Annotated in this window: 103 protein-coding genes and 2 tRNA genes (1 of these 105 cut by a window edge); 59 read left to right on the top strand and 46 right to left on the bottom strand. The window is 65.0% G+C overall.

Features of this window, described 5'->3' with window-relative positions; all coding sequences use genetic code 11:
- The 9 genes from BRAGE_RS0139670 to trmB all read left to right on the top strand — a co-directional run.
- Positions 1-223 carry the 3' portion of an HAD family hydrolase gene (locus tag BRAGE_RS0139670; RefSeq protein ID WP_027563928.1) on the top strand. The gene continues 458 nt to the left of window position 1, outside the view, so the window shows 223 of its 681 coding nt (coding positions 459-681); its start codon lies beyond the left edge, outside the window; the stop codon is at positions 221-223.
- 191 nt (positions 224-414) lie between these two features.
- Positions 415-1,809: a tRNA (N6-isopentenyl adenosine(37)-C2)-methylthiotransferase MiaB gene (miaB, locus tag BRAGE_RS0139665; protein WP_027563927.1), complete on the top strand. Its 1,395-nt coding sequence runs from the start codon at positions 415-417 to the stop codon at positions 1,807-1,809.
- A gap of 64 nt (positions 1,810-1,873) precedes the next feature.
- On the top strand, positions 1,874-2,869 hold the full coding sequence (locus tag BRAGE_RS0139660; protein ID WP_027563926.1) for a PhoH family protein: 996 nt from the start codon (positions 1,874-1,876) through the stop codon (positions 2,867-2,869).
- Positions 2,870-2,951: 82 nt separating this feature from the next.
- On the top strand, positions 2,952-3,440 hold the full coding sequence (ybeY, locus tag BRAGE_RS0139655; protein ID WP_416207757.1) for an rRNA maturation RNase YbeY: 489 nt from the start codon (positions 2,952-2,954) through the stop codon (positions 3,438-3,440).
- 1 nt (position 3,441) lies between these two features.
- Complete coding sequence (locus BRAGE_RS0139650; RefSeq protein ID WP_027563924.1) at positions 3,442-4,560, top strand: hemolysin family protein; 1,119 nt, start codon at positions 3,442-3,444, stop codon at positions 4,558-4,560.
- Positions 4,557-6,170: an apolipoprotein N-acyltransferase gene (lnt, locus tag BRAGE_RS0139645; protein ID WP_027563923.1), complete on the top strand. Its 1,614-nt coding sequence runs from the start codon at positions 4,557-4,559 to the stop codon at positions 6,168-6,170. Before BRAGE_RS0139650 ends, lnt begins: the two co-directional genes overlap by 4 nt.
- A 221-nt stretch (positions 6,171-6,391) precedes the next feature.
- Positions 6,392-6,805 (top strand): helix-turn-helix domain-containing protein, encoded by a 414-nt coding sequence (locus BRAGE_RS0139640; RefSeq protein WP_018319423.1) that lies wholly within the window; start codon positions 6,392-6,394, stop codon positions 6,803-6,805.
- A gap of 85 nt (positions 6,806-6,890) precedes the next feature.
- The gene (locus tag BRAGE_RS0139635; protein WP_027563922.1) at positions 6,891-8,048 is read left to right on the top strand and encodes a M20 family metallopeptidase; all 1,158 of its coding nucleotides are present in this window, start codon (positions 6,891-6,893) and stop codon (positions 8,046-8,048) included.
- Entirely contained in the window at positions 8,045-8,755 is a 711-nt protein-coding gene (gene trmB, locus BRAGE_RS0139630) for a tRNA (guanosine(46)-N7)-methyltransferase TrmB (protein ID WP_027563921.1), read from the top strand. The genes BRAGE_RS0139635 and trmB overlap by 4 nt, the downstream gene beginning before the upstream one ends.
- A gap of 55 nt (positions 8,756-8,810) precedes the next feature.
- Here the strand turns inward: trmB and BRAGE_RS0139625 are convergent, their stop codons facing one another.
- Positions 8,811-9,893 (bottom strand): DUF2336 domain-containing protein, encoded by a 1,083-nt coding sequence (locus BRAGE_RS0139625; RefSeq protein ID WP_027563920.1) that lies wholly within the window; start codon positions 9,891-9,893, stop codon positions 8,811-8,813.
- 369 nt (positions 9,894-10,262) lie between these two features.
- Between BRAGE_RS0139625 and rimP the strand changes: the two genes are divergently transcribed.
- From rimP to infB, 4 genes are all read left to right on the top strand, one after another.
- On the top strand, positions 10,263-11,018 hold the full coding sequence (gene rimP / locus BRAGE_RS0139620) for a ribosome maturation factor RimP (RefSeq protein WP_027563919.1): 756 nt from the start codon (positions 10,263-10,265) through the stop codon (positions 11,016-11,018).
- Between the two features lie 2 nt (positions 11,019-11,020).
- Positions 11,021-12,631, top strand: coding sequence for a transcription termination factor NusA (gene nusA / locus BRAGE_RS0139615; protein ID WP_027563918.1), 1,611 nt, complete (start codon positions 11,021-11,023; stop codon positions 12,629-12,631).
- 23 nt (positions 12,632-12,654) lie between these two features.
- Positions 12,655-13,338: an RNA-binding protein gene (locus BRAGE_RS0139610; RefSeq protein WP_027563917.1), complete on the top strand. Its 684-nt coding sequence runs from the start codon at positions 12,655-12,657 to the stop codon at positions 13,336-13,338.
- Positions 13,339-13,409: 71 nt separating this feature from the next.
- Positions 13,410-16,115, top strand: a complete 2,706-nt coding sequence (infB, locus tag BRAGE_RS0139605; protein ID WP_027563916.1) for a translation initiation factor IF-2 — start codon at positions 13,410-13,412, stop codon at positions 16,113-16,115.
- 9 nt (positions 16,116-16,124) lie between these two features.
- Here infB and BRAGE_RS56235 read toward each other — a convergent pair whose 3' ends face one another.
- Complete coding sequence (locus BRAGE_RS56235) at positions 16,125-16,352, bottom strand: hypothetical protein (protein WP_167336473.1); 228 nt, start codon at positions 16,350-16,352, stop codon at positions 16,125-16,127.
- Between BRAGE_RS56235 and rbfA the strand changes: the two genes are divergently transcribed.
- From rbfA to pnp, 4 genes are all read left to right on the top strand, one after another.
- Entirely contained in the window at positions 16,272-16,703 is a 432-nt protein-coding gene (gene rbfA, locus BRAGE_RS0139600) for a 30S ribosome-binding factor RbfA (protein ID WP_027563915.1), read from the top strand. The two genes, BRAGE_RS56235 and rbfA, sit on opposite strands and share 81 nt — an antisense overlap.
- Positions 16,700-17,818, top strand: coding sequence for a tRNA pseudouridine(55) synthase TruB (gene truB / locus BRAGE_RS0139595; RefSeq protein WP_027563914.1), 1,119 nt, complete (start codon positions 16,700-16,702; stop codon positions 17,816-17,818). Before rbfA ends, truB begins: the two co-directional genes overlap by 4 nt.
- Positions 17,819-17,820: 2 nt before the next feature.
- Entirely contained in the window at positions 17,821-18,090 is a 270-nt protein-coding gene (gene rpsO / locus BRAGE_RS0139590) for a 30S ribosomal protein S15 (RefSeq protein WP_018644188.1), read from the top strand.
- Between the two features lie 369 nt (positions 18,091-18,459).
- On the top strand, positions 18,460-20,622 hold the full coding sequence (gene pnp / locus BRAGE_RS0139585) for a polyribonucleotide nucleotidyltransferase (protein WP_027563913.1): 2,163 nt from the start codon (positions 18,460-18,462) through the stop codon (positions 20,620-20,622).
- A gap of 106 nt (positions 20,623-20,728) precedes the next feature.
- Here the strand turns inward: pnp and katG are convergent, their stop codons facing one another.
- Positions 20,729-22,888, bottom strand: a complete 2,160-nt coding sequence (gene katG / locus BRAGE_RS0139580; protein ID WP_027563912.1) for a catalase/peroxidase HPI — start codon at positions 22,886-22,888, stop codon at positions 20,729-20,731.
- 114 nt (positions 22,889-23,002) lie between these two features.
- On the opposite strand from katG, the gene BRAGE_RS0139575 reads away from it, so the two are divergent.
- The 3 genes from BRAGE_RS0139575 (at position 23,003) to BRAGE_RS0139565 (ending at position 25,062) form a co-directional block, all read left to right on the top strand.
- The gene (locus BRAGE_RS0139575) at positions 23,003-23,929 is read left to right on the top strand and encodes a hydrogen peroxide-inducible genes activator (protein ID WP_027563911.1); all 927 of its coding nucleotides are present in this window, start codon (positions 23,003-23,005) and stop codon (positions 23,927-23,929) included.
- A 78-nt stretch (positions 23,930-24,007) separates the two neighbouring features.
- Positions 24,008-24,469 (top strand): GNAT family N-acetyltransferase, encoded by a 462-nt coding sequence (locus BRAGE_RS0139570; protein ID WP_027563910.1) that lies wholly within the window; start codon positions 24,008-24,010, stop codon positions 24,467-24,469.
- Positions 24,466-25,062, top strand: a complete 597-nt coding sequence (locus tag BRAGE_RS0139565; protein WP_027563909.1) for a glutathione S-transferase family protein — start codon at positions 24,466-24,468, stop codon at positions 25,060-25,062. Before BRAGE_RS0139570 ends, BRAGE_RS0139565 begins: the two co-directional genes overlap by 4 nt.
- 111 nt (positions 25,063-25,173) lie before the next feature.
- On the opposite strand, the gene fabI is transcribed toward BRAGE_RS0139565, so the two are convergent.
- From fabI to fabA, 3 genes are all read right to left on the bottom strand, one after another.
- Positions 25,174-25,971: an enoyl-ACP reductase FabI gene (gene fabI, locus BRAGE_RS0139560; protein ID WP_027563908.1), complete on the bottom strand. Its 798-nt coding sequence runs from the start codon at positions 25,969-25,971 to the stop codon at positions 25,174-25,176.
- A gap of 135 nt (positions 25,972-26,106) precedes the next feature.
- The gene (fabB, locus tag BRAGE_RS0139555) at positions 26,107-27,330 is read right to left on the bottom strand and encodes a beta-ketoacyl-ACP synthase I (RefSeq protein WP_027563907.1); all 1,224 of its coding nucleotides are present in this window, start codon (positions 27,328-27,330) and stop codon (positions 26,107-26,109) included.
- A gap of 39 nt (positions 27,331-27,369) precedes the next feature.
- The gene (gene fabA / locus BRAGE_RS0139550; RefSeq protein WP_027563906.1) at positions 27,370-27,891 is read right to left on the bottom strand and encodes a bifunctional 3-hydroxydecanoyl-ACP dehydratase/trans-2-decenoyl-ACP isomerase; all 522 of its coding nucleotides are present in this window, start codon (positions 27,889-27,891) and stop codon (positions 27,370-27,372) included.
- Between the two features lie 354 nt (positions 27,892-28,245).
- Here fabA and irrA point away from each other — a divergent pair, with 354 nt between their 5' ends.
- On the top strand, positions 28,246-28,737 hold the full coding sequence (gene irrA, locus BRAGE_RS0139545) for an iron response transcriptional regulator IrrA (RefSeq protein WP_027563905.1): 492 nt from the start codon (positions 28,246-28,248) through the stop codon (positions 28,735-28,737).
- A gap of 175 nt (positions 28,738-28,912) precedes the next feature.
- On the opposite strand, the gene BRAGE_RS0139540 is transcribed toward irrA, so the two are convergent.
- A complete protein-coding gene (locus tag BRAGE_RS0139540) occupies positions 28,913-29,443 on the bottom strand; it encodes an SH3 domain-containing protein (RefSeq protein ID WP_027563904.1) in 531 nt (176 codons plus the stop codon).
- A 318-nt stretch (positions 29,444-29,761) separates the two neighbouring features.
- On the opposite strand from BRAGE_RS0139540, the gene BRAGE_RS0139535 reads away from it, so the two are divergent.
- Positions 29,762-30,763, top strand: a complete 1,002-nt coding sequence (locus BRAGE_RS0139535; RefSeq protein WP_027563903.1) for a 2-hydroxyacid dehydrogenase — start codon at positions 29,762-29,764, stop codon at positions 30,761-30,763.
- A gap of 142 nt (positions 30,764-30,905) precedes the next feature.
- Here the strand turns inward: BRAGE_RS0139535 and BRAGE_RS0139530 are convergent, their stop codons facing one another.
- Positions 30,906-31,817: a LysR family transcriptional regulator gene (locus BRAGE_RS0139530; RefSeq protein WP_027563902.1), complete on the bottom strand. Its 912-nt coding sequence runs from the start codon at positions 31,815-31,817 to the stop codon at positions 30,906-30,908.
- A 116-nt stretch (positions 31,818-31,933) separates the two neighbouring features.
- On the opposite strand from BRAGE_RS0139530, the gene BRAGE_RS0139525 reads away from it, so the two are divergent.
- Complete coding sequence (locus tag BRAGE_RS0139525) at positions 31,934-32,941, top strand: aldo/keto reductase (RefSeq protein WP_027563901.1); 1,008 nt, start codon at positions 31,934-31,936, stop codon at positions 32,939-32,941.
- A 9-nt stretch (positions 32,942-32,950) separates the two neighbouring features.
- On the opposite strand, the gene BRAGE_RS0139520 is transcribed toward BRAGE_RS0139525, so the two are convergent.
- Positions 32,951-33,754, bottom strand: a complete 804-nt coding sequence (locus BRAGE_RS0139520; protein WP_027563900.1) for a HesA/MoeB/ThiF family protein — start codon at positions 33,752-33,754, stop codon at positions 32,951-32,953.
- A gap of 156 nt (positions 33,755-33,910) precedes the next feature.
- Between BRAGE_RS0139520 and BRAGE_RS0139515 the strand changes: the two genes are divergently transcribed.
- Together BRAGE_RS0139515 and BRAGE_RS0139510 are read left to right on the top strand one after the other, a co-directional pair.
- Positions 33,911-35,272, top strand: coding sequence for a serine protease (locus BRAGE_RS0139515; RefSeq protein ID WP_027563899.1), 1,362 nt, complete (start codon positions 33,911-33,913; stop codon positions 35,270-35,272).
- A gap of 123 nt (positions 35,273-35,395) precedes the next feature.
- Entirely contained in the window at positions 35,396-36,877 is a 1,482-nt protein-coding gene (locus BRAGE_RS0139510; protein ID WP_027563898.1) for an aldehyde dehydrogenase, read from the top strand.
- A gap of 67 nt (positions 36,878-36,944) precedes the next feature.
- Here the strand turns inward: BRAGE_RS0139510 and ggt are convergent, their stop codons facing one another.
- A complete protein-coding gene (gene ggt, locus BRAGE_RS0139505) occupies positions 36,945-38,624 on the bottom strand; it encodes a gamma-glutamyltransferase (RefSeq protein ID WP_027563897.1) in 1,680 nt (559 codons plus the stop codon).
- Positions 38,625-38,869: 245 nt separating this feature from the next.
- Between ggt and BRAGE_RS0139500 the strand changes: the two genes are divergently transcribed.
- Positions 38,870-39,613 (top strand): ParA family protein, encoded by a 744-nt coding sequence (locus tag BRAGE_RS0139500; protein WP_027563896.1) that lies wholly within the window; start codon positions 38,870-38,872, stop codon positions 39,611-39,613.
- A 230-nt stretch (positions 39,614-39,843) separates the two neighbouring features.
- On the opposite strand, the gene BRAGE_RS0139495 is transcribed toward BRAGE_RS0139500, so the two are convergent.
- Together BRAGE_RS0139495 and mutM are read right to left on the bottom strand one after the other, a co-directional pair.
- Complete coding sequence (locus BRAGE_RS0139495; protein WP_027563895.1) at positions 39,844-40,428, bottom strand: GNAT family N-acetyltransferase; 585 nt, start codon at positions 40,426-40,428, stop codon at positions 39,844-39,846.
- A 6-nt stretch (positions 40,429-40,434) separates the two neighbouring features.
- On the bottom strand, positions 40,435-41,334 hold the full coding sequence (gene mutM, locus BRAGE_RS0139490) for a bifunctional DNA-formamidopyrimidine glycosylase/DNA-(apurinic or apyrimidinic site) lyase (RefSeq protein WP_027563894.1): 900 nt from the start codon (positions 41,332-41,334) through the stop codon (positions 40,435-40,437).
- 81 nt (positions 41,335-41,415) lie between these two features.
- On the opposite strand from mutM, the gene ubiE reads away from it, so the two are divergent.
- From ubiE to BRAGE_RS0139430, 12 genes are all read left to right on the top strand, one after another.
- Complete coding sequence (gene ubiE / locus BRAGE_RS0139485; RefSeq protein WP_027563893.1) at positions 41,416-42,177, top strand: bifunctional demethylmenaquinone methyltransferase/2-methoxy-6-polyprenyl-1,4-benzoquinol methylase UbiE; 762 nt, start codon at positions 41,416-41,418, stop codon at positions 42,175-42,177.
- Positions 42,174-43,748: a 2-polyprenylphenol 6-hydroxylase gene (gene ubiB, locus BRAGE_RS0139480; protein ID WP_027563892.1), complete on the top strand. Its 1,575-nt coding sequence runs from the start codon at positions 42,174-42,176 to the stop codon at positions 43,746-43,748. The genes ubiE and ubiB overlap by 4 nt, the downstream gene beginning before the upstream one ends.
- Before the next feature lie 57 nt (positions 43,749-43,805).
- A complete protein-coding gene (gene coaBC / locus BRAGE_RS0139475) occupies positions 43,806-45,257 on the top strand; it encodes a bifunctional phosphopantothenoylcysteine decarboxylase/phosphopantothenate--cysteine ligase CoaBC (RefSeq protein WP_027563891.1) in 1,452 nt (483 codons plus the stop codon).
- On the top strand, positions 45,254-45,712 hold the full coding sequence (dut, locus tag BRAGE_RS0139470) for a dUTP diphosphatase (RefSeq protein ID WP_027563890.1): 459 nt from the start codon (positions 45,254-45,256) through the stop codon (positions 45,710-45,712). Before coaBC ends, dut begins: the two co-directional genes overlap by 4 nt.
- A gap of 278 nt (positions 45,713-45,990) precedes the next feature.
- Positions 45,991-48,495, top strand: coding sequence for a sensor histidine kinase (locus BRAGE_RS0139465; protein ID WP_027563889.1), 2,505 nt, complete (start codon positions 45,991-45,993; stop codon positions 48,493-48,495).
- A complete protein-coding gene (gene tsaE, locus BRAGE_RS0139460) occupies positions 48,492-50,024 on the top strand; it encodes a tRNA (adenosine(37)-N6)-threonylcarbamoyltransferase complex ATPase subunit type 1 TsaE (protein WP_027563888.1) in 1,533 nt (510 codons plus the stop codon). The genes BRAGE_RS0139465 and tsaE overlap by 4 nt, the downstream gene beginning before the upstream one ends.
- Positions 50,025-50,101: 77 nt before the next feature.
- Entirely contained in the window at positions 50,102-50,419 is a 318-nt protein-coding gene (locus tag BRAGE_RS0139455; RefSeq protein ID WP_027563887.1) for a PilZ domain-containing protein, read from the top strand.
- 138 nt (positions 50,420-50,557) lie between these two features.
- Positions 50,558-51,280, top strand: coding sequence for a nucleotidyltransferase family protein (locus BRAGE_RS0139450; RefSeq protein WP_027563886.1), 723 nt, complete (start codon positions 50,558-50,560; stop codon positions 51,278-51,280).
- A gap of 218 nt (positions 51,281-51,498) precedes the next feature.
- The gene (addB, locus tag BRAGE_RS0139445) at positions 51,499-54,645 is read left to right on the top strand and encodes a double-strand break repair protein AddB (RefSeq protein ID WP_027563885.1); all 3,147 of its coding nucleotides are present in this window, start codon (positions 51,499-51,501) and stop codon (positions 54,643-54,645) included.
- Positions 54,639-58,148: a double-strand break repair helicase AddA gene (addA, locus tag BRAGE_RS0139440; RefSeq protein ID WP_027563884.1), complete on the top strand. Its 3,510-nt coding sequence runs from the start codon at positions 54,639-54,641 to the stop codon at positions 58,146-58,148. Before addB ends, addA begins: the two co-directional genes overlap by 7 nt.
- Positions 58,149-58,215: 67 nt before the next feature.
- Positions 58,216-58,536 carry a thioredoxin gene (gene trxA / locus BRAGE_RS0139435; protein WP_008540017.1) on the top strand — a complete coding sequence of 107 codons (321 nt, stop codon included), beginning with the start codon at positions 58,216-58,218 and terminating at the stop codon, positions 58,534-58,536.
- Positions 58,537-58,680: 144 nt separating this feature from the next.
- On the top strand, positions 58,681-59,694 hold the full coding sequence (locus BRAGE_RS0139430; protein ID WP_027563883.1) for an ATP-dependent DNA ligase: 1,014 nt from the start codon (positions 58,681-58,683) through the stop codon (positions 59,692-59,694).
- On the opposite strand, the gene BRAGE_RS0139425 is transcribed toward BRAGE_RS0139430, so the two are convergent.
- The 13 genes from BRAGE_RS0139425 to aroA all read right to left on the bottom strand — a co-directional run bounded on the left by BRAGE_RS0139425 (position 59,695) and on the right by aroA (position 73,157).
- On the bottom strand, positions 59,695-60,435 hold the full coding sequence (locus tag BRAGE_RS0139425) for a metallophosphoesterase family protein (RefSeq protein WP_027563882.1): 741 nt from the start codon (positions 60,433-60,435) through the stop codon (positions 59,695-59,697). It abuts the gene before it with no gap.
- A 142-nt stretch (positions 60,436-60,577) separates the two neighbouring features.
- On the bottom strand, positions 60,578-61,921 hold the full coding sequence (locus tag BRAGE_RS0139420; protein WP_027563881.1) for a bifunctional folylpolyglutamate synthase/dihydrofolate synthase: 1,344 nt from the start codon (positions 61,919-61,921) through the stop codon (positions 60,578-60,580).
- Positions 61,918-62,859: an acetyl-CoA carboxylase, carboxyltransferase subunit beta gene (gene accD / locus BRAGE_RS0139415; RefSeq protein ID WP_027563880.1), complete on the bottom strand. Its 942-nt coding sequence runs from the start codon at positions 62,857-62,859 to the stop codon at positions 61,918-61,920. Before accD ends, BRAGE_RS0139420 begins: the two co-directional genes overlap by 4 nt.
- A gap of 175 nt (positions 62,860-63,034) precedes the next feature.
- Entirely contained in the window at positions 63,035-63,871 is an 837-nt protein-coding gene (gene trpA / locus BRAGE_RS0139410; protein ID WP_027563879.1) for a tryptophan synthase subunit alpha, read from the bottom strand.
- Positions 63,868-65,085 carry a tryptophan synthase subunit beta gene (gene trpB, locus BRAGE_RS0139405; RefSeq protein WP_027563878.1) on the bottom strand — a complete coding sequence of 406 codons (1,218 nt, stop codon included), beginning with the start codon at positions 65,083-65,085 and terminating at the stop codon, positions 63,868-63,870. The genes trpA and trpB overlap by 4 nt, the downstream gene beginning before the upstream one ends.
- On the bottom strand, positions 65,082-65,741 hold the full coding sequence (locus tag BRAGE_RS0139400; RefSeq protein WP_027563877.1) for a phosphoribosylanthranilate isomerase: 660 nt from the start codon (positions 65,739-65,741) through the stop codon (positions 65,082-65,084). The genes trpB and BRAGE_RS0139400 overlap by 4 nt, the downstream gene beginning before the upstream one ends.
- A 65-nt stretch (positions 65,742-65,806) precedes the next feature.
- On the bottom strand, positions 65,807-66,199 hold the full coding sequence (locus tag BRAGE_RS0139395; RefSeq protein ID WP_027563876.1) for a lipopolysaccharide assembly protein LapA domain-containing protein: 393 nt from the start codon (positions 66,197-66,199) through the stop codon (positions 65,807-65,809).
- Between the two features lie 71 nt (positions 66,200-66,270).
- The gene (locus BRAGE_RS0139390) at positions 66,271-66,576 is read right to left on the bottom strand and encodes an integration host factor subunit beta (protein WP_008539997.1); all 306 of its coding nucleotides are present in this window, start codon (positions 66,574-66,576) and stop codon (positions 66,271-66,273) included.
- Positions 66,577-66,748: 172 nt separating this feature from the next.
- On the bottom strand, positions 66,749-67,729 hold the full coding sequence (sppA, locus tag BRAGE_RS0139385) for a signal peptide peptidase SppA (protein ID WP_027563875.1): 981 nt from the start codon (positions 67,727-67,729) through the stop codon (positions 66,749-66,751).
- Positions 67,730-67,935: 206 nt separating this feature from the next.
- Positions 67,936-68,877, bottom strand: coding sequence for an IS110 family transposase (locus BRAGE_RS0139380; protein WP_028146463.1), 942 nt, complete (start codon positions 68,875-68,877; stop codon positions 67,936-67,938).
- A gap of 331 nt (positions 68,878-69,208) precedes the next feature.
- Entirely contained in the window at positions 69,209-70,915 is a 1,707-nt protein-coding gene (rpsA, locus tag BRAGE_RS0139375; protein ID WP_027561579.1) for a 30S ribosomal protein S1, read from the bottom strand.
- A gap of 269 nt (positions 70,916-71,184) precedes the next feature.
- Positions 71,185-71,823, bottom strand: a complete 639-nt coding sequence (cmk, locus tag BRAGE_RS0139370; RefSeq protein WP_027561580.1) for a (d)CMP kinase — start codon at positions 71,821-71,823, stop codon at positions 71,185-71,187.
- Complete coding sequence (aroA, locus tag BRAGE_RS0139365; RefSeq protein ID WP_027561581.1) at positions 71,820-73,157, bottom strand: 3-phosphoshikimate 1-carboxyvinyltransferase; 1,338 nt, start codon at positions 73,155-73,157, stop codon at positions 71,820-71,822. Before aroA ends, cmk begins: the two co-directional genes overlap by 4 nt.
- A 169-nt stretch (positions 73,158-73,326) precedes the next feature.
- Here aroA and BRAGE_RS0139360 point away from each other — a divergent pair, with 169 nt between their 5' ends.
- The 3 genes from BRAGE_RS0139360 to BRAGE_RS0139350 all read left to right on the top strand — a co-directional run bounded on the left by BRAGE_RS0139360 (position 73,327) and on the right by BRAGE_RS0139350 (position 74,343).
- Positions 73,327-73,734 carry a TIGR02300 family protein gene (locus BRAGE_RS0139360; protein ID WP_027561582.1) on the top strand — a complete coding sequence of 136 codons (408 nt, stop codon included), beginning with the start codon at positions 73,327-73,329 and terminating at the stop codon, positions 73,732-73,734.
- A 91-nt stretch (positions 73,735-73,825) separates the two neighbouring features.
- Positions 73,826-73,901: transfer RNA gene (locus BRAGE_RS0139355), tRNA-Ala, on the top strand.
- 214 nt (positions 73,902-74,115) lie between these two features.
- Complete coding sequence (locus BRAGE_RS0139350; protein ID WP_027561583.1) at positions 74,116-74,343, top strand: GIY-YIG nuclease family protein; 228 nt, start codon at positions 74,116-74,118, stop codon at positions 74,341-74,343.
- Between the two features lie 3 nt (positions 74,344-74,346).
- Here the strand turns inward: BRAGE_RS0139350 and BRAGE_RS0139345 are convergent, their stop codons facing one another.
- Complete coding sequence (locus tag BRAGE_RS0139345) at positions 74,347-74,805, bottom strand: MarR family winged helix-turn-helix transcriptional regulator (protein WP_027561584.1); 459 nt, start codon at positions 74,803-74,805, stop codon at positions 74,347-74,349.
- A gap of 156 nt (positions 74,806-74,961) precedes the next feature.
- On the opposite strand from BRAGE_RS0139345, the gene BRAGE_RS0139340 reads away from it, so the two are divergent.
- The 9 genes from BRAGE_RS0139340 to BRAGE_RS0139300 all read left to right on the top strand — a co-directional run bounded on the left by BRAGE_RS0139340 (position 74,962) and on the right by BRAGE_RS0139300 (position 83,134).
- Positions 74,962-75,387: an organic hydroperoxide resistance protein gene (locus BRAGE_RS0139340; RefSeq protein WP_018645071.1), complete on the top strand. Its 426-nt coding sequence runs from the start codon at positions 74,962-74,964 to the stop codon at positions 75,385-75,387.
- A 177-nt stretch (positions 75,388-75,564) separates the two neighbouring features.
- Positions 75,565-76,767: a CaiB/BaiF CoA transferase family protein gene (locus tag BRAGE_RS0139335; protein WP_027561585.1), complete on the top strand. Its 1,203-nt coding sequence runs from the start codon at positions 75,565-75,567 to the stop codon at positions 76,765-76,767.
- 421 nt (positions 76,768-77,188) lie between these two features.
- A complete protein-coding gene (gene ugpB / locus BRAGE_RS0139330) occupies positions 77,189-78,505 on the top strand; it encodes a sn-glycerol-3-phosphate ABC transporter substrate-binding protein UgpB (protein ID WP_027561586.1) in 1,317 nt (438 codons plus the stop codon).
- Between the two features lie 49 nt (positions 78,506-78,554).
- Positions 78,555-79,436 (top strand): sn-glycerol-3-phosphate ABC transporter permease UgpA, encoded by an 882-nt coding sequence (gene ugpA / locus BRAGE_RS0139325; protein ID WP_027561587.1) that lies wholly within the window; start codon positions 78,555-78,557, stop codon positions 79,434-79,436.
- Positions 79,436-80,284, top strand: a complete 849-nt coding sequence (ugpE, locus tag BRAGE_RS0139320; RefSeq protein WP_027561588.1) for a sn-glycerol-3-phosphate ABC transporter permease UgpE — start codon at positions 79,436-79,438, stop codon at positions 80,282-80,284. Before ugpA ends, ugpE begins: the two co-directional genes overlap by 1 nt.
- A 120-nt stretch (positions 80,285-80,404) precedes the next feature.
- Positions 80,405-81,490, top strand: a complete 1,086-nt coding sequence (locus tag BRAGE_RS0139315) for a sn-glycerol-3-phosphate import ATP-binding protein UgpC (RefSeq protein ID WP_027561589.1) — start codon at positions 80,405-80,407, stop codon at positions 81,488-81,490.
- 294 nt (positions 81,491-81,784) lie between these two features.
- Positions 81,785-82,210, top strand: coding sequence for an Hsp20 family protein (locus BRAGE_RS0139310; RefSeq protein ID WP_027561590.1), 426 nt, complete (start codon positions 81,785-81,787; stop codon positions 82,208-82,210).
- Between the two features lie 50 nt (positions 82,211-82,260).
- Positions 82,261-82,533, top strand: a complete 273-nt coding sequence (locus tag BRAGE_RS0139305) for a DUF1150 family protein (protein ID WP_007598581.1) — start codon at positions 82,261-82,263, stop codon at positions 82,531-82,533.
- A gap of 106 nt (positions 82,534-82,639) precedes the next feature.
- Positions 82,640-83,134 carry a GNAT family N-acetyltransferase gene (locus tag BRAGE_RS0139300; RefSeq protein ID WP_027561591.1) on the top strand — a complete coding sequence of 165 codons (495 nt, stop codon included), beginning with the start codon at positions 82,640-82,642 and terminating at the stop codon, positions 83,132-83,134.
- 22 nt (positions 83,135-83,156) lie between these two features.
- On the opposite strand, the gene BRAGE_RS0139295 is transcribed toward BRAGE_RS0139300, so the two are convergent.
- The 4 genes from BRAGE_RS0139295 to BRAGE_RS0139280 form a co-directional block, all read right to left on the bottom strand.
- Positions 83,157-86,273: an autotransporter outer membrane beta-barrel domain-containing protein gene (locus BRAGE_RS0139295; protein WP_051378283.1), complete on the bottom strand. Its 3,117-nt coding sequence runs from the start codon at positions 86,271-86,273 to the stop codon at positions 83,157-83,159.
- A gap of 906 nt (positions 86,274-87,179) precedes the next feature.
- Positions 87,180-88,703: an AMP-binding protein gene (locus tag BRAGE_RS0139290; RefSeq protein ID WP_027561593.1), complete on the bottom strand. Its 1,524-nt coding sequence runs from the start codon at positions 88,701-88,703 to the stop codon at positions 87,180-87,182.
- 56 nt (positions 88,704-88,759) lie between these two features.
- Positions 88,760-89,890: a DUF5938 domain-containing protein gene (locus tag BRAGE_RS0139285; RefSeq protein WP_027561594.1), complete on the bottom strand. Its 1,131-nt coding sequence runs from the start codon at positions 89,888-89,890 to the stop codon at positions 88,760-88,762.
- A gap of 38 nt (positions 89,891-89,928) precedes the next feature.
- A complete protein-coding gene (locus tag BRAGE_RS0139280) occupies positions 89,929-90,732 on the bottom strand; it encodes an SDR family NAD(P)-dependent oxidoreductase (protein ID WP_027561595.1) in 804 nt (267 codons plus the stop codon).
- Between the two features lie 280 nt (positions 90,733-91,012).
- Here BRAGE_RS0139280 and BRAGE_RS0139275 point away from each other — a divergent pair, with 280 nt between their 5' ends.
- Positions 91,013-91,651: a TetR/AcrR family transcriptional regulator gene (locus tag BRAGE_RS0139275; protein ID WP_035730566.1), complete on the top strand. Its 639-nt coding sequence runs from the start codon at positions 91,013-91,015 to the stop codon at positions 91,649-91,651.
- Positions 91,652-91,675: 24 nt separating this feature from the next.
- On the opposite strand, the gene BRAGE_RS0139270 is transcribed toward BRAGE_RS0139275, so the two are convergent.
- The 9 genes from BRAGE_RS0139270 to BRAGE_RS0139230 all read right to left on the bottom strand — a co-directional run bounded on the left by BRAGE_RS0139270 (position 91,676) and on the right by BRAGE_RS0139230 (position 101,000).
- A complete protein-coding gene (locus BRAGE_RS0139270) occupies positions 91,676-92,788 on the bottom strand; it encodes a tetratricopeptide repeat protein (RefSeq protein ID WP_027561597.1) in 1,113 nt (370 codons plus the stop codon).
- A gap of 123 nt (positions 92,789-92,911) precedes the next feature.
- Positions 92,912-93,373, bottom strand: coding sequence for a PTS IIA-like nitrogen regulatory protein PtsN (ptsN, locus tag BRAGE_RS0139265; RefSeq protein ID WP_008141251.1), 462 nt, complete (start codon positions 93,371-93,373; stop codon positions 92,912-92,914).
- A 252-nt stretch (positions 93,374-93,625) separates the two neighbouring features.
- Positions 93,626-94,237 carry a ribosome hibernation-promoting factor, HPF/YfiA family gene (gene hpf / locus BRAGE_RS0139260; protein ID WP_027561598.1) on the bottom strand — a complete coding sequence of 204 codons (612 nt, stop codon included), beginning with the start codon at positions 94,235-94,237 and terminating at the stop codon, positions 93,626-93,628.
- 170 nt (positions 94,238-94,407) lie between these two features.
- Complete coding sequence (gene rpoN / locus BRAGE_RS0139255) at positions 94,408-96,036, bottom strand: RNA polymerase factor sigma-54 (protein WP_027561599.1); 1,629 nt, start codon at positions 96,034-96,036, stop codon at positions 94,408-94,410.
- Positions 96,037-96,126: 90 nt separating this feature from the next.
- Positions 96,127-97,128, bottom strand: coding sequence for an LPS export ABC transporter ATP-binding protein (lptB, locus tag BRAGE_RS0139250; protein ID WP_027561600.1), 1,002 nt, complete (start codon positions 97,126-97,128; stop codon positions 96,127-96,129).
- Between the two features lie 243 nt (positions 97,129-97,371).
- Positions 97,372-98,097, bottom strand: a complete 726-nt coding sequence (locus BRAGE_RS0139245; RefSeq protein ID WP_027561601.1) for an LptA/OstA family protein — start codon at positions 98,095-98,097, stop codon at positions 97,372-97,374.
- A 5-nt stretch (positions 98,098-98,102) separates the two neighbouring features.
- Positions 98,103-98,822 carry an LPS export ABC transporter periplasmic protein LptC gene (lptC, locus tag BRAGE_RS0139240; protein ID WP_027561602.1) on the bottom strand — a complete coding sequence of 240 codons (720 nt, stop codon included), beginning with the start codon at positions 98,820-98,822 and terminating at the stop codon, positions 98,103-98,105.
- Between the two features lie 145 nt (positions 98,823-98,967).
- Complete coding sequence (locus BRAGE_RS0139235; RefSeq protein WP_027561603.1) at positions 98,968-99,582, bottom strand: ribonuclease D; 615 nt, start codon at positions 99,580-99,582, stop codon at positions 98,968-98,970.
- 98 nt (positions 99,583-99,680) lie between these two features.
- A complete protein-coding gene (locus tag BRAGE_RS0139230; RefSeq protein WP_027561604.1) occupies positions 99,681-101,000 on the bottom strand; it encodes a UbiA family prenyltransferase in 1,320 nt (439 codons plus the stop codon).
- Between the two features lie 305 nt (positions 101,001-101,305).
- Here BRAGE_RS0139230 and BRAGE_RS0139225 point away from each other — a divergent pair, with 305 nt between their 5' ends.
- The 3 genes from BRAGE_RS0139225 to BRAGE_RS0139215 all read left to right on the top strand — a co-directional run bounded on the left by BRAGE_RS0139225 (position 101,306) and on the right by BRAGE_RS0139215 (position 103,230).
- Complete coding sequence (locus BRAGE_RS0139225; protein WP_027561605.1) at positions 101,306-102,577, top strand: MFS transporter; 1,272 nt, start codon at positions 101,306-101,308, stop codon at positions 102,575-102,577.
- Between the two features lie 99 nt (positions 102,578-102,676).
- Positions 102,677-102,934 (top strand): type II toxin-antitoxin system ParD family antitoxin, encoded by a 258-nt coding sequence (locus BRAGE_RS0139220; RefSeq protein WP_027561606.1) that lies wholly within the window; start codon positions 102,677-102,679, stop codon positions 102,932-102,934.
- Positions 102,931-103,230 carry a type II toxin-antitoxin system RelE/ParE family toxin gene (locus tag BRAGE_RS0139215; RefSeq protein ID WP_027561607.1) on the top strand — a complete coding sequence of 100 codons (300 nt, stop codon included), beginning with the start codon at positions 102,931-102,933 and terminating at the stop codon, positions 103,228-103,230. The genes BRAGE_RS0139220 and BRAGE_RS0139215 overlap by 4 nt, the downstream gene beginning before the upstream one ends.
- Positions 103,231-103,278: 48 nt before the next feature.
- Here the strand turns inward: BRAGE_RS0139215 and BRAGE_RS0139210 are convergent.
- A tRNA-Leu gene (locus tag BRAGE_RS0139210) sits at positions 103,279-103,365 on the bottom strand.
- Positions 103,366-103,514: 149 nt separating this feature from the next.
- Here BRAGE_RS0139210 and BRAGE_RS0139205 point away from each other — a divergent pair.
- Positions 103,515-104,480, top strand: coding sequence for a complex I NDUFA9 subunit family protein (locus BRAGE_RS0139205; RefSeq protein WP_027561608.1), 966 nt, complete (start codon positions 103,515-103,517; stop codon positions 104,478-104,480).
- A 102-nt stretch (positions 104,481-104,582) separates the two neighbouring features.
- On the opposite strand, the gene BRAGE_RS50960 is transcribed toward BRAGE_RS0139205, so the two are convergent.
- The 3 genes from BRAGE_RS50960 to BRAGE_RS0139180 form a co-directional block, all read right to left on the bottom strand.
- A complete protein-coding gene (locus BRAGE_RS50960; protein WP_035730563.1) occupies positions 104,583-105,323 on the bottom strand; it encodes an SDR family oxidoreductase in 741 nt (246 codons plus the stop codon).
- A 3-nt stretch (positions 105,324-105,326) separates the two neighbouring features.
- Complete coding sequence (locus tag BRAGE_RS0139185; protein ID WP_027561611.1) at positions 105,327-106,652, bottom strand: FAD-binding oxidoreductase; 1,326 nt, start codon at positions 106,650-106,652, stop codon at positions 105,327-105,329.
- 95 nt (positions 106,653-106,747) lie between these two features.
- Positions 106,748-107,554 carry an undecaprenyl-diphosphate phosphatase gene (locus BRAGE_RS0139180; protein ID WP_027561612.1) on the bottom strand — a complete coding sequence of 269 codons (807 nt, stop codon included), beginning with the start codon at positions 107,552-107,554 and terminating at the stop codon, positions 106,748-106,750.
- Positions 107,555-107,723: 169 nt separating this feature from the next.
- On the opposite strand from BRAGE_RS0139180, the gene BRAGE_RS0139175 reads away from it, so the two are divergent.
- The 3 genes from BRAGE_RS0139175 to BRAGE_RS0139165 all read left to right on the top strand — a co-directional run bounded on the left by BRAGE_RS0139175 (position 107,724) and on the right by BRAGE_RS0139165 (position 110,563).
- Positions 107,724-108,416 (top strand): glutathione S-transferase family protein, encoded by a 693-nt coding sequence (locus BRAGE_RS0139175; RefSeq protein ID WP_027561613.1) that lies wholly within the window; start codon positions 107,724-107,726, stop codon positions 108,414-108,416.
- On the top strand, positions 108,365-109,540 hold the full coding sequence (queG, locus tag BRAGE_RS0139170) for a tRNA epoxyqueuosine(34) reductase QueG (protein WP_027561614.1): 1,176 nt from the start codon (positions 108,365-108,367) through the stop codon (positions 109,538-109,540). The genes BRAGE_RS0139175 and queG overlap by 52 nt, the downstream gene beginning before the upstream one ends.
- A gap of 222 nt (positions 109,541-109,762) precedes the next feature.
- Complete coding sequence (locus BRAGE_RS0139165; RefSeq protein WP_035730561.1) at positions 109,763-110,563, top strand: acyl-CoA thioesterase domain-containing protein; 801 nt, start codon at positions 109,763-109,765, stop codon at positions 110,561-110,563.
- A gap of 115 nt (positions 110,564-110,678) precedes the next feature.
- On the opposite strand, the gene BRAGE_RS0139160 is transcribed toward BRAGE_RS0139165, so the two are convergent.
- Positions 110,679-111,146, bottom strand: a complete 468-nt coding sequence (locus tag BRAGE_RS0139160) for a nuclear transport factor 2 family protein (protein WP_027561616.1) — start codon at positions 111,144-111,146, stop codon at positions 110,679-110,681.
- 143 nt (positions 111,147-111,289) lie between these two features.
- Positions 111,290-112,078 (bottom strand): alpha/beta hydrolase, encoded by a 789-nt coding sequence (locus BRAGE_RS0139155; protein WP_027561617.1) that lies wholly within the window; start codon positions 112,076-112,078, stop codon positions 111,290-111,292.
- Between the two features lie 251 nt (positions 112,079-112,329).
- Between BRAGE_RS0139155 and infC the strand changes: the two genes are divergently transcribed.
- Positions 112,330-112,869: a translation initiation factor IF-3 gene (infC, locus tag BRAGE_RS0139150; protein ID WP_080134054.1), complete on the top strand. Its 540-nt coding sequence runs from the start codon at positions 112,330-112,332 to the stop codon at positions 112,867-112,869.
- Positions 112,870-112,978: 109 nt separating this feature from the next.
- On the opposite strand, the gene BRAGE_RS0139145 is transcribed toward infC, so the two are convergent.
- Positions 112,979-113,383: a hypothetical protein gene (locus tag BRAGE_RS0139145; RefSeq protein WP_027561619.1), complete on the bottom strand. Its 405-nt coding sequence runs from the start codon at positions 113,381-113,383 to the stop codon at positions 112,979-112,981.
- Positions 113,384-113,492 lie beyond the last annotated feature (109 nt).

Below are 113,492 nucleotides of genomic sequence, written 5' to 3'. Positions count from 1 at the left end.
GGGCGTGCCGCCGGAACGCTGCGTCGTCATCGAGGACAGTCTGGCCGGCATTACCGGCGCACGGGCGGCCGGGATGAAAGTATTCGGCTTTTACGGTGGCAGTCATTGCGGCGCCGGCCATGCCGAAACCCTGCGCCAGGCCGGGGCCGACCTGACCTTTGCCGACATGCACCAGCTGCCGGAGCTGGTCCGGCGGGTCGAGGCCGACGCCCTGACAGGCTGATTTCGCGCCTCCCGGTCATTCCGGGGCACGCGCGGCGCGCGTGAAGTGCGGAATCCAGAGGTTTTGGCGCGAGATTCCGGGTTCGCGCTGGCGCGCGCCCCGCAATGACGGCCGAAATGGCCTCCTTCGCTGGATTTTCGGCCCTCCAGCCTATATCTGAGGGCCGTCCTCCACCTCAATTTTCGGGTTCCATGACGCCGCCGCGCAAGCTGCACATCAAATCATATGGCTGCCAGATGAATGTCTACGATGCCCAGCGCATGGTGGACACGCTGGCTCCGGAAGGATTCGTGGAGACGGCGAGCGCCGAGGACGCCGATCTCGTCATCCTCAACACCTGCCATATCCGCGAGAAGGCTTCCGAAAAGGTCTATTCCGAGCTCGGGCGCTTACGCGTCGCCAAGGACGAGGCCGCGCGCTCTGGCCGCGCGATGCAGATCGCGGTCGCCGGCTGCGTGGCGCAGGCCGAGGGCGAGGAGATCGTGCGCCGTGCGCCTGTCGTCGACGTCGTGGTCGGGCCGCAGAGCTATCATCACCTGCCGGATCTCTTGAAGCGCGCCGGCAATGAAGGCCGCGCGATCGAGACCGAGTTTCCGGCCGCGGACAAGTTCGGCTTCCTGGCCCAGCCCAAGCCCGACGCGATCCGCGCGCGCGGCATCGCCGCCTTCGTCACGGTGCAGGAAGGCTGCGACAAGTTTTGTACGTTCTGCGTCGTGCCGTACACGCGAGGCTCAGAAGTTTCGCGACCGGTCGCGAAGATCGTCGACGACGTGAAGCGGCTCGCCGACAACGGCGTGCGCGAGCTCACGCTGATCGGCCAGAACGTCAACGCCTATCATGGCGAGGGCCCTGACGGGAAAACCTGGCCGCTCGGCCGCCTGCTCGAGCATCTCGCGACGATTCCCGGCATCGCACGGCTGCGCTATTCGACCAGCCATCCCCGCGACGTCGATGACAGTTTGATTGCGGCCCATCGCGATCTCGATGCCTTGATGCCGTTCGTGCACCTGCCGGTACAATCGGGCTCCGACCGGATTCTCGCTGCCATGAACCGGAAACATACCGCCGATGATTATCGGCGTGTCGTCGACCGTTTCCGTACCGCACGCCAAGACATTGCTTTTTCATCAGATTTTATCGTCGGCTTCCCCGGCGAAAGCGAGCAAGATTTTCTCGCCACTCTCGCGCTTGTCACGCAAATCGGCTACGCTGCAGCATATTCGTTCAAATACTCCGCCCGGCCGGGAACGCCGGCCGCGGATATGCAGGAGACGGTGTCCCCCGCCGAGATGGACCAGCGATTGGAGCGGCTCCAGGAACTGATCGACAGCCAGCAAGCGGCCTTCAACAAGGCTGCGATTGGCTCAACGGTCGACGTGCTGTTCGAACGTCCGGCGCGCAAGGACGGCCAGATCGTCGGCCGCACCGCCTTCCTCCAGCCCGCGCATGTGATGGCCTCGCCCGACATCATCGGACAGATCCTGCCGGTCAGGATCGACAGCCTCGAGCGCTACAGTTTCCTCGGCGAGCTCGCCACACCGCGCAGCGCGCGCGAGCCCGCTTTATCGCAAGCCACTGGAGCCTGAACCCTTGCCCAAAAGCGCATCGGATTCGTCTTCTATCGCTCCCAGCCGCAAATTTGACCGCGACATGCAAGTTCCGCCCGAGACCCAGGTCGTCATCGACTTCGACGACAACCGCGCCGCATCCGCGCTGGTGGGCCCTTATGGCCAGCACCTCGCGCAGATCGAGCGGCGGCTCGGTGTCGTCGTCGACTCCAAGGGCAACCATATCACCATCGGCGGCACGCGCGACGGCTGCGATGCCGCGCGCCGCGTGCTGGAGACGCTCTACGCGCAAGCCGTGAAGGGACAGGACCTCGACCAGGGCGAGGTCGAGGGCGCGATCCGCGCCGTGATCGCGCAGGGGTCGCTGTTCGAATTCGACGCCAAATCGGCCAAGGCGACCTTCGACAGCATCAACTTGCGCAAGCGTCCGGTGCGCGCGCGCACCCCTGCACAGGATTCCTACATCCGCGCGCTGAAGCGGCACGAGCTGGTGTTCGGCATCGGCCCCGCCGGCACCGGCAAGACCTGGCTCGCGGTGGCGCATGCCGCGCAGCTGTTCGAGCGCAAGGAAGTCGACAAGATCATCCTGTCGCGTCCGGCGGTGGAAGCCGGCGAGCGGCTCGGCTTCCTGCCCGGCGATCTCCGCGAGAAGGTCGATCCTTATCTGCGCCCGATCTACGACGCGCTTTATGACCTCATGGATGCGCGCATCGTCGAACGCGCGCTGCAGACCGGCGAGATCGAGATCGCGCCGCTCGCCTTCATGCGCGGCCGCACGCTGACCAATGCCGCCATCATCCTGGACGAGGCGCAGAACACCACGTCGATGCAGATGAAGATGTTCCTCACTCGTTTGGGCGAGAACAGCCGCATGATCGTGACCGGCGATCCCTCGCAGATCGACCTGCCGAACGGCCAGACCTCGGGTCTCGCGGAAGCGACCAAGCTCTTGAGCGGCGTCGAAGGCATCGCACAAGTTCATTTCAAGGCCGAGGACGTGATCCGCCACGAGCTCGTGGCGCGGATCGTCGCCGCTTACGAAGGCTCGCCGCAGCGGCCGGCAGCCGATAGATCCTGACGGGACAACAGCCGGACCAAGCGGGCGCGGACACAGCGCCTCATCGTTCCGAACAAACACAATGTCACATCCGAACCTTCCCATGACCGAGGTCCTCGTCGTTGCCGATTGCTGGCAGCGCGAGCCCGATTCCGAAGCCGTGATCCAGCGCGCCGTTGCCGCCGCCGCCGAGAGCGTCGATGAAGACGTCGCCGACGCGGAAGTGGCTGTGATGCTGACCGATGACGCCGGCATCCGCACCCTCAACAGCAACTGGCGCGGCATCGACAAGCCGACCAACGTGCTGTCGTTCCCCGCGCTCCAGCCTGAGGGCGAGTGGAAGGAAGGCGATGCACCCCGCATGCTCGGCGACATCGCGATCGCCTACGAGACCATGCGGCGCGAGGCGGACGAGGAACACAAGCCGTTCGACCATCATTTGAGCCATCTCGCCGTGCACGGTTTCCTGCATTTGATCGGCTACGACCACGAGAACGACGACGACGCCGAGGAAATGGAAGCGCTGGAGACGCAGATCCTCGCTCACCTCGGCATCCCCGATCCCTATGCCGAGCGCCCGGGGACGCACTGAGATGCCGGATTCAGAGCCTATTCACGACAATCCGCGCAACACGGCCAATCTGCCGGCCGTGGTGACGCCCGGCGAAGTTCTGCGCCCGACCGCGGAAGGCTGGTTGCTGCGCGCCATCCGCACGCTGTTCGGCTGGAAGGCCGGATCGGTGCGCGACGACCTCCAGGTCGTGCTCGACGCGACTACGCCCGACGACACCGGCTTCTCCGCGGTCGAGCGCACCATGCTGCGCAACATCCTCGGCCTGCACGAGCGCCGCATCGCCGACGTCATGGTGCATCGCGCCGACATCATCGCGGTGAAGCGCGACATCCCGCTCGGCGAGCTGATGGACCGCTTTGAGAGTGCCGGGCATTCGCGCCTTGTCGTCTACAACGAGACGCTCGACGATCCCGTCGGCATCGTCCACATCCGCGACCTGCTCGCATTCATGACCGTGCGTGCGCGCGTGTCGGAAGCCGCCAAGACCAAGCGCAAGAAGCCGCTGCCGGCCGGGCTCGACCTGCGGACGGTCGATCTCGCATTGCCGCTCGAGGATGCGCGCATCATCCGCAAGCTGCTCTACGTGCCGCCGTCGATGCGGGCGATCGATTTGCTCGCGCAGATGCAGGCGACGCGCATCCATCTGGCGCTGGTCGTCGACGAATATGGCGGCAGCGATGGCCTCGTTTCGCTGGAAGACATCGTCGAGCAGATCGTCGGCGAGATCGACGACGAGCACGACAGCGACGAGCCGCCGTCGATTGTGCGCCTGCCTGACAACGCTTTCATCGCCGACGCCCGCGCCAGCCTCGACGACGTCCGCACCGTGATCGGCGAGGACTTCGTCACCGGCGAGGCCGGCGAAGAGGTGGAGACGCTCGGCGGCTATCTCGTCAGCTTCGTCGGGCGCCTGCCGGTGCGCGGCGAGGTGATCTCGGGCCCCGGCAATTACGAGGTCGAGGTGCTCGATGCCGATCCGCGCCGCGTCAAGCGGCTGCGCATCTCGACACGCAAGGAACGCCCCGCCCCGCGCACCCAGCGCGAGAGCCGCCGCCGCGAGGCTGCGCCGGATAGCAGTCAGCCGCCGGCCGGCGACACGCCCACCCCGCCGCCGAGCGAGGGGACCGGCCAGCAGTGAGCGCGCTCCAGCGACTTCGGCAGATCGCGCTTGCCATCATCCTCACCTGGGGCTGGAAGCGTGCGCTCATCGCGATGGCGGCCGGCGCATTGTCGGTGCTGGCATTGGCGCCGTTCAATCTCTTCCCGGTACTGTTCATTACTTTTCCGGTGCTGGTCTGGCTGATCGACGGCGCCGGCGCGGGACGCTATCGCGGCGTGCCCGCTGCGGCGCTGACCGGCTACTGGTTCGGGCTCGGCTATTTCGTTCCCGGCCTCTACTGGATCGGCTACGCCTTCTTCGTCGACGCCGATGTGTTCGCCTGGCTGACGCCGTTCGCGGTGCTGGGCCTGCCGGCCTATCTGTCCATCTTCACGGCGATCGGCTTTGCGCTCGCGCGCCTGCTCTGGTCCAAGAACGCCACGCGCGTGCTTGCTCTCGCGGCTAGCCTCACCATCAGCGAATGGCTGCGCGGTCACGCGCTGACCGGCTTTCCCTGGAACGCGTTCGGCTACGCGCTGTCCGAGCCGCTGCCGCTGGCGCAGACGGCGTCGCTAATCGGGCTGTGGGGCATGACGTTCCTGACGGTTGCGATCTTTGCGAGCCCTGCGACGCTGATCGACCGCACGCCCGATCGCCGCCTGCAATGGCGCGTGCCGGCGGCTGCGATCGCGCTCCTGATCGTCATGGCCATCTTCGGCGCAGTCCGGCTGTCGCTGCATCCGACCACGATGGTCGCGGGCACCAAGCTGCGGCTGATGCAGCCCGACCTGCAGCAGGACGCGAAATTCAACTACGCCGCCAAGGCGGAGGTGATGAAGAAATACCTCGCGCTGTCGGACCGCGCCTCCGGGCCGCAATCGACCGGCGTGCGCGATGCCACCATCCTGATCTGGCCGGAATCCGCCTTTCCGTTCTTCCTGACCCGCGAAGCGGACGCGATGGCGCAGATCGCCGAGCTGCTGCCGAAGGGCACGACGCTGATCACGGGTTCGGTGCGCGCGCCCGATTTGCCGCGCGGCGTGCCGATCACACGCGCCTACAATTCGATCTATGTGATCGATCACGACGGCAGCGTGCTCTCGGTCTACGACAAACTGCACCTCGTGCCGTTCGGCGAATTCCTGCCCTATCAGAATTTGATGGAGAAGCTCGGCTTCGAGCAACTCACGCGCGTGCGCGGCGGCTTCATTCCCGGAACCGTGCGACATGCCCTTTCGGTACCGGGCGCGCCGAGCGCGCTGCCTCTGATCTGCTACGAGGCCATCTTTCCCGGTGAAGTTGCCGGACGCAACGAGCGTCCAGGCTGGATCGTGAATCTCACCAATGACGGCTGGTTCGGCATCTCGACCGGCCCTTATCAGCATCTCGAGCAAGCGCGCATGCGCGCGATCGAGCTCGGATTGCCGCTGGTGCGCTCCGCCAATACCGGCGTCTCCGCGGTGATCGATCCGGTCGGACGAACGATTGCCAGCCTCGGTCTCGGCATCGAAGGCATTTTGGATGCAAGCCTGCCCGCCGCGATCCCGCCGACCGTTTATGCGCGCGTCGGCGATGCGCCGGCAGCGATGCTCGTCGCGCTGGCGGTATTTCTGGCGCTCCGCCGCCGTGTTGCGAAGCGGCACCCCTGATCGCACCGTTGCCGCCGGCCGGGCCGGAATCCTTTGACAACCGTAGTCCCACGGTTGACAGACTGCACGCGGGTTCCCCATTCTGCACGGGCTGCGAAAGACAGCTGTGCATTGCTAAATTTCTCCGCAATGTGACCCAATAACAGGGTTTGATTTTGACGATGCTGGCACCTGAGGCAACTTGCTGATTGCGCTGAGGGTGGTGTTTGGAGGCTGAGGAAATGTCGAAAGCGCCCAACCCTGTTGACAAATATGTCGGCAGTCGCGTGCGTATGCGCCGCATCATGTTGGGCATGAGCCAGGAAAAGCTCGGTGAAGCTTTGGGCCTGACTTTCCAGCAGATTCAGAAGTACGAGAAGGGCACCAACCGCGTCGGCGCGAGCCGCATCCAGCAGATCGCCGAGATTCTCCAGGTGCCGGTATCGTTCCTGTTCGAGGGCGGACCGAGCGGCGTGCCGGGGCCGGATGGCTTCAGCGAAGGCGCCTCGCCCTCTTACGTCTCCGACTTCCTCGCGACCTCCGAAGGTCTCGCGCTGACCAAGGCGTTCACCCGAATCACTGATTCGAAGATGCGTCGCTCGATCGTCGATCTCGTCGAGCAGATCGCCGCGCGCGAAGGCCCCGACAAGCGCTGAGGCGCCGCCTCGATCCGATTTGAGACTGCGCGAAATCTGGCCTATGTCGTCATTTGCGGCCGCGTTTTGTTGCGCGCCCTTTCCGATGATGCAGTTCGAAGGCACAGATGCGTTCATGACCAGCGCCAATTGGTTCGATACCCAAACTATTCTCGATGGCATCCGCCGCTGGGTGGAGATCGAGACACCGACGGACACACCCGAACAGGTCAACAGACTGATGTCGCTGGTCGCGGAGCAACATCGCGATCTGCCTGTCACGCTCGAACGCGTCGCCGGCATCGATGGCTGCGGCGATCATCTCATCGCGCGTTCGACGTGGGGACAGGACCAGCCGGGCATCCTGGTCCTCAGTCATCTCGACACCGTTCACCCCATGGGCTTCATCGAGCGCCTGCCGTTCAAGGTCGAAGGCGACAGCGCGTTCGGTCCCGGCATCTACGACATGAAGGGCGGCGCCTACATCGCCCATCACGCCCTTCGCGCGCTTTGCGCCGATGGCAATCGCTCGCCGCTCGGCATCACCCATGTCTTCACCTCCGACGAGGAGATCGGCAGCCCCACATCGCGTGCGCTGATTGAGAAGGAGGGACGCAAGGCGAAATACGTGCTGGTGACCGAGCCAGCGCGCGAGGGCGGCAAGATCGTCACCGGGCGCAAAGGCGTCGGACGCTTCCGCGTGTTTATCAAGGGCGTGCCTGCGCACGCCGGCACGCGGCCCCAGGACGGCCGCAGCGCCGTCCGCGAGCTCGCCAACGTGATCCTGGCGCTCGAAGGCATGAACGATCTGAATCGCGGCGTCACCGTGAATGTCGGCGTGGCGCGCGGCGGCACTCGCCCCAACGTCACGCCGGAGGAGGCCTATGCCGAGGTCGATCTGCGCGTGCCGAGCTTTGCCGATGCAGAAGAATTCGTCGGCAAGATTCTCGGACTGACCTCGAAGACTGAAGGCGTCACCGTCACGGTCACAGGCGAACTCAATCGTCCGCCTTACGAGAAGAGCAATGCCGGCGCCTCGCTGTACGAGCATGCCAAGACGCTCGCCACCGAAATCGGCTTCGAGCTGATCGACACCCACACCGGCGGCGGCTCGGACGGCAATTTCACTGCCGCGCACACCGCAACGCTCGACGGCCTCGGCGTCGACGGCAAGGGCGCGCATACTCATTATGAGCAGCTCTACGTCTCCTCGCTCGCGCCGCGCGCGCGGCTGCTGCATCGCCTGTATCAGACGCTGCGATGATCGAGCGCAAATCAGATCCCGATCGCGACGACAGCGAGCGCGCCTTCTTCGGGCGCCGCAAGGGCCACAAGATGCGGCAGCACCAGGCCGAGCTGATCGATCAGCTGCTGCCGCATCTCGCGCTCGACATTGAGAGTGAGGCGCCGGCGAATGCCGCGGAGATCTTCGATCCCGCAGCAGACGATGTGCGGCTCGAGATCGGCTTCGGCGGCGGCGAGCATCTTGCGGCGGAAGCGCAGCAGTTCACGACGACCGGCTTCATCGGCTGCGAGCCCTATGTCAACGGCATGGCAAAAATCCTCGCGCAGATCGAGGCTGCCAATATTTCCAACATCCGCCTGTTCGCCGGCGATGCCGCCGAGCTCGTGGCGTGGCTGCCGCCGGCGTCGCTGTCGCGGATCGACCTGATCCACCCCGATCCCTGGCCGAAGCGGCGGCACTGGAAGCGGCGCTTCGTCCAGGACAGGACGATCGCCGCGATGGCGCGCGTGCTGAAGAGCGGCGGCGAATTCCGCTTCGTCTGCGACATCGACGATTATTGCGCCTGGACGCTGTCGCATCTGGCGCGCTCTTCCGATTTCGTCTGGCTTGCCGAACGCGCCGACGATTTCCGCCAGCCATGGGCCGGCTACACCATGACGCGCTACGGCCGGAAGGCCGCGCGTGAGGGCCGCAAGGCGGCGTACTTGCGGTTCAGGCGGAAATGATTGTCGTTCCGGGGCGATGCGCAGCATCGAACCCGGAACGACCAGCAAAGAAAACTCAGATCGCTTGCCGGTTGCGCCAGAAATTGACGACGCGTTCGGCCGTCGCGGGCATCAGGCGCGTGAAGTTCACGCGAGCCTGCTCGATGTCGGCATCGGCCGGCGTGCGATGCAGCCCGTACCACATCAGCACCAGCGCGCGCACCGTGGGCCAGCCGAGATTCAGCATGCGGCCCAGCACCAGGATCGGATCGTAACGGTCGCCCGCGATCAGGCGGTCGAGGATCGAGAGGCGGACGCCGGACATCGCCGACAGCGAAGCGATCGATTCCTCGTATTTGTGCGCCTTGGCGAAGCCGAGCAGCGCGCTCTCGCCGAGATGACCCTCGCGGTGCAGTGCGAGCACGGTGCGCTGCGCGCCCGAGTAATCGCGGCGCGGCCCCGGCGGCAGCGCGGCCTCCTCGATCGCCGCCATGGCTCGCTTGATCTCGACCTGACGCACGGGATTGACCACGGTGGAGAGACGTCGGCGGATGACGTCGAGCGTGCCGTCGAGCAGCTCCTTCAGATTCTCACCCGAGAGATCGCTGCGCTGACCAATCTTCAGCGTGAGCACGCCGTCCTGCGCCGCGCGCTTGATCAGCTCGGAATAGCTGCCGGGCGAGAACACGGCGCCGGCATTGCCCGCGGCGCGACGCACCACGTCGCGATCGCCGCGCTCGACCAGCACGTCGGTGATGACAGAAGACAGAACGGGACGCTCGGTCATCGCCAGCAGATGGCCCTGGCCCTTCAGCCGCGCGATCTCGACCAGAGCGGCGTCGTCGAGCACGGGCGAGCGGCGCAGCACGGGGCCCGCCACCATGATGTCGTTTTCGTGCGCGAGCTGGTTGACCAGATGCGGAGGCGCATTGTTCAGGCGCGAGAAGCGCTCGGCGAGATCGATCCGCGAGGCGAGCTCGGCATGGGGGACGAGATCGGTCAGGAGATTGTCGAAGAGATCGATCAGCTCGGGACGGAGCCTTTCGGGATCCTGGAAGAACAGGTCGGAGATGGCGCGCGCGATCTCGCCACGACGCCTGGGGTCGCCGCGTTTGACGATATCGTCCAGTCCGGGAATGAGCGACGTGGCAACGGTCATGAAAACGCAAACTCGTACAGGGCACGCCGCGGGTGCGCCCTTGGTCCAAGCCGCCCCACAATCAGGGAATTTAGGCCTGCTTGATGAAAGAAGCGTTGCCGCTGGGGACCGCGAATCGGGCCCAAAAAGCCTCCTCGCCCCCGCGATGGGCCTTGTCCGGGAGGACGGAAAGGGCTATATCAGCGCCAATTCATCTTCTCATACGATCCGCGTAGTGAGAGTGGGCCCGAAAGGACCCGCTCTTTTTTATTACCTGAGCGCGGCTCGGCGGAAGATGCGGCCCGACGCGCTGTCGGGAAAGTTCCAAAGCGGGCTTTGTTAACCAAGCCTTAACCCAAGCGTTAATCAACGAGCGCCTTGATCCCTGCGATGACCGAACCGACCACTGGTTCCACCGATGCCGAGTTGCTGGCCGAGCCGAGGCTCGTGGTCGAGCCGGGCGTGGCGGCACGGGTATCTGCGGTCGCAACGCCTGTGCTGGAAGGCATGGGTTACCGCCTGGTGCGGATCCGCATCTCTGGCGAGGCCGGCTGCACCGTGCAGATCATGGCCGAGCGGCCGGATGGCTCGATGCAGCTCGAGGATTGCGAGGCGATCTCGCGGGCGCTGTCGCCCGTGCTCGACGTCGCCGATCCCATCGACCGCGCCTACCGGCTGGAAATCTCATCGCCGGGGATCGATCGTCCGCTTGTGCGCCGTTCCGATTTCGAGCGCTATTCCGGGCATCTCGTCAAGATCGAGATGGCGGTTGCCCATGAGGGGCGGAAGCGGTTCCGTGGCATGATCGGGGCTGTGGAAGGCGACCGCGTGCATCTGCATCGCGATGACGTCAAGGCGGGCGATAATCCCGACGTGCTCCTGACGATGGAAGACATCGGCGAGGCACGGCTGGTGCTGACCGACGAGCTGATCGCCGAATCCATGCGCCGCGGCAAGGCCGAGGAGCGGCAGATGCGCCGGGATCTCGGCCTGGAACCGCCGCAAGCACCGCACGCCAAGATCAGCGAAAAAACCACCAAGAACACCAAGCCGAAGAAGAAACCGGCCCCGACCAATACCAAGAAGCATCGCCTGGCCGCCGAACGGGCGCGGCGTGGCGAGATCGAGCCTGACGAAGGAGACTAGCCATGGCAGTCAGCGCCAATCGACTTGAATTGCTCCAGATCGCCGACGCCGTTGCGCGCGAGAAATCGATCGACCGCGGCATCGTCATCGCAGCGATGGAGGACGCCATCGCCAAGGCCGCGCGCGCCCGTTACGGCAGCGAGACTGACGTTCATGCCGAGATCGACCCGAAGAAGGGCGAGCTGCGGCTGTCGCGCCACATGCTGGTAGTCGACAAGGTCGAGAACCACTCCAACCAGATCTCGCTGATCGATGCGCAGCGCGCCAATCCGGGCGCTCAGGTCGGCGACACCATCGCCGACACCCTGCCGCCGCTGGAATACGGCCGCATCGCCGCGCAGTCGGCCAAGCAGGTGATCGTGCAGAAGGTGCGCGAGGCCGAGCGCGACCGTCAGTATCAGGAATTCAAGGACCGCATCGGCGACATCGTCAACGGCGTCGTCAAGCGCGTCGAATATGGCAGCGTGATCGTCGATCTCGGCCGTGGCGAAGCCATCATCCGCCGCGACGAGATGCTGCCGCGCGAAGTCTTCCGCAACGGCGACCGCGTCCGTGCCTATATCTTCGACGTCCGCCGCGAGACGCGCGGCCCGCAGATCTTCCTCTCCCGCACCCATCCGCAGTTCATGGCGAAGCTGTTCGCGCAGGAAGTGCCTGAGATCTACGACGGCATCGTCGAGATCAAGGCGGTCGCCCGCGATCCGGGCTCGCGCGCGAAAATCGGCGTGATTTCCCGCGATTCCTCGGTCGACCCGGTCGGCGCCTGCGTCGGTATGCGCGGCTCGCGCGTGCAGGCGGTGGTGAACGAATTGCAGGGCGAGAAGATCGACATCATCCCGTGGTCGCCCGACATCGCGACCTTCGTGGTCAATGCGCTGGCGCCGGCCGAAGTCTCCAAGGTCGTCATCGACGAAGACCGCGAGCGCATCGAGGTCGTGGTGCCCGACACCAACAACCAGCTCTCGCTGGCGATCGGCCGCCGCGGCCAGAACGTGCGTCTGGCCTCGCAGCTCACCGGTTGGGACATCGACATCCTGACCGAGCAGGAGGAATCGGAGCGCCGTCAGGCCGACTTCGAGAACTCCACCCGCGTCTTCATGGAATCGCTCAACGTCGACGAAGTGGTCGGCCAGCTCCTGGCGTCCGAAGGCTTCACCTCGGTTGAGGAACTCGCGATGGTGGACCTCAAGGAACTCGCCAGCATCGAAGGCTTCGACGAGGAGACCGCGCAGGAGCTCCAGAGCCGTGCCCGCGAATATCTCGAGCAGCAGGAAGCCGAGATCGAAGCCCGCCGCAAGGAGCTGGGTGTCGAGGACGCTGTCAAGGACGTCCCCGGCGTGACCTCGAAGATGCTGGTGAAGTTCGGCGAGAACGACATCAAGACGGTCGACGACCTCGCCGGCTGCGCCACCGACGATCTGGTCGGCTGGACCGAGCGCAAGGAAGGCGGCGAGCAGACCAAGTTCGCCGGCGCGCTCGACGGCCTCGGCATCTCCCGCGACGAAGCGGAAGCCATGATCATGCAGGCCCGCGTCAAGGCCGGCTGGATCACCGAGGCCGATCTCGCCAAGCCCGCTGAAGAGGCCGAGGCGACCGAAGATCAGCCGGCTTAAGGACGAAGGAGAATGTCGCCCGGATGCTCGCAGACACTGCTCACGAACTTGACCATGGACCGCGGACCGAAAGGTCCGCGACCATGCGCACGTGCGCGGTCAGTCGCGAGGTCCGGCCGATCGACGAGCTGATCCGCTTCGTCATATCGCCTGACGGGCAGATAGTTCCCGATCTCAAGCGCAAGCTGCCCGGGCGCGGCATGTGGATCACCGCCTCGCGCGAGGCGGTTGCGGAAGCCGTCCGGCGTCACCAATTTAGCAAAGCCTTCAAGCGCGAGCTGCGCACCCCTCAGACGCTTTCCGCCGATATCGAGGCGCTTCTGGTTCGGAGCGTGACGGAAGCCCTTGGGATCGCCGCCAAGGCGGGCCAGGTCGTGGCCGGCTTCGGCAAGGTCGAAAGCGCGCTTCGGGAAGGCACGGTCGAGGTCCTGATCCACGCCAGCGACGGGGCCGCGGACGGAATCCGCAAATTGGACATGCTGGCGCGTCAAAATGACGGGAATCGCGGCGCCAAGCCGCAGATTCCCGTCGTCACCGCACTGAAATCGGTAGAATTGGATTTGGCACTAACCCGGTCAAATGTGATACATGCTGCCCTGCTCGCGGGCCCGGCGAGCAAGTCATTCCTGTCGCGTAGCCAGATGCTGGTCCGATACCGGATGGCGGACGCTGACAAGACTGCCGAAAAGCCCGGCCAGGATTTCTGAGAGACAACGACGACCCGATGGGACTGTGCGGGAACGCACAACACTAACAAGATCAGGATTAGGACTGCTGAATGGTTGATACCAAGACCCCTGGCGACAAGAAGCTGAGCGTTCCGAGCAAGACGCTATCGCTCAAGCCGCGCGTCGAAACGGGCACTGTGCGCCAGAGCTTCAGCCATGGCCGCAGCAAGCAGGTCGTGGTCGAGAAGCGCGGCAAGCGCCGCATCGACGGCACCCCTGAGCCGCAGACTGCCGAGGCGCCGAAGCCCGCGCCTGCTGCGCCCGCGCCCGCACCTGTACGCCCGGCGCCGCCGCGCAACGCCGGCTCCGGCGTGGTGCTGCGCACGCTGACCGAGGACGAACGCTCGGCCCGCGCCAGCGCGCTGGCCGATGCCAAGGTGCGCGAAGTCGAGGAACGCCGCCAGGCCGAGGAAGAGGCCCAGCGCCGTGCTGTCCGCGAGGCCGCCGAACGCGCCGAGCGCGAGGCTGCCGAATCCCGTCGCAAGGCCGAGGAAGAGCGCCACCGTCACGAGGACGAGGCCAAGCGCAAGGCCGAGACCGAGGCCAAGAAGCGTTTTGGCGAAGGCGAGCAGCCGCAATCTGCTCCGCGCCCCGCTGCGGCCGCCCCGGCCGCTTCTGCGCCCCGGCCCGGCGCGCCCACGGCCCGGCCGGCGACCACCACGACCACGGCACGCCCGGGAACAACGACCGCGCGCCCCGGAACGACCACAGCAAGGCCGGCCGGCGGCCCGTTGGGTCGCGCCCCCGCCGTTGCGGCCGGCCCGGATGAGGATGATGGTCCGCGCCAGATCCGTCGCGGTCCTGGCGGCGCTGCGCGTCCTGCGGCGGCTCCCAAGACCACCCACAAGCCCGGCCCGCAGAAAGAGCGCGGCCGCCTCACCGTCGTCACCGCGCTCAATGCCGACGAGGTGCGCGAGCGTTCGATCGCCTCGTTCCGCCGCCGTACCCAGCGCCTGAAGGGTCACGCCTCGAACGAGCCGAAGGAAAAGCTCATCCGCGAGGTGACGATCCCGGAAGCGATCACCATCCAGGAACTCGCCAACCGCATGTCCGAACGCGCGGTCGATGTCATCCGCATGCTGATGAAGCAGGGCGCGATGCACAAGATCACCGACGTGATCGATGCCGATACCGCGCAGCTGATCGCCGAAGAGCTCGGCCACACCGTCAAGCGCGTTGCCGCCTCCGACGTCGAAGAGGGCCTGTTCGACCAGGTCGACGATTCCACCGACACCGAGACGCGGTCGCCTGTCGTGACCGTGATGGGCCACGTCGACCACGGCAAGACCTCGCTGCTCGACGCGCTCCGTCATGCCAACGTGGTCTCCGGCGAAGCCGGCGGCATCACCCAGCATATCGGCGCCTATCAGGTGTCCTCGCCCGAGACCGGCAAGAAGATCACCTTCATCGACACGCCCGGCCACGCCGCGTTCACCGCGATGCGCGCCCGCGGCGCCAAGGTCACCGACATCGTCGTGCTGGTGGTTGCGGCCGACGACGGCGTGATGCCGCAAACGGTGGAAGCCATCAACCACGCCAAGGCGGCAGGCGTGCCGATCATTGTTGCCATCAACAAGATCGACAAGCCCGATGCCAAGCCCGAGCGCGTGCGCACCGAGCTGCTCCAGCACGAGGTGCAGGTGGAATCCTTCGGCGGCGACGTCGTCGACGTCGAGGTGTCCGCCAAGAACAAGACCAATCTCGACAAGCTGCTCGAGATGATCGCGCTCCAGGCCGAAATCCTCGACCTCAAGACCAATTCGGAGCGTCCGGCCGAAGGCACCGTGATCGAAGCCAAGCTCGATCGCGGCCGTGGTCCGGTCGCAACCGTGCTGGTCCAGCGCGGCACGCTCCGTGTCGGCGACATCATCGTCGCCGGCGCCGAGATGGGCCGCGTCCGCGCGCTGATCTCGGATCAGGGCGAGACGGTGCAGGAAGCCGGCCCCTCGGTGCCGGTCGAAGTGCTCGGATTCAACGGTCCGCCGGAAGCCGGCGATCGTCTCGCCGTGGTCGAGAACGAAGCTCGCGCCCGCCAGGTCACCAGCTACCGCGCGCACCAGAAGCGCGAGAACGCGGCGGCCTCGATCTCCGGCATGCGCGGCTCGCTCGAGCAGATGATGTCGCAGCTGAAGACGGCGGGCCGCAAGGAGTTCCCGCTGATCGTCAAGGCCGACGTGCAGGGCTCGCTGGAAGCGATCCTCGGCTCGCTGGAGAAGCTCGGCACCGACGAAGTCGCAGCCCGCATCCTGCATGCCGGCGTCGGCGGCATCTCGGAATCCGACGTGACGCTCGCGGAAGGCTTCAACGCCGCGATCATCGGCTTCTCGGTTCGTGCCAACAAGGAGGCCGCTGCGGCCGCCAAGCGCAACGGCATCGAGATCCGCTACTACAACATCATCTACGACCTCGTGGACGACGTGAAGAAGGCGATGAGCGGTCTGCTCGCGCCGACCTTGCGCGAAACCATGCTGGGCAATGCCGAGATCCTCGAGATCTTCAACATCTCCAAGGTCGGCAAGGTTGCCGGCTGCCGCGTCACCGACGGCACCGTGGAACGCGGCGCCAACGTGCGCCTGATCCGCGACAACGTCGTCGTGCACGAAGGCAAGCTGTCGACGCTGAAGCGCTTCAAGGACGAAGTGAAGGAGGTCCAGTCCGGTCAGGAATGCGGCATGGCCTTCGAGAACTATCACGACATGCGTGCCGGCGACGTGATCGAGTGTTATCGCGTGGAGACGATCCAGCGCTCCCTGTAAGTCCAAATCTTACCGAAGCGCCCGGATCTTTTTGAGCTGAAATTGCGGGAGTGCGATGGCCGGATTTTTTCCGGCCATCCACACCTTATTCGTTTCAACAGGACAAATGACAATGCTCGTGTCCCAAACACGGGCACGACGAGGTGATTTTCGACGATGCCGCGCCACCACCAGAAGAAGAGTTCCGCGCCCGGCGGCTCGCAACGGCAGTTGCGCGTCGGCGAGCAGGTTCGCCATGCGATGGCCGAGATTCTGGCGCAAGGCAATGTGCATGATGCGGACCTCGAAGGTCACATCATCACCGTGCCGGAGGTACGGATGTCGCCAGACCTGAAGCTCGCGACAGTCTATGTGATGCCGCTCGGTGGCCGCGACACCGAGATCGTGATCGCTGCGCTCGAGCGCAACAAGAAATTCCTGCGCGGCGAAGTCGCGCGGCGCATTAACCTGAAATTTGCACCTGACATTCGTTTCCGCGTCGACGAGCGATTCGACGAAGCGGAACGGATCGAGAAGCTTTTGCGAACACCTGCGGTGCAGAAGGACCTGGAACAGGATCCGGATTCGGATCGGGAAGAAGAGCAATGACGATGGACCCCGTACACGGCACGATCGGCGGCAACGATGCCGATCAGCGCGACGTGACGAAAAATAATTTTGCGGATCTCGGCGGCAATTCCCAGCCGCATCAGGAGCCGCGCCGCGTCAACAACGACCCGCGCGCCAGGCAGCAGAAGGGCAACCAGCCTCGCCGCGACCGCCGCGACGTCCACGGCTGGGTGGTGCTCGACAAGCCGATCGGCATGACCTCGACGCAGGCCGTTGCGGTGCTCAAGCGCCTGTTCAACGCCAAGCGCGCCGGACACGCCGGCACGCTCGACCCGCTCGCCTCGGGCGGCCTGCCCATTGCACTTGGAGAAGCCACCAAGACCGTCCCCTTCGTCATGGACGGCCGCAAGCGCTACCAGTTCACCGTGTGCTGGGGCGAGGAGCGCGATACCGACGACATCGAGGGACGCGTCACCGCGACCTCCGACCAGCGCCCGACCCGGGAGGCGATCCTGGCGCTGCTGCCCCGCTTCACCGGGGTGATCGAGCAGATCCCGCCGCGCTATTCCGCGATCAAGGTCCAGGGCGAGCGGGCCTATGACCTCGCCCGCGACGGCGAGGTCGTGGAACTGGCCCCCCGTCCGGTCGAGATTCACCATTTAACCCTTGTGGATCAACCGGATAACGACCGGGCCGTGTTCGAGGCCGAGTGCGGCAAGGGCACCTATGTCCGGGCGCTGGCCCGCGATATGGGCCGGATTCTCGGTACTTTCGGCCATATCTGCGCGCTGCGGCGGACCCTGGTCGGCCCATTTGACGAAAACGACATGATTCCGCTGGATCAGTTGGAGGCTTTGTGCGATAGAGCCGCGTCCGGCGAGGGCAGCCTCGCCGACGCGCTCATGCCCGTTGAGACCGCGCTGGACGACATCCCGGCACTGGCCGTCACTCGGGCTGATGCGGCAAGGCTCCATCGGGGCCAAGCCGTTTTGTTGCGCGGACGGGATGCGCCCACTTGTAGCGGCACAGTCTATGTCACGGTGGCAGGCCGTCTTTTGGCGCTTGCTGAAGTCGGCAATGGCGAAATCATCCCCAAGCGTGTGTTCAACCTGACCGGCCTGACTGCCAGCCCCGGTCGCAACGAGAGAAATTGACGATGTCGATTGCCGCCGAACGCAAAGCGGAAGTCATCAAGACGAATGCCACCAAGGCCGGCGACACCGGCTCGCCCGAGGTTCAGGTCGCGATCCTGTCGGAACGCATCAACAACCTGACCAACCATTTCAAGACCCACGTGAAGGACAACCATTCGCGTCGCGGCCTCTTGAAGCTGGTCTCGACCCGCCGCTCGCTCCTCGACTACCTCAAGAAGAGGGACGAGGCGCGGTACAAGGCGCTGCTCGAGAAGCACAACATTCGTCGTTAAGTGTCCCTGCGCGCGCCACTGGCGCGCGTTTTCGCGCGTGGTTTCGAACGAAAGCGCTTATTTAAAGGTTTTTGATCGAGGCTGCGTGCGCGTCGGATGCAACGATTCGCATCCGAGGCATGATCGGCGAAGACCGCGGTTCGGTGTTCGCGTTCGTGCCGACTGACAGTCCAGCAGCAATCCGGCGGCTGGGCACAACGGGCAAGGCGCCCGTATGACCCGAAAGGATGGACGCCATCCGACATCCAAAAACCATGGCAGGATCGCAGGACGCTGATCGCCCGCTTCGATCAGCGTCCCGCAATCTTGCGCATGGTTTTTGTTTTTCGAGCCGTCCCTTCTTTCGAGAACCCATGAAAGAAGACCTCTATGTTCAATAAGCATTCAGTCGAGATCGACTGGGGCGGACGCCCTCTCAAGCTGGAAACCGGCAAGATCGCGCGCCAGGCCGACGGCGCCGTCGTCGCCACCTATGGCGAGACCGTGGTGCTCGCCACCGTCGTCGCGGCGAAGGCGCCGCGCGAGGGCGTCGACTTCCTGCCGCTGACCGTCGACTACCAGGAGAAGACCTACGCCGCGGGCCGCATTCCCGGCGGCTATTTCAAGCGCGAGGGCCGTCCGACCGAGAAGGAGACGCTGGTCTCCCGCCTGATCGACCGTCCGATCCGTCCGCTGTTCGTCGACGGTTGGCGCAACGAGACCCAAGTGATCGTCACCGTGCTCTCGCACGACATGGAAAACGACCCCGATATCGTCGCGCTGGTTGCGGCCTCCGCCGCGCTGACCCTGTCCGGCGCACCCTTCAAGGGCCCGATCGGCGCAGCGCGCGTCGGCTTTGCCAATGACGAATTCATCCTCAACCCGACGCTCGACGAGATGGTCGACACCCAGCTCGACCTCGTCGTCGCCGGCACCGCCGACGCCGTGCTGATGGTGGAATCGGAAGCCAAGGAGCTGAACGAAGACATCATGCTCGGCGCCGTGATGTTCGGTCACCGCCACTTCCAGCCGGTGATCAACGCGATCATCGATCTCGCCGAGAAGGCCGCCAAGGAGCCGCGCGAAGTCACCGTCATCGACAATTCGGCGCTCGAGAAGGAAATGCTCGGCCTGATCGAGCAGGAGCTGCGCGCCGCCTACGCGATCCCGGTGAAGCAGGATCGCTATGCCGCGGTCGGCGTCGCCAAGGAAAAGGTGATGGCCCACTACTTCCCGGAAGGACAGGAGCCGAAATACGACAAGCTCCGCGTCGCCGGCGTGTTCAAGGAGCTGGAAGCCAAGATCGTCCGCTGGAACATCCTCGACACCGGCAAGCGCATCGACGGCCGCGATTCCAAGACCGTGCGCAACATCGTCGCCGAAGTCGGCGTGCTGCCCCGCGCCCACGGCTCGGCGCTGTTCACCCGCGGCGAGACCCAGGCGATGGTCGTGACCACGCTCGGCACCGGCGAGGACGAGCAGTACATCGACGCGCTGTCGGGGACGTACAAGGAAACGTTCCTGCTGCACTACAACTTCCCGCCCTACTCGGTCGGTGAGACCGGCCGCCTCGGCGGCACCAAGCGCCGCGAGATCGGCCACGGCAAGCTGGCCTGGCGCGCGATCCATCCGGTGCTGCCGCCGCACCACGAATTCCCCTACACCACGCGCGTGGTGTCGGAGATCACCGAGTCCAACGGCTCCTCGTCGATGGCTTCGGTCTGCGGCGCCTCGCTCGCGCTGATGGACGCCGGCGTGCCCTTGAAGCGGCCGACCGCGGGCATCGCGATGGGCCTGATCCTCGAAGACAAGCGCTTTGCGGTTCTCTCGGACATCCTCGGTGACGAGGACCATCTCGGCGACATGGACTTCAAGGTCGCCGGCACCGAGCAGGGCATCACCTCGCTCCAGATGGACATCAAGATCGAGGGCATCACCGAGGAGATCATGCGTGTCGCCCTTGGCCAGGCCAAGGAAGGCCGCATCCACATCCTCGGCGAGATGGCCAAGGCCCTGACCGCTGCGCGCGCCGAGCTCGGCGAATACGCGCCGCGCATCGAGACCTTCAAGATCCCGACCGACAAGATCCGCGAAGTGATCGGCACCGGCGGCAAGGTGATCCGCGAGATCGTCGAGAAGACCGGCGCCAAGGTCAACATCGAGGACGACGGCACCGTGAAGGTCGCCTCCAGCGACGGCGAGGCGATGAAGGCTGCGATCAAGTGGATCAAGTCGATCGCGTCCGAGCCGGAAGTCGGCCAGATCTATGACGGCACCGTCGTTAAGGTGATGGAGTTCGGCGCCTTCGTGAACTTCTTCGGCTCCAAGGACGGTCTCGTCCACATCAGCCAGCTCGCTTCGGCGCGCGTGCAGAAGACCTCCGACGTCGTCAAGGAAGGCGACAAGGTCAAGGTCAAGCTGCTCGGCTTCGACGATCGCGGCAAGACCCGCCTGTCGATGAAGGTGGTCGACCAGACCACCGGCGAGGACCTCGAGGCCAAGGACAAGGCCGCCGAGGGCGAGAAGGCCCCGCGCGAAGCCGCCGGCGAGTAAGCCTCGCTGCTGCATCAGAAACACGAAGGGCGGCCGAGAGGCCGCCCTTTTTGTTTGTGTCGGAAGCGCTGTGCACCTCTCCCGCAAGCGGGAGAGGTGCAGTAACTCACGCCGCGATGTCGAAGCGGTCGAGGTTCATCACCTTGGTCCAGGCCTTGGCGAAGTCCTTGACGAACTTCTCTTTCGAATCCGAGGTCGCATAGACCTCGGCGAAGGCGCGGAGCTGCGAGTGCGCGCCGAAGATGAGATCGGCACGGGTGCCGGTCCAGTTCACCGCGTTGGTCTTGCGATCGCGGGCCTCGTAGCTGCCGTCGGCCGCCGGGGTCCACTGCGCGCTCATGTCGAGCAGGTTGACGAAGAAGTCGTTGCTCAGCGTGCCCACCTTCGAGGTGAGGACACCGTGCTTCGACCCGTTCGCGTTGGCGCCGAGCACGCGCAGGCCGCCGACCAGCACGGTCAGCTCGGGTCCGGTCAGCTTCAGAAGCTGCGCGCGATCAATGAGCGCCTCTTCCTGCTGCAGGAACTGCTGCTTCTTGCCGATATAGTTGCGGAAGCCATCGGCCCGCGGCTCGAGCGGAGCGAAAGACTCCGTATCGGTCTGCTCCTGCGAAGCATCCATGCGGCCCGGCGTGAAGCCGACCTTGACGTCGACGCCGGCATCCTTCGCGGCCTTCTCGACCGCGGCGGTGCCGCCGAGGACGATCAGGTCTGCGAGCGAGACCTTCTTCGCACCGGTGCTGAACTCCTTCTGGATCGCTTCGAGCTTGCCGAGCACCTTGGAGAGCTGGGCCGGCTGGTTGACCTCCCAATCCTTCTGCGGGGCAAGACGGATGCGCGCACCATTGGCGCCGCCGCGCTTGTCCGAGCCGCGGAACGTCGAGGCCGACGCCCAGGCGGTCGAGACCAGCTCGGAGACCGAGAGGCCCGAAGCCAGGATCTTGCTCTTCAGCGCCGCGATGTCCTGGTCGCTGACCAGCTCGTGGTCGACCTTCGGAATCGGATCCTGCCAGATCAGCGTCTCCTTCGGCACCAGCGGGCCGAGATAGCGCTGGATCGGGCCCATGTCGCGATGGGTGAGCTTGAACCAGGCGCGGGCGAAGGCGTCCGCGAACTGATCCGGGTTCTCCAGGAAGCGACGCGAGATCTTCTCGTAGGCCGGATCCATGCGCAGCGAGAGGTCGGTGGTCAGCATGGTCGGCCGATGCTTCTTCGACTTGTCGAAGGCATCCGGAATGATGGCGTCGGCGCCCTTGGCCGTCCACTGGTTCGCACCGCCCGGGCTCTTCGTCAGCTCCCATTCGTACTTGAACAGGTTCTCGAAGAAGTTGTTGCTCCACTTGGTCGGCGTCGCGGTCCAGGTCACTTCGAGACCGCTGGTGATGGAATCACCGGCGAGGCCCGACGCATGCTTGCTCTTCCAGCCGAGGCCCTGGTCTTCCAGCGCGCCCGCTTCCGGCTCCGGTCCGACCAGCGACGGATCGCCGGCGCCGTGGGTCTTGCCGAAGGAGTGGCCGCCGGCGATCAGCGCGACGGTTTCCTCGTCGTTCATGGCCATGCGGAAGAAGGTCTCGCGGATGTCCTTGGCCGCGGCGACCGGATCCGGCTTGCCGTTCGGACCCTCCGGGTTGACGTAGATGAGGCCCATCTGCACGGCGCCGAGCGGCTCGGCGAGCTGGCGTTCGCCGCTGTAGCGCTCATCGCCGAGCCAGGTGCCTTCCGGACCCCAATACAGCTCTTCCGGCTCCCACACGTCGGCGCGGCCACCGGCAAAGCCAAACGTCTTGAAGCCCATCGACTCCAGCGCGACGTTGCCGGCGAGCACCATCAGATCGGCCCAGGAGATCTTGCGGCCGTATTTCTGCTTGATCGGCCAGAGCAGACGGCGCGCCTTGTCGAGGTTGGCGTTGTCAGGCCAGCTGTTCAGCGGCGCGAAACGCTGCTGACCGGCGCCGGCGCCGCCGCGGCCGTCGGTGGTGCGATAGGTGCCCGCGCTGTGCCAGGCCATGCGGATCATGAGGCCACCATAGTGACCGAAGTCTGCGGGCCACCACTCCTGCGAATCCGTCATCAAGGCGGTCAGGTCCTTGATGACCGCGTTCAGGTCGAGCGTCTTGAATTCCTTGGCATAGTCGAAGTCCTTGCCCATCGGATCGGACAAGTCGGAATTCTTGTGCAGCATCTCGATGCTGAGCTGGGTCGGCCACCAGTCGCGGTTCACGCGCGTGGGTTTTCCGCCCGAAAACGGGCACTTCGAAGTGTCATCCATGATTACCTCCTCTGGTGGCGTCGAACTCGCGCCTTTGACCAGGTAGAACCACTCTAAGCGCCGCCTCCTATCAGGTGAAGTTGACTTTAGTGATCGCTGCGATAGGATTTTCTGATGATCAATCTGACGCTGCGCCAGCTCCGGTATTTCGACGCGCTGGCGCGGCACGGTCATTTCGGCCGCGCGGCGGAGGCCTGCTCGATCTCACAGCCGGCCTTGTCGATGCAGATCAAGGAGTTGGAGGAAGCGCTCGGCGGCCTGCTGCTGGAACGCAGCGCCCGGCAAGTGGCGCTGACCCGGTTCGGCGAGGAACTCGCCCAGCGCGTCCGCGACATTTTGCGCTCGGTCGATGAGCTCGGCGATTTCGCCCGGGCGTCGCGGGACCGCTTTGCCGGCCGCCTGCGCATCGGCATGATCCCGACCATCGCGCCCTATCTGCTGCCCAAGATCACGAAAAATCTCACGCGCCTGCATCCGGAGCTCGACATCCGCGTGCGCGAGACGATGACGCCGCGGCTGATCCAGGAGCTGGTGGAGGGCCGGCTCGACACCGCCATCGTGGCGCTGCCGGTGTCGGAGCCCTCGCTCACCGAGGTCGCCTTGTTCGACGAGAAATTCTTGCTGGTGCGCCCCGGCTCCGACGAAGGCACCCCGGTGCCGTCACGCGAGATGATGCGCGAGATGCGGCTGCTGCTGCTCGAGGAGGGACACTGCTTCCGCGACCAGGCGCTGTCGTTCTGCAACATGCAATCGGCGCCGCCGCGCGAGATGCTGGATGCGAACTCGCTGTCGACGCTGGTTCAGATGGTCAGCGCCGGCATCGGCGTTACCTTGATTCCGGAGATGGCCGTGCCGGTGGAGACACGCTCCGCCTCGGTCTCGCTGTCGCGCTTCCGCGACCCGCAGCCCTCGCGCACCATCGGCATGGTCTGGCGCAAGACCAGTCCGCTCGCGCGCCAGCTCCTGCAAATCTCCGAGGTAGTATGCCTGTCGGCCGGCAAGGCACGACCGAAGCAAGTCGTGCGCAGCCAACGGGCCTGAAGCGGGAATTTCTCGAGACAGTCGGGATCATTCAAGTGACCTCCCGCGCATGGCGGGCAGATCGAGCCGAGAACACCGATGCCTGATCCGATCATCCGCCCCGCCCGCACCGACGAATATGACGAGATCGGCCGCGTCTGGATGGAGAGCTGGGTCTCGACGGGTCTGGCCGAAGCCAGCGAATTCCTGCTGGCGAACCTGCGTGCGCGGATTCGGCGCGAGATCGACAACGGCTGGAGGCTGTTCGTCGCCGACGACGAAGGCACCATCGCCGCGATGCTGGCGCTGCATCTGCCGAAGCTTTATCTCGACATGTTGTTTGTCGGGCCCGCCTACCAGGGCCAATCGCTCGGGCGGAAACTGCTCGCCTTCTCGCGCACGCAAATGCCCGACGAGATATACCTGCGCTGTGTCCGCGAGAACGAGAAGGCCTGGCGCTGGTACGAGCGCGAAGGTTTTGTGTTCGAGAAGGAAGAGATCGAACCGTCGAACGGGTTCATGATGAAGTATTACCGGTGGAAGAAGGGAATCCCGCCATGATCAAGCTCTATTGGTCGCCCCGCTCGCGCTCGTTCACGACGCTCTGGCTGATGGAAGAAAGTGGCCTTCCCTATGAGCGCGTGCTGACCGACATCTCGACCGGTGCACAGAAGGCGCCGGAGTTCCTCAAGGTCAACCCGATGGGCAAGGTGCCCGCACTCAGCGACGGCGACGCCGCGCTCGGCGAAGCCGCGGCGATCTGCGCCTACATCGCCGATCGCTATCCCGAAACGAAGCTGGCGCCCACCGCGACCGATTCGCGCCGCGCGCGCTATCTGCAATGGCTGTTCTTCTCGCCCGGCTGCATTGAGCCCGCCATCATCCAGATCTTCACCAAGATTGAGATCCCGGCCTCGACCGCAGCCTGGGGCAGCGCGACGCAGGTGTTCGACGTGCTGGAGGCCGCGCTTGCCGAGGGACCGTGGATTCTGGGCGAAAAATTTTCCGCCGCCGACATCACGGTCGGCTCGGGCCTGAACTTTGCGGTGCGCCTGTTCAAGATGGTGCCGTCGCGCCCGGCCTTCGACGCCTATATCGCGCGCTGCATGGCGCGGCCGGCGTTCCAGCGCGCGGAGAAGATCGCGGCGGGCTGAAGTGACTCTCGTAGGGTGGGCAAAGGCGCAGCGCGCCGTGCCCACCATCTGCAATTATTGAGAGATGGTGGGCACGTCGCTTGCGCTCCTTTGCCCACCCTACGGCATCGTCTATTCCGGCTTCAAATCGTCCGGGCGCGGCATCAGGACGATGTTGTAGCCGGAATCGACATAGTGGATCTCGCCGGTCACACCGCCTGACAGATCCGACAGCAGATACAGCGCCGAACCGCCGAGCTCGTCGAGCGTGACGCCGCGGCGGAGCGGCGAATGCTTTTGCATGAAGGCGAACATCGCGCGCGCCTCGCCGATGCCGGAGCCGGCGAGCGTGCGGATGGGCCCCGCGGAGATCGCGTTGACGCGGATGCCGCGCGGTCCGAAATCGGAGGCAAGATAGCGCACCGAGGCTTCCAGCGCCGCCTTGGCCACGCCCATCACGTTGTAATTCGGCATCGCACGCTCGGAGGCGCCGAAGGTCAGCGTGATCATGCTGCCGCCGTCGGTCATGAGCTCGGCCGCGCGTTTTGCCACCTCCGTGAAGGAGAAGCAGGAGATCACCATGGTGCGCGAAAAATTCTCGCGGCTGGTGTCGGCGTAGCGACCCTTCAGCTCGTTCTTGTCGGCAAAGCCGATCGCGTGAATGACGAAATCGAGCTTGCCCCACTTTTCACGGAGCGCAGCGAAGGTCGCATCGACGCTGGCGATGTCCTCGACGTCGCAGGGCAGCACCAGATCGACGCCGAGCTGTTCCGCCAGCGGCTTGACGCGCTTGCCGAGGGCTTCGCCCTGGAAGGTGAAGGCAAGCTCGGCACCGTGGGCATGCAGCGTCTTCGCCATGCCCCAGGCGATCGAATGATCATTGGCGATGCCCATGATCAGACCGCGCTTGCCTTTCATCAGTCCTTCCATTTCGCAATTACTCTCCGCTGTCCGTCATGCCCGGGCTTGTCCCGGGCATCCACGTTCTTCCAACCGGTAACAAAGACGTGGATGGCCGGGACGAGCCCGGCCATGACGAAAAACTACCAGTGCGTACGCAAGGCCTCACACATCCAGCCGGCTGAACACCAGCGTGGCGTTGGTGCCGCCGAAGCCGAAGGAGTTCGACAGTACGGTGCCGATCTTGGCATTGTCGATGCGCTTGCGCACGATCGGCATGTCAGCGAACACCGGATCGAGCTCCTGGATGTGCGCGCTCTCGCAGATGAAGCCGTTGTTCATCATCAGCAGCGAGTAGATCGCTTCCTGCACGCCGGTCGCACCGAGCGAGTGGCCGGTCAGCGCCTTGGTCGCCGAGATCGGTGGGCATTTCTCGCCGGCGCCGAACACGCGACGGAGCGCGTCGATCTCCGGCGGATCGCCGGCCGGGGTCGAGGTCGCGTGCGGGTTGATATAGTCGACCTTGGTCTTCACCGTCGACATCGCCATGCGCATGCAGCGCTCGGCGCCTTCACCCGACGGCGCGACCATGTCGTAACCGTCAGAGGTCGCGCCATAGCCGACGACCTCGCCATAAATGCGCGCGCCGCGCGCCTTGGCATGCTCGAGCTCTTCCAGGACGAGGACTCCCGCGCCGCCGGCAATGACAAAACCGTCGCGGTTGAGGTCGTAGGGCCGCGAGGCGGTGGCGGGCGTGTCGTTGTACTTCGAGGACATCGCGCCCATGGCGTCGAACAGCACCGAGAGCGACCAGTCGAGCTCCTCGCAGCCGCCGGCGAAGATGACGTCCTGCTTGCCGATCTGGATCGTCTCATAGGCGTTGCCGACGCAATGGTTCGAGGTCGCGCAGGCCGAGGAGATCGAGTAGTTCACGCCCTTGATCTTGAACCAGGTCGCAAGCGTCGCGGAGGCCGTGGACGACATCGCCTTCGGCACTGCAAACGGACCGACGCGCTTCGGGCCCTTGGTGCGGGTGATGTCGGCGGATTCGACGATGGTGCGCGCCGACGGGCCGCCGGAGCCCATGATGATGCCGGTGCGGATGTTGGAGACTTCCTCAAGCGACAGGCCGGAGTCCTGGATCGCCTGCTCCATCGCGACGTGATTCCACGCCGCGCCCTGGCCGAGGAAACGCATTGCACGCCGGTCGACCACCGTCGAAGGATCGAGCGTCGGCGCACCCGCGACCTGCGACCGGAAGCCGAGCTCGGCATATTTTTCAGCCCGCGAAATGCCCGACTTCGCCTCGTGAAGGCTCGCAAGCACTTCCTGGGTGTTGTTTCCGATGGACGAGACGATGCCCATCCCGGTGACCACAACCCGCCTCATGACAGCCTCGCCTTAATCGTTGTCTTCTTGCTAATGCGCTCAGCCCAGGCTCGTGCCCTGCTTGAACAGGCCAACCTTCAGATCCTTGGCGCGATAAATAATCTGGTCATCGACCGAAAGCCACCCGTCGGCGATACCGAGCACCAGCTTTGAACGCATCACGCGCTTCATGTCGACGTTGTACACAACCTTGCGGGCCTCGGGCAGCACCTGGCCGCCGAACTTCAATTCGCTGAGGCCAAGAGCACGGCCACGACCTTCGCCGCCGACCCAGCCCAGATAGAAGCCGACCATTTGCCACAGCGCATCGAGGCCGAGGCAACCCGGCATCACCGGATCGTTCTTGAAGTGGCAGCCGAAGAACCAGAGATCCGGCTTCACATCGAGCTCGGCGCGGACCAGGCCCTTGCCGAACTCTCCGCCAGTCTCGGTAATTTCCGTGATGCGGTCGAACATCAGCATCGGCGGCAGCGGCAGCTGGGCATTGCCCGGACCGAACATCTCGCCACGGGCACATGCCAGCAGATCTTCGTATTCGTAACCGTTGCGCTTGTTCAGCATGCACGAGCCTCTGTTCTAATCCCGATTGAGCGGCGTTTTTTGGCGAAAATGGGCCCCGTCGCGATCGGAGAGCAACGCCAACTGCCACCGTCGGGCGCCGTTCCCGCAAGGCCGCCCGGATGGGCTGCTGGCCGGGCTTGCCTGCCTGGCCGCGCCAAAATCGGCCAGCGGAACCGCGCGCTCTCTAACACAGGCCTTTTCGGTGGCAAAGCGCTGTCATGAAGGTAAAATGACGGGGGTCCTCGCCCAGTTCCAAGGTTAATTAGAACCTCTCTAGTTGCGAGAAACTTGCATCTGCATCTATCTGTCCATATATTGCAGATAGATAGTGTCAATGCGTGCCGAAATCTGGAAATGAGCGAGAATACACCGCATCATCACGACGACGATGCCCACACGGCGGCCCTTCTGTCCGGCCGCCAGCCTGCGCTGACCGGCTGCCCGTGGCATGACGTCAACGAAATGCTTCAGTCGGCCGGCCTTCGCCCGACGCGCCAGCGCATGGCGCTCGGCTGGCTGCTGTTCGGCAAGGGCGCGCGCCACCTTACGGCTGAAATGCTCTACGAGGAAGCAACCCTCGCGAAGGTTCCGGTGTCGCTGGCGACCGTCTACAACACGCTGAACCAGCTCACCGATGCCGGCCTGCTCCGCCAGGTCAGCGTCGACGGCACCAAGACCTATTTCGACACCAACGTCACCACCCACCACCATTATTACCTCGAGAACAGCCATGAGCTGGTCGACATCGAGGATCCGCATCTGGCGCTGTCCAAGATGCCGGAGGTGCCGGAGGGTTACGAGATCTCCCGCATCGACATGGTCGTGCGGCTGCGCAAGAAGCGCTGAGATCGTCCCAAGATCGGATTGAGATCGTCATGGCCTGGCTTGTCCCGGCCATTGTCGTTTCACGCCGTCATTCCGGGGCGGTGCGAAGCACCGAACTACGGTGCGCGCTTGCGCACCTGAGGATCCCGAGATCCCGGGTCTGGCGCCTTGCGCCATCCCGGGATGACCCTTTGCGTCAATTCACCTGCTCGTCCGAATAGACGCCCCAGAGGCGTTCCTGCTGGATCCAGCCGTCAAAACCGTTGCCGGTGACGCGGCACCAGCTTGCGACGCACTTTTTCACCTGCGTGACGACGCCGGCCTGGAGCTTTGCTGCAACCGCGCTGTCGGGATCGGCGCGGTCATAGATCGGCGCCAAATCGTCCTTGTGCTTCATGGTGACGACCGCAGTGCGGCGGCCCGACAGCAGTGAGTGATAGACCCAGCCCTCGGCGCCCTCGGAATCGCGCACCCGGCGCCAGTTTTCGAACTCGGCGGTGATTTCGACCGGCAGGCCGGCGCGGGTATAGACCCAGGCGACGTCGTTGTCCTTGGTCGGACCGGCGCGGACATTGACGTGGTCGGACTTGAGGCTGACATAGCGCGGCACGGGCAGCCCGCTGGCGGTCTGCGGCGTACTGTCCTTGGCCGAATGCGAGGGACCGACCGAGGCGCCCAACCAGGTGCAAACGAGCGCCATCACCGAACAAAAACGCCCCAACGCCATCAAACCCGTCTCCTGTCGAAGACCCGGCCAGGCCAGGTCCTCACCCAAATTCCAAACTCTGCCGTGCACCCCGCCCGCCCCACGCGGGTGTTCCCGAAGCTGACCCGTGGTTCTTGTCTTGGCCCGGCCTTCTGCTAGAGAGGACGGGCACTTGAACAACCAGTTTGCCCCGATTTTCCGGCCGGAAATGTCGGGAGAGCTTGAAGGAAACGCCGGGGACGACACGGCAAGGGCAGTGTCGAACAACCGGGTTAATGAGGCCTGAACGGCCGGCCTTTGGTGACAGAGGCGGCCCCCAGCGCCTCATGAGGGCAGGATATGTCGGTGAAGAAAAAGCCCCTCGTCGTGGTGACGCGCAAGCTGCCGGACTCGATCGAGACGCGGATGCGCGAGCTGTTCGACGCGCGGATCAATCTCGAGGACACGCCGATGTCGGCCGAGCAGCTCGCGGAAGCCGCGCGCACCGCCGACGTGCTGGTTCCGACCGTCACCGACCACATCACCGCCGACATCGTCAACCAGCCGGACTGCAAGCTCCGCCTGATCGCCAATTTCGGCAACGGCGTCGACAATATCGACGTCGAGGCCGCGCATGCCCGCGGCATCACCGTCACCAACACGCCGAAGGTTTTGACCGAGGACACCGCCGACATGACCATGGCGCTGATCCTGGCGGTGCCGCGCCGGATGATCGAAGGCGCCTCGATCCTGACCGAAGGAAAGCCGTGGCCGGGCTGGTCGCCGACCTGGATGCTCGGCCACCGCATCGGCGGCAAGCGTCTCGGCATCATCGGCATGGGCCGCATTGGCCAGGCGGTGGCGCGCCGCGCCCGCGCCTTCGGCCTTCAGATCCACTATCACAACCGCCGTCCCGTCGCGCCGAAGATCGCCGAGGAGCTTGGCGCGACCTATTGGGAAAGCCTCGACCAGATGCTGGCGCGGATGGACATCATCTCGGTGAATTGTCCGCACACGCCGGCGACCTATCATTTGCTCTCGGCGCGGCGGCTGAAGCTGATCCGCAAGGACGCCTACATCGTCAACACCGCGCGCGGCGAGGTCACCGACGAGGACACGCTGATCAAGCTGATCGAAGGCGGCGAGATCGGCGGCGCCGGCCTCGACGTCTACGAGCACGAGCCCGCGGTGAATCCCAAGCTGGTGCGGCTCGCCAAGGCCGGCAAGGTGACGCTGCTGCCGCATATGGGCTCGGCCACGATCGAGGGCCGCGTCGAGATGGGCGAGAAGGTGATCATCAACATCCGCACCTTCCTCGACGCCCACAAGCCGCCGGATCGCGTGCTGCCGAGCATGCTCTGAGTCAACTTTACTGCGTGCCAAGCTGTATGCCCTCATCCTGAGGAGCCAGCGAAGCGGCGTCTCGAAGGATGAAAGGCCGAGCTGCATCAGCGCGGGCCTGCATGGTTCGAGACGGCGTTTCGCGTCTCCTCATCATGAGGGTCTACTGTCTGCGCCCTTCGCGCTTGCGCCAATCCGCGACGAAATCGATGAAAGCGCGCAGCGCAGGTGGCGTCTGTCGTCGGCTCGGATAATACAGGAACGGGCCCGGAAACGGCTCGCACCAATCTTCCATCAGGCTGACCAGCGCGCCGGACTTCACGGCGTCGCCGACATAGCCATCGAGCGTCGCCCAGATACCGGCACCATCAAGCGCAGCGCGCATCGCAAGATTCATATTCGTCGAGATCAGTTTTGCCGGCGGATCGACCTTCACGATCTGGCCCGCCTTCTCGAACTCCAGATCATGCATGACCCCGCTCGAGTAGCGGGCGCGGATGCAATCGTGATCGAGCAGGTCCTTCGGATGAAGCGGCCTACCGCGACGCGCGATGTAATCGGGTGACGCCACGACGACGTAACTCTGCGGACCGCTCAGCGGAATCGCGACCATGTCCTGCGCAAGATGCTCGCCGTAGCGCACGCCGGCGTCATAGCCCCCGCTCACGATGTCGACGAAGCCGCTTTCCGAGACGATGTCGAGGTCGACCTGCGGATGCGCGGCGAGGAATGGGCCGACCATCGGCGCCAGCACGAGGTCGACCGCCGGCGGCGGTGCGTTGATGCGCAGCCGGCCCGAGGCGACCTCGCGCAGGCCCCGCACTTGATCCAGGGCGTCGCCGACATCGCGCAGCGCCGGGGCGACGCGCGACAGCAGCAGCTCGCCGGCTTCGGTTAGCGCGACGCTGCGGGTGGTCCGGTTCATCAGGCGGACGCCGAGGCGCTCCTCGAGGTCCCGCAGCCGCTGGCTAAGGCTCGATACCGACGCGCGCATTTCGACCGCCGCACGCCGGAAATTGCGGGTGCGGGCAACCGCCAGGAAGACATCGAGATCGCGAAGGTCGAGATCGGCCATTGTTCGCCAATGTGAACAAGTCGTTCCGTATTGTCCAGCTTATCGGCGCAATCGCGCCGGCGCATATCTCGCCTCGTCACGCGGCGCGATCAGCCGCCCTTTCGAGGAGAGCCATCATGGAACAGCGCAAACTCGGTTCAACCGGCCCCATTGTTTCTGCCCTCGGGCTCGGCTGCATGGGCATGTCGGAAGTCTACGGCCCCGCCGACCGCGGCGAGGCCATCGCCACGGTGCATGCGGCGCTCGATGCCGGCATCACGCTGCTGGATACCGGCGACTTCTACGCCATGGGTCACAACGAGATGCTGATGCGGGACGCACTCGAGGAAGTGTCGCGCGAAAAGGTGCAGATCAGCGTGAAGTACGGCGCGCTGCGCGGACCCGCCGGCGAATTCGCCGGAATGGATACGAGGCCGGCCGCGACCAGGAACTTTCTCGCTTACTCGCTGCAGCGCCTCGGCACCGACTACGTCGACGTCTATCGCCCGGCCCGGCTCGATCCCAACGTGCCGATCGAGGAGACCATCGGCGGCATCGCCGACCTCGTGAGGGCCGGCTATGTCAGGCATATCGGCCTGTCCGAGGTCGGCTCCGACACGATCCGCCGCGCGCATGCCGTGCATCCGATCGCCGATCTCCAGATCGAATATTCGCTGATCGAGCGCGGGATCGAACGCGATATTTTGAAAACCTGCCGCGAGCTCGGCATCGCCGTCACCGCCTACGGCGTGCTCGCGCGCGGCCTGATCAGCGGCCATTGGACGAAGGATTCCGGGAAAGCCGGCCGCGACTACCGGCTGATGACGCCGCGCTTCCAGGGATCCAACCTCGACGCCAATCTCGCGCTGGTGGAGCAGTTGCGCGCCATCGCGACCGAGATCGGCGCCACGCCGGCGCAGATCGCGATCGCCTGGGTGGCGGCGCAAGGCAAGGAGATCGTGCCGCTGATCGGCGCCCGCACCCGCAATCGCCTCAGCGAAGCGCTCGGCGCGACGAAGGTGACGCTGACGCCGGCTCATCTCGCGGCGCTGGCCAAGGCATTTCCGCCGAACGTTGCCGCCGGCACACGTTACGCGGCCGAGCAGATGGCGCATCTCGACAGCGAGAAGCCGGCGACGAGGTAGCGCCAGCACTCAGGTGCGATGGGCGCTGAGATCGGTGATCACAGGCCCGTCGCCATTGAGCGGATTGGCGGGATCACGTCCGTACCGCAGCGTCTCAAAGCGCATCGCGCGCGCATCGATCATCAGGAGGCGGCCGATGAGGCCGTCGCCGAAGCCGACAATCTCGCGGATCGCCTCCAGCGCCATCATCGAGCCCAGCACGCCTGCAAGCGCGCCCATGACGCCGGCTTCCGCACAGGCCGGCACCGTGCCGGGCGGCGGCGCTTCCGGAAACAGGCAGCGATAGGTTGGGTTGAATTCGCCCTGCTCGTTCCTCTCATGCGCGCGGATGGTGGTGAGCGAGCCGTCGAAAGTGCCGAGCGCCGCCGTGATCAGCGGCCGCTTCGCGAAGAAGCAGGCGTCGGAGACCAGATAGCGCGTCGAGAAATTGTCGGAGCCGTCGAGCACGAGATCGTAGTCGCCGATCAGGCTGAGTGCGTTATCCGCGTTGAGCCAGGTGGCGTGTCCGACGAAGCGCACATGCGGATTGAGCGCGGCGATCCGCTCCGCCGCACTCTCGACCTTGTGGCGGCCGATATCGGGCGTGGTGTGGATCACCTGACGCTGGAGATTGGACAGCGAGACCACGTCGTCGTCGACCACGCCGAGCGTGCCGACGCCGGCTGCGGCCAGATACATCAAAGCGGGCGCGCCGAGCCCGCCGGCGCCGATCACCAGCACGGAAGCCTTTTTCAGCGCAGCCTGGCCGGGACCGCCGACATCGCGCAGCACGATGTGGCGGGCATAGCGTTCGAGTTCGTCCGGGCTCAGCATCCTTCGTTCCTCTCAACCCTCATGGTGCGGAGGCGCCAACGGCTCCACAGGATGAGGGTTTGGCCCTTATTGCAGGCCCGAACCACCCCAACATTGTTCGCGACCAACGAGATGTGCTTCAATGGCATGGCGTTCAATGGGCTGGCTGGATTTGTCATGAGATCGATGCTTGCGGCAACACTGATGTTGGCGTCTGCCGCGGCTGCGAACGCCCAGATGACGACGCCACAGGTCCCCGGCACCAAGCCGAAGGTCGTCCAGACCGTTCCGATCAAGCCGCCCGCCCTCCAGACGCCGTCGGAAACGGCGGACGGCATGACGCAGGGCGAGCGGCTGTCGCTCCAGTCTGATCTTGCCTGGGTCGGCCAGTATAACGGCGCCATCACTGGCGATGTCAGCACGCGGATGGTCGAGGCCATCAAGGAATACCAGAAGCTCAAGGGCGGCAAGCTGACCGGCGTGCTCAACCCGCAGGAGCGCGCCGCGCTCGCCGACACCGCGCGGCGGAAGCAGGAGAGCGTCGGCTGGAAGATCGTGACGGAGATGACCAGCGGCGCGCGGCTCGGCATTCCCGCAAAGCTGGTGCCGCAGCAGGTGACCGACGCCAACGGCTCGAAATGGACCTCGCCGACCGGAACCGTGCAGGTGCTGCTGAGCCGCCGCAAGGAGGCAAACCCGACGACCGCGAAGCTCGCGGACGCCGAGAAGAAGGAGCCGGCCGGCCGCAAGGTCGACTACACCGTGGTGAAGCCCGACTTCTTCGTGCTGTCGGGGCTCCAGGGCCTGAAGAAGTTTTACGTCCGCGGCACCTTCAAGGGTGACGAGGTCCGCATCATGACGATCCTCTACGACCAGGCCACCGAGAACACTGTCGAGCCCGTCGTGATCGCGATGTCGAGTGCGTTCAATGCATTCCCGTCAGGACCGCAGGCCGGTCCGCCGCCGCGCAAGACCGTCGAATACGGCACTGGCATCGTCGTCAGCGACGACGGCGCGATTATCGCGGATCGCCTCGTCACCGATAGCTGCCTCGCGATCACGATCGGCGGCTATGGCAGCGCCGACCGCCTCGCCGAGGACAAGGAGCACGATCTCGCGCTGCTGCACATCTACGGCGCGCGCGGCCTGAAGCCGCTCAGCCTCGCCGGAGGCGGGATGAAGACGAGTGTCGATATCATTGGCATCGCCGATCCCCAAAGCCAGGGCGGCGCGGCCAACATATCGACCGTCAAGGGCGCGCTGGCGCCGGTCACATCGAGCGATTCCGCATTGTCACCGCCGCCTGCGGTCGGGTTTTCGGGTGGCCCGGCCGTCGACGGCGACGGCAAATTCGCCGGCATTGCGCTGTTGAAGCCGGCAATGGTCGCGGGACCCGCGACGGCGGTGCCGGCGTCGCAGGCGGTGATGGTCTCCGCAGAGACGGTGCGCGATTTCCTGAAAGCGAACGCCGTCACCGCGAACGGCACGTCGACCGACGCAAAAGCCGCCGTCGTGCGCGTGATCTGCGTACGGAAGTAGGCTGGCGCGACAAGCGCAGACCAGCCGCAACTTTTGTGAGTGGCTCCGCCGCAACGAAGTCATGGTAGCCGTGATAGCCTCCCCTTCAGCCGCAATCATAATGCGCCCGGTCGGGAGGATTTCATGAAGACCTATCAGCTCTACATCAACGGCCAATATGTCGACCCAGCCAATGGCGAGTGGTTCGACACGGTTGATCCTTATCAGGGCAAGCCCTGGGCAAAAATTCCCCGCGGATCGGCTGCCGACGCCGACAAGGCCGTGAAGGCGGCCAATGAGGCGATGTGGCGCGGCCCATGGGCGAAAATGACGGCCTCCGCGCGTGGCAAGGTCATGCGCAAGCTTGGCGACCTCGTTGCTGCAAACGCGGAACGTCTTGCCGAGATCGAGGTGCGTGACAACGGCAAGCTGATGGCGGAGATGCTGGGCCAGCTTCGCTACCATCCGGAATGGTGGTGGTACTTTGGCGGACTGGTCGACAAGCTGGAAGGCGGCCTCGTGCCGATCGACAAGGCCGACACCTTCGCCTACACGACGCATGAGCCTGTCGGCGTCGTCGCGGCGCTGACCGCCTGGAACTCACCGCTGCTCTTTGTCGCGTGGAAATGCGCCGCAGCACTCGCCGCCGGCTGCGCCGTCGTCGTCAAGCCGTCGGAATTCACCTCGGCCAGCACGCTGGAATTTGCGGCGCTGACGAAGGAAGCCGGTATTCCCGACGGCATCTTCAACGTCGTCACGGGTTTCGGCCCCGAGATCGGCAGCGAGCTGATCTCGCATCCCGGCGTCGCCAAGATCACCTTTACCGGCTCGGACACGACAGGCGCGCGGGTTTACGAGACCGCCGCACGCAGCCTAAAGCGCGTGTCGCTCGAGCTCGGCGGCAAGTCGCCCAACATCGTGTTCGAGGATGCCGATCTCGCCGCGGCAGCCGCCGGTGCCGTCTCCGGCATTTTTGCCGCGACTGGCCAGACCTGCATCGCCGGATCGCGCCTGCTCGTGCAACGCTCGATCAAGGACAAGTTCGTGGACCGCCTGCTGGAGCTCGCGCGCTCGGCCAAGATCGGCAATCCAATGCAGGCTGACACCAACATCGGCCCCGTCACGACGCCCGCGCAGTACAAGAAGATCCTCGACTATATCGATATCGCCAAGGCCGAAGGGGCGCGCTGCCTGCTCGGCGGCAAGCCGGCTAAGGGCGAAGGCATCATCGGCGGCCAGTTCGTCGAGCCGACGATCTTTACCGATGTCGACAATACGATGCGGATCGCGCGCGAGGAGGTGTTCGGCCCGGTGCTCTCGATCATCGCCTTCGACACCGAGGAAGACGCCATCCGCATCGCCAATGACACGATCTACGGTCTTGCGGCAGGCATCTGGACCCGCGACCTCGCGCGCGCCATCCGCGTGCCAAAGCAGCTGCGCGCCGGAACAGTGTGGGTGAACACCTATCGCGCCATCAGCTACATGATGCCATTCGGCGGCATGAAGCACTCCGGCGTCGGCCGCGAAAGCGGCATCGACGCAGTGCGCGAGTATCAGGAAACCAAGAGCGTCTGGATCTCGACCGCGACGGACGTGCCGGCCAATCCGTTCGTGATGCGGTAGCGAAACGCGATGTCGCGTCTTCACCTCTCCCGCTTGCGGGAGAGGGAGCCGACCTTCCGGGTGTTGGCTAGCCCAGTCTGAACCGGATCCCGCTCTTCGCGAGCCCACCCGAAATCCCGATCGGCGTGCCGTCGGCGCGCCAGCAGGCGGCGCCCGTCATGGTGCCGTCGTCATGGAAGGCGATGCCGTTCATGCCGCCGGCGACGGTTGCGACGGGTTGCACCTCGTGGCCGAGCGCGGCGAGCCCTAGACGCACGCTATCCGGCACGGTCTGCTCGACCTCCAGCGCATTGCCCTCAGTCCAGACCCGCGGCGCCTCGACGGCTTCCTGCAGGCTCATGTCGTGGTCGATCAGGTTGACCAGCGCCTGCATCGCGCTCGGGAAGATGCGCTTCCCGCCGGGCAGGCCGAGCGCATAGCGCAGCTTGCCGTCACGCAAGGCCATCATCGGTGACATCGAGGTGGTCACGCGCTTGCCTGGCGCGACCGACAGCGCATGGCCCGGACGCGGATCAAACAGGTTCATGTAGTTGTTGGCGATGGCGCCCAGGCCCGGGATCATGATCTTGGCACCGAACAGATTGTTGATGGTCTGCGTGGTCGCGACCACGTTGCCGAAGGCATCCGCCGCCGTCATATGCGTGGTATGCGCGCCTTCGAGCTGCGACACGCCGGCGCCCCAGGCCTGCGCCCGTGCCGGATCGATGGCGCGACGGCGCTCCTCGGCATAGGCCTTCGAGGTCAGCTTCTCCACGGGCACGCCGACATAGTCAGGATCGCCGCTGGCCGCGGCGCGGTCGGCGAAGGCGATCTTCAGCACTTCGGCGAGATAGTGGATGGTCTCGGGCGTGCCGAAGCCGAGACCGCCTATGTCGTAACCCTCCAAAATGTTCAGCATCTGCGTGATATGCACGCCGGAGGCCGCTGGCGGCGGCGGGCCAAGGATGGCCCAGCCGCGATAGTCGGCGCGGATCGGCTGCCGCTCGACGGTCTTGTAATTGCTGAGGTCGTTGCGGCGGATGAAGCCGCCGGTCGTCTCCATGTAGTCGACGAGAATGTCGCCGAGCGGCCCTTCGTACAGCGCCTTCTCGCCGTGATCGGCGATATATCGCAAGGTCTCGGCATATTCGGCCTGCACCACCCGCTCGCCGACCTTCAGCGGCTCGCCATCAGGCAGGTAGATCGCCGCGATCGGCTTGTCCTTGCGCATCTCGGCGGCGCTCTCGCTGATGCATTCGTGCAGATAAGGCGTCGCCGCATAGCCGCGCGCGGCATGCTTGATCGCCGGCTGCATGACATCGGCGAGCGGCATGGTGCCGAACCTTTGCAGCGTCTCGCACCAGGCCTTCAGCGAGCCCGGCACTGCGACCGCCTTCGGGCCGTTGAGGTTCTCGTTGCCGACAGTGTCGAAAACGTCGTGCGCCGAGCCCGGTTTGGAGGTGTAGGTGGTGTCGCGCACCGCGGCCGGCACGGTGCTCTGGCCGTCGATGAAGCGGTGGCTGCCGTCGGAGAGACGGATATGCGCCATACCGCCGCCGATGATGCCGACCATCATCGGCTCGACCACGGTCAGGGTGAACAGGGTCGCGATCGCGGCATCGATAGCGTTGCCGCCGGCCGCCAGCATCTCGGCGCCGGCACTGGAGGCCAGCGGGTGGTTGCTCACCACCATGCCGCGGCTCGAAACCGCCGGCATCTTCTGGCATTCAAAGGTAGTTGCCGTCCGGTCGCGCCAATTTCCGCCCATGCCGCCTGCCTTCTTGTTCACGGCGGCCAGCACATCACGCGCACAACGACGGGTCCAGTGATGGTACGGATTGGCTGGCATTCCCGATTCTGCCATCATCGTACCCGTTGATTCGGACATCCGCGGTCCCCTTTGGATCGGGCAGGGCACGTCCTGAGCGAGAAGAGCTCAGCATCGAGAAGCGATGCACGTTCGCGTGTGGCGTTACCCCAAAGACCCAGGCATTCCAAAGGATTGAACTTTCCATGCATACGATCGTACTGGCCACCCAAAAGGGCGGCAGTGGCAAGAGCACGCTCGCCATCGGCCTCGCGCTGGCAGCCAAGCAGGCCGGCTTCACCGTCCGCCTGATCGAGACCGACCCACAGGGCACGCTGTCCAACTGGCTGCGTCGCCGCAACACCGACGATGTCGTCGTCGAGCCGATCTATCACGCCGCCGATTACGAGCCGCGCCTGAAGATGCTGGCCGACAGCGGCCTCCAAGTCGCGATCGTCGACACCGCGGCCGGCCTGTCCGCCGTGACCACCGCCGCGATCCGCCATTCCGACCTCTGCCTGATCCCGTCCCGCCCGACCGTCGCCGACATCGAGGCGACCGTCTCGACGCTGAGCGTCGCGCGCGCCTGGAAGCGGCCCTACAGCTTCGTGCTGAACCAGACCCCGATCCGCGGCCAGCGCATCGACAATGCCGCGGTCGCGCTCGCCGAGGAGGCCGCGCTCGATCTCGCTGAGGTGCTCGCGCGTCCCCTGATCGTGATGCGCAACGACCACCAGGATTCGCTCGCCTCGGGCCTCGCCGTCAGCGAGTTCGCGCCGAACGGCAAGTCGGCGGACGAGATCCGCGGCCTCTGGCGCTGGATCGAGAACCGGCTCGAGCTCGAGGCCACGACCAACGTCCTCATCGACCAGGTCATCTTGGCCGCGAACGGCGTGTTGCACGTCGCCGCCGGGCTTGCGGCAGACGAGACCACGACACTGGCGTCCTGAGCGGGGCGATCGCTCGGGCGACAGGCGGGCTCCTCGCTATCCGGTGAAAGGCCCAAGCGACGAAGCAATTCGGCCACCAGCCCGGCCGGATTGCTTCGCTTCGCGGTTTTTGTCGAAAACAACCCCATGCACAGTAGAACCGCATTCGACCGAATCATCTCGGTGACGGGGCGTAGATATTTGACTGCTCGGGCAAAACCGCCGTTCGGCGAACAACGACTTAGACTGCGTCAAATCTCGCCTGGCTTCGCCACTGGCGTCACGGACCTGCCACTCAGCCAAGCCTCCCGCCGCACGATCCATTTCTCCGACTTCGTCTGCCCGCCGTGATGGGCGAGCTCGATGAAGCCGACAAACTCCGCGCCGGTCTTCTGCTTGACCCGGCGCGAGGCCTCGTTGGTGGCAGCGTTGCAGACGTAGAAATGATCGAGGCCGAGCGTGAGGAATGCAAAATCGTTCACCGCGGTGATGGCCTCCGTCATCAGGCCGCGGCCCCAGTAGGGTTCAGCCAGCCAGAAGCCTCGATTGCCTTTGGCGCCGTCGGCACGGGGACGGAAATGAATGTTGCCGATCGCCTCGCTATCGCGGCCCTTCAGCACCAGCACCCAATGATTGATCTCCTCGCCGGCTGAAATCTTGTCGAGCTGCATCCTGACGAAGGTCTCCGCACCATCAGCCGGATACGGCCAGGGCACGACGGCAGCGAGATGCCGGATGATATTCCAATTGTCGAAATGGCGCTGGATCGCAGGCGCGTCGGATAGCGCCAGCGGACGCAGGATCAAGCGTTCGGTCTCGAGCTGCGGCGTCTGCATGGCCTGCTACTTCTGGCACTTCGGACACCAGAAGGTCGACCGGCCATTCTGGGTGAAACGCTTGACCGTGCCGCCGCAGCCGGGCGTCGTGCATTTCTCGCCCTCGCGGTCATAGACCTTGAAGGAGTGCTGGAAGTAACCGAGTTCGCCCGAGGTCTGGCGGTGATCGCGCAGCGACGATCCGCCGGCCTTGATGGCGTCGTTCAGCACGGTGTGAATCGCGCTGACGAGCCGCTTCGCGTGATCGGTCGGCTCGCCGCCGCCAGCGCCCTTGCGGCCCTTGGTCGCGAGCGTCGCGGCGATCCGGCGCGGCGACAGATGCGAGCGGTGCAGCGCTTCACAGACATAGATGTTGCCGAGACCCGCGACCACGCGCTGGTCGAGCAGCGCCGCCTTGAGGCTCGTGGTCTTGCCTGCGCAGGACCGCGCCAGCATCGCGGCGTCGAATTCGTTGCCGAGCGGCTCGGGGCCGAGCCCGCGCAGCAGCGGCTCATCGTCGAGCGCGTTGCGTGCGATCACTTTCATGTAACCGAAGCGGCGCGGGTCGTTGAAGACGATGTCGGCGCCGGAGGACATCCGAAACAGCACGTGGTCGTGCGTGGAATCCTTGCCCCTGGGATAGTGAAACTCGCCGGGGGCCGCCTCGTTGTCCGGCTTGACGACGCGAAACGAGCCCGACATGCCCAGATGCATCAGCAGCACGTCGCCGGAGGCGAGATCGGCCATGAGATATTTTGCGCGGCGGCCGAGGCCCGTGACGACCTGCCCCTTGAGCCGGGCCACGAAGTCCGGCTGGAACGGAAAGCGCAGATCAGGCCGGCGGGCCTCCGCCTTGAGGATTTTTGCGCCTTCCATGACGGGCTGAAGGCCGCGGCGGACGGTCTCGACTTCGGGCAATTCAGGCATGGTCAGGCATTCACCTTATGAGGGCGGTGTGATAGCGCCATTGCGGCGGGCAGGCTATGGTCCGCCTCGTGGAGTAGAGTAATGGATCGGCCGGGCGAAACCACGCATTTTGGCTTCAGGGACGTTCCCCTGGGGGACAAGCAGACGCTGGTGAACGATGTGTTTCACAGCGTGGCGTCGCGCTATGATTTGATGAACGATTTGATGTCCGGTGGCCTGCACCGGGTCTGGAAGGACATCATGATCAACACCCTCAACCCACCCAAGGGCGACCGGCCGTTCGCGCTGCTCGACGTGGCCGGCGGCACCGGTGACATCTCGTTCCGCGCCGCCAAGGCGGCGGGCCCGGGCTTCCATGCCACTGTCTGCGACATCAATTCCGGGATGCTCGACGTCGGCCGTGAGCGCGCCGCCAAGCAACATCTCGATACCCAGGTCGATTTCGTCGAGGGCAATGCCGAGGCGCTCGCCTTCGCCGACCGCAGCTTCGATGCATATACGATCGCTTTCGGCATTCGCAACGTGCCGCGGATCGACCTTGCGCTGCGCGAGGCCTATCGCGTGCTGAGGCCCGGCAGCCGTTTCCTGTGCCTGGAATTCTCCACCGTCGAGGTGCCCGGGCTCGACCGGATCTACGACCTGTTCTCGTTCAAGGTGATCCCGCCGCTCGGCCGCATGGTCACCGGCGATGCCGAGTCCTATCAATATCTGGTCGAATCGATCCGTAAGTTTCCCAAGCCCAACGCCTTCGCCGACATGATCCGCGACGCCGGCTTCGCCCGCGTCAGCTGGCAGACATTGTCCGGCGGCATCGTCGCTCTGCATTCGGGCTGGCGTTTGTGATCTCTGCCTTTACCCACATTGCGCGCCTGATCCGCGCCGCGTTCGTATTTGCGCGCGAGGGCGTGTTCGGCTCGGTCGATCCCAGCCTGGTGCCGCCGCCCGGCCAGCTTGCGCTGAAGCTTGCGCGCATCGTCGAGCGGCGCGGCGTCAAGCAGGGCCCGCGGATCTCGCGCGCACTGACGCGGATGGGCCCGGCCTATCTCAAGCTCGGCCAGTTCCTGGCGACCCGCCCCGACGTGGTCGGCTTCAACATGGCGCGCGACCTGGAAAGCCTCCAGGACCGCCTGCCGCCGTTTCCGCAGGCGGAGGCGGAAGCTGCCATCGCGACGTCGCTGGAGCGGCCGCTCAAGGACGTGTTTGCCAGCTTCGGCCCGGCGGTCGCAGCCGCCTCGATCGCGCAAGTGCATCGCGGCGAGGTGCTGCGCGATGGCATTTGCAAGCCTGTCGCGGTCAAGGTGCTCAGGCCGCACGTGGCCGCGCGCTTCCGCCGCGACCTCTCCGACTTCTTCTTCGTCGCGCACAAGGCCGAGACCTATTCGGCCGAGGCGCGGCGCCTGCGCCTGATCGAGGTCATCAACACCATGTCGCGCTCGGTCGCGATGGAGATGGACCTGCGGCTCGAGGCTGCCGCGTTGTCCGAGATGGCGGAGAACACGCAGGACGATCCCGATTTCCGCGTGCCGACCGTCGACTGGGACCGCACCACGCACAACGTGCTGACCATGGAGTGGATCGACGGCATCGCGCTGAACGATCACAAGCGCCTGGAAGAGGCGCAGGTCGACCTGCCCGATCTCGGCCGCAAGGTGATCCAGAGCTTCCTGCGCCACGCGCTGCGCGACGGCTTCTTCCATGCCGACATGCATCCGGGCAATCTGTTCCTGGATGAGGCCGGCCGCCTGGTCGCGGTCGATTTCGGCATCATGGGCCGGCTCGGGATGAAGGAGCGGCGCTTCCTCGCCGAGATCCTGCTCGGTTTCATCACCCGCGATTATCGCCGCGTCGCCGAGGTGCATTTCGAGGCGGGCTACGTGCCCGCGCATCACTCGGTCGAGAATTTCGCGCAGGCGATCCGCGCCATCGGCGAGCCCATCCACAACCGCACCGCCGAGGAGATCTCGATGGCGCGGCTCTTGACGCTGCTGCTCGAGGTCACCGGCCTGTTCGACATGACGACGCGGCCCGAATTGATCCTGCTGCAGAAAACCATGGTGGTGGTCGAGGGCGTGGCGCGCGCCTTTGATCCCAAGCTCGACATCTGGAAGATCGCCGACCCCGTGGTGCGCGAATGGATCGAGCGTAACCTCGGTCCGATCGGCCGGGTGCAGGGCGCGCTCGCCGGCGGCGGCGACCTCGCCCGCGTGCTGATGCGCCTGCCCGACATCGCCCAGCGCTCGGTCGCGGTGCTCGAGCAGCTCGAGACCATGACGCGGGAGGGCATCCGGCTGTCGCCGGAGAGCATCGCCGCCATGGGCCGCAGCGAGGGCCGCAAGAACCGTTGGCGCACCGTGGCGCTCTGGATCATCGCCGCGACCTTCATCGGGATCCTGATCGCCGTCCGGAATCTGTGATTGCACTGCAATCACGTGGATGATAGCATCGCTATCATTCCGTGCTGGAGGGGCGTCATGGCAAGCCTGACCATCCGCAAGCTCGATGAGGGCGTCAAAACCTATTTGCGGCTGCGCTCGGCCAAGAACCGCAGATCGGTCGAGGAAGAGGTCCGCATCATCCTGGGCGAGCTGATCCAGGGCCACGAGGAGCCGCTGACGCCGATGGCCGCTCCCCCGGATCATGCGCCGGCTCCTGTCTCCCAGCGCACCGGCGCCGTTCCAGAGGCCAGCGTCACCCTGATCATCGGCGGCGGCATCGCGGCCTATAAATCGCTCGACCTGATCCGCAGGCTGAAGGAACGCCGCGTCGAGGTCCGCTGCGTGCTGACCAAGGCCGCGCAGCAATTCGTCACGCCGCTGGCGGTGAGCGCGCTCTCGCATGAGCGCGTCTATACCGACCTGTTCGATCCCCAGAGCGAGTTCGACGCCGGCCACATTCGTCTGGCGCGCGACTGCGATCTGATCGTGGTGGCGCCCGCGACGGCGGACCTCATCGCGAAGATGGCGAACGGCCATGCCGACGATCTCGCCAGCGCCATCCTGCTCGCGACCAACCGCAAGATTCTGCTGGCGCCGGCGATGAACCCGCTGATGTGGAACAACGCGGCGACGCGGCGCAACGTCGCGCAGGTGCAGCGCGACGGCGTTGTGCTGATCGGACCCAATTCCGGTGAGATGGCGGAAGCGGGCGAAGCCGGTGTCGGCCGCATGTCGGAAGCCATCGAGATCGCCACCGCCGCCGAGCGGCTGCTGCGGCCGCCGGTGCCGCGCCCGCTCGCCGGCAAGCGCGTGCTGATCACCGCGGGTCCGACGCATGAGCCGATCGATCCGGTGCGCTACATCGCCAACCGCTCCTCCGGCAAGCAGGGTTTTGCCATTGCCGCCGCAGCGCAGGCCGCGGGCGCCGAGGTGATCCTGGTCAGCGGCCCCGTCGATCTCGACGATCCCGCCGGTGTCACCGTCAAGCATGTCGAATCCGCCCGGCAGATGCTGGAGCAGGTGCAGGCCGCACTGCCCGCCGACATCGCGATCTTCGCGGCCGCCGTGGCTGACTGGCGCGTCGCCAATGAGGGCGAGCAGAAGCTGAAGAAGACCTCGGCCGGCATGCCGCCACTTCAGCTGGTCGAGAATCCCGACATCCTCGCCACGATCTCGAAACTGACCGACAAGCGCCCGCCGCTGGTGATCGGCTTTGCTGCCGAGACCGAGCATCTGATCGACAATGCCAAGTCGAAGCTCGCCCGCAAGGGCTGCGACTGGATCGTCGCCAACGACGTCTCGCCCGCAACCGGCGTGATGGGCGGCGACCGCAATACGGTCCACCTCATCAGCCGCAAGAATGGTGAGAAGGACGGCGAGATTGCTGTTGATTCCTGGCCGGTGATGACCAAGGAACAGGTCGCCATCGAACTGGTCGCGCATGTCGCAAAGAGCGTGACCGGCAAATCCCTGGAGTCCGCATCTTGAGCACGAAAGTCACGGTCGAACTGCAACGCCTCGCCCATGCCGAGGGCCTGCCGCTGCCGGCCTATCAGACCGCGGAGGCCGCCGGGCTCGATTTGATGGCTGCAGTTCCAGAGAGCGAGCCGCTGACGCTCGCGCCCGGCCAATATGCGCTGGTGCCGACGGGCCTTGCGATCGCATTGCCGCCCGGCTTTGAAGCCCAGGTGCGGCCGCGCTCGGGCCTTGCCGCCAAGCACGGCGTCACGGTGCTGAACTCGCCGGGCACGATCGATGCGGACTATCGCGGCGAGATCAAGGTGATCCTGATCAATCACGGCACCGCGCCGTTCGTGATCAAGCGCGGCGAGCGCATCGCGCAGATGGTGATCGCACCCGTGGTGCAGGCCGCGCTGGTTCCGGTGGCGACATTGTCGGCGACCGATCGCGGCGCCGGCGGTTTTGGCTCGACAGGGCGCTGACGCAGCCCGCGAGCTGGGTGAACCTCCCCCGCAAGCGGGGAAGGCGGCGCAGCTTCATCGGGGCAGGCAATCCGCGTGACGCGCTAACCCACGGCAATCCCAGACGAATCACCCGCAGGATGACGCGAGCCTGGAACCTCACGCCCCGCATTTTTTTGGGGCCGCCTTTGCGTTCACGATCTGGACTCTTACCGCTGGAGTCGCGGTGGGGGTATTGTCGTTTGATTCGCGTGCGGCGGGGGTCGCTGCGCGCAAATCCGTGCGGTCTTGGGGCAACTATGTCAGGCGTGATCGTGTCGATGCGTCGGACGCTGCTGTCGTGCACATCGTTGGCGCGCAACAGCTTGTTGGGAGGCGCTCTCGCAGCGCTGCTGCCGGCTGCGCCGGCCGAGGCCGCCGACCTCATCGACACCCTCTCCACATTGCTGGATTTCAACCGGCAGGAACTCGCAGTGCTCGCCACTGCGCTGGCCCTGCTCGGCTTCTCGGTGATGGCCGCGATCTTGTTGATGCGCACGCGCGTGCGCACGGCGGACAACGAGGCGCGGCTGCTCGCGCGGATCGGCGAACTCCAGCTCCAGGCCGACCGCTACGGCGCGCTGCTGTTCGCCGAACCGCAGATCATGATCTCCTGGCCCGCCGGCGACAACCGCGCCCAGATCACCGGCGACATCTCGATGGTGATGCCGCGCGATTCCTCGCCGCAGCGCGTGCTGGCGTTCGGAACCTGGCTGCCGCCGGAACCTGCGCTGCAGATGGACCATGCGGTCGATGCGCTGCGCGAGCGCGGCGACGGGTTCCAGCTGACGCTGACCACCGCGCATGGCCACACCCTCGAGGCCATCGGCCGCGCCATCGGCGGCCAGGCCATTGTCAGGATTCGCGAACTGTCCGGACTGCGGCGCGATCTGGCCGAGACCCATCTGCGCTACAAGGCGCTCTCGGACGAGACCGAGATGCTGCGCGGCTTCGCCGCCGCCGCGCCCTGGCCGATCTGGGCCAAGGCCGCGAACGGCGCGCTGACCTACGCCAACCCTGCTTATGTCCGTGCGACCGAGGCCGCCAGCATCGCCGATGCCCACGAGCGCAAGCTCGAACTGCTCGACAGCGCCGACCGCACCGCGATGGAGCGGGGACTGAAGGACGCCGCCAGTTTCACCTCGCGGCTGCCGATCGTCGTCAGTGGCGAGCGGCGCATGTACGATGTGCGCGCGGTCAATGTCGGCAGCAACAGTGTCGGGGTCGCGATCGACGCCAGCGAAGCGGATGCGCTGAGCTCGGCGCTGGTGCGGATGGCCGAGGCGCATCGCCGCACGCTCGACCAGCTCTCCTCCGGCGTTGCCGTGTTCGACGGCCATCGGCGCCTTGCCTTCTACAACGATTCCTATCGACGGCTATGGGACCTCGACCGCACCTTCCTCGACGCCAACCCCGACGATTCCAGCGTGCTCGACCAGCTCCGCGCTGCGCGCAAATTGCAGGAGCAGCCGGATTTCCGCGCCTGGAAGGCCAAGCTGCACGAGGCCTATCGCGCGGTCGAGGCGACCCATGACACCTGGTATTTGCCGGACGGTCGCGCGCTCTCCGTCGTCACGACGCCGAATCCGGAAGGCGGCGTCACCTACCTGTTCGACGACGTCACCGAAAGCCTCGACCTCGCCCGCCGCTTCGACGGCCTGATCCGGGTCCAGCGCGAGACGCTCGACAGTCTCGCCGAGGGCGTCGCGGTGTTCGGCAGCAATGGCAAGGCCCAGCTGTTCAACCCGGCCTTTGTCCGGATGTGGAAGCTCTCCAGCGACGCCATGCGCGACGAGCCGCACATCCAGACCGTCGAAGGCTGGTGTCACCAGCTGTTCGACGACGCCGTGGTCTGGCGGCAGATCCGCGAGGCCATCACCTCGATCGAGAACCGCGGCGATGTGCCGCTGAAGCTGGAGCGCAAGGACGGCAGCGTGCTCGACGGCATGATCCGCCCGCTGCATGACGGCGCCACCATGCTGACGTTCCAGGACATCACCGACACCGAGAACGTCGAGCGTGCGCTGCGCGAGCGCAACGAGGCGCTGGAGGCCGCCGACCAGATGAAGGTGGATTTCGTCCACCACGTCTCCTACGAGCTGCGCTCGCCGCTCACCACCATCATCGGCTTCGCGCATTTCCTCAGCGATCCCTCGACCGGGCCGCTGACGCCGAAACAGGCCGAATATCTCGACTACGTCACCAAATCGACCAACGCGCTGCTGGCGCTCACCAACAACATCCTCGATCTCGCCACCATCGATGCCGGCGCGATGAAGCTGGAACTCGGGCCGGTCGACGTCAGCAAGACCATCGAGCTCGCCGCGGAAGGTATCCAGGACCGGCTCGCCACCGACCGCATCCGCCTCAAGGTCGAGATCGCGCCCGATATCGGCAGCTTCGTCGGCGACGAGAAGCGCGTGGTGCAGGTGCTCTATAACCTCCTCGCCAACGCCGTCGGGTTTTCTCCACAGGATTCCACCGTCGGCATCAGTGCGCGGCGCACCGAGCGCAGCGTGGTCTTCACCGTGACAGATTCCGGGCCCGGAATACCCGCCGACATGAAGGACAAGGTGTTCAACTGGTTCGAAAGCCGCTCGCAGGGCTCGCGTCACCGCGGCGCCGGACTCGGCCTGTCGCTGGTGCGCTCCTTCGTCGAGCTGCATGGCGGCAAGGTGCGGGTGGATTCGATCGTCGGCCGGGGCACGGTCGTGATCTGCGATTTCCCGACCGACCAGGCGGCGCATCGCGACGCCGCCGAATGATCGCGCCAACCACATTCTCCGTCGCGCTTCAGAACGAGACGGCCACCGCGCAACTGATGGCCGATCTAGCGCTGCTGGTCGGCCCGGGCGACGTCATCACGCTCACCGGTGACCTCGGTGCCGGCAAGACCGCAGCCGCCCGCAGCCTGATCCGTTATCTCGCCGGCGACGACGAGCTGGAAGTGCCGAGCCCGACCTTCACGCTGGTGCAGGGCTACGAGCTGCCGCCCTTCCCAGTGATGCATGCCGATCTCTACCGCGTCGAGGACGAGAGCGAGCTCGAGGAGATCGGCCTGTCGCCGCTCCCCGATGCGACGCTGGTGCTGATCGAATGGCCGGAGCGTGCGCCATCGGCGATGCCGGAAGACCGCATCGACATCGCACTGACGCATCGGCCGGCGCTCGGCCCGAATGCGCGCGCGGCCGACATCACCGGCTATGGCAAGGCTGCCGCCACTGTTGCGCGGCTGCAGACGCTGCGGGAATTCCTCGATGCGTCAGGTTACATCGACGCAGGCCGCAAGCGCATGGCGGGTGACGCCTCCACCCGCTCCTATGCGCGGCTGCTGCGCGATGACGAGATCGTCATCCTCATGAATTCTCCGCAGCGGCCCGACGGCGCGGCACTCTACAATGGAAAGTCCTACAGCGCCGCGGTGCATCTCGCCGAGAACGTCAGGCCGTTCGTCGCGATCGACGAAGCCCTGCGCGCGCAAGGAATTTCGGCGCCGGCGATCCATCATGCCGATCTCGACCATGGCTTCCTGATCACCGAGGATTTCGGCAGCGAAGGCGTGATCGAAGGCGATCCGCCGCGACCGATCGCCGAACGCTACGAGGCCGCGACCGACGCGCTCGCCATGCTGCACGGCAAGACGCTGCCGGAGACATTGCCGCTGGCGGATCAGACCTATGCCATTCCCGTCTTCGACGCCGAGGCGCTGCTGATCGAGATCGGCTTGATGCCGGAATGGTATCTGCCCGACCGCAACGCGCCGCTGAGCGCGGAGACGCGCGACGAATTTTTCGCGATGTGGCGCGAGCTTTTGAAGAAGCCGATGGCTGCGCCGAGAACCTGGATCATCCGCGACTATCATTCGCCCAATCTGATCTGGCTCGCGGACCGCACCGGCATCGAACGCGTCGGTGTGATCGATTTCCAGGATACCGTGCTCGGACCGCAATCCTATGACGTGGTCTCGCTGCTGCAGGATGCCCGCATCGACGTGCCCGAGAATATCGAGCTCACGCTGCTGTCGCGCTACATCAAGGCGCGCCGCGCCGAGGATGCAGGCTTCGACGCGGCAGGCTTTGCCGAGCTCTACGCCATCATGTCGGCGCAGCGGAACACGCGCCTGCTCGGCACCTTCGCCCGGCTCAACCGCCGCGACGGTAAGCCGCATTATCTGCGCCATCAGCCGCGGATCTGGACCTATCTCCAGCGCTCCCTCGCGCATCCGGCGCTCAGCTCCTTGCGCGACTGGTATCTCGCCAACGTGCCGCCGCCGGTAGCCCAGACTGGAACCTGATTTACCGCCTGTTAGCCATCGCATCGGTATCATCGCCCGCAGTCAGCCGGAGAATTACGGGGCTGGAGCAAGGGCAGATGGCGGTGAAGACGGACCAGCGCGGCAACAGCCGGGTTGTTTTCGAACGCGGGATTCCGGCCCAGATGATGGGGATCGACGGGACCTGGCGACGCGACTGCACCATGGAGGACGTCTCCGAGAGCGGCGCCAAGCTGACCATCGACGGCTCGGTTGAAGGACTCCACCTGAAAGAATTTTTCCTGCTGCTGTCGTCAACCGGACTCGCGTACCGGCGCTGCGAGCTGGCCTGGGTCAATGGCGACCAGATCGGCGTCAATTTCCTGAAGCTTGGCGACAAGAAGAAAAAGGCGCGTTCCACATCTGTTGGGGCGTGAGGGCAACACTCGTCGTACAACCGTCACGGCGGCTGGTTAAGGCGGATGAGATGCGGTGCGGCCGGTTGCGGTCCGTGCTAGGATTGCTGCGAACGCGAAATCGACAGGTCAGAGAAAGAAGATCCGAGAAAGCAATTGATGTCCGTCAAACCGACCAAAGCCATGGTGCTCGCCGCAGGGTTCGGCCTGCGCATGCGTCCGTTGACGGATAAGATGCCAAAGCCCCTGGTGCGGGTGGCGGGCCAGCCGCTGCTCGACCATGTGCTCGACAAGCTCGGTCAGGCCGGCGTCACCGATGCCGTGGTCAACGTGCACTATCTGCCGGACCAGATCATCGACCACACCGCATCCCGCAAACATCCGCGCGTGACCATCTCGGACGAGCGCGACCAGGTGCTCGGCACCGGCGGCGGCGTGGTCAAGGCGCTGCCGCTGCTCGGCGATGCGCCGTTCTTCCACGTCAACTCCGACACGCTGTGGATCGACGGCGTGCGCTCCAACCTGGCGCGGCTTGCTGAAAACTTCGATCCCGCGCGGATGGATATCCTGCTGCTGATGGCGCCGACCGCGACCAGCATCGGCTATAGCGGCCGCGGCGATTACGGCATGACGCCCGACGGTGCCCTGCGCAAGCGCAAGGAAAAAGAGATCGTTCCGTTCGTCTACGCCGGCGCTGCGATCCTGTCGCCGGCGATCTTCGCCGATGCGCCGCAGGGCGAGTTCTCCCTGACCAAGATGTTCGACCGTGCCAATGAGCAGGAGCGCCTGTTCGGCCTGCGCCTCGATGGCGTCTGGATGCATGTCGGCACGCCGGATGCGGTGCATGCCGCGGAAGAGGCGTTTTTGGAGAGCGTGGCGTAAGGGCCCCCTCGCACACAGTGCCGTAGGGTGGGCAAAGCGAAGCGTGCCCACCATTCAACCTGAGAAACTCGATGAGAGACACGTGGGCACGGCGCTGTCGCGCCTTTGCCCACCCTACGGCACCTGTCCTGGTCGAACAGCGGGGACGACTCGCTCCCAGCCCATGACCGTTCGCGCCCGCCTCCCTATATTGCCGTGATCTCCGAATCAGGCAGCCCATGCGCGTCGTCAGCGTTCCCCTCTCAGTTCCATTCCTGCGCACGGTCGTCTCGAGCCTGCTCGACGGCCGGCTGGTCGATGGATTCGAGGCGCGCAAGGAACCGGCGCGGCTGGCCGACGCGACGCTGTATTTGCCGACACGGCGCGCCATGCGCGTCGTCCGCGAGATCTTCCTCGACGAGATGAAGGCCGATGCCGTGGTGCTGCCGCGCATCGTCGCGCTCGGTGACATCGACGAGGACGAGCTCGCTTTCGCCGACGAAGGCGAGCAGTTTTCGGGCCTGGCGCCGCTCGACATTCCGCCGCGGCTCGGCGAGCTGGAACGGCGGCTGACACTGGCGCAGCTCGTCGCGGCGTGGGCCAAGGGCCCGGTGCTGTCGCCGCTGGTTGTCGGCGGGCCCGCCTCGACGCTGGCGCTGGCCGGCGATCTCGCGCGGCTGATCGACGATATGGTCACGCGCGGAATCGACTGGAGCGCGCTCGACGGGCTCGTGCCTGACATGCTCGACCGCTACTGGCAGCATTCGCTCGAATTTTTGCGCATCGCCCGCATCGCCTGGCCTGGGCATCTGGCCGAGATCAACCGCATCGAGCCCGCGGCGCGGCGCGACCTCTTGATCGCTGCCGAAGCAAGGCGCCTGACCGCACATCCTCATGGCCCCGTCATTGCGGCCGGTTCGACCGGCTCGATGCCCGCCACCGCAAAATTCCTGCATGCGGTCGCTTCGCTGCCGCATGGCGCGGTCGTGCTGCCGGGCCTCGACACCGATCTCGACGACGATGCCTGGCGCACCATCGGCGGCGTGCGCGATTCGCTCGGCAAGTTCGCCGAGCATCCGGCCTCGAACCATCCACAATATGCCATGCACGCGCTGCTGGATCGCTTCGGCATCAAGCGCAGCGACGTCGAGATCCTGCAGCCGCCGGCGGACGGCGGCCGCGATCTGCTCGCCTCCGAATCGATGCGGCCGTCGGCCAAGACCGAAGTCTGGCACGATCGGCTGAAGCAGCCGGATGTCGCCGCGAAGATCGCCGGCGGCATGAAAAACCTCGCGGTGGTCGAAGCCCCCAATCCCGAGATGGAAGCGCTCGCGATCGCCATTGCGATGCGCGAGGCGCGGCATCTCGATAAGTCCGCAGCGCTGGTGACGCCGGATCGCGCGCTGGCGCGGCGGGTCATGGCGGCACTGACGCGATGGAATCTCGATTTCGACGATTCCGGCGGCGACGTGCTGATGGAAACCTCCGCCGGCGTCTTTGCACGCCTGGTGGCGGAAGCCGCGACCAAGGGACTGGAACCGCCGACGCTGCTGGCGATGCTGAAACATCCGCTGTGCCGGCTCGGCCGCGCGCCCAGCGCGTGGAAGATGGCGATCGAGAGCCTTGAGCTCGCGGTGCTGCGCGGCACGCGCCCGCCTGCGGGCACGGGCGGCCTCTTGCGCGAGTTCAATCGCTTTCGCGACGAGCTGACAAAGCTGTGGCGTAGCGAGCTCTCCGCACTCCACAAGGCCGAGCCGCGCGCACGTCTCAAGGCCGAAGACCTCGATCGTATCCAGACGCTGATCGACACCTTGCAGAAGGCCTTGGCGCCGATCGAGAGCCTCGCATCGTCAAAGCCATTCGACTTTGCCGAGCTCGCGCACCGGCATCGCGAGATCATGATCGAGCTGTCGCGCGACGAGCAGGGCATTCCGCTCGCCTTCGAGGAGCGCGAAGGCCTCGCACTCGCTTCCGCCTTCGACGATCTGCTGCGCGGCGGCACCACCAGCGGACTGATGGTGACGCTGCCTGATTATGCCGACGTGTTCCAGACCGCGTTCAGCGATCGCGCGGTGCGGCGGCGCGACAAGCCGGGCGCGCGCTTGCAGATCTACGGCCCGCTGGAATCGCGTCTGATGCAGGCCGACCGCATCATCGTCGGCGGGCTGATCGAAGGCGTCTGGCCGCCCGCGCCGCGGATCGATCCCTGGCTGAGCCGGCCGATGCGGCATGAGCTGGGCCTCGATCTGCCGGAACGCCGCATCGGCCTCTCCGCGCACGACTTCGCGCAACTGCTCGGCGGCGACGAGGTGATCCTCACCCATTCCGCCAAGGCGGGCGGCGCGCCGGCGGTAGCCTCGCGCTTCCTGCATCGGCTCGAAGCAGTCGCGGGTGACGAGCTCTGGAAGGCCGCCATCCGCGCCGGCGAGAAGTACGTGCAGTTCGCGGGCGCGCTCGACCAGCCCGCCGAGGTCAGGCCGATCAAGCAGCCCGAGCCGCGGCCACCGCGCGCGACGCGGCCGCTGAGCATGTCGGTGACCGCGATCGAAGACTGGCTGCGCGACCCCTACACGATCTACGCAAAATACATCCTGCGGCTCGATGCGCTCGATCCCGTCGACATGCCGCTCTCGGCCGCCGACCGCGGCTCGGCAATCCATGATGCGATTGGCGAGTTCACGGAGCAATATACGACGCGCCTGCCCGACGAACCCGCCCGCGTGTTGCGCGCGATCGGCGAGAAGCATTTTGCGCCGCTGATGGAACGGCCCGAGGCGCGGGCGCTGTGGTGGCCGCGTTTCCAGCGCATCGCGCGCTGGTTCGGCGAATGGGAGACCGCGCGGCGCGATGCGATCGGCTCAATCACGGCGGAGACGCGCGGCGAGATCTCGATCACGCTCGACAACAACCGCAGCTTCCGCCTCTCCGCCCGCGCCGACCGCATCGAGCGGCGCCAGGGCGGCGGCTATGCCATCCTCGACTACAAGACCGGCCAGCCGCCGACCGGCAAGCAGGTCCGCATGGGCCTGTCGCCGCAGCTCACGCTGGAGGCCGCGATCCTGCGCGAGGGCGGTTTCCCCGAGATCGACGCCGGTTCGTCCGTGAGCCAGCTCGTCTATGTGCGCCTCAGCGGCAACAATCCGCCCGGGGAGGAGCGCATCCTCGAGCTCAAATACAAGCCGGGCGACGAGCCGCAGCCGCCGGACACCGCAGCTGCGGAAGCGCGGGCCAAGCTGGAGGCGCTGATCCGCGCGTTCGAGGACGAGAACCAGCCCTACACCTCGCTGAACCTGCCGATGTGGACCAACCGCTACGGCGCCTATGACGATCTCGCCCGGATCAAGGAATGGTCCGCGGCCGGCGGCCTGGGGATCGAGGAATGGTAAAGCTGCCTCGCCCGATTCCCGACGAGGTGCGCGCGCGTCAGGCGCGTGCGTCGGATCCCACTGCGTCGGCCTTCGTGTCGGCCAATGCCGGCTCGGGCAAGACGCATGTGCTGGTGCAGCGCGTGATCCGTCTGTTGCTGTCGGGCGTGCCACCGGAAAAGATCCTCTGCATCACCTTCACCAAGGCCGCCGCCGCCAACATGGCCGAGCGCGTGTTCACCACGCTTGGTCATTGGGTGACGCTCGACGATACCGGCCTCGATGCCGCGATCCGCGCCGTCGGCATCCCCCACCCCGATCGCAAATTGCGGCGCGACGCGCGAAAACTGTTTGCCTGCGCGCTGGAGACGCCGGGCGGACTGAAGGTGCAGACCATCCACGCGCTGTGCACCCGCCTGCTGCAGCAGTTTCCATTCGAGGCCAACGTGCCGGCACGCTTCGCCGTGATCGACGAGCGCGACCAGACCGACATGATGGAGCGCGCCAACCTGAAGGTGCTGCTGGAGGCCGCACGCGACCCGGAGACTGTCACCGGCCGCGCGCTGCTGACGGCGATGGCGAGCGCCGCCGACGTCACCTTCAAGGAGGTCGTTCGCGAGGCGTGCCTGAGCCGCGACCATTTCATGGCCTGGACCGACGAGGCCGGCAACGCTGAAGCCGCTTCCGCGCAGATGGCGGCGGTTCTGGGCGTCGATGCCAGCGACCGCATCGAGGACGTCGAGACGGAGATTCTCGACGGCCCGTTCCTGCCGCGCTCGCGCTGGGACGACATCGCCTTTGCGCTGGAGGATGGCAGCAAGTCCGACAACGACCAGGCCAGCCGCCTCCGCGAGGCAAAAGTGTTCTCCGGCGCGGCGCAGGTCGATGCCTATCTCTGCGTCTTCCTCACCGACGAGAAGCTGTCGCGCAAGGCGGTGCTGACCAAGAAGTTCGGTGAGCACAATCCGTCCGTCGCGCGCCTGTTCGAGAACGAGGCGCAACGCCTCGCTGGACTGATCGAGAAGCGCCGCGCGGTGACCATGCGCGACCGCACCGCGGCGCTCCTGCATATCGCGACTGCCGCCGCGGCAAACTACCGCCGCGAGAAGCAGGAACGCGGCCTGCTCGACTACGACGACCTCATCGACAAGACGCTGGCGATGCTGAACCGCGTCTCCTCGGGCTGGGTGCACTACAAGCTCGACCGCGGCGTCGATCATGTCCTGATCGACGAGGCCCAGGACACCAGCCCGCGGCAATGGGACATCGTCGCGCACATCATCTCGGAGTTCACGGCCGGCGAAGGCGCGCGCGAGGGACTGAACCGCACGGTCTTCGCCGTCGGCGACGAGAAGCAGTCGATCTTCTCGTTCCAGGGGGCTGACCCACACGAATTCGATACGCGCAAGCGGGAGCTAGGCCGCAGATTCACCGCTGCAGGGCTGAAGTTCGATCCAGTCGCCTTCACCTATTCGTTCCGCTCGGGCGCCGCGATCCTGCACTCGGTCGATCACGTCTTCCGCGAGCCCCAGATCTACAAGAGCATCCATTCGGTCGACATTGGCCAGCCTCTGCACAATTCGCTCGCCGACGCCGGACCCAGCGTGATCGAGCTGTGGGACCTTGCGGAGGCCGACGACCGGCAGGAGATCGAGGGCTGGCGCGCGCCGTTCGATGGCGTTGCCGCCACTAGCCCCGAAGTCAAGCTCGCGCGCCGCATCCAGACCGAGATCAAGCGGCTGGTCGAGAGCGGCACGCTGACCGGGCACGCAGGCGAGCGCCGTCCCTTGCGTTACGGCGACATGCTGATCCTGGTGCGCCGGCGCGGCAATGCGTTCGATGCGGTGATCCAGGCGCTGAAGCACGCTGGTGTCCCGGTCGCCGGCGCCGACCGGCTCAAGCTCACCGAGCACATCGGCATCATCGACCTGATGAATCTTGCGGACGCGCTGCTGCTGCCGCAGGACGATCTCGCGCTCGCGGTCGCGCTGAAGAGTCCGCTGTTCGGGCTCGACGACGACGATTTGTTTCAGCTCGCCCATGGCCGCAAGGGACCGCTGCGCCGCGCGCTCGGCGAGCATGCGGCTGGAAGCGAGAAGTTCACGACGGTGCAGCGGCGCCTGGAAGCCTGCGAAATCCGTGCCCGCGAGGAGACGCCGTTCGCGTTCTACGCCTGGCTGCTCGGCGGCGACGGCGGGCGCGCGCGCATCCTGCGCCGGCTCGGCCATGAGGCCAACGACGCGCTCGACGAATTCCTGGAGCTGGCGCTGAACTATGAGCGCAAGGCGCCGGCTTCGCTGCAGGGTTTTATGGCCTGGCTGCGCTCGGCCGACACCGAGGTGAAGCGCGACATGGAGATTTCGCGGGACGAGGTGCGGGTGATGACCGTGCACGGCGCCAAGGGCCTCGAGGCCTCGGTCGTGTTCATGGTCGACACCACGTCGTCGCCCGCGGACTCGCAGCGGGTCCGGCTGATCCACGTGCCGCGCGGCAATGGCGGCGAGGTGGTGGTCTGGGCTGGGCGCAAGGCAGACGATCCCAAGCCCGTCGCAGACGCGCGCAAGGCGATGCTGGAAGAAACCGAGGACGAATATCGCCGCCTGCTCTATGTCGCGATGACGCGCGCGGCCGACCGGCTGATCGTCGGCGGATGCATGCCCGGCAACATGCGGACGGTGCGGAAGCTGAGCTGGTACGACCTGATCGACACCGGGCTCACCGGCTCGGGTCTTGCCAAGGAGACAGTCGAGACGCCGCTCGGCAAGGTGACCCGATTCGCGCGGCCCGAGGATGTCGCTGCGCTCGGCACGCCGGCGACGGCCGTGGACCAGTCCATCGCATTGCCGGATTGGCTGCGGACACCGGCGCCCGGCGAAACCGCCGACGACGATCCCGTGCGCCCCTCCGGCCAGTCGGCCGAGGAAGGCCGCTCGGTGCGATCAGGCGAATCGGTCCAGTCCCGCGCGCTGGCATTGCAGCGCGGCACGCTGGTGCATCGACTGCTGCAATCCCTGCCCGACATTGCCACCGAGCGCCGGCGCGAGGCCGCGCTCGGCTTCATGGCGCGCAACGCCTCGGACTGGACGGAGGGCGATCGCATCGCGCTCGCCGACAAGGTGCTCGCCTTGATCGCCGAGCCGCGCTTCGCCCCAGTCTTCGCCGCCGGCAGCCGGGCGGAGGTTGCCATCGTCGGCAAGCTCGAACGGCCGGGCCGGCCGCCGGCGCTGGTGTCGGGCCAGATCGACAGGCTGGTCGTGCGTCCGGATGAGGTTCTGATCGTCGATTTCAAGACCAACCAGGCCGCGCCCAAGAGCGCGGCTGAGGCGCCGGCGGCCTATGTCCGGCAGCTTGCCCTTTACCGGGCGGTGCTGGCCCGGCTTTATCCCCAAAAGCCCATCCGGGCCGTCCTGCTCTGGACCGAGGCCCTTGAATATATGGAGATTTCGGCCCCCGCGCTGGACGCGGCGCTGGCATCCCTTCATCTCGGTGTGAGCGTCCTTGACCCGGCAAGGGGCCGTTCATAGGTTGACGCCATGATCCCGGGCGCGATTCCCATCCGCGCCGATTCTTTCAACCGAGTGAGGTACTCCAATGGCCGTTAGCAAGGTTTCCGACGCCGATTTCGAAGCCGAAGTGCTCAAGGCGAACGGCCCCGTGGTCGTCGATTTCTGGGCCGAATGGTGCGGCCCCTGCCGCATGATCGCCCCCGCCCTCGACGAGATCGCCGGCGCGATGGGCGACAAGGTCAAGATCGTGAAGCTCAATGTCGACGAGAGCCCGAAGACCGCGTCCAAGTACGGCGTGATGTCGATCCCGACCCTGATGATCTTCAAGGGCGGCGAGATGGCCTCCCGCCAGGTCGGCGCGGCGCCGAAGGCGAAGCTGCAGCAGTGGATCACCTCCGCGGTCTGATCCACCCGAGCCGCTATTATTTTCGACAACGGCCGGCGAAATGCCGGCCGTTTGCGTTGACGGGACGTGTCTTGCGTATGACGAGTCCCACCCTTGCCCGCCCCTCCCAAAAAACGCCCGGGAAAATCCACCTCGCTCGTCGCGATGGAGGCGAAGTCGGTCGATGCCATCCCGCGCAGCAAGGAGTGGCAGTACGAGCCGAAATGGGATGGCTTTCGCTGCCTGCTGTCGCGTGATGGCGGCAGCATCGATCTGCGCTCGAAATCCGGCGAGGACCTCGCGCGCTATTTTCCCGAGATCGTCAGCGCTGCCTTGAAGCTGAGAGCGGACCCGTTCACGCTCGACGGCGAGATCGTGGTGCCGCAGGGCAAGGGCTTTTCCTTCGACGCGCTGCTGCAGCGGATTCATCCCGCCGCAAGCCGCGTGACGAAGCTCGCGCAGGAGACGCCGGCGCTGTATCTCACCTTTGATCTGCTCGCGACAGCCAGGGAGAAGCAGCTTGCCGGAAAGCCGCTGAGCGAGCGGCGGCCGGCGTTGGAAGCATTTGCCAAGGCCCATCTGAAGGGCAGCATCTTCCGCCTCTCGCCGACGACGCCGAGCTACGCCACCGCGAAAAAATGGCTGGCGCAATCCGGCGGCGGCTCGGACGGCGTCATCGCCAAGCGCGTCGACCTGCCCTATCAGGCGGGAAACCGCGACGGCATGCAGAAGATCAAGAAATTCCGCAGCGCCGATTGCGTGGTCGGCGGCTTCCGCTACGCCACCAACAAGCTCGCCGGCCGCAAGGTGGTCGGCTCGCTGCTGCTCGGACTCTATGACGACAAAGGGCTACTGCATCATGTCGGCTTTACCTCGGCGATCAAGACCGCGGCAAAGCCTGCTCTGACCGATCGGCTGGAGGCGTTGATCGGCGAGCCCGGCTTCACCGGCAACGCGCCGGGCGGGCCGAGCCGCTGGTCCACCGAGCGCTCCGCAAAATGGTGCCCGCTCAAGCCAAAGCTGGTGATCGAGGTCTGCTACGACCATTTCAGCGGCGAGCGTTTTCGCCACGGCACCTCGATCCTGCGCTGGCGCCCCGACAAGGCACCGCGGCAATGCAATTTCGATCAGTTGAAACAGAAGGTGGCCGATCCGATGAAGCTGTTGAAGTACCCGTAGCTATTTGATCCAGCCCGTCGCCAGCGCGTTCGCCAACTCCGCCTGGCCATTGCGGCGTGCGAGCGCGGCCATCGTCTCGTGATCGTACGCGACGTGGCGGAACGTCACCTGCCAGGCGCCGTTAGAGAGTTCGAGGATCGCATAGCGCGCGTGCGGCGTGCCGGCTTCGACGACATGCGGGAACGGATGCTTGTCGCGATAGCCGGGGCTACCGACGCTGCCGGGATTGACGATCAGCCGGCCGTCGCGCAAGCGCACCGCGCGGGCGAGATGGGTGTGAGCGCAGAGGATTAGCGGCAGCGTGACGCCTTGCGCGAGCTGCTCGATGCGGTCCAGCGGCGATAGCGCCACCGTGCCATCGGGATGCACGGTGTCGAGCCAGTAGACTTCATCGTTGTCAGGCGTTGCGTGGCAGAGGAACACCTGATCGCGAAACACCCGCGTCATCGGCTGCGCGCGCAGCCAGTCGAGCTGCACCGCATTGAGCTGTGCATGCGCGGGGCGGTCCCACGAGCCCATCTTTTCCGGCGGACGGTCGAGCAGATAGCGGTCGTGATTGCCGAGCACGTGGACGGCGTCGAGCTTCATCAATATCTCGATGGTCCGACGCGCATCGAGCGGTCCGCTCAGCATGTCGCCGAGATTGACGATGTCGGTGATATCGAGGGCGCGGATGTCGGCGAGCACCGCCTCCAGCGCGAGATAGTTTCCGTGGACGTCGGCAATCGCGGCAAAACGCATTGTTGTCCTCACTCTCGTGCGCCGGACGCGGCGCAGCACATCAGTGGTGCGCTGCTGAGCCGGGGGCCATGTCGCGGCATGCTGAGTCCCGGTTCAGCGGAGCAGCGTTGCACGCTGCACCGCGTCCGGGACACGAGACCGACTATGCAGGAGGCGTGCCGTTGATGGCGAGCACGTGCCCGGCGAGATAGAGCGAGCCGGTGATCAGGATGCGCGGGGGCACCTCGTAAGCCAGCTTCGCCAGGGCGCGGAGCGCAGGCTCGATGCCGGGCGCGGGCTCGACCCGCATGCCGAGGCTGCGCGCCGCATCGGCGAGGCGGTCGACCGGCATCGCATTTTCGGTATCGGGGATCGGCACCGCGATGATGTGACGGGTGAGGCCGGCGAAATTGGCGAGAAAGCCCAGCGCGTCCTTGTTGGCCATCATGCCGGCGATCACGACCAGCGGCCGCGACACGCGCTCTTCGAGATCGCCGAGAGCGGCGGCCGCAACGCGTCCGCCTTCGGCATTGTGGCCGCCGTCGAGCCAGATCTCCGAACCCTGCGGCCCCCAAGGAAGCAGCGCGCCCGTGGTGATGCGCTGCATCCGCGCCGGCCATTCCGCACCGACGATGCCGGCCTCGAATGCCGCGTGATTGATCCTGAAATTCGGGATCGCGCGCAGCGTCGCGATCGCAAGGCCTGCATTGTCGAACTGGTGGCGGCCGAACAGGCGCGGTGCGGCGAGATCCATCAGGCCGCGCTCGTCGGAATAGACCAGGCGTCCGTGCTCGACATTGACGTGCCAGCTCTCGTTCGCGGCAAACAGTGGCGCGCGCATGCGCTTGGCTTGCGCCTCGATCACGGCCATCGCCTCGCCCATCTGCTCGGCGCAAATCACGGGCACGCCGCGCTTGATGATCGCTGCCTTCTCAGCGGCGATCGACGTCAGCGTGTCGCCGAGGAAATCCATGTGGTCCATGCTGACCGGCGTGATCACGCAGGCCGCTGGCGCGTCGATCACGTTGGTCGAATCGAGCCGGCCGCCGAGGCCGACTTCGAGCAGCACGACATCGGCCGGGTTCTGCGCGAAGAGAAGGAAGGCGGCAGCGGTCTTCAGCTCGAACACCGTTGCGGCCTCGCCGGCATTGACGCGTTCGACCTCTTCCAGCGCCGCGCGCAGCTCGTCGTCGCCGACGAGCGCGCCGCCACCGACGCGACCAAGGCGAAAACATTCGTTGATGCGGACGAGATAGGGCGAGGTGTAGGCGTGGACGCGCAGGCCGGCGGCTTCCAGCGTCGCGCGCAGATAAGCGAGCGTCGAGCCCTTGCCGTTGGTGCCGGCGATGTGGATCACCGGCGGCAGCTTGCGCTCGGGGTGTCCGAGCCGCTCGAGCAGGCGGTGCATCCGCTCAAGGCCCAGATCGATGCGCTTCTGATGCAGGGCCGACAGCCGCCCGATCAACGCGTCGAGCGACGGCTTTGCGTTATCAGCGGACGCGTTCACGCGTGGGGCGCAGCCGGCGCTGTCTCAGCGGCCGACACGATCTGCGCGGGGCTGACGATTGGCTGCACCGCTTTCGAGGCGCCATCTTGCGCCGGCGCCTTGGTCAGCAGGCGGCAGAGCCGCGCCAGGGTCGGACGCAGCTCGTGGCGATGCACGACCATGTCGACCATGCCGTGCTCCTTCAGATATTCGGCGCGCTGGAAACCCTCCGGCAGTTTCTCGCGGATGGTCTGCTCGATCACGCGTGCGCCGGCAAAACCGATCAACGCGCCGGGCTCGGCGATCTGCACGTCGCCCAGCATGGCGTAGGACGCGGTGACGCCGCCGGTGGTCGGGTTGGTCAGCACGACGATATAGGGCAGCTTTGCCTCGCGCAGCATCTGCACCGCGACCGTGGTGCGCGGCATCTGCATCAGCGACAGGATGCCTTCCTGCATGCGGGCACCGCCAGATGCGGCGAACACGATGAACGGCGACTTCTTCTCGACCGCAAGCTCGAGCCCGCGCACGATGGCCTCGCCCGCGGCCATGCCGAGCGAGCCACCCATGAAATCGAAATCCTGCACGGCGACGACGACGGCCGCGCCCTCGAGCTTGCCGTAGCCAACCTTGATCGCGTCGTTGAGGTTGGTCCGCGCCCGCGCATCCTTGATGCGGTCGACATACTTCTTCTCGTCGCGGAACTTGAGCGGATCGGGCGTCACGTCAGGCAACGCGACATCGAACCAGGTCTCGTTGTCGAAGATCGACTTCAGACGCGCCACCGCGCCCATGCGCATGTGGTAGTTCGAGCCGGGGATGACGAACTGGTTGGCCTCGACGTCCTTGTAGAACACGAGCTGTCCGGAATCCGGGCACTTGATCCACAAATTCTCCGGCGTCTCCCGCCGCAGCATGTTGCGGATCTTCGGCCGGACCACATTGGTAAGCCAGTTCATGGTTTGCTCCGATGTGCGAGCCCGCCTCGCGGGATCGCCTGAAAGGATATATGGCGGCCGGGCCACTGCCCGGCAAGCCGCCGTGTCGTCCGCGTTAGAGCATGATCCGGAAAAGTGTGAAGCGGCTTTCCGACAAGATCATGCTCAAACTAAAGAGCTAAAGCGGAATTATGGCCTATTCGGCCGCCTGTTTCGCGCCCTTGACGCCCTGGGCCAGGGCTGCCGTCAGCTCAGCCACGGCGTTAACGGTTTTGGCGGTCGCCCGCCCCTCGGCATCGAGGCTGTTCTTGAGCGCGTCGACCAGCGCAGTGCCGACCACCGAACCATCGGCCTTCTCGGCAATGGCGCGCGCCGCCTCCGGCGTGCGGATGCCAAAACCAACGCAGATCGGCAGCTTGGTATGCCGCTTGATGCGCGCGACAGCTGCACCGACGGCATTGGCGTCCGCCGCCGCTGCACCGGTGATGCCGGCGATGGAGACGTAATAGACAAAGCCTGATGTGTTCGCGAGCACCGCGGGCAGGCGCTTGTCGTCGGTGGTCGGGGTCGCCAAGCGAATGAAGTTCAAGCCCGCCTTCAGCGCAGGAATGCAGAGCTCGTCATCTTCCTCCGGCGGCAAATCGACGATGATGAGGCCGTCGACGCCGGCCGTCTTGGCATCAGCCAAAAACTTATCGACCCCGTAAATGTAGATCGGATTGTAATAGCCCATCAGCACCAGCGGCGTGACGTTGTCGTCCTTGCGGAAGTCGCGCACCAGCTCCAGCGTCTTCTTCAAGGTCATGCCGTTTTTGAGCGCGCGCAGACCTGCCGCCTGAATCGAGGGACCATCCGCCATCGGATCGGTGAAGGGAATGCCGAGTTCGATGACGTCGGCGCCTGCCTTGGGCAGCGCCTTGACGATATTGAGCGAAGTCGTGAGATCGGGATCGCCGGCCATCACATAGGTGACGAAGGCCGAGCGCCCCGCTTTTTTCAGCTCGGCGAAACGGGTGTCGATACGCGTGGTCACTTGCTCTTGCCCCTCAGGATGTCGCCGACCTGCGGGACGTCCTTGTCGCCGCGGCCGGAGAGATTGACGACCATCAGGTGGTCTTTCGGCCGCTTCGGTGCGAGCTCCATCACCTTGGCGATGGCGTGCGCGGGCTCGAGCGCGGGGATGATGCCTTCGAGACGCGACAGCAGCTGGAACGCGGCGAGCGCCTCGTCGTCGGTCGCGGAGAGATAATTGACGCGGCCGATCTCGTGCAGCCAGGAATGCTCGGGGCCGATGCCGGGATAGTCGAGGCCGGCCGAGATCGAATGCGCGTCCTGGATCTGGCCGTCTTCATTCATCAAGAGATAGGTGCGGTTGCCGTGCAGCACGCCGGGACGGCCGCCCGCGATCGAAGCCGCATGCAGCTGCGTCAGCCCATGACCGGCGGCTTCGACGCCAAAGATCTCGACGGAGGGATCGTCGAGGAACGGATGGAACAGGCCCATCGCGTTCGAGCCGCCGCCGATGCAGGCGACCAGCGAATCCGGCAGGCGACCCTCGATCTCCTGCATCTGGGTCTTGGTCTCGTTGCCGATGATCGACTGGAAGTCGCGCACCAGCGTCGGATAGGGATGCGGACCCGCGACCGTGCCGATGCAGTAGAACGTGTTGTGCACGTTGGTGACCCAGTCGCGCAACGCCTCGTTCATGGCGTCCTTCAGCGTGCGCGTGCCCGACTGCACCGGAAACACCTTTGCGCCCAGCATCTCCATGCGGATGACGTTGGGCTGCTGCCGCTCGACGTCGACGGCGCCCATATAGACGACGCATTCGAGGCCGAAGCGCGCGCACAGCGTCGCGGTCGCGACACCGTGCTGGCCGGCGCCGGTCTCGGCGATGATGCGCTTCTTGCCCATGCGCCGCGCCAGCATGATCTGGCCGAGCACGTTGTTCACCTTGTGCGAGCCGGTGTGGTTGAGCTCTTCGCGCTTCAGGTAGATCTTGGCGCCGCCCAGATGTTCGGTGAGACGCTCGGCGAAATAGAGCGGCGAGGGCCGGCCGACATAGTTCTTGAGATAGCCGTTCATCTCGGCCTGGAAGCCTGGATCGGCCTTGGCCGCGGTGTAGGCCTTCTCCAGATCGAGGATCAGCGGCATCAGGGTTTCGGCGACGAAGCGTCCGCCGAAGATGCCGAAATGGCCGCGCTCATCGGGCCCGCTGCGGTAGGAGTTTGGTTTGGCGATGTTCATCGTACGCTCAACTCTTGAGTGGCGCGCGCGGCGCGAATGAAGGCCTCGATCAGCTGCGGATCCTTGACGCCGGGTGCGCTCTCGACACCGGAGGAGACGTCGACGCCGCCGGCGCGGGTGACGCGGACCGCTTCGGCGACGTTGCCGGCATCGAGCCCGCCCGAGACCATGTAGGGCAATTTCAGATCGAGATTTTCCAGCAGGTGCCAGTCGAACGGCGCGCCCAGGCCGCCGGGCCGGGTCGCATCCTTCGGCGCCCGCGCATCGAACAGGATGCGGTCGGCGACTGCGGCATAGCCGGGCAGCACGGCGAGATCGGCGGCGGTTGCGACCGGCACCGCCTTCATCACCGGGCGGCCGAACCGCTGCTTGATGTCGCGCAGCCGCGCCACGCTCTCCTTGCCATGCAGCTGCAAGATGTCCGGCGACAGCGCATCCATGATGTTGTCGAGCGTGGCGTCATCGGCATCGACGGTGAGCGCGACCTTGAGCGCGCGACGCTTCACCTGGCGGCCGAGGTCACGGCCGGCTTCCAGCGACAGATGCCGCGGCGACGGCGGAAAGAACACGAACCCCACCATGTCGGCGCCGGCGTCGAGCGCGACGTCAAGCGTCTCGCGCGTGGACAGGCCGCAGATTTTGACGAGCAGGGACATGGTCTCAAAGCGGGTAGCGGCCGCAAGGGGCGGCCGGGAAACGGGTTTTTCGGTCGGGGCCGCTTCTACAACGTCGCGCGCTGCTTGTCTCGCCCGATAGGCCCGTAAAGGCCCACCCCCGAGGGGACGGGGAGGCGCTGGGATTCGGGCTTTGCGGCGGCCATTTGGGCCCGCAGATCGGCCAGCTCGACCCGGGCAGCCCGTGCATCCGCATCGTTCCGTCGCGCCGCGCGGCGCCAGCGCCGCTGGCCGAACCAGACCGCACAGCCGCCGGCGACGACCCCGATGGCGGCCACCAGGATCAGCAGCAGGAACAGCGGCAGCGTCACCGCGAAGGACGGATCGTCGGTGACGAAGGGATCGAAGGAGACCGTGACGAAGTGCCGGTTGGCGACGGCGAAGGTCACCAGGATCAGGCCCAGCGGAATCACGATCAGCGCGGTCAGGAACTTTCGCATCGCGATCGCTCGTCTTGAATCAAGCTTGCTGCCGCATCATGCGGCCGTTCGGTTAAGCGCCGACGACAGCCTTAGTCTGCAGCGCCGGGATCCGGATGGTCGCGGTTCAACCGCTCGCGCATTTCCTTGCCGGTCTTGAAGAACGGAACGCTCTTCTGGTCGACGGGCACATGGGCGCCGGTGCGCGGATTGCGCCCGGCGCGTGCAGGGCGATGCTTGACCGAGAAGGCACCGAAACCGCGCAGCTCGACGCGGTCACCGCGCGCGAGGGCCGCTACGATCTCTTCGAGAATCGCATTCACAATGTTCTCGACATCCCGCTGGTACAGATGCGGGTTGTGCTCGGCGATACGCTGAACAAGTTCGGATTTGATCATCGAGAGATAGGACCCGGAAGCGTGCGGATGACCATTTCCGTGAAAATACTGTGATCTGTCAAGACGCTAAATCAAGGTTGAGTGTCGGGAAAATACGTGACAAATGCCGGAAAAGCGGGCTGACGGGCCACCCGCCAGACGGGAAAATCCTCTAGACCTCGCCCGGTTCCCGTCAATTCGACGCCGCCGGCTGCCACAGGGCCAGCATTCCATCCATTCCGACCCGATCCACGGCCTGTATCACCCCAGTTTGCCCGATCTGATGCGCAATCGCGCCTAAACCAAGCGCTTCCAGCGTCACAGCGGCTGCAGTCTTGAGGAATGGCAGATCGCTAAAGCGCGGCTGGAGCTTGTAATCGCGCACCGAAAGACCCTTCTTGACGCCTTTCTGCTCGACCAGCCAGGTCACCGCCGTCTTCTCATCGCCGATCTGATCGATCAGCTTGAGATCGATCGCCTGGCGTCCGGTGAAGACGCGGCCGTCAGCGACTTTTTCCAGCTGCGTGTCATCCATGCCACGCCGGTCCTTCACCAGGCCCTTGAACCAGGCATAGGAATCCTTCACCAGCGCATCGAGCGCGGCCCGCGCCTCAGGGCTGGTCGGCTCAAAACCGTTCGGCGCGGCCTTCAGCGGCGAGGATTTGACCTCCTCGACCTTGACGCCGATCGTCTTCAGGAGCTCGGCGACGTTGGGATACTGGAACAGCACGCCGATCGAGCCGACCAGCGAGCTTTGCTGCGCGATGATGTGGTCGCTCGCGATCGCGGTGATGTAGCCGCCGGAGGCGGCGAGACCCTCGACCACGACGACGAGCGGCTTCTTCGCCTTGAGCCTCACGAGCGAATCGTAGAGCTGCTCGGAGCCGGCGGTGGTACCGCCCGGCGAGTTGATGTGAACGATGACGGCGGCGGCCTGCGAGTTCTCCAGCCGCTCCAGCGCCTGCGTGCGGTCGGAGTCGCTGCGGATCAGGCCTTCGATCTGCACCCGCGCGATCGACCCGGCGGATGCGAAGGTGCCGCGCGCGCCGGGCGTTGCGACCATCGCGAAGCCCGCAATCGCAGCGATCGCGATCAGCGCGGCCATCACGCGCCAGAACGTCAGCTTGCGGCGGATCCTGCGGCGATCGACGATGATGTCCGAATCGAGCGACATCGGAATATCTCCAAATGAAAGGCGCGTCCAAGTGAAAGGCCTGGCGCGTTGTGCCGTCACAGCGTGACGATTGGCTTATCTCGATACATCAATTGCGGCGCAATTTGAAGAAATGAAGGCTGTGCGGCGGTGTAGCCCGCACGCTGCCACATACCCGCCGTCGTCCCGGACAAGTGCAGCGAAGCGGAGCGCCGATCCGGCAACTGTTATGTTGGGTTGGCTTTCAGGTACGGCTTTCTGTCACGCATCATGGCATTGAGGACCGTTAGCAGCTTCCTGGCGACGGCAATGAGGGCGAGCTTGGCTGGTTTGCCGGCCCGTCGCAGCCGTGCGTAGAAGGCCTTGAACGGATCGGCCCTGCGAACCGCGTTGAGCGCAGCCATGTAGAGGGCGTCACGGACGCGCTTTCGGCCGCCGGCAATCTTGCGTTTGCCGCGGAAGGCTCCGCTGTCGACGTTGAAGGGAGCCAGGCCGGCGAGCGCCGCGATCTGCTTGGCTCCCACATGTCCGAGTTCCGGCATCTTCGCGATGAGTTGCATGCAAGCCACGGGACCCACGCCAGGCAGTGAGCGCATCAATCGCGCATCGTCCGCAATCTCTCGCTCGGCTTTGATTAGTCCCCTGATGTCGGCCTCGATCTCGGCGATCTCGCCGTCGAGGACTTCAATGAGGCGACCGATGCGCTCGGCCATGGCACGGTCGTCGGTCTCGCTGCGCCGGTTCTTCTCCTGCGCGCGCATGCGAACCAGCTGATCTCGCCGTTTTGCAAGTCCCGCCAAGGCGTTGCGGGCGGGATTGGCAGTCGGCTCCGTTGCTGGCTGCATGGCCCGCGCAAAGGCTGCCAGCATTCGCGCGTCGATCGGGTCGGTCTTGGCGAGCTGCCCGCTGGCGCGCGCGAAGTCACGAGCCCGGGCCGGGTTGATCCGGGCGAAACGGATGCCGGCCTCGCTCAGCGCTTCGCGAAGCTCGAGGTCATAAACACCCGTGGCCTCGAAGACGACCAGCACATCGCATCGCCAACGCGCCGCGATCTGGGTGATGGCCTGCGTCGCGTTGGCGATGCGCTCCGGCACGCCCAGGCCTTCATCGAAGATATCGAGATATTGTTTGGAGACGTCGATTCCGACGCAACGAAGGGGTATGATCACGGTGCCTGTCCCTGTGATGCGAGGTCTGTTGGCGCAGCCTCGTGCAACTGTTCAGGTTGGTAATGGAACGGGCGGGAGACCGAGCCGGCTCACGGCGTCAAGCGCCAAGGACCCAACGGCTTCCCGCCCAACCCATCCTGACAGACTTCCAAGACACAGGGACCCATAACCCCGGGGAGCGGTTTGGCGAAGACTCGGAGTTATCAGCTTCGCGCAACAACTACTCCCTGGGGTTATGGGTCCCCGCCTTCGCGGGGACGACAACTGAGCGAGCAACAAAAAAGCCCCGGCTTTCGCCGGGGCTCTGATGTCAGCAAAACGAACGTTTCGCTTACTTGCTGTCGCGGTTCTTGAGCGCGGTGCCCAGGATGTCGCCGAGCGTCGCACCCGAATCGGAGGAGCCGTACTGCGCGATGGCTTCCTTCTCTTCGGCGACTTCGAGCGCCTTGATCGACACCTGGACCTTGCGGGCCTTCTTGTCGAACTGGATCACGCGGGCATCGACCTTCTCGCCGACGGCGAAGCGTTCGGCGCGCTGGTCGTTGCGGTCACGCGCGAGCTCCGAGCGCTTGATGAAGGTGGTGAAGTCGGTACCGGCGATCTTCACCTCGATGCCGCTCTCCTTCACCTCGAGCACTTCGCAGGTCACGACCGCGCCCTTCTTGACATCGCCCGGCTCGGCGAAGGGGTCGCCTTCGAGCTGCTTGATGCCGAGCGAGATACGCTCCTTCTCGACATCCACATCGAGCACCACGGCCTTCACCATGTCGCCCTTCTTGTAGTTGTCGATCACCTGCTCGCCCGGAAGCTTCCAGTCGAGATCGGAGAGATGGACCATGCCGTCGACGTCGCCCTCGAGACCCAGGAACAGACCGAACTCGGTCTTGTTCTTGACCTCGCCCTCGACCACCGAACCGGTCGGGTGACCTTCGACGAAGACCTCCCAGGGGTTGCGCATGGTCTGCTTGAGGCCGAGCGAGATGCGGCGCTTGACGGAATCGACTTCCAGCACCTGCACGTCGACTTCCTGCGAGGTCGACACGATCTTGCCGGGATGCATGTTCTTCTTGGTCCACGACATCTCGGAGACGTGGATCAGGCCTTCGATGCCCGGCTCGAGCTCGACGAACGCACCGTAGTCGGTGATGTTGGTGACACGGCCGGTGAAGCGGGCACCCAGCGGGTACTTGGCTTCGATGCCCTGCCACGGATCGTCCAGCAGCTGCTTCATGCCCAGCGAGATGCGGTGCGTCTCGTGGTTGATCTTGATGATCTTGACCTTCACGGTCTGGCCGATCGAGAGCACCTCGGTCGGGTGGTTGACGCGGCGCCACGCGATGTCGGTGACGTGCAGCAGGCCGTCGATGCCGCCGAGATCAACGAACGCACCGTAATCGGTGATGTTCTTGACCACGCCGTCGATGACCTGACCCTCTTCGAGGTTCTGCACCAGCTCCTGGCGCTGCTCGGCGCGGGTCTCTTCGAGAACCGTGCGGCGGGACACCACGATGTTGCCGCGGCGGCGGTCCATCTTGAGGATCTGGAACGGCTGCGAGTTGTTCATCAGCGGCGCAACGTCGCGGATCGGACGGATGTCGACCTGCGAGCGCGGCAGGAACGCCACGGCACCGTCGAGGTCGACGGTGAAGCCGCCCTTGACCTGGTTGAAGATGACGCCGTTGACCTTCTCGTTGTTCTGGAACGCCTTCTCGAGCTTGCCCCAGCTCTCCTCGCGGCGCGCCTTGTCGCGCGACAGCACGGCTTCGCCGAGGGCGTTCTCGATGCGATCGAGGAACACTTCCACCTCGTCGCCGACCTTGAGTTCAGAGTCACGGCCGGGGCCGGAAAATTCGCGCAGGGCCACGCGGCCCTCGGTCTTCAGGCCGACGTCGATGACGGCCATGTCCTTTTCAATTGCAACCACCTTGCCCTTGACGACGGAGCTTTCCTGCAGGTTGCCACCTGCGAAGGACTCGTCGAGCATCGCGGCGAAATCATCGCGCGAGGGGCTATAGGTATCAGCAGAAGTCGAAGCCATTTGTTCTCCAGTTGCGGATGTCTTGCCGGCCGTTGGGTTCAAGGGCGCATCGCACACGCAGTGTCGGAAGGTCCGCAAAACCTTCGAGCGACCGCTCGTTGCCCGGGCCTTGCGGCCAGAACAACGGAAACGGGCCGGCTGAGGCCCGCGCATTCGATACGTGGAATTCTTGTGTCCGGAGCCTGGATCGCGCCGGTCCCCAAACCAGGGACCGAGGGTATCGACCTCAAAGAGCGGGAGCGGGCACTTCCTCCAATGACGGCGGCGGCTTAACCCCGCGACCGGCCCGCTCGGACAGCCTCGATAATGTCGATGGCGGCCCGGACGCCGCCTTCTATATCCAGTTGGGAGTTATCTAGCAAGTAAGCATCCGGGGCCGGTTTTAAAGGCGCAATCGGCCGGTTCTTGTCGCGTTCGTCGCGCTGGATGATGTCGGCAAGCACGGCCGCCTCGTCCGCGTCTTCGCCCCTCGCCCTTGCCTCCATGGTCCGTCGCCGCGCACGGACCTTGGGGTCGGCAACCACGAAGATCTTCACGTCGGCATGCGGGCAGATCACGGTTCCAATGTCCCGGCCGTCCAGCACCGCACCGGGCGGATCGGCGGCAAATTGCCGCTGGAAATTGAGCAGGACTTCGCGAACCCTGGGAATGGCCGAAACAATGGACGCGCCCTCACCGGCCTCCTGGGTCTTCAGCGCGGGGTTGCCGAACTTTTCGGGGTCGAGTTCCAGCGCCGCCTGCACCGCCGCTGCCTCATCCCGGAGATCATGACCCGACTGCATCAAGGCATAGGCCACCGCGCGATAGATCACGCCGGTATCGAGATGACGGTAGCCGTAATGATGGGCAAGGCGCTTGCCGAGCGTCCCCTTGCCCGAGGCGGCGGGCCCGTCGATGGCGATGATCATGAAAACTCGGCCCCTAGCGAACGCATCATCGGAATGAAATCCGGGAAACTGGTGGCGATGAACGCGGTGTCGTCGACCGTCACGGGCTGGTCGGAGGCGCAGCCCATCACCAGCGCGGACATCGCGATGCGATGGTCCATATGGGTCGCGACTGTGCCGCCGCCGGGGACATGGCCGCGGCCCTCGACGATCAGATCGTCGCCGGCGATTTCGACCTTGACGCCGTTGACGCGGAGCATGTCGGCGGTGGCCTCGAGACGGTCGGACTCCTTGACGCGCAGCTCCTGCAGGCCGCGCATGATGGTCGTGCCCTCGGCGAAGGAGGCCGCCACGGCCAGCACGAGATATTCGTCGATCATCGAGGGCGCGCGTTCCGGCGGTACCTCGACGCCGCGCAGTTTCGACGCGCGCACGCGCAATTGCGCCATCGGCTCGCCGGCATCGCCCCGCACGTCGCTTTCCTCGATCGAGGCGCCCATTTCGCGCAGCGTGGCGAACAGGCCGGTGCGCAGCGGATTGGTCATGACGTCCGACAGCACGATGTCGGAGCCTTCGACGATCAGCGCAGCGACGATCGGGAATGCCGCAGAAGACGGGTCGGCGGGCACCACGACGTTGGCACCATGCAGCTCGGGCTGACCGACGAGCGTGATGCGGCGGCCATGCTGGCCTTCCTGCACCGAGGTGATGTCGGCGCCAAAATGCTTCAGCATCAGCTCCGTGTGGTCGCGGCTGGCCTCGCTCTCGACCACGGTCGTAGTGCCCGGCGCGGCGAGGCCCGCCAGCAGCACGGCCGATTTGATCTGGGCCGAGGCAACCGGGGTCTTGTAGGTGATCGGCAGCGGATCGCGTGCGCCCTGGACGGTCAGCGGCAGGCGGCCACCCTCGCCGCCGGAGACGACCCTGGCGCCCATCTTTTCCAGCGGATCGAGGATCCGGCGCATGGGGCGGCTGCGCAAGGAGGCGTCGCCGTCGAAAATCGCCGAGATCGGGCAGCCGGCGACGGCGCCCATGACCAGCCGGCAGCCGGTGCCTGAATTGCCGAAATCCAGCGCCGCCTTGGGCTGGGCAAAGCCTCCGACGCCCACGCCCTGGACCTTCCAGGCGAAATCGCCGGTGCGCTGGACCTGGGCGCCGAGCGCCTGCATGGATTTGGCGGTGTTGAGGACGTCCTCGCCCTCGAGCAGGCCCGAAATCCTGGTCTCGCCGACCGCGAGTGCGCCCAGGATCAGGGCGCGGTGGGAGATCGACTTGTCCCCGGGCACCCGTACTTTCCCGGTCAGTGGACCGCTGGCGCGCGACCGAAGGGGCGTCGGCTTGTCGGAATGGGTCACGTTATGTCCTTGGATTGGCCCGAAATATCCCTGCGGGGCTCGCGGGGCAGGTACCACATGGTCTCCCCGCCGTCACGGGCATGTCTTTCTCCCGTAATGCGCTATTGACAGCGGGCCGCCAACTAGCCAAGTGAAGCACCGCTTTTCAGACATTCCCAGGATTCCTGCCGTGGCCAAGTCCGAACTCGGAACCAAACGTATTTGCCCGACCACGGGCAAGAAGTTCTACGACCTCAACAAGAATCCGGTGATCTCGCCCTATACCGGCGAAGTGGTTCCGATCGCCCCGGTTGCCCCTGCTCGCGCGCCCCGTGGCGCAGAAGCCCGCAGCATGGCCCAGGACACCGCGCCGGAGCCGGCCGAAGCCGAAGAGATGGTCTCCCTCGAGGAGGCCGATGCCGAGGAGAACACCGGCAAGGTCAAGGCCGTGGTGCCCGAATCGGAGGACGATATCGAGGTCGACGAGACCATCGATGACGACGATGACGATGATTCGACCTTCATTGCCGACGAAGAAGAGGGCGATGAGGACGTGACCGACATCATTGGTGATGTCGGAGGTGATGAAGAGACTTGAGATCAGCCCTGATCTGTGAAAAAGGGTGCACCGCGCGAGTCGCAAGGCTCGCCGGTCGGGAGTGATCCCCCAGGATCATCCCAGGACTTAAGGGGCCATAGCTCAGCTGGGAGAGCGCTTGCATGGCATGCAAGAGGTCGGCGGTTCGATCCCGCCTGGCTCCACCACGCTTCGCCCTTCGGGCTACGCGTGGCGCAGCCACGACGGAGCCTGAAGGGCGAAGCGTGGTGTCCGGCGTAGCCCGAAGGGCGAAGACGGACAGGTGACATTCCCGATCAAACTATCGACGATCCAGTTGGAAGCCGCCAATATAGCGCGCTGGCTTGTTCGGGCTACGCGTGGCGCAGCCACGACGGAGCCTGAAGGGCGTGGTACGTCTACATCATCCAAAGCATCGAATTCCCCGATGAGGAATACATCGGCGCGACCGAGAATTTGAAGCGACGGCTTCCTGAGCACAATGCCGGTAAATCGGCTCACACCGCCAAGTTCAAGCCATGGAAGCTGATCTGGTACTGCGCTTTTCCCGACAAGATGAAGGCCTTGGCATTCGAGAAATATCTCAAGTCACACTCAGGCCGCGCTTTCTCGAAAAAACGGCTCTGCTAACCCCTACTCCCCGATTACCGCATTCAGCCGGTCCCTCAGCGCGACGATCTCGTCCTTCATTGCGACCAGCTCCGACACCGAGCAGTCCGACGCTGCCAGGATCGACTGCGGCACGCTGCGCGCCTTGTCCTTCAGCGCGTGGCCCTGCGGCGTCAGGGCGATCAGCACTTGCCGCTCGTCCTCGCTGGAGCGGGTGCGTCTGACGAGATGCGCGGCCTCTAGCCGCTTCAGGAGCGGCGTCAGCGTGCCCGAATCCAGGAACAGCTTCTCGCCGATGTCCTTGACCGGCACGTCGTCGCGCTCCCACAGCACCAACATCACCAGATATTGCGGATAGGTCAGTCCGAGCCGGTCGAGCAGCGGCTTGTAGACGCGGTTGAAGGCATGCGCGGCCGAATAGACCGCAAAGCAGATCTGATTGTCGAGGCGCTGCGGGTCCAGCGCCGGTATCTTCCGAGGCATAACGAATCTCACGAGGTTTTTCCCATTCTGGGGCCGGCCGGCGGCATATTCAATTGCGGACAATTAAATGTGAGGCCGCGTAATTTCAATTGCGCACAATCTAATTGTCTGCGATATGGACCGGGTCCTAACCCGGAACCCCCAAGGGAGACGAAAATGTCCGTAAACGTCCTCTACAAGACCAGCGCAAAAGCCACCGGCGGCCGCGACGGCCATGCTGCGACCCTCGACGGCGCGCTCGACGTCAAGCTGACCACGCCGAAGGAGCTCGGGGGTGGCGGCGGCGCCGGCAACAATCCCGAGCAGCTGTTCGCGGCCGGCTATGCCGCCTGCTTCATCGGCGCGATGAAGTTCGTGGCCTCGCAGGGCGGCCCGAAGGTTCCGGCTGACGCCTCCGTCACCTCGACCGTCGGCATCGGCCCGCGCTCCGAGGGCGGCTTCGGCCTCGACATCGACCTCGCCGTCTCGCTCCCGGGCCTTGCCCGTGCGGAGGCCGAGGCGCTGGTCGCGAAGGCGCACCAGGTGTGTCCGTACTCCAATGCCACGCGCGGCAATGTCGACGTTCGCCTGACGGTCGTCTGATCCAATGGCGGATTGGCTGGCCCGGGATCCCCCTCGGGCCGGCCGCTTCCGCTTGATTTGCCACCCCGCGGGATTGCCGCGCGGCAGTGCATGCGGCCCTACGCCCGGCGCCATTGCTGGCGCAAACAAACCTCGCTAGGCCTGTGATCAAACGACCGACACAGGGGAAGCGAAGGCATGACTGAAGCAGCATTGGGCGCAATGAGCGGACTGCGCGTCATCGATCTCACGCGCGTGCTCGGCGGTCCCTACTGCACCCAGATCCTCGCCGACCACGGCGCCGACGTGATCAAGGTCGAGCCGCCCGCAGGCGACGAGGTGCGCGAATGGGGCCCTCCCTTCCACGAGGAGGATGCGGCCTATTTCGTCGGCATCAACCGCAACAAGCGTTCAATCGGCCTCGACCTCGCCTCCGAGGGCGGCCGAACCGTGCTGCTCAAGATGCTGGAGACGGCCGACGTCCTGATCGAGAATTTCAAGCCGGGCACGCTGGAGAAATGGGGCATCGGCAACGAGGTCTTGCGCGAAAAATTCCCGCGCCTCGTGCATTGCCGGATCTGCGGCTTCGGCGCCGACGGCCCGCGCGGCGGCAATCCCGGCTATGACGCCATCATCCAGGCCATGACCGGCATGATCGCGGCGACGGGATCGCCCGAGAGCGGACCGATGCGGATCGGCGTGCCGCTGGTCGACATCACCACCGGGCTTTATGCCGCGATCGGCATCCTGATGGCGCTCTCCGAGCGGCAGCGCTCCGGCAAGGGCCAGTTCCTGGAAACGACGCTGTACGAGACCGGGCTTGCCATCATGCATCCGCACACCGCGAACTATTTCATGCATGGCAAGCCGCCATCGCTCACCGGCAACGAGCACCCGAACCTCGTGCCTTACGCGATCTTCCCGACCAAGACCGACAACATCTTCATCGGCGTCGGCAATGACGGCACCTTCCGCAAGCTCGCCAAGGAGATCGGCAAGCCCGAGCTCGGCACCGATCCGCGCTTTGCCCGCAACAAGGACCGCATCGCCAACCGCGAGGCGCTGCGCGCCGAGCTGGCCGCGGTGTTCAGCCAGCACGAGGCCGAGCCGCTGTGCAATCGCCTGCTTGCGGCCGGCCTGCCCGCAGGTCCCGTGCAGAAGATCGACCAGGCGTTGACCAACCCGCATACGATCGCGCGCGGCGATGTCATCGAGAAGGACTGGTACAAAGGCGTCGCCTCGCCGATCCGGCTCGATCGCAGCAAGCCAAGCCTGCGCCGCGTGCCGCCGAAATTCAGCCAGCACGCGGCCGAGGTGCTGGGCGAGTTCGGCTATTCCAAGTCCGAGATCGACGCGATGGTCGAGAAGGGCACCGTCTGCGGCCCCGAGCGGAAACGCTAGCGCAAGCTGAGATCAAGCGCATTTGCACGTCGCAATGGCGGTGCGCTCCCTCCCCCGCTTGCGGGGGAGGGTTGGGGAGAGGGTGTCTCCGCAGTGAGACTCCCCCAGAGGATGGAGCCCTCACCCGGATCGCTTCGCGATCTCCCGCAAGCGGGAGAGGCTAAGGGAGCCCGGAGCCGCATCCGTTCTACCCAACTCCATTCCGCGCTGACGGTGCTCTCCTTCCCTCATCATCCAATGCCGCACTGCGGCGCGAGGCGTGCATGCGCACCGGCCGTCCGTGGCGCGTTCGCCTATTTGACGACTTCCCTTTTGGCCGCGCTTGCTGCTTTCGTTTCTCCCGCTTACACAGTCATGTGAACGTCATATGGCGCTGCTAGCGCAAGCGCCTCTTCATTGACGGGCAAGGGAGGTTTTCTTGATGGCTCTTCGACACTTTGGCGCGGCTGCCGCTATTGCAGTCACGGTTGGCATGACGGCTTCGCCGGCCCTGGCCGTGACGGAAATCCAGTGGTGGCACGCGATGACCGGCGCCAACAACGACGTCATCGTCAAGCTCGCCAACGACTTCAACGCCGCGCAGAGCGACTACAAGGTGATCCCGACCTACAAGGGCAACTACGCCGACACGATGAACGCCGGCATCGCCGCGTTCCGCGCCGGCAACGCCCCGCACATCATGCAGGTGTTCGAGGTCGGCACCGCCACCATGATGGCCGCGACCGGCGCCGTGAAGCCGGTCTACAAGCTGATGGCCGAGACCGGCGAGAAGTTCGATCCCAAGGCCTACCTGCCCGCGATCACCGGCTACTACTCGACCTCGAAGGGTGAGATGCTGTCGTTCCCCTTCAACTCGTCGTCGACCGTGATGTGGGTCAACCTCGACGAGCTGAAGAAGGCCAATGTCGAGATCCCCAAGACCTGGCCCGAAGTGTTCGAGGCCGGCAAAAAGCTGAAGGCCGCCGGTCACGACACCTGCGGCTTCTCGGGCTCCTGGGTCACCTGGGTCAATCTCGAGCAGCTCTCGGCCTGGCACAACACGCCGCTCTCCAGCAAGGCCAACGGCCTCGACGGCTTCGACACCGTGCTCGAATTCAACGGCCCGCTCCAGGTCAAGCATCTCGAAAACCTGGTCGAACTGCAGAAGACCAAGGTCTACGACTATGCCGGCCGCACCAACACCGGCGAAGGCCGCTTCACCTCGGGCGAATGCCCGATCTACCTGACCTCGTCGGCGTTCTTCGGCAACGTCAAGGCGCAGGCCAAGTTCGCCTTCACCGCGGTGCCGATGCCCTATTATCCCGACGTCAAGGGCGCACCGCAGAACTCGATCATCGGCGGCGCCTCGCTCTGGGTCATGGGCGGCAAGTCGGCCGACGAATACAAGGGCGTCGCGAAGTTCCTGACCTTCCTCTCGGACACCGATCGTCAGGTCTACATCCACAAGGCCTCGGGCTATCTGCCGATCACCAAGGCGGCCTATGAGAAGGCCAAGGCGGAGGGCTTCTACAAGGATCAGCCCTATCTCGAGACCCCGCTGCTCGAGCTGACCAACAAGGAGCCGACCGAGAATTCGCGCGGCCTGCGCCTCGGCAACATGGTTCAGCTGCGTGACGTCTGGTCGGAAGAGATCGAGCAGGCGCTGGCCGGCAAGAAGACCGCCAAGCAGGCGCTCGATGCCGCCGTCGAACGCGGCAACACGATGCTGCGGCAATTCGAAAAGACCGCCGTAAAGTAAGGCGATCAGCGGCAGGCCGGTCGCCCGGCCTGCCGCTCCCCGGGGCATCATGCAAAAGCAAGCCATTTTCCAGTCAAAGCTATTGCCCTACGCGCTGGTTGCCCCGCAACTCGCGATCGTCCTGATTTTCTTCTACTGGCCGGCCCTGCAGGCGGTGATCCAGTCATTCCTGCTCCAGGACGCCTTCGGCCTGTCGTCGAGCTTCGTCTGGTTCGACAACTACATCGAGCTGTTCAAGGACCCCGCTTATTTCGCGGCGATCGTCCGGACCTTCTTCTTCTCGTTCGCCATCGCAATCTCGTCGCTGTCCTTCGCGCTGCTGCTCGCCGTGATGGCAGACAAGCCGCTGCGCGGCTCGATGCTCTACCGCACGCTGCTGATCTGGCCCTATGCGGTGGCGCCGCCGGTCGTCGGCGTGCTCTGGATCTTCATGCTGCATCCCTCGCTCGGCGTGCTCTCGCGCTACCTGCGCGGCCTCGGCATCGACTGGAATCCGCTGCTCGACGGCAACCAGGCCGCGGCGCTGGTCATCCTCGCCGCCGCCTGGAAGCAGATCTCCTATAATTTCCTGTTCTTCCTCGCCGGCCTCCAGAGCATCCCCAAAAGCGTGATCGAGGCCGCCGCGATCGACGGCGCGCGTCCGATGCGGCGGTTCTGGACCGTGATCTTCCCGTTGCTGTCGCCGACGATCTTCTTCCTGCTGGTGATCAACATCGTCTACGCCTTCTTCGACACGTTCGGCATCATCGACACCATGACCCGCGGCGGTCCCGGCACGTCGACCGTCACGCTGGTCTACAAGGTCTATTCCGACGGCCTGCTCGGCGGCAATCTCGGCAGCTCCGCGGCGCAATCGGTGATCCTGATGATCATGGTCATCGTGCTCACGGGAATCCAGTTCCGCTTCGTCGAACGCAAGGTGACCTACTGATGGTCGAGGAAGAGGGCTTTCGGCGCTACGTCGCGCACATCATCCTCTGGATCGGGATCGCGATCGTCGCGTTCCCGGTCTACATCGCCATCGTCGCCTCGACCCAGGACAACGCGCTGATCGCCAACGGCCAGATGTCGCTGCTGCCGGGCGGACACTTCTTCGAGGTCTACTACCAGACCATCTTCGTCGGCACGAGCGGCTCGACCCGCGAGCCGGTCGGCAACATGATGCTCAATTCGCTGGTGATGGCGCTGGCGATCGCAATCGGCAAGATCGCGATCTCGATCATCTCGGCCTATGCGATCGTGTATTTCCGCTTTCCGTTCCGGATGGCGATATTCTGGATCATCTTCATCACGTTGATGCTGCCGGTCGAGGTACGCATCTATCCGACCTACAAGATCGTCGCCGACCTGCACATGCTCGACAGTTATGCGGGCCTGGCGCTGCCGCTGATCGCATCGGCCACCGCGACGCTGCTGTTCCGCCAGTTCTTCATGACCGTGCCGGACGAGCTGCTGGAAGCCTCGCGCATCGACGGCGCCGGACCCTTGCGCTTCTTCTGGGACACGTTGCTGCCGCTGTCGCGCACCAACATGGCGGCGCTGTTCGTGATCCTGTTCATCCTCGGCTGGAATCAATATCTCTGGCCGCTCTTGATCACCACGCGCGACGACATGCAGACCATCCAGGTCGGCATCCGCAAGATGATCACCACCACCGACGCGCTGACCGAATGGCCCATCGTGATGGCGACCGCCGTGCTGGCGATGCTGCCGCCGGTGTTCGTCGTCGTCGCCATGCAGAGATTGTTCGTGCGCGGCCTGGTCGAGACGGAAAAGTGAGAGGGCGAATGGCGAATTGCGAATGGCGAACGGTTCGCCGGCGGTCGAGCGGCGCTGGCATGCCCGCTTGTTCAACTACTCACTATTCCCTACTCGCCATTCGCGCGAGCGGAGCTCGCAATGGCTAACGTCACCCTGCGCAACGTCCGCAAGACCTATCAAGGCGGCTTCGAAGCAATCAAAGGCGTCAACGTCGACGTCGGCGACGGCCAGTTCTGCGTGCTGGTCGGCCCCTCCGGCTGCGGCAAGTCCACGCTGCTGCGCATGGTCGCAGGGCTCGAGACCGTCACCGGCGGCGAGATCGACATCGGCGGCCGCGTCGTCAACCAGGTCGAGCCCGCCGATCGCGACATCGCGATGGTGTTCCAGAACTACGCGCTCTATCCGCATATGAGCGTCTTCAACAACATGGCCTACGGCCTACGCAACCGCGGCATGGCCGAGGCCGAGATCAAGACCCGCGTCGAGCAAGCCGCGCGCGTGCTCGAGCTCTCCGCCATGCTGGAGCGCAAGCCGCGCCAGCTCTCCGGCGGCCAGCGCCAGCGCGTCGCCATGGGCCGCGCCATCGTGCGCCAGCCGAAGGTATTCCTGTTCGACGAGCCGCTCTCGAACCTCGACGCCAAGCTGCGCATCGCGATGCGCGTCGAGATCCGCAAACTGCAGCGCCGGCTCAACACGACGTCGATCTACGTCACCCACGACCAGCTGGAAGCCATGACGCTCGCCGACGTTCTCGTCGTGATGAATGGCGGCCAGGTCGAGCAGGTCGGCAATCCCCTCGCGATCTACGAGAAGCCGGCGACGACCTTCGTCGCCTCCTTCATCGGCGCACCGCCGATGAATCTGATGTCGACGCGTCCCGAGGAGATCGAGTCGCAGCTCGGCGGCAGCGCAGACGGAGTCGGCATTCTGGGCATCCGCCCGGAGGATTTCCTCATCACCGACGAGACACCAGCCGGCGGCGTGGCGCTGCCGTTAACGGTCGAGGCCATCGAGCGCGTCGGTGCCGAGACCTTCGTCTACGGCTCGCGCGAGCAGGACGACCAGCGCGTCGCCGCCACCCCTGGTGAGCTGCCCCCCGGCGAGGTCATCGTCCGCATCCCCGGAACCGAGGCGCCCGCCATCGGCGCGAGGATCCGCGTCGCGGCGGTCCGGGCGAAGCTGCATTTGTTCAGCGGCGACGGGCGGACGCGGATCGAGGCCTGACGGGTTCCGAGGGCCGCCTGATCAAGACCGCGAAAACAACCCCATGCACAGTAGAGGGGGTCCCTGTTTTCATTGAGATAAATCGCCTGCCAATTCGTCATGCCTGCGCCCCCGCGGCTATGACGAATTGTAAGCATTTTATGCGATGGCAGGGCCGCGGGCGGCAGAACGCCCCATCCACAGCCCCCCGCTACGTCCTTGAACCGACACGGGGATATGACCATATTGCTGACCAAGGGGTGCCTTGATCGGGCCCCGAAGCACCAAAGTCGCTTCGAGAGGACTTTGTAAACTATGTCTCGTGTTCCCACGCTTTCCAGTCCGTTCCTTCTGGGCTTCGACGAGATCGAGCGCGTGCTCGACCGCGTCGTCAAAGGCGCCGACGGCTACCCTCCCTACAATATCGAGAGGTGCGGCAGCGCGGACGGCCAGCCCGAGCGGTTGCGCATCACGCTGGCGGTCGCCGGATTCACCCGCGACCAACTCGATGTAACCATTGAGGAAAACCAGCTCGTGATCCGCGGGCGGCAGCAGGACGACAAGGCCCGGCAATACATCCATCGCGGCATCGCCGCGCGCCACTTCCAGCGCACCTTTGTGCTGGCGGAGGGGATGCTGGTGCTGGGTGCGGATCTGAAGAACGGGTTGTTGTCGATCGACCTGGCCCGGCCTGAACCGGAGAGGATCGTTAAGACAATCGCTATCAATGAGCACGAATAATGGAACGAGTAGCGGACTCGACCGCTTAGTTCGTTAGAGGAGTCGAGACCATGAGTGAAGGTCACGTTGCGTTCGAATACGAAGCCAAGAATGTCTCCCCGGAGACGCTGGCAACCCTTGGCGAAGGCCATATCGCCTATGTGAAGCAGATCCGCTCCGAGGATGTTCCGGGCCTGTTTCCCGAGGCGCCGAAGATTGCGCCGGGCCTCAAGCTGTTCGCCCTCCACGCCGCCGACGGCACGCCGATCATGCTGACCGACAGCCGCGAAGCCGCGATCGCTAACGCCTGGAGCAACGAGCTGCAAGCCGTCAGCGTGCACTGAGCGCGCGCGTCGCACGAAAAGAGTTTTGCGGGCATGCCTTCAGACGAAGGCATGCCCGTTTTCATTTGTGAGGTGCTGCTGCTAGACGGTGGTCATGGACCAGCACATGCCCATCCCGATTGCGATATCCGAGTTGTCATCCGGCGAAGCGCTGGCCGAGACGATGCTGTCTCTCAACAACAACCATGCAGAGGAATTGTCGTGGCTTGAGCGCGAGCGGCTGCAAGACCTCGTCGCGCAAGCGTTCTACGCCTGCAGGATCGGCGACCTCGATGCTTTCCTGATCGCACTCGATCAAGACGGGCAATACGACAGTCCGAACTTCCTGTGGTTTCGATCCCGCTACGCGCGCTTTGTCTACGTCGACCGGATCGTGGTCGCAGCATCCGCGCGCGGCATGGGATGCGCGCGCCGGCTTTACGCCGACCTGTTCGATCGCGCGGCCGAGGCCGGACACGATCGCATCGTCTGCGAGGTCAACCAGCATCCTCCGAACCCGGCGTCAGACGCTTTCCATGCCGCCCTCGGATTTACCGAGGTCGGAAGCGCGAGCATTCACGACGGAAGCAAGACGGTCCGCTATCTCTCGCGCCGGCTGTAGACAGACGAAACGGCCGCCGCTCTTACCACGCGTAGCGCACCACGCCCTTGCCGGCAAAGCTGCGCGTAACGTTCGAGAATTCTCCTTCGAACGTTGCAGCAGCGGCCCAGCCGTTCAGCCATGTCTTTTCGACGGACGCCGTCACGAGCACGGAGTCGGCGGCTTGCGCCGCGCCGTTGACGACGAAGCTCGAACCGGGCAGCGCCTGGAAGGTCGCGCCGATCGCGCGGTCGGGATTGAAATCATGGGCCCAGGCGAGGCGGCCGCGCAGCGTGGTGATGCCGTCGGCCATGGCGAAGGATTGGTCGGTGCGCAGGCCGAGCTCGCTCCGGGTGTCGGTGACGCTCCTGGCGCCGTAAGTCAGAGCAAACGCGTTGTTGCCGGTGATCGCCTGCTCCGTATAGGCCGGCAGATCGAACGTGGTGAACTGCGCGGCCGCATAGGGCGTGAAGCCGATGCCGCCGATCGCGGGCGTAACGAAGCGATAGCCACCTTCCAGCCGGCCGGAATACGCATTCGCGTTGAAACGCGCCTGGAGATGATCGAGGCCTGCAATGGTGACATTGCGATCGGTGGTGATGTCCTGCCAGCCATAGGCAAGTGCGCCCGCGACATAGGCGGCGCCTGCATTGTGGCGCACGAAGGCGCCGGCCTGGAACAGGTCGGAGCGGCCGGTGCCGCCATTCGCCACCGAGAAGCTTGTGCCACCGCCGGCGAGCGCGAAGCCAGCCACGGTGTTCGGCGAGAACCAGTAATCGGCGCCCGCGGTCGCACCCGCAATGCGGCTGGTAGCGGCGTTGGCGCCGAGCGTTGCGTTGGCATCGGTGGTTTGCGAGCCGCCGAAGCCAGCAGCCCACACATTCCAGCGCTGCTCGAAGGCCTGCACCGGAGCTTTACGATAGATCGCGGCGTAGGCGTCACGCTCGGCGCCGGTGCGCTTGCGGCCGGCGGCATAAGCGAGCGCGTCGCTGTCCTCAGCCGCATAACCCGCAGCGCCACTGGGCGAACGCGGATCGCCGCGACCGGCGACGAACGGATCGGTCAGCACGCCCATGAACATGTTCATGGCGTTGAACGTGGTCTGCTGCGTGCCGGTCGCCGTCTCGCCCGAGACCTGCGTCAGCGCATTGAGCAGAGGGGTGCCCGACAGCGCGAACAGGGCATTGAAGCTAGCCGACATCGCAGCGCCGCCGAGCAGCGCACCGTCGATTCCGGCCGCGACGCTCCTCTGATTGATGTTGGCATTGCCCGGCAGCGAGGGCGAGAGCGTGCCGGCATCAAGCGTCAGCAGCACGTCGCTGCCGACATAGCTCAGCCGCGCGTTACGGGCAAAGCTGTTGGCGGTGAGGAATTCGGCGCCGGTGAAGCTGCCGCTCACCGAGCCCGCGCTCATGATCGTGTAGGTCGTCGTCGCCGACACCCGCGTCAGCGGATCCACCACCACCTTGCCATTGATGCTGGCGACGCCCGTGACGATGGTCTTGTCGGAGGTCGCGCCGGAGACTTGCACCAGATAGGTCGAGGCCGCCGTCATGGTCAGGCTCGCCGTGGTCAGCGTGCCGATCGAATTGCCCGGCGCCAGCGTGCCGCCATTGATGGCGACGGCACCGAGAATGCCGTTGCCACCGAGCGTGCCGCCTGCATTCACCGCGAGGCTGCTGACTGAGGAGAGATCGCCGTTCACCGCCAGCGTGCCGCCGTTCACCGTCACCGGTCCGGCATAGGTCGCGGCGCCCGTGAGCGTCCAGCTCGACGACCCCGTCTTGTCGAGCAGCGCCCAACCGGTCGAGATCTGGCTGACGTCGAAACTGTTGCTCCCGCTGCCCGCGAAACGGAAGGTGTCCGTGCCATGGCCGATCGCGAGGCCGACGAGCTTTGCGTTCGGCCCGTCCATCACGAGAAGGTTGTTGCTGCCGGAACCGAAGCGCACCGCGGTGCCGGTGAGGCCCGTGATGCTGCCGGCATTGATGACCGTCGAGACGCCGGCCGTGAGCGTGCTGACACCAACCACGTTACCGATGATCGTGCCGCTGTTCGCGATCGTGACATTGCCCGTCGAGGAAAATGCTCCAATGCCGACACCGCCGCCACTGTTCCATGTGCGCAAGGTCGCGCCCGATCCGATCGTGACGTTGATGTCGCCGCTGCTCGACCCCACACTGATGGCGTTCGAGCCGGGAAAGTTCGAGCGAACCGTGCCGCTGGTGACGGTCACCGTATTGGTTCCGGCTTGCGTGATGGCCAATACGCCTTCGCCAGCGCTCGACGTCACGTCCCTGGAGGTGGTCACGGTCGACGTACCCGCACCGACGACCGACGTCACGATGGCAATCCCGCCGGAGGAGATGACGCCGTCACGTGCGATCACGATGTTGCCGTTGCCGCCGGATGCGGTCGCGTGAATGCCCTGGCCGCCCGCCGTGATGTTGCCGCTTCCGGTCACCGTCACGTCGCCGCCACCGGTTGCTCCTGCACTGATGCCGAGGCCCGACGTCACGTTGCCGCTGCCGGTGACGGTCACACCGCCGGTGCCGCTGGTCGCAGCGTCAATGCCGATGCCCCCGGCGCCGGTGGTCACGCTGCCGTCGCTCGTGACAAGCACGGAGCCGCTGCCCGTATTCGAGGCACTGAGGGCCGTGCCAGCGGCCGTGTTGATGACGCTGCCGCCACCCGAATAGCTGACGGCCCCGCCGTTGCCGACAAGGCCGATTGCGGAGACGGCCGCCTGGTTCGTCGTCACGACGCCGTTGTTGGTCATCGTGATGGTCCGGCCGGAGCCGGTCGGAGCAAGCTGAAGACCGAACCCGTTGACGGTGGTGTTGGCGGTGACGGTGCCGATCGTATCGGCATTGAACGATTGCACCCGGTCGTTGGTCGCGGCGTTCGGGCTGGTGCTGTTGGTCGTATTCGCGGTCGTGATCGTGCTGCCGGGCGCGTCGCACAGCACGATGACCGGGCTGGAGCCGCTGGTCGAGCAGGATTGCGCCAGCGCGCTCCCCGGATAGCCGGCGATCGCTGCAACGAACACGCCTGCAAAGGCCGTGCTCGCGAGCAACGAGCCACGCCGCTTCGGCGCATCAAGATCAATCGGCGATGAAAGGACGCGCGGCGCGCCATGCGCCGGAATCTGTTTCGACATGCCCCCACCAACTTTTTTGCCGCCGTATCGGCTGAATATTGGAGGCCTTGCCGGCAGATCACTGGAGATTGCAGGGGGCGCATGACGCCCGCAAGGTGTGCCGCCAGCTCCGCCACCAATTCACTTTTTCTGTGTCCGACCGGACACAGTGTTACCGGCGCGCGTTCGTCCGGGGGCGGCGCATTCCAGGTGGCGGCCAGCCTTTGCCCTAAAGCGCGATGAGATTGGGATGAATCTTCATCGCGCTTTAGGTTGTTGTTTGCGCATGATCTTTTCGGAAAACCGCTGCGCACTTTTCCGGATCATGCTTTAGCCTTTAGGAGATATCGCGGCGAACGCGCATATCGTTGAATACATGGTCAAACTCGAACCGGCGGCGGCGTGGACGGATTTTCTGGTCGCGGCACGGAGCAGGAAGCGTGAGGCCACCGGTCACCCGACCGTCATTCCGGGCACGCGACCCCATGCTGCCGGAGCGATCGAAGCCGGCGCACGCCGCTCTCGCGTCATTTTAAAAAACCAAGCCCTTCGCGCGCCGTTTCCACGGCCCATTTGTCGGTCGGCGGCAGCGCGAGCACGCTGTTGAAATCCGGGGCTGCTGCTAGACGGTGGTGCCGGCTTTACGCCGAGCTGTTCGCTCGCGTAACCGAGGCCGGACACGATCGCATCGTCTGCGAAGTGAATCGGCAGCCGGCGAACCGGCGTCGGATGCGTTTCACGCCGCTCTGGGATTTGCCGAGGTCGGCAGCGCCAACATCCACAATGGCAGCAAGACGGTGCGCTATCTCTCGCGCACCCTCTGACCACACTCAAAGAAAGCGGTTGGGCGGCCTTGGGCCGCAGTTGTGGCCGACAGTACCGAACAGGATCGCCTACGCCTCGCGCGAGGCGCACGGGCAAGCCCAATCAGGTCAATCGCGCACGGATGTCCGGTTTCAGGACCTTTCCGACCTTTGAGCGCGGAAGATCGTCCCAGACCTCGATCTGCTTCGGCGTCTTGACGCTGCCGATCTGTTCCTTGACAAAGGCGGCGAGCACCGCGGGGTCAATCCGCTGGCCGGCGCGGGGCTGCACCACGGCCACGATCCGCTCGCCCCACTTCGGATCGGGCAGCCCGATCACGGCGCAATCCTGCACCGCCTCATGCGCCCGCAGCGCGTTCTCGACCTCGATCGAGTAGACGTTGAACCCGCCGGTGATGATCATGTCCTTGGCGCGATCGACGATATAGAGGTAGCCGTCGTCGTCGATGTAGCCGATGTCGCCGGTGTGGTGCCAGCCATGCGCGGAGGCCTCCGCCGTGGCCTCGGGATTCTTGTAGTAGCCCTGCATCACCAGCGAGCCGCGGACCACGATCTCGCCGCGCGCGCCTGATGGCAGCAGGTTGCCGTCGCCATCCATGATGCCGGCCTGCACCAGCGGGCTGATCCGCCCGGCCGAAGCGAGGCGCTCCATCGCGATGGTGCCGTCGGCATTGTAATGCTCATCTGGCGCCATCATCGAGATCATCATCGGCGCTTCGGTCTGACCGAACAACTGCGCCATAGGCCCGATACGCCGGAGCGCCTCCGCAAGCCGCGCGGCCGAGATCGGCGCCGCGCCATACCAGAAGCATTGCAGCGAGCCGAGGTTGGCGGAGCCGAGCTTGGGATGATCGAGCAGCATGTAGATCACCGTCGGCGGCAGGAAGGTGTGCGTGACGCCGTAGCGCTCGATCAGATCGAGGAATTCGGCAATGTCGGGGTGATGCATGATCACGATGCGGCCGCCGAGCGCCATGATCGGGAAACACAGCACGCCGGCCGCGTGGGTCAAGGGCGCGAGCGCGAGATAGACCGGACGGCCCTTGAAGGGATAGCCCATCAGCGTCAGGGCCGTCATGGCCTCGATGTTGCGGCCCGACAGCATGACCCCCTTCGGCTTGCCGGTGGTGCCGCCCGTGCCGGGAATCATCGCGAGATCGTCGACCGTCTCGCGTTGATAGGGGTCGTCGGAAAGGCCGGCGAGCCAGCCGTCGAACGATGGCGCGAAGGGCAACTCAGCATCGAGGCAGACGAGGGCGCGCAGCTTCGGCAGCTCTGCACGCACCGCTTCGACCATCGGCGCGAAGCTTGAATGAAACAGCAGCAGGCTGCAGTCGAATTGGTCGAGGATGATCCGGTTTTCGGCCGCCTCGTTGCGCGGATTGATCGGGCACCAGACCGAGCCAGCGCGGGAAAGGCCGAACACGCACGCAAAGGCGACAGGATCGTTGCCGGAGAGGATTGCGACCTTCTCGCCGGCGGCAATCCCCGAACGCGCGAGCCCGCGCGCGATGCGATAGCTGAGCTGCTGCACCTCGCCATAGCTGAGGTCGCGCCCATCCATGGTGAGGCACGGCGCATCCGGGCCGAGCGAGGCACCTTTGTCCAGGTAATCGATGAAGCGCATGGTCGCCCCCGAAGTGGCAGCGGGTGACGCGACAAGCCGCGCCCCCCGCGATCTAGTTAATCGTGTACGGTCAGAACAGGCTTGCTGACCAGACCAAAACTGCGCAATTGCCCGAGCAGCTCGTGATGGCCGAACGCCTGGCAGCCGGAGGCGAAGCCCACGCGCTTGGGCGGCTGCTGCAGCAGGTGCGCCGCGGCATAGGCCTGCAGCAGGCCGGTCTGCTTGTAATTGCTGTTGCCGTTGATGACGCAGTGCGCGCGCCCCAGCGGGCCGGAGGCATGCACCGAATCCAGCGACTTGTTGACACGCGGGTTCTCGCGCGGCGGCATGGTGTTCATGACGCCGGCGGCGGTCTGCGCCAACGCGGCGTAGCGGTCGTCGGGGTTCATGTCCTTGGTCGCGTCCAGCGCAGCGGCGACGATCTGCGGCACGCCCAGCATCAGTGCGCGGTTGAACACGCCGCCCAACACCTTGACGTTGGCTACGCGCGGATCGCGCTTGAACCACACCGGGTGCGAGGTGCCGCCCCAGGGCAGCGCCAATGCCAACTCATGCTGGCCGGGGATGGCGAGGTTGTAGAGGCCGGCGTCGGGCTGATGTTCGACATATTTGTTCTGCTCCAGATAGTAGGCCTTGGCCATCGCGGCATTGACCAGGATGGTCTGCGTCGAGGCGATGGTCGGGCTGCCGCCCCAGAACACGGCGATATCGAGCGTATCGAGGCCGGGCGTCTCCAGGCACAGCTGCGCGGCGATCTCGCCGGTGGTGTACATCTGTGCGATGCCGGGCGCGAGCAGCAGGCCGGCATTGGCGAACTTGGCGCCCCACTCCTGCTCGAGCGTGATCAGCCAGTCCTGCTCGCCAGTCGTGTCGGTGTAGTGGCATCGGGAAGCCCAGCACGCCTGCACCACCTCGCCGCCGAACCTCGCGAAGGGGCCCACGGTGTTGAGCACCACCGAGGCGCCGTTGAACAACTCCGACAGTGCGCCCACGGTGTGGGGCACTTCCACCACTTCGTAGTCGGCGGTCTCGATGCCGGCGACGTTCGCCTTCATCGCGGCGTTGAGTTTCCCGGCGCTGCGGCCGGCAGCGATGAAGGGAATGTTATACTCGCGTAAGTATTCGCAGACCAGACGGCCGGTGTAGCCGGACGCGCCATAGACGATGACGGGCTTCTTCGCGCTCATTGCGTTCCTCCGAAATGTTCGTTGTCAGGTTTTTTGCCTCACATGCCCATGCCGCCATCGACCGGCAGTCCGATGCCGGTGATGAAGCGCGCCTCGTTCGAGCACAGGAACACCGCGGCGTCGGCGATGTCGCCGACCTCGGCGAGCTTGCCGAGAGGCGTCTGCTCCACCACCGAGCCGACCGCGGCGTTGACGTCGGGCGCAAGACCGATCTTCACGATGTCGTTGGCCAGCTGCATACCCATGTCGGTCGGGATCAGGCCGGGATAGATGCAGTTGACGCGCACGCCATAACCGAGCTTGCCGGCCTCCATCGCGGCGACCCTGGTCATGCGATCGACCGCGGATTTGGTACCGGAATAGACAGCGATGCTCGGGAAGGCGATCGTCGCCGCGACGGAGGCGATGTTGACGACCGCGCCGCCCTTCCCCGCCGCTCCGCCCGGCCGCATCGCGCGGAAGGCGTGCTTCATGCCGAGCACGGTGCCGACGATGTTGACGTCGCACATCCGCCGCGCATCCTCGGCTCTGATCTCGCTGACCAGCGAGGTGATCTCGATGCCGGCATTGTTGATGAGGATGTCGTAGCCGCCGAGGGTGGCGACAGTCTTGGCCACCGCCCGCTCCCATTGTGCGTCGTCGGTGACGTCGAGCTGGACGAAGCCCGTCGCGACATCTTCCTTCGCGATTCCCGCTGCGCTGGCGCGGCCGGCCTCCTCCAGAATGTCGGCGATCATGATCGAGGCGCCGGCGCGCGCCAGCGCCTGCGCGATGGCCGCGCCGATTCCCCGAGCACCGCCGGTGACCAGGGCTTTCCTGCCTGCAAGGCTCTTCCCGCTCATGACGCACTCCTCCGTTGCTGGTGATTGATTCGTGCTGCGTCCATCGACGCGCACCAAGTCGATGGGCGCAGGCCTTTCGGCGGCACCCAGCGAAGCGTTCCTCCATGGCCGGACGTCTTGACGACTGTCCAAATTATTGGCGGGAGCCTCCGCCAGAATCTTGACACTTGTCAAGATCGAATTTGACAGTTGTCTAAGGAAGTGGTTGTGAGGAGGCGGAGCTATTCCGCGGTCGACGCGGTTTAAGCCCTTGAAAAAACGGGACTGAGGAAAGGACGACATGGCGCGGCAGGTGACAGGGGCGGCCCGGCGTGTGGCCGATGCGGCCGAGGTGCTGCGCGACGAGAAGTTCAACGCGCGGCGCATCGAGCTTGCCGAGGCTGCGCTCGAAACCCTCGGAGAGCTCGGCTTCGCCCGCACCAGCCTGCGGGAGATCGCGCAGAACTCGGCGTTCACGCACGGCGTGTTCCACTATTATTTCAGCGACAAGCTCGACCTGATCTGCTGCTGCGTGCGCCACTACAAGGCGAAGTGCGTGACGCGATATGACGAGGTCGTCGCAACGGCAACGAGCCGCGAGGAATTGACGGAGGGCTTCCTCGCCAAGCTCGCAGCAACGCTGCAGAACGAAGCCCGCATGCACCGGCTTTGGTACGATTTGCGCTCGCAGGCGATGTTCGAGGCGGCGTTCCGCAAGGACGTGCTCGAGATCGACAAGAGCCTGGAGGCGATGATCTGGCGCATCGCCTCGCGCTATGCCGAACTCGGCGGCAAGCGGCCGGCGTCGTCACCTGCTGCGCTCTATGCGCTGTTCGACGGCCTGTTCCAGAGCGCGCTGCTCAGGCACCTCGCGGGCGACGAGACGGCGGTTGCTGAACTGCTCGACGAAGTCCGGCGCCTGCTGCCGACGGTGTGCTGACGCGCAAGAGTGACGCCTTCGCCGTCACTTCAAAAAGCCAAGCCCTTCGCGCGCGGTGTCCACGGCCCATTTGTCGGTCGGCGGCAGCGCGAGCACGCTGTTGAAATCCGCGCGCGCATGTTTGGCGTCGGACAGTTTCATATAGAGGATGCCCCGATTGGCCAGGGCGATTTGGTTGTTGGGATCGAGCCGGATTGCCTCGTTGTAGTCGGCGAGCGCACGTTCGTTCTCACCCATGTCGCGAAACGCGGCGGCGCGATTGTTGTAGGCGGCCGAATTTCCCGGCTGCAGCCGAATCGCTTCGTCGAAATCGGCAATGGCACGCTTATCGTCGCCCTTTCTGTGCCAGGCGAGGGCGCGTGCGAGATATGCCTTCTCGAAAGACGGCATGATCCTGGTGACGTCATCGAGCTCGTGGATGGCATTGTCGATGTCGTTCCTTTTCAGGAGAACGATGGCCCGGCAATAGTGGCCGCCGGCATTCCCCGGCTCCAGACGGACGGCGGTGTTGCAGTCGTCGAGAGCCGCGTCGATCTCGCCCTTGTCGAAATGGACGACGCTTCGCAGCTCGTAGGGCCATGCGGCGGCGGGATTGCGCCGCATCGCCTCGTTGTAGTCGGCGACGGCACGATCGGTGTCGCCCTTCCCTGCGTACGCTTCGCCCCTCTTGATGAAAGCAAAATAGGCTTGCTTGGGATTGCGCTCGATGGCCTCGGTGAAACCAGTGATCGCGAGATCGAAATCGCGCTTGTTGAGATATTCGAGGGCGCGGGAGGTGTAGGACGGTCCATAGCCGGGATCGAGGCGAATGGCCTCGTTGTAATCGGCCATGGCATGATCGCGATCGCCTTTCGCCGAATAGGCGCGGCCGCGGCAGTTATAGGCGCGCCCGAAATTCGGATCGATTCGGATCGCAGCGCCGCAATCCTCGAAGGCACGAGTCCAGTCGCGCTTGAGGTAGTAAGCTTCGCCGCGCAGCTCATAGGCAACCGCATTGGTCGGATCGCCCGCGATGATCTCGGTCTTCTCGGCGATGACGCGGTCGTTGGACGCCTCGTCTGCACGGGCCATTGCCGTGGCGCCGATGGTGACAGAACAGAGCAGACCAAAGACCCTGCCGATCGAACGGCACATCATGTCGCAAGATCCTCGCGCCAAACCCGTGCCGAGCGCAGGTGGACATGGTGGCGAAATTTCGCAGCGCCCGGCTGCGAAATAAGTCGCGGACGACGCGGCTCGGGTTCGAATGGAGGAGAGTGCTTACGCCGCCGTTGCCGGCGGCAGGGCCAGCACCGAATAGATCGCCTGGGCATCGCGCGAGGCGCGGAGCTTCTTGGCGATGTCCTGGTCGCGGAGCAGGCGGGCGATGCGGGCGAGAGCCTTGAGGTGATCGGCGCCGGCACCTTCGGGGGCGAGCAGCAGGAAGACGAGATCGACCGGCTGGCCATCCATCGCCTCGAAATCGATCGGGCGATCGAGCCGCGCGAACAGGCCAAAAATCTTTTCCAGCTTGGGCAGCTTGCCGTGGGGAATGGCGACGCCATAGCCGACCGCGGTGGTGCCGAGCTTCTCGCGCTGGAGCAGCACCTCGAACACGGAGCGTTCGTTCTGTCCGGTCAACTCGGCAGCCTTGGCCGCAAGTTCCTGAAGCGCCTGCTTTTTGCTGTTGACCTTCAATGCCGGGAGAATCGCCTCGGGTGCGACCAGATCGGTAATCGGCATGGAAGCTTTCCGAGGTGAATTAAACCGTCAGGTTCCGATTTGGCCAGCGTGGGGATAACCGCGCCGGGCCGGCGTCAAGAAGGTGAAGCAGGAGGGAGACTTAGCCAGTCCCTAGACCCTGATGTGGGGCGCTTCTACTCCAACGCAATCCCGGTGCCAACTCCCGCGTAGGGCTTTGCCCCGGTCATTGTTAAGGGCTGCGGATGGTACGGGGTCCCGGGCCTGCCCCCCTTCTGGCCCCAGTTCCTGGCCCTAGCCACTGGCCTTGCCGTCGGCCTTTCCGCCCGGCGGGTCGATCCAGCCGACATTGCCGTCGGCCCGGCGATAGATGATGTTCACCCGGCCGCTGGAACCATGCTGGAACACCAGGCAGGGCGCCCCGGTCAGGTCCAGTTCCATGACGGCTTCGCTGACCGAGAGCTGCTTCAGGGAGGTGGTGGCCTCGGCGATGATCACGGGGTTGTAGCCGGTGACCTCGTCGTCGTCCTCACCCTCCCCTGGGGCCTCCAGCACGTAAGCGGTGGCGTCGAGGGCAGCCAGCGCCGCAGAGGCGACATGAGCCTTGCGGGCGGAGCGGTCCTTGAGGCGGCTCTTGTAACGCTTGAGCCGCTTCTCGATCATGATCAGCGCCTGGTCGGCACTGGCATAGGCGTCCGGCGCGTTCGAATCGGCCTCCAGCGTAATTCCCGAATCGAGATGCAGCGCACAGTCGGTGCGGAAGCCGAAGCCATCCTTGGACAGCGTGATGTGGCCGGAATAATTGCCATCGAAATACTTGCGCAGGACCTCTTCAGTCCGGTCGGTCACGCGGCCACGCAGGGCCTCGCCGACGCTGACGCTCTTTCCCGAAATCCGAAGAGTCATTGTGATGCCTCGCTTGGTTTGCACCCGGCTACGCTGACGCGTCATCGTAGCTGGGGTTGTTCCCTGCGCATGATCTTTTCGGAAAACCGCCGTACACTTTCCGGATCATGCGCGTGCTTGGATCGGTCGCAATGGGGGGAAGAGAGTAGCGCGATTTCGCGCCAGCGCAATCAGGCCGGTTCGGTGTTGCGGGAGCGGTCGGACAGTGCGTTGGAGAGGACGTTACCAAGGGCGCTCTGCTTGTCGCGGCGACGTTGCACCGAGGACGGGATGCGCATGGCTTCGCGGTACTTCGCGACCGTGCGGCGGGCAATATCAATGCCCGAGGCGCGCAAGCGTTCCACGATGGTATCATCCGACAGGATCGCCGAGGGTTCTTCCGAATCGATCAGCTGCTTGATGTGGTGACGCACCGCTTCAGCGGAGTGCGCTTCGCCGCCGTCGGCCGAAGCGATCGACGCCGTGAAGAAATATTTCAATTCGAATGTGCCGCGATTTGTCGCCATGTATTTGTTGGCGGTGACGCGCGACACCGTGGATTCATGCATCTGGATGGCGTCGGCGACGGCCTTCAGATTCAGCGGCCGCAGATGCGCGACGCCATGGGTGAAGAAGCCGTCCTGCTGGCGCACGATCTCGGTCGCAACCTTGAGGATGGTGCGGGCGCGCTGGTCGAGCGCGCGCACCAGCCAGGTCGCATTCTGCAGCGCGTCGGTGAAATAGGACTTGTCGCCGTCCTTACCGATCTTCTTCGATAGCTCGGAATAGTAGGTCTGGTTGACAAGCACGCGCGGCAAGGTGTCGCTGTTGAGCTCGACATGCCAGCCGCCATCGGGACCCGGACGGACATAGACGTCGGGCACCATGGTCTGCAAACGGGCCGAGCCGAATTTCATGCCGGGCTTGGGATTGAGCCGGCGGATCTCGCCGATCATGTCGGCGATGTCCTCGTCGTCGACGCCGCAGAGCTTGCGCAAGCTCGCGATGTCGCGCTTGGCCAGCAGATCGAGATGCTCGACCAGGGCCTGCATCGCGGGATCGTAGCGGTCGAGCTCGCGGAGCTGGATCGCGAGGCATTCGCTCAGATTGCGCGCGCAGACGCCCGGCGGATCGAATTTTTGCAGCACGGCAAGGACGTCCTCGACGTCTTTTTGCGATGCGCCAAGACGCTCGGCAGCCTGGCCGAGATCGGGTGGCAGATAGCCGGCCTCGTCGACGAGGTCGATCAGGTACTGGCCGATCATCCGCTGCGCCGGCGCGGTGAAGGCAACCGAGAGCTGCTCGGCGAGATGGTCCGACAGCGTCATCTCGGCGGCGACGAAGGCTTCGAGATTGTAGTCCTCGTCGCCGGAGGCGCCGCCGCCCCACTCGGTGTAGACGCTCGGCGCGGCGTCCTGCGCGTTGCGCGCGGCGGCCTCGGCCGGCTCCTCGGAGAAGACGTTGTCGAGGCCCGTGTCCAGGGTCTGCTCGATCTCGGCGCGGGTGCCGAGATCCTTGCTCATCCATTCTTCCTGGCCGGGCTCGAAAGCGTCGCCGCTGCCGCCAAAGCCGTCACTGTCGCCCTGGCTGCCTGAATCTTCGCCATCGTGGTCGCTGAACTGGCCGGCCTCGGCCGGGGTCTCGCCGCCGGGGGCCTCGTCATTGGCCCGCTCCAGCAGGGGGTTACGCTCGAGTTCCTCCTCCACGAAGGTCGTGAGATCGAGATTGGACAATTGCAGCAGCTTGATCGCCTGCATCAGCTGCGGCGTCATGACCAGCGACTGCGATTGCCGGAACTCTAATCTCTGCGTAAGCGCCATGAAGCAAGAACCGATCCAAAAAGTTGGTCCGATTTTTGCTTATCCTAGTCCGAGCCCGATGTACACGTCTTGACGAATGGGAAAAACGGGCTAGAGGCGGAATTCCTCGCCGAGGTAAAGCCGGCGAACGTCGGGGTCGGCGACGATCTCGTCCGGGCTTCCCTCCGTCAGGATTTCACCGGCATAGACGATATAGGCGCGGTCGGTGAGGCCAAGCGTTTCGCGGACATTGTGGTCGGTGATCAGCACGCCGATGCCGCGATTGGTGAGATGGCGCACGAGGTCCTGAATGTCGCCGACCGCGATCGGATCGATGCCGGCGAAGGGCTCGTCGAGCAGCATGTAGTTCGGGCGCGTCGCCAGCGCGCGCGCGATCTCGACTCGGCGGCGCTCACCGCCTGACAGCGCGATCGACGGCGATTTGCGCAGCCGCGTGATGTTGAACTCGTCGAGCAGCGAATCGAGCTGCTGCTCGCGCTTCTTGCGCGAGGGCTCGACCACTTCGAGCACGGCGCGAATGTTCTGCTCGACGGTGAGGCCGCGGAAGATCGAGGCTTCCTGCGGCAGATAGCCGATGCCGAGCCGCGCGCGCTGATACATCGGGAGTTGCGTGACGTCGTGGCCGTCGAGCTCGATCGCGCCGCGATCGGCCTTGATCAGGCCGGTGATCATGTAGAACACGGTGGTCTTGCCGGCGCCGTTCGGGCCGAGCAGGCCGACCGCTTCGCCGCGGCGCACATAGATGCTGACGCCGCGCACCACCTGGCGGCTGCCGAACGCCTTTTCCACGCTATGCACAGCCAGGAAGCCCGGACGGCGCAGCAGCTGCGGTCCGCCGGTGCCGTTCGGCTTGGCGGCGCTCCTGACGGGGTGAACCGCACGCGGCGGCTCAGGCTGGTAGTCGGCCTGATAGTCGCCTTGATAATGGTCGGGCGCGTGCATCGGCTGGTCACGGGCGATTGGCGGGGCGTCCCGCACCGGGCTGGTCACGAGGCCCCCGACGCTGTCCCCGAGCGCGGTGATGTCGCGCGCAAATCCTGGCCGGCCGCGTTTGGCGGGGCGCCGACGGAACATGCTGAATAGATCGACCATCCCCGCCTTCCAGCCTTTCGCGGTTCTTGCGCGGTGTTTGCGCAGCGTTCGCGCGATCTGCCGCGCCGGCCTTTCGATTCGCCGGAGCAGCATGAATGAAGGGATGTCTCATGCCCAGTGAAACACGCCCGAAAAGCGGCGGATCCCGCTTCGAAGCCCTGCGCGTAGATACAGTCTCGCCACGCAAGCTTCAACCTCGGATCGACAACATCCGACCCAAGTCCATGAATTTACTTTCAGAATTTACTTTTTGCCAACGCCGGGCAACAGCGAGGGCGGGGCCGCGCCGGGCTTGGCCGGAGCGCCCGAACCGCAATCACTGCCGGCGCCCTGCGGCAGCAGGACCTGAACGCCCCGGCCGCTGTCGGATTCCACGCGGGACACGCCGGTGGTCATGTCGACCGTCAGCCGGTCGCCGCGCATCACATTCTTGCACTGTGTCATGACCACCTGGCCTGCACCGCCGCCAAACATGGTGATGAGGTTGGTCTTGGTGTCGAACACGGCGGTCTCGCCCGTCACCACCTGGTCCTTCTGGGTGACCACGACATTACCGCGGGCCTCCAGCCGCTTGATCGAGGAGCTGCCGCCCGGGCCCGGCGTCGCCGACTGCATCGGCGCACCCTTGGCGCCTTTCGCTGCGGGTTGCGGCGTGGCCGGCTTGTCGCCGCCGCCGGATTCGTAGAACACCACCAGCGTCTTCGAGGTCATGGTGGTGTCGCCCTGGATGACCTTTACATTGCCGGAGAAGGTCGCCTCCTTCTTCTTGTCGCGCATCTCGAGCGAGGCGGCCTCGATCTGGATCGGCTGATCGCGATTCTGCGAAAAGCCCTGCAAGGCGTTGGGCTGGCCCTGTATCGTGCTCTGCGCGATCGCGCTACCCGCCGTCAGCGCGATGCCGAGGGCAAGCGCGGCCGCGCCGAGGATGGCGCACCCTTTGACTTCGCTGCGCGGAAAAAACCTGATCATGAAAATCATCTTGAATTAGCGGACTTGCTCTTTGACTTCGCCGGCGGCGGCGCCGGCTGCTCGACGGGGGCGGCGACATCATCCGTGCTGATCTTGTCCAGATGCATCACGACATTGCCCTCGAAGCGGATGACGTCGCCGCCTTCCGTAATTCGTAAGCGATCGGCGGTCAGCGTGCCGTTGGTCAGCTTGACGTCGACGTGCTCGTCCGAGGAGACCGTGCCTTTGCCCATGTCGACGAAGGCCGAGTTCAGCCGCGCCTCATAGCCGGTCGAGGTGCGCAGGAAGATGTCCTTGTGCAGGTCGAGCTGCTGCTGCTTGTTGTCGAAGCGGCCGTTGCGGGCATCGAGGAACAGGGTGGATTGATCCTCCATCAGCACCTTGGCGCGCAGATCGGCGAGATCGACGTGATCGGGGTCAGTGATGTCCTGCGTCGCGGTCTTGGCCCAGAGCTCGTAGGGCCGCTGGTCCGGCGTGAAGCCGGACATATGCGGCGATTCCATCGTGATCTTGGTTCCCGTCACCACGAGATTTCCGGAGTCGAGCTTGATCGGGATCTGGAACGGATTGAGGAAGGTCGAGACGGCGACGATCGCGGCCAGGGACACGATCACCGTCACCGGCACCGCGATGCGCAGAATCCGCACCAGGCGGCTGTGGCGCGCCGCGCTGGCAAACTTCGCCGCAAGCGCGGCGTCGTAGGTGGGAATCTGGGCCGAATTCACTGCTGCTCCAGAGTGTCGCTCGCTCTGTCCGGTTGAAAAGCGCCCCATTGTACCCGGTGCCGCCACGATATGCAGCCGGCGACAGGCCGTTACGAAAGTGTCCGAAACGGGGCGGCGGCCATGAGGCTAGCCGCCGCGCGCGGGCTCAGGAATGCGCAAAAATGTCCTCTTCGGCCCAGCCCTGGAGGTCGAGCAGGGCGCGGGTCGGCAGGAAGTCGAAACAGGCCTTGGCCAGCGCTGTGCGGCCTTCCCGCACCAGCATGGCATCGAGCCGCTCGCGCAGGGCATGCAGATGCAGCACGTCGGACGCGGCATAGGCGAGTTGCGGCTCGGACAGGCTGTCGGAACCCCAATCGCTGGACTGCTGCTGCTTGGAGAGATCGACATTGAGCACCTCGCGCACGAGGTCCTTCAGGCCATGGCGGTCGGTATAGGTACGGGACAGGCGGGAGGCGATCTTGGTGCAGTAGATCGGCCCGGTCATGACGCCAAAGGTCTGGTACAGCACCGCGACGTCGAACCGCGCAAAGTGGAAGATCTTGGTGATGGCGGGATTCGCCAGCAGGGCCTTCAGGTTCGGCGCGTCGGTATGACCCTTGGGGATCTGCACGACGTCGGCGCTGCCGTCGCCGGGCGAGAGCTGTACCACGCAGAGCCGGTCGCGGTGCGGGTTCAGCCCCATGGTCTCGGTGTCGATCGCCACCGCTCCGGTGTAGCGGGACAGGTCGGGCAAATCGCCGCGGTGCAGGCGTACGGTCATGGCGGGTCAAAACCTCAATCGAATCGGTTTGTCGACATCATAGGCTAATCGGATGGCCCGCGATGTAGCCACTGGGGGCGGGCCGCGCAAGCGCCCGTTCAGATTGCGGCCAGCATGATGCAGATCATCGCCGCGACCGTGATGCGGCTGGGGCCGTCGCGGAACGCGTAGAGAATAGGATCATCAGGCATCTCGCGGCGGTGCGCCATCATCAAGGCGCGGCCGAACCAGTACAGCAGCAGCGGGTTGAGCAGCCACAGCATCCAGGGACGGCCGTACAGCGGCGTCACCGCCGTTGACGACACATAGAGCGAGAACACCGTCACCGCGTTCATCGCGCTTGCCGCCGCCATCGCGGCGATGACATGAAGGTCGGTGATCCTGTAGTCGCGGTTGGAGGGATCGGCGAGCCCTGCGCTCTCGCGCATGCTGAGCTCGCTGAAGCGCTTGATCAGCGCCAGCGAGGTGAACACGAACAGCGAGAAGATCAGCAGCCATTCCGACAGCACCACGCCGACGCCGACCGCGCCGGCGACGATGCGCAGGCTATAGAGCCCGGCAAGCGTGACGACATCGACCAGCATCTTGCGCTTGAGCACGAGCGAATAGGCGATGGTGGTGGCGAGATAGGCGCCGAGCACGCCGAGGAACAGCGGCGAGATGCAGAGGGAGGCTGCGACCGCGAACAGCCACAGGGCAGGGATCGCAAGCAGCGCGGAGGAGATTGGCAGCTCACCTGACGCAAGCGCGCGATGGCGCTTGGTCGGATGCTGGCGGTCGGCGCCAAGATCCAAGAGATCGTTCATCAGATAGGCGCCGGACGCACAGGCCGAGAACGCCATGAACGCCAGCAGGGCATAGCCGAGCGTGGCGAGATTCATCTGATGCGCGGTGATCGCAGGCACGAACACCAGCGTGTTCTTGGCGTATTGATAGACGCGCAGCGCGTTGGCCCAGGTCTTGAAGCTCGCGCGCGCGTGGGCGCGGCTCTCGATGCGCTCGATGGAGCCGCGATCGAACGGCAGCTTGTCGCCCGCAGCAAGATCGGCCGGCGTCACGACGCCATCAAAACCGAGATGCGCGGCGATGCCCGCGGCATGACGGGCAAAGCGGCTCGCTGCCAGATAAATCTTCTCGCCCCGCGCCCGCGCCGCCAGCGCCTGGTTCAGCACCCCGGAATCGTAGGGCAGGTGGGCGTAGTCGATGTCGGCCTGCGCGAGGACATCCGTGAGCGCCGCCATGCCTGGGCGCCCGCCCGCGCCGAAGCGAGCCAGCAGACGGCCGGGGCTGGAGAACAGCGCCTCCATCAGCAGCTCGGACCGCAGCAGCGCGCCTTCGAGGTCGATGACGAGCGTCCGCGCCGCCGCGGCCGACGGCTCGGGCGTGCCAAAATCATGCTGCCGGGCGGGCTGCTCCATCCGAAAAAGCTCTGAATTGCCGTAAAACTGACCGGCGCTCAGGCCGGGGAGCAGGGAAATGGACGCCAGCGAGCCTAGGGGGCATTCGCTAAGGGCGGCTTAATTTGGCCGGACAAGGCCAGCGGCCCCGGCGGGACGATCAAGTCACATCGGTGTGTCAGGCTGTTGCAGGGATCCCACAACCCGGCGTGAGCTTCGTGTTCCGACACAGCCTTTGCCGTGTGCCCCGTGGAAATCCTCACCATTCACCCTATCTGCCAGTTTCGCGCGGCGCCCTGTCGCGCCCACCCGCGAACCAGGTGCCCATGACCGAACAGACGTTAGCTGCGCCGATCGACGATCAACCGGAACGGCAGCGCGGCTTTTCGCGCTACCAGTCGCTCCTGATCGCGCTGCTCGCCTTTACGCAATTCACGATCATCCTCGACTTCATCATCATGTCGCCGCTCGGCGCCATCCTGATGCCCGCGCTCAATATCACGGCCACCCAATTCGGCATCGCGGTGTCGGCCTATGCGTTCAGCGCGGGAATTTCCGGCGTGCTCGCCGCCGGCTTTGCCGATCGCTTCGATCGCAAGCGGCTCTTGCTGTTCTTCTATGTCGGCTTCACGCTCGGCACCCTGCTCTGCGCCGCCGCGCAGAATTACCACGTGCTGCTGCTCGGCCGGATCGTGACCGGGTTGTTCGGCGGAGTGATCGGCTCGGTCGTGCTTGCCATCATCACCGATCTGTTCCCGCTGCATCTGCGCGGCCGCGTCATGGGCTTCGTCCAGACCGCGTTCGCCGCGAGCCAGGTGCTCGGCATTCCCGCAGGGCTGTTTCTCGCCAATCACTGGAACTGGCACATCTGTTTCGTAGCGATCGTCGGCCTGTCGATCGCGGCGATCGCGGTCATCGTCTTCGCGATGGAGCCGGTCGACGCGCATCTGAAGCTGAAGCAGGACCGAAACCCGTTCCGCCATCTGGTCGCGACGGTCTTCGAGCCGCGCTACACGCTGGCCTTCGCGGTGACGACATTACTGGCGACCGGCGGCTACATGCTGATGCCGTTCTCCAGCGCCTTCACCGTGCACAATCTCGGCATCGACATCACGCATCTGCCGACGATCTATCTCGTCTCCGGCCTGTTCAGCATCGTCACCGGGCCGCTGGTCGGCCGTGCCAGCGACAGGTTCGGCAAATACCCGACCTTTGTGTTCGGCAGCGTGGTGTCTGTCATCATGGTGCTGATCTACACCCATCTCGGCCACGTCACGCTGACGACCGCGATTCTCGTCAACGTCCTGATGTTCGTCGGCATCTTCTCGCGCATGATCCCGTCGCAGGCGCTGATGTCGGCGATCCCCGATCAGAGCCAGCGCGGCTCCTTCAGCGCGATCAGTGCCTCGCTCCAGCAGCTCTCCGGCGGCCTCGGCTCGGTGCTCGCCGGCGCCATCATCGCGCAGGCACCTGATGGCTCGCTGCTCCATTTCGACCGGATCGGCTACGTCGTCTGCGCGTCGGCGGCCGTCGCGCTGGTTGCGATGTATTTCGTGCAGAAGGCGGTGGCGGAGCGGGCGGGGAAGACGGTGGTGTGAGGGCCTGTGAGCCATGGTCGGTCGGGAAGGGAAATGCCGCTTGATGCAAAGGGTCTCCAATAATAGTTATTAAGGACCAACCCCTAGCGGAGAAATGACATGGCGGTCAGTGCAGATCTCGGCGAAGCCCTTGAAAACTTTGTGACAAAGCTGGTCGCTTCGGGCCGCTACCACTCCAAGAGCGAGGTCCTGCGGGAGGGCGTGCGCCTGATCCAGGAGCGCGAAGCGCGGCTGGCCGCATTGGACGCCGCGATCGCGCGCGGCCTTGAGGATGCCGATGCAGGTCGGATCAAACCGAGTTCCGAGGTTTTCGACCGGCTAGAAGCGAGATTGGCCGGCAAGGCCGACCGCTCGTGATCGTTGTCGTCACCGCGGAGGCTGAAGCAGATCTTGACGACATCGCGTCCTACGTCGCCGAGCAAAGCCCGCGAAGCGCACTTGTGCTCATCCGTGGACTACGTGAAAAGTGCGAATCCCTTGCTGACGCGCCGCGCGGCTATCCCCTGGTACCGCGCTACGAACACACGGGCATTCGGCGGCGTCTGTTCGGGAATTACCTGATCTTCTATCGGGTGGGTGACGACGCGATCGAAGTGATCCACATCCTTCACGGTGCGCGCGACTACGAGCCGCTGCTCTTCCCGGAGAACTAGGTTTCTCGTGAAGGAGGTAACGGCCGGATAGGGCGCACAAACCTCAAATGGTGCCCAGGAAAGGACTCGAACCTTCACGGCCGTTAAGCCACTGGCACCTGAAGCCAGCGCGTCTACCAATTCCACCACCTGGGCATGCCGTTTGGGGCACGGAGGCGGTTACTACGGTTCGGTGACGCCGTTGTCAATTCATGCTTGCCCGGTTTTGGCGATGCGGATTGCGCATCGCAAACCGGCCCGATACAAGCCTGATAATACGCACTCTTCCTGCAGGATTGGACCCCATGGCATCGAATCTGGACACGCTGGTCACGGTTTTCGGCGGATCGGGATTTTTGGGCCGGAATGTCGTCCGGGCGCTGTGCCGGCGCGATTACCGGGTCCGTGTTGCGGTGCGGCGGCCGGAACTCGCCGGATACCTCCAGCCGTCCGGCAAGGTCGGCCAGGTCCATGTCGTCCAGGCCAATCTGCGCTATCCGGCCTCGGTCGAGGCGGCGCTGCGTGATTCGCATGTCGTGATCAATCTCGTGGGCGTGCTGGCCGAGAGCGGCGCGCAGACCTTTGACGCCGTCCAGGCCAAGGGCGCCGAGACCGTCGCCAAGGCAGCTGCGGCGGCGGGCGCCCAGGTGATCCATGTCTCCGCCATCGGCGCCGATGCCGAATCGCCCTCGCGCTATGCCAAGGCCAAGGCGGCCGGCGAGGCGGCGGTGCTGGCCGCGGTGCCGTCGGCGACGATCTTCCGCCCCTCCGTGATGTTCGGCCCCGAGGACCAGTTCACCAACCGCTTTGCGGCGCTGGCGCGGATGTCGCCGGTGCTGCCGCTGATCGGCGCCGAGACGAAGATGCAGCCGGTCTATGTCGGCGACGTCGCCACCGCGATAGCGGATGCGGTCGACGGCAAGGCCAAGGCGGGCGCGACCTACGAGCTCGGCGGGCCCGAGGTGCTGACCATGCGCGAGATCATCGAGGCCATTCTGGCCATCGCCAACCGCAAGCCGGCGCTGATCCCGCTGTCGTTCGGGCTCGCCCGCTTCCAGTCCAACTTCCTGCAATTCGCGCCTGGCGCGTTCAAGCTGACGCCGGACCAGGTCACGCTGCTCGAGCGCGACAATGTGGTGTCGGATGCGGCGAAGGCTGCCGGGCTTACGCTGGAAGGGCTTGGCATCACGGCCGATTCGCTCGAGGCGATCGCTCCGCAATATCTCTGGCGCTTCCGCGCCGCCGGGCAATTCCAGCGCATGAGCGTGTGAGACGCCCTCTCTCCGTTGTCATGGCCGGGCTTGACGAGTTTGTGGGACGAACGGGGCGAGGGGGCGCACCGCCGCTGCGGCTACAGCGTAGTTCCTGCAGCCTCAAAACTTCAACTTCTTGAACACCGCCTCCGGCAGCGTCTTGATGATCAGCATCACGAGACGCCATTTGCCGCTGACATAGACGACGTCGGTTTTCTTCTCGACGGCCTGAAGGATCGCATCGCCGACGACAGGCGCTTCGACCGTGAGCGGGCCGATCAGCTTCATGCCTTCCGTCATCTTGGTGCGGACGAAGCCGGGCTTGACGGTGACGACATGCACACCGCCGCGACTGGCGCGGGCGCGCAGGCCCGAGAGGAATGCGGAGAAACCTGCTTTCGCCGAGCCGTAGACATAGTTCGAGGCCCGGCCGCGATCGCCGGCGACCGAGGACACGCCGACGAGCGTGCCAGCGCCACGACCTAAAAATTTCTCCGCGAACAGACCGAGGATCAGCGACGGACCTTCGTAGTTGGAGCGCATGATCGTGGTGGCATGGGCAAGATCGCTCTCGGCATCCTGCTGAACGCCGAGCAGGCCGACGATCGAGATGACGACGTCAGGCAGCGCGGGAAGGGCGGCGACAAAGCCATCGAACGAAGCGGTGTCGAGCACATCGAACTTATAGAGATTGGCCTCGACATTGTAACGCGCGCGCAGATCGGCCGCATCAGGCTCCAGCACAGCGACGTCACGGCCAGCGAGGCCGACATCGTATCCGGCCTTGGCAAAGGCGCGCGCCGCGGCGCGGCCGATATCGGAGGAGCCACCGAGCACCAGAACGGTCTTGCGTGACGTCACGGCTTACACCTCATCGAACAGGCGTTGCGAAAGCTTTGAGCGGATTGTCCCGGCGGGATCGAGCGATTTTCGGATCGCGTTGAAGCGCGACAAGGCGGGATAGCCGGCCTCGAACGTCGCGCGCGACTGCCGCGCGTCTTTTGCCAGATAAAGCCGGCCGCTGGCCGCGACGACGAGACGATCGATCTCGTCGAGGAAATTCAGGATGTCGCCCTTCACTGGGAAATCCAGCGCCAGCGTGTAGCCCGGCAGCGGAAAGGACAAAATGCCGTCGCCCTGGCCGAGCTTCTTGAGCACCGCGAGGAAGGAAGCATCGCCGCGCTTGGCGACGCGGTCGAGGATCTCGCCGAGCACGGCGCGCGCATTGTGTTCCGGGATCACGCATTGATGCTGGAGGAAGCCGCGCTTGCCATAGATGCGATTCCAGTCGGCGATCGCGTCGAGCGGAAAGAAATAGGGATAGAGCGAGACCACATGGCTGCCGCCGGCGCGCCGCGCACCCATGCGGTAATAGAGCTCGTTGAAGGCGCGGATGCTGAAGCGGTTCAGCGTCATCGACGGCAGATCAATGGGTACGGCGAGGGCGGGATTCTTGCCGGTGGGAAATGCATCGGCGGCGTTGGCGAGCTCGTCTCTGCTGGCGTGCTCACCGAGATAGATCAGCGAGCGGCCGAGATCGCGCCCGCGCGCGGCGCAATCGATCCACGCCACCGAATAGGTCGAGGCATCGCCCGCATCCAGCGCACGCATCGCTGCGTCGAGATCGGATGCGGAGATCACGCGCTCGCGGATCCAGCCCGTTTCAACCGGCCGCAGCCGAATCGTCGCTTCGAGGATGATTCCGGTGAGGCCCATGCCGCCGATGGTCGCAAAGAAGGCATCGGAATTTTGCTCGCGCGAGGCTTCGATGACTTCGCCCATACCGGTGCGCAGCAAAATGCTGTCGACGTAGCGGCCGAAGCCGCCCTCGCAATGGTGATTCTTGCCGTGCACGTCGGCGGCGATCGCGCCGCCGACCGAGACGAAGCGCGTGCCGGGCACGACGAAAGGCAGGAAGCCGCGAGGACCAAAAGTATCGATCAGATCCGCGAGCTGCACGCCGGCTTCGAGATGGATGCGCCCGGTCGCGGGATCGAACGACCTGACCCGGTCGAACCCGGCCATCCCGATCGTCCTGACCGCGCCGATCGCGGCATCGCCATAGGCGCGGCCGTTGCCCCGCGCCACGGAGCCAGTCACCACGGCTTCGCCCAGCGCCGCGAACGAGCGCGGCCGCAGCATTTCGCTATCGACGACCGGGAAGCGCCCCCAGCCGCTGACGAGGGTCATCGTTCAGCTCCGCCCGCGGGCCACCCCGCTCCGGAAACTGCCTACCGGTCAAAAGCTGATATTGCGTTGAGGCGTATCGGCTAGTTTTTGAGAAGTTAACGTCCCAGCGCCAGCGCGATCAGGCCGAGCGTGCCGACGATGACGCGCCACCAGGCGAACACCACGAAACCGTGGCGGGTGACGTAGCCGAGGAACGCCTTCACCACGATGATCGCGGTGATGAACGACACCACGAAGCCGATCGCGACGATGCCCATGTGGTCCATCGTCATCTCGGAGCGGTTCTTGTAGAAGTCGTAGGCGAATGCGCCGATCATGGTGGGGATGGCGAGGAAGAACGAGAACTCCGCCGCGGCGCGCTTGTCGGCGCCCAGGAACATCGCGGCGACGATGCTGGCGCCGGAGCGCGACACGCCGGGGATCATGGCGACGCACTGCGCGATGCCGATATAGAGGTACATCAGCAACGGGAACTTGGTGGCGTCGTGCTCGCGCGGCTTGAGGTCGAGCTTGTCGACCCAGAGCAGGATGGCGCCGCCGACGATCAGCGTGAAGCACACGACCCAGGGATTGAACAGCACGCTCTTGATGTATTTGCCGGCGACGAGGCCGACCACGACGGCCGGCAGGAACGCCACCAGCACGCCGATCACGAAACGGCGTGCATAGGCATCGCCCGTGAACAGGCCGATCGCGACATCCCAGAGCTTCCTGAAGTAGAGCCCGACGATCGCGAGGATCGCACCCAGCTGGATCAGAACCGTAAACGAATCCCAGAAGGCGCCTTCGCCGAGGCCGAAGAAGCGTTCCGCGAGCAGCAGGTGGCCGGTCGAGGACACGGGAAGGAACTCGGTCACACCCTCGATGATGCCGAGGATCACTGCCCGTATTGCATCTGACATATTTACGGTCCATTTCGGCTGGAAAAGCGGGGCTCTTCTCGCCTATTCCCCTAAATGCTGCAATCGCAAAATGCGGCGTCTCGCACTTGCTTCGCAGTTTTGAGGAACTAGTGTGGCGCCGCACAAACATTGATGGATTCTTAAGCACCATCAAATAGTCAAAGGCTTCATGTTTACGCTGTTTCATCATCCGTTCTGTCCGCATTCGCGCTTCATCCGCCTGATCGCGGGCGAATACGGGCTCGATCTGAAGCTGATCGAGGAGCGTAGCTGGGAACGGCGCGAGGCATTTCTGCTGCTCAATGCGGCCGGCACGACGCCCGTACTGGTGGACGACGAGCAGCCGCCGATCCCGGGCGCGGCCATCATCGCCGAATATGTCGACGAGGCCTATGGCGCCGGGATGGGACCCAAGCGCCTGATGCCGGAGACGACCTTCGAGCGCGTCGAGGTGCGCCGACTGATGGCCTGGTTCAACGAGAAGTTCTTCGAGGAGGTCTCGCACCCGCTCGTCACCGAGCGCATCTACAAGCGCTTCATGAGCGAGGAGAATGGCGGCGGTCCGCCCTCGGCCGACGTGATGCGCGCGGCCAAGGCCAACGTGCGCTATCATCTGGCCTATATCGGCTGGCTGGCGCAGACGCGCAACTTCCTCGCCGGCGACCGGCTCACCTACGCGGATCTCGCCGCCGCGGCGCATCTTTCGGCGATCGACTATCTGGGCGACGTGCCATGGAGCGAGGACGACGCAGCAAAGGCGTGGTACGCGCGGGTGAAATCCCGCCCGTCGTTCCGTCCGCTGCTGAGCGAATGGCTGGCCGGTGTGCCGGCGTCGCGGACCTACGTGGACCTGGATTTCTGAACTCCGACCCGACTGAACTGAAGACGGCGCTCGCGCGCGAGGCGCGCGCGCTCGGCTTCGACTGCATCGGCATCACCGAGCCCGGCACGATCGAAAAGGCCGGCGCGCATTTTCTCGAATTCATCGCCTCGGGCGGCCATGGCGACATGGACTGGCTCGCGAACCAGCCGGAGCGCCGCGTCGATCCGCGCGGGCTGTGGGCCGACGTGCGCAGCGTCATCATGCTTGGCGTCAATTACGGCCCCGATTCCGATCCGCTCGCGATCCTGAAAGAGCGCACGCGCGCGGCGATCTCGGTCTATGCGCAGGGCGACGACTACCACGATCTCATCAAGAAACGTCTGAAGGCGCTGGCCCGCTGGCTGGTCGCAACCGCGCCGTCCGAAGTGAAGGTGTTCGTCGACACCGCGGCCGTGATGGAGAAGCCGCTCGCGCAGGCCGCGCATCTGGGCTGGCAGGGCAAGCACACCAATCTGGTCTCGCGCGAGTTCGGATCGTGGCTATTCCTCGGCGCGATCTACACCACGCTGGAGCTGCCGCGCGATGTTGCCGAGATCGATCATTGCGGCTCGTGCCGGGCCTGCCTCGACATCTGCCCGACCTCTGCATTTCCCGCGCCGTACCAGCTCGATGCGCGGCGCTGCATCTCCTATCTCACCATCGAGAACAAGGGTCCGATCCCGCACGAGTTTCGTAAAGCGATGGGCAACCGCATCTATGGCTGCGATGATTGCCTTGCAGCGTGTCCCTGGAACAAGTTCGCGCAGGAGGGACGTGAAGCCAAGCTCGCCGCGCGTGATGAATTGCGCGCGCCTGGTCTTGCTGAGCTTTCACGGCTCGATGACGCAGCGTTCCGCGCGCTGTTCACGAAGTCGCCGGTCAAGCGCATCGGCCGCGATCGATTCTTGCGGAATGTGCTGATTGCGATTGGCAACTCCGGCGAGGCGGCGCTGGCGGATGAGGCGCGGCGATTGCTTGACGATGCGAGTCCGCTGGTGCGCGGGGCGGCGGTGTGGGCGCTGGGGCAGTTGGTGTCGCGGGAAGAGCTTGAGGCGCTGAAGGCAGCGGCAATAAGCAACGAGCGCGACGAGAGCGTTCGTGAGGAATGGCGCGCCGCCTCCTAACCCACCGCTGTCATTCCCCGCCTAGTGCGCAATTGCGCACGGGGGCGGGGAATCCAGTCCGCCGCGGCCTATTGATTCAATCACTGCTGTCTCGGAGTACTGGATCGCCCGCCCCAGTGCGCAAGGGCGCACAAGGCGGGCGATGACACCGTTGTTGTGGCCACGGTGTGCGCGCCTCACTGCCCTTGATTTCCCCGCGCATTCCCTCAAAAGTCGCGCACCATGACAACAAACATTCCCTTCTTCACACGCAACGGCGATACTTTCCATCCGACGGAAGTGGCCAATGGCCCGTGGGATCCGAAATCGCTGCACGGGCGCGTCATCATCGGCCTGCTCGGCTTCGCCATCGAGGAGCGCCATTCAGGGCCTGAATTCGTGCCGGCGCGGCTCACCGTCGACATGTTCCGGCTGCCGACCATCGACAAGCCGATCGAAGTAACGACGCGGCTCGTGCGCGACGGCCTGCGCATCCGCGTGGTGGAAGCGGAATTCTTTTCCGGCGGGGTCAGCATGGCGCGCGCGTCGTGCCAGCTGTTGCGCAAGACGCAAAATCCCGACGGCAATGTCTGGTCGCCGCCGAACTGGGACGTGCCGAAACCATCAGACATTCCAAAGCCGACCGATCCGAGGCTCGGCATGAACGGTAAATGGACGACGCGCCCCATTGTCGGCCACATGGGCTCGCTCGGCCCGCGCCGGCTGTGGATGAGCGAGGTGCGCGAGCTCGTCGCCGGCGTGCCGATGACGCCGTTCGTGCATGTCGCTGTTGGTGCCGATTTCGCCAGCCCCTTTGCCAATGCCGGCGACAAGGGGCTCGGCTACATCAACAGCGACGTCACGATCTATCTGCACCGCTTGCCCGTGACGAACTGGATCGGTTTCGACGTGGTGAATCACCAGGCGACCGAAGGCGTCGCGATCGGCGAATGCTGGCTCTATGACGAGCAGGGCCCGATCGGCACCGCGACGGTCGCCGCACTGGCGCAGCGCAAGCCGATGGCGAAGCCACCGCCGCCGTAGGCTCGCATTCTCTGCCGCCGTCATTCCGGGGCACGCGAAGCGTGAGCCCGGAATCCATACTCAGGATCGTGGTTATGGATTCCGGGCTCGTGCTTCGCACGCCCCGGAATGACGGTCAGGTGAGATGCCGCTTCATCTCCGGCCGCGCCTTCAGCTCGGCGCCCTGCTTGGCGACGATCTTCGCGATCCGCTCAGGCGCGAACTTCAGATCGACAAACGCCGGCGCGGTGTTGGCGACCTCGTGATAGTTCACGATCTTACCGTCACGCAGCGTCATGATCGCGACGCCCTCGAACATCGCCCGCGCGCCATTCGCTTCCGGCAGGGTGGAGCGATAGCTGAAGGTGTAGCGGGCATAGAGCGTGGTGCCGTCGGTGACGGGGTCATGCATGTCCCAGCGGAAATCGGTCGCCGTGCGATAGAACCAATCGTCGATCATCGCAGCGATCTTCTCGCGGCCGGCGAAGGCGCCGTAAAAGACGTCGTGATAGACGCCGTCCTCGGTGAACAATTCAGCGAAGGCCCGGCCATTGCGCTGCTCGACCGCATCGCAGAAGGCGCGCAGCATGGCGGTGGTGGTCATTGGCGTTGCCTCCCAATCTCTTGGTCATGCCCCGCGAAAGCGGGGCATCCAGTACGCCGCGGCTTCTCGGCTAGATCACCACGGCCGCGGCGTACTGGATCGTCCGCCTTCGCGGACGATGACACCGGATGTTTGGAGACACTTCACCCGATCTCGGCCACCGCGGCAAGAATGCGCGCAATGTCCTGCGGGCGGGAGAGGCGGTGGTCGCCGTCCTGGATCATGGTCAGCACGACGTCGTCGGCCGGCAGGCGATGCGTCAGCGCGAAGGCGTGCTGCCACGGCACATCGGGATCCTGCGCGCCTTGCAGAATGCGCACGGGACAGCCGAGATCGATGGCGCTGCCGAGCACGAGATGGTTGCGGCCCTCCTCGATCAGGTTCCGCGTGATCGGATAGGGCGAGCCGTCGCCATAGTCCGACGGTCGCAACCAGAAGCCCTTGGTCTCGATCTCCTTCTTCACCGCGGACGAAAAGTTCTTCCACATCAGTTCCTCGGTGAAATCGGGCGCCGGTGCGATCAGCACGAGGCCCGCCAGCGAGGCTTTGCCGGAACGCTTCCTGATCTCGCGCGCGAGCAGCAGCGCCATCCAGCCGCCCATGGAGGAGCCGATCAGGATCTGCGGTCCCTCGCAGAACCGCTCGAACACTGCGACGCTGTCCTCGAGCCAGCTGCCGATGGTTCCATCGGCAAAATTGCCGCTGGATTCACCATGACCGGAATAGTCGAACCGGACCGCGGCACGGCCGTGCTCCCCAGCCCAGGCATCCAGCGCCTGGGCCTTGCCGCCCTGCATGTCCGATTTGAAGCCGCCGAGCCAGACCAGCCCGGGTCCTTGACCGCGCCGGCTGCGCACCGCGATTTTGCGCGCGGATGGACCCTCGCCCACATCGATGAAGTCGAGCATGGCATCAGGAATTGTTTCGGTCATGGAACGTTTACTCTGGCTGTGCGGTTTCAGCAGTTCTAGGCGCGTGCGATTGAGTAACCGCTGCCGGCATTGTCCCTTTGGGACGCTTGCGGAACAGAAGCAAGGTGTCTATGTCGGTCAGCGTGCCGACAGGCGTGGCCCAAATGCCTCGCATTTGAGGGTTTTTCGCCTCTCGCACACGCGACTTGCTTGCCGGCAAACGCTTCTTCCTTCAAAATAGCCGCTTCTTTCACAACTTTGGAGAACCACCCATTCGCCGTCCTAATAAAGCTCCGCCCGCTGCCAGCAAAGACGGGCCGCGCATCAATGATGATATTCGCAATGCGCAGATCCAGCTGATCGATCAGACCGGTGATAATAAAGGCACGGTCGAGACCGTCGTCGCCATCCGGATGGCCCAGGAAGCTGGCATGGATCTGGTCGAGATTTCGCCGAATACCAGCCCTCCCGTCTGCAAGATCATGGACTACGGGAAGTACAAGTATTCCGCTCAGAAGAAAGCCGCGGAAGCCCGCAAGCGGCAGAAGACCGTCGAGATCAAGGAGATCAAGCTCCGCCCGATGATCGACGATCACGATTACGACGTGAAGATGCGCGCGATGCAGCGGTTCTTCGAAGAGGGCGACAAGGTCAAGATCACGCTGCGCTATCGTGGCCGCGAAATGGCGCATCAGGAGATCGGCACCAAGCTTCTGGACAAGATCAAGACCGACGTCGCCGAGCTCGCCAAGGTCGAGCAGGACGCACGGTTCGAAGGTCGCCAGGTCGTCATGGTGCTGGCGCCGCGCTGAGGCGAGCTTTTCAGGGGACTTGAGAATTCAACGGCCCGTCCGGATCTCCGGCGGGCCGTTTTGTTTTGGTCGCGGTACAAGCCACGAATTCGGCTCGAATGCTTGGGCACTACGTCCGCGTCGCCTGCCAGGTGCCGCTGCACTGGTCGCCGGAGATGATGCCCCTCCAGGAACCCGCGCCGTTCACGCCGGCGAGCCGGCCGCCGCCACTCGCATGGGACGCGCCGACCGAGACCTCGACTGCGACGGCGCCGGAACGTTTGATCCGGCCCGAGACCCGGCCGCCGCCGGCGGACGACACCCGACTGCCTGCCACGGTGAAGGGGACGCTGTAGCCGGAGCTGCAATTGCCCCGGGTGGTGGCGAAGGTGACGTTCCAGATGCCGTCATAGCCGCCGACACGGGCGTCGGCAGTCGACGGCAGTGCCGCGGTGGCGAGCACGGCGAACAGCACCAGATGGCGCGGGCGGGCGAAATTGGTCAACGACGAAATAAATTGCGGGAAATGGGCCATTTTGGTCCTGCTTCAGGCGACAAGGCTGGGACATGAGGGGTGACAACTTGCAATAGTCGGCGAGCCGGTTCCCCCGGTTCATCGTTGCCAATCGGCCTGTCCTCTGTCA

Origin of the sequence: Bradyrhizobium genosp. SA-4 str. CB756 (genome assembly GCF_000473125.1) — a bacterium.
In the GTDB taxonomy this organism is placed as follows: domain Bacteria; phylum Pseudomonadota; class Alphaproteobacteria; order Rhizobiales; family Xanthobacteraceae; genus Bradyrhizobium; species Bradyrhizobium arachidis.
This window is presented reverse-complemented; position numbering and strand designations above follow the sequence as displayed.

Excerpts from the sequence above, each read along its gene's own strand:
- BRAGE_RS0139565 (WP_027563909.1), top strand. The coding sequence starts at position 24,466 with ATGATCAAGCTCTATTGGTCGCCCCGCTCGCGCTCGTTCACGACGCTC.
- cmk (WP_027561580.1), bottom strand. The coding sequence starts at position 71,823 with ATGATCATCGCCATCGACGGGCCCGCCGCCTCGGGCAAGGGGACGCTC.
- ugpB (WP_027561586.1), top strand. The coding sequence starts at position 77,189 with ATGGCTCTTCGACACTTTGGCGCGGCTGCCGCTATTGCAGTCACGGTT.
- miaB (WP_027563927.1), top strand. The coding sequence starts at position 415 with ATGACGCCGCCGCGCAAGCTGCACATCAAATCATATGGCTGCCAGATG.
- mutM (WP_027563894.1), bottom strand. The coding sequence starts at position 41,334 with ATGCCTGAATTGCCCGAAGTCGAGACCGTCCGCCGCGGCCTTCAGCCC.
- rimP (WP_027563919.1), top strand. The coding sequence starts at position 10,263 with ATGACCGAACCGACCACTGGTTCCACCGATGCCGAGTTGCTGGCCGAG.
- BRAGE_RS0139495 (WP_027563895.1), bottom strand. The coding sequence starts at position 40,428 with ATGCAGACGCCGCAGCTCGAGACCGAACGCTTGATCCTGCGTCCGCTG.
- trpB (WP_027563878.1), bottom strand. The coding sequence starts at position 65,085 with ATGAACATCGCCAAACCAAACTCCTACCGCAGCGGGCCCGATGAGCGC.
- fabB (WP_027563907.1), bottom strand. The coding sequence starts at position 27,330 with ATGAGGCGGGTTGTGGTCACCGGGATGGGCATCGTCTCGTCCATCGGA.
- trxA (WP_008540017.1), top strand. The coding sequence starts at position 58,216 with ATGGCCGTTAGCAAGGTTTCCGACGCCGATTTCGAAGCCGAAGTGCTC.
- rpoN (WP_027561599.1), bottom strand. The coding sequence starts at position 96,036 with ATGGCGCTTACGCAGAGATTAGAGTTCCGGCAATCGCAGTCGCTGGTC.
- BRAGE_RS0139305 (WP_007598581.1), top strand. The coding sequence starts at position 82,261 with ATGAGTGAAGGTCACGTTGCGTTCGAATACGAAGCCAAGAATGTCTCC.
- BRAGE_RS0139160 (WP_027561616.1), bottom strand. The coding sequence starts at position 111,146 with ATGACCACCACCGCCATGCTGCGCGCCTTCTGCGATGCGGTCGAGCAG.
- BRAGE_RS0139310 (WP_027561590.1), top strand. The coding sequence starts at position 81,785 with ATGTCTCGTGTTCCCACGCTTTCCAGTCCGTTCCTTCTGGGCTTCGAC.
- BRAGE_RS0139285 (WP_027561594.1), bottom strand. The coding sequence starts at position 89,890 with ATGAGCGCGAAGAAGCCCGTCATCGTCTATGGCGCGTCCGGCTACACC.
- infB (WP_027563916.1), top strand. The coding sequence starts at position 13,410 with ATGGTTGATACCAAGACCCCTGGCGACAAGAAGCTGAGCGTTCCGAGC.
- katG (WP_027563912.1), bottom strand. The coding sequence starts at position 22,888 with ATGGATGACACTTCGAAGTGCCCGTTTTCGGGCGGAAAACCCACGCGC.
- BRAGE_RS0139660 (WP_027563926.1), top strand. The coding sequence starts at position 1,874 with ATGCAAGTTCCGCCCGAGACCCAGGTCGTCATCGACTTCGACGACAAC.
- BRAGE_RS0139500 (WP_027563896.1), top strand. The coding sequence starts at position 38,870 with ATGCATACGATCGTACTGGCCACCCAAAAGGGCGGCAGTGGCAAGAGC.
- BRAGE_RS0139165 (WP_035730561.1), top strand. The coding sequence starts at position 109,763 with ATGACAACAAACATTCCCTTCTTCACACGCAACGGCGATACTTTCCAT.
- addA (WP_027563884.1), top strand. The coding sequence starts at position 54,639 with ATGGTAAAGCTGCCTCGCCCGATTCCCGACGAGGTGCGCGCGCGTCAG.
- BRAGE_RS0139425 (WP_027563882.1), bottom strand. The coding sequence starts at position 60,435 with ATGCGTTTTGCCGCGATTGCCGACGTCCACGGAAACTATCTCGCGCTG.
- BRAGE_RS0139220 (WP_027561606.1), top strand. The coding sequence starts at position 102,677 with ATGGCGGTCAGTGCAGATCTCGGCGAAGCCCTTGAAAACTTTGTGACA.
- BRAGE_RS0139180 (WP_027561612.1), bottom strand. The coding sequence starts at position 107,554 with ATGTCAGATGCAATACGGGCAGTGATCCTCGGCATCATCGAGGGTGTG.
- BRAGE_RS0139395 (WP_027563876.1), bottom strand. The coding sequence starts at position 66,199 with ATGCGAAAGTTCCTGACCGCGCTGATCGTGATTCCGCTGGGCCTGATC.
- BRAGE_RS0139235 (WP_027561603.1), bottom strand. The coding sequence starts at position 99,582 with ATGACCGTACGCCTGCACCGCGGCGATTTGCCCGACCTGTCCCGCTAC.
- fabA (WP_027563906.1), bottom strand. The coding sequence starts at position 27,891 with ATGCTGAACAAGCGCAACGGTTACGAATACGAAGATCTGCTGGCATGT.
- BRAGE_RS0139510 (WP_027563898.1), top strand. The coding sequence starts at position 35,396 with ATGAAGACCTATCAGCTCTACATCAACGGCCAATATGTCGACCCAGCC.
- hpf (WP_027561598.1), bottom strand. The coding sequence starts at position 94,237 with ATGACTCTTCGGATTTCGGGAAAGAGCGTCAGCGTCGGCGAGGCCCTG.
- ubiE (WP_027563893.1), top strand. The coding sequence starts at position 41,416 with ATGGATCGGCCGGGCGAAACCACGCATTTTGGCTTCAGGGACGTTCCC.
- BRAGE_RS0139205 (WP_027561608.1), top strand. The coding sequence starts at position 103,515 with ATGGCATCGAATCTGGACACGCTGGTCACGGTTTTCGGCGGATCGGGA.
- BRAGE_RS0139610 (WP_027563917.1), top strand. The coding sequence starts at position 12,655 with ATGCTCGCAGACACTGCTCACGAACTTGACCATGGACCGCGGACCGAA.
- BRAGE_RS0139175 (WP_027561613.1), top strand. The coding sequence starts at position 107,724 with ATGTTTACGCTGTTTCATCATCCGTTCTGTCCGCATTCGCGCTTCATC.
- BRAGE_RS0139270 (WP_027561597.1), bottom strand. The coding sequence starts at position 92,788 with ATGATGTGCCGTTCGATCGGCAGGGTCTTTGGTCTGCTCTGTTCTGTC.
- tsaE (WP_027563888.1), top strand. The coding sequence starts at position 48,492 with ATGATCGCGCCAACCACATTCTCCGTCGCGCTTCAGAACGAGACGGCC.
- BRAGE_RS0139155 (WP_027561617.1), bottom strand. The coding sequence starts at position 112,078 with ATGACCGAAACAATTCCTGATGCCATGCTCGACTTCATCGATGTGGGC.
- fabI (WP_027563908.1), bottom strand. The coding sequence starts at position 25,971 with ATGGAAGGACTGATGAAAGGCAAGCGCGGTCTGATCATGGGCATCGCC.
- BRAGE_RS0139345 (WP_027561584.1), bottom strand. The coding sequence starts at position 74,805 with ATGCCTCGGAAGATACCGGCGCTGGACCCGCAGCGCCTCGACAATCAG.
- BRAGE_RS0139335 (WP_027561585.1), top strand. The coding sequence starts at position 75,565 with ATGACTGAAGCAGCATTGGGCGCAATGAGCGGACTGCGCGTCATCGAT.
- trmB (WP_027563921.1), top strand. The coding sequence starts at position 8,045 with ATGATCGAGCGCAAATCAGATCCCGATCGCGACGACAGCGAGCGCGCC.
- BRAGE_RS0139225 (WP_027561605.1), top strand. The coding sequence starts at position 101,306 with ATGACCGAACAGACGTTAGCTGCGCCGATCGACGATCAACCGGAACGG.
- truB (WP_027563914.1), top strand. The coding sequence starts at position 16,700 with ATGACGATGGACCCCGTACACGGCACGATCGGCGGCAACGATGCCGAT.
- sppA (WP_027563875.1), bottom strand. The coding sequence starts at position 67,729 with ATGTCGCTCGATTCGGACATCATCGTCGATCGCCGCAGGATCCGCCGC.
- BRAGE_RS0139570 (WP_027563910.1), top strand. The coding sequence starts at position 24,008 with ATGCCTGATCCGATCATCCGCCCCGCCCGCACCGACGAATATGACGAG.
- BRAGE_RS0139400 (WP_027563877.1), bottom strand. The coding sequence starts at position 65,741 with ATGTCCCTGCTCGTCAAAATCTGCGGCCTGTCCACGCGCGAGACGCTT.
- addB (WP_027563885.1), top strand. The coding sequence starts at position 51,499 with ATGCGCGTCGTCAGCGTTCCCCTCTCAGTTCCATTCCTGCGCACGGTC.
- BRAGE_RS0139525 (WP_027563901.1), top strand. The coding sequence starts at position 31,934 with ATGGAACAGCGCAAACTCGGTTCAACCGGCCCCATTGTTTCTGCCCTC.
- BRAGE_RS0139145 (WP_027561619.1), bottom strand. The coding sequence starts at position 113,383 with ATGGCCCATTTCCCGCAATTTATTTCGTCGTTGACCAATTTCGCCCGC.
- accD (WP_027563880.1), bottom strand. The coding sequence starts at position 62,859 with ATGAACTGGCTTACCAATGTGGTCCGGCCGAAGATCCGCAACATGCTG.
- BRAGE_RS0139520 (WP_027563900.1), bottom strand. The coding sequence starts at position 33,754 with ATGCTGAGCCCGGACGAACTCGAACGCTATGCCCGCCACATCGTGCTG.
- nusA (WP_027563918.1), top strand. The coding sequence starts at position 11,021 with ATGGCAGTCAGCGCCAATCGACTTGAATTGCTCCAGATCGCCGACGCC.
- BRAGE_RS0139275 (WP_035730566.1), top strand. The coding sequence starts at position 91,013 with ATGGCGCGGCAGGTGACAGGGGCGGCCCGGCGTGTGGCCGATGCGGCC.
- BRAGE_RS0139295 (WP_051378283.1), bottom strand. The coding sequence starts at position 86,273 with ATGTCGAAACAGATTCCGGCGCATGGCGCGCCGCGCGTCCTTTCATCG.
- BRAGE_RS0139455 (WP_027563887.1), top strand. The coding sequence starts at position 50,102 with ATGGCGGTGAAGACGGACCAGCGCGGCAACAGCCGGGTTGTTTTCGAA.
- BRAGE_RS0139280 (WP_027561595.1), bottom strand. The coding sequence starts at position 90,732 with ATGAGCGGGAAGAGCCTTGCAGGCAGGAAAGCCCTGGTCACCGGCGGT.
- coaBC (WP_027563891.1), top strand. The coding sequence starts at position 43,806 with ATGGCAAGCCTGACCATCCGCAAGCTCGATGAGGGCGTCAAAACCTAT.
- BRAGE_RS0139430 (WP_027563883.1), top strand. The coding sequence starts at position 58,681 with ATGGAGGCGAAGTCGGTCGATGCCATCCCGCGCAGCAAGGAGTGGCAG.
- BRAGE_RS0139635 (WP_027563922.1), top strand. The coding sequence starts at position 6,891 with ATGATGCAGTTCGAAGGCACAGATGCGTTCATGACCAGCGCCAATTGG.
- BRAGE_RS0139390 (WP_008539997.1), bottom strand. The coding sequence starts at position 66,576 with ATGATCAAATCCGAACTTGTTCAGCGTATCGCCGAGCACAACCCGCAT.
- BRAGE_RS0139300 (WP_027561591.1), top strand. The coding sequence starts at position 82,640 with ATGCCCATCCCGATTGCGATATCCGAGTTGTCATCCGGCGAAGCGCTG.
- lptB (WP_027561600.1), bottom strand. The coding sequence starts at position 97,128 with ATGGTCGATCTATTCAGCATGTTCCGTCGGCGCCCCGCCAAACGCGGC.
- ybeY (WP_416207757.1), top strand. The coding sequence starts at position 2,952 with ATGACCGAGGTCCTCGTCGTTGCCGATTGCTGGCAGCGCGAGCCCGAT.
- BRAGE_RS0139640 (WP_018319423.1), top strand. The coding sequence starts at position 6,392 with ATGTCGAAAGCGCCCAACCCTGTTGACAAATATGTCGGCAGTCGCGTG.
- BRAGE_RS0139540 (WP_027563904.1), bottom strand. The coding sequence starts at position 29,443 with ATGGCGTTGGGGCGTTTTTGTTCGGTGATGGCGCTCGTTTGCACCTGG.
- BRAGE_RS0139625 (WP_027563920.1), bottom strand. The coding sequence starts at position 9,893 with ATGACCGTTGCCACGTCGCTCATTCCCGGACTGGACGATATCGTCAAA.
- BRAGE_RS0139340 (WP_018645071.1), top strand. The coding sequence starts at position 74,962 with ATGTCCGTAAACGTCCTCTACAAGACCAGCGCAAAAGCCACCGGCGGC.
- ugpA (WP_027561587.1), top strand. The coding sequence starts at position 78,555 with ATGCAAAAGCAAGCCATTTTCCAGTCAAAGCTATTGCCCTACGCGCTG.
- BRAGE_RS56235 (WP_167336473.1), bottom strand. The coding sequence starts at position 16,352 with ATGGCGAACCTGCTCGCCGACGCGCAACTGCCGTTGCGAGCCGCCGGG.
- BRAGE_RS0139650 (WP_027563924.1), top strand. The coding sequence starts at position 3,442 with ATGCCGGATTCAGAGCCTATTCACGACAATCCGCGCAACACGGCCAAT.
- BRAGE_RS0139290 (WP_027561593.1), bottom strand. The coding sequence starts at position 88,703 with ATGCGCTTCATCGATTACCTGGACAAAGGTGCCTCGCTCGGCCCGGAT.
- rpsA (WP_027561579.1), bottom strand. The coding sequence starts at position 70,915 with ATGGCTTCGACTTCTGCTGATACCTATAGCCCCTCGCGCGATGATTTC.
- BRAGE_RS0139450 (WP_027563886.1), top strand. The coding sequence starts at position 50,558 with ATGTCCGTCAAACCGACCAAAGCCATGGTGCTCGCCGCAGGGTTCGGC.
- BRAGE_RS0139465 (WP_027563889.1), top strand. The coding sequence starts at position 45,991 with ATGTCAGGCGTGATCGTGTCGATGCGTCGGACGCTGCTGTCGTGCACA.
- BRAGE_RS0139575 (WP_027563911.1), top strand. The coding sequence starts at position 23,003 with ATGATCAATCTGACGCTGCGCCAGCTCCGGTATTTCGACGCGCTGGCG.
- ugpE (WP_027561588.1), top strand. The coding sequence starts at position 79,436 with ATGGTCGAGGAAGAGGGCTTTCGGCGCTACGTCGCGCACATCATCCTC.
- BRAGE_RS0139245 (WP_027561601.1), bottom strand. The coding sequence starts at position 98,097 with ATGATCAGGTTTTTTCCGCGCAGCGAAGTCAAAGGGTGCGCCATCCTC.
- irrA (WP_027563905.1), top strand. The coding sequence starts at position 28,246 with ATGAGCGAGAATACACCGCATCATCACGACGACGATGCCCACACGGCG.
- rpsO (WP_018644188.1), top strand. The coding sequence starts at position 17,821 with ATGTCGATTGCCGCCGAACGCAAAGCGGAAGTCATCAAGACGAATGCC.
- queG (WP_027561614.1), top strand. The coding sequence starts at position 108,365 with ATGGCTGGCCGGTGTGCCGGCGTCGCGGACCTACGTGGACCTGGATTT.
- ptsN (WP_008141251.1), bottom strand. The coding sequence starts at position 93,373 with ATGCCGATTACCGATCTGGTCGCACCCGAGGCGATTCTCCCGGCATTG.
- BRAGE_RS0139315 (WP_027561589.1), top strand. The coding sequence starts at position 80,405 with ATGGCTAACGTCACCCTGCGCAACGTCCGCAAGACCTATCAAGGCGGC.
- BRAGE_RS0139530 (WP_027563902.1), bottom strand. The coding sequence starts at position 31,817 with ATGGCCGATCTCGACCTTCGCGATCTCGATGTCTTCCTGGCGGTTGCC.
- BRAGE_RS0139515 (WP_027563899.1), top strand. The coding sequence starts at position 33,911 with ATGAGATCGATGCTTGCGGCAACACTGATGTTGGCGTCTGCCGCGGCT.
- BRAGE_RS0139185 (WP_027561611.1), bottom strand. The coding sequence starts at position 106,652 with ATGACCCTCGTCAGCGGCTGGGGGCGCTTCCCGGTCGTCGATAGCGAA.
- rbfA (WP_027563915.1), top strand. The coding sequence starts at position 16,272 with ATGCCGCGCCACCACCAGAAGAAGAGTTCCGCGCCCGGCGGCTCGCAA.
- ggt (WP_027563897.1), bottom strand. The coding sequence starts at position 38,624 with ATGGGCGGAAATTGGCGCGACCGGACGGCAACTACCTTTGAATGCCAG.
- pnp (WP_027563913.1), top strand. The coding sequence starts at position 18,460 with ATGTTCAATAAGCATTCAGTCGAGATCGACTGGGGCGGACGCCCTCTC.
- BRAGE_RS0139230 (WP_027561604.1), bottom strand. The coding sequence starts at position 101,000 with ATGGAGCAGCCCGCCCGGCAGCATGATTTTGGCACGCCCGAGCCGTCG.
- BRAGE_RS0139535 (WP_027563903.1), top strand. The coding sequence starts at position 29,762 with ATGTCGGTGAAGAAAAAGCCCCTCGTCGTGGTGACGCGCAAGCTGCCG.